79 protein-coding genes, 11 pseudogenes and 1 riboswitch are annotated in these 89,789 nt (G+C 68.1%); of the genes and pseudogenes, 35 read left to right on the top strand and 55 right to left on the bottom strand.

What is annotated here, in order from left to right; genetic code table 11:
* Together ACWIHY_RS23815 and ACWIHY_RS23810 are read left to right on the top strand one after the other, a co-directional pair.
* A pseudogene (locus tag ACWIHY_RS23815) lies at positions 1 to 78 on the top strand (transposase); the annotation flags it as partial.
* Positions 79 to 695: 617 nt separating this feature from the next.
* On the top strand, positions 696 to 899 hold the full coding sequence (locus ACWIHY_RS23810; protein WP_454377680.1) for a hypothetical protein: 204 nt from the start codon (positions 696 to 698) through the stop codon (positions 897 to 899).
* A 411-nt stretch (positions 900 to 1,310) separates the two neighbouring features.
* On the opposite strand, the gene ACWIHY_RS23805 is transcribed toward ACWIHY_RS23810, so the two are convergent.
* From ACWIHY_RS23805 to ACWIHY_RS23795, 3 genes and pseudogenes are all read right to left on the bottom strand, one after another.
* Complete coding sequence (locus ACWIHY_RS23805; protein WP_454377679.1) at positions 1,311 to 1,934, bottom strand: VOC family protein; 624 nt, start codon at positions 1,932 to 1,934, stop codon at positions 1,311 to 1,313.
* Between the two features lie 172 nt (positions 1,935 to 2,106).
* Positions 2,107 to 2,501 (bottom strand): annotated as a pseudogene (locus tag ACWIHY_RS23800) (transposase); the annotation flags it as partial.
* Positions 2,502 to 2,576: 75 nt separating this feature from the next.
* Complete coding sequence (locus ACWIHY_RS23795) at positions 2,577 to 3,584, bottom strand: protein-L-isoaspartate(D-aspartate) O-methyltransferase (protein ID WP_454377678.1); 1,008 nt, start codon at positions 3,582 to 3,584, stop codon at positions 2,577 to 2,579.
* A gap of 504 nt (positions 3,585 to 4,088) precedes the next feature.
* On the opposite strand from ACWIHY_RS23795, the gene ACWIHY_RS23790 reads away from it, so the two are divergent.
* Positions 4,089 to 4,595, top strand: a complete 507-nt coding sequence (locus ACWIHY_RS23790; RefSeq protein ID WP_454377677.1) for an SRPBCC family protein — start codon at positions 4,089 to 4,091, stop codon at positions 4,593 to 4,595.
* 611 nt (positions 4,596 to 5,206) lie between these two features.
* Here the strand turns inward: ACWIHY_RS23790 and ACWIHY_RS23785 are convergent.
* Complete coding sequence (locus tag ACWIHY_RS23785; RefSeq protein WP_454377686.1) at positions 5,207 to 5,752, bottom strand: GNAT family N-acetyltransferase; 546 nt, start codon at positions 5,750 to 5,752, stop codon at positions 5,207 to 5,209.
* 91 nt (positions 5,753 to 5,843) lie between these two features.
* On the opposite strand from ACWIHY_RS23785, the gene ACWIHY_RS23780 reads away from it, so the two are divergent.
* Positions 5,844 to 6,095: a hypothetical protein gene (locus ACWIHY_RS23780; RefSeq protein WP_454377676.1), complete on the top strand. Its 252-nt coding sequence runs from the start codon at positions 5,844 to 5,846 to the stop codon at positions 6,093 to 6,095.
* A 60-nt stretch (positions 6,096 to 6,155) separates the two neighbouring features.
* On the opposite strand, the gene ACWIHY_RS23775 is transcribed toward ACWIHY_RS23780, so the two are convergent.
* The 17 genes from ACWIHY_RS23775 to ACWIHY_RS23695 form a co-directional block, all read right to left on the bottom strand.
* Entirely contained in the window at positions 6,156 to 6,836 is a 681-nt protein-coding gene (locus tag ACWIHY_RS23775; protein ID WP_454377675.1) for a class I SAM-dependent methyltransferase, read from the bottom strand.
* A gap of 201 nt (positions 6,837 to 7,037) precedes the next feature.
* Entirely contained in the window at positions 7,038 to 8,030 is a 993-nt protein-coding gene (locus tag ACWIHY_RS23770; protein WP_454377674.1) for an NAD-dependent epimerase/dehydratase family protein, read from the bottom strand.
* A 38-nt stretch (positions 8,031 to 8,068) separates the two neighbouring features.
* A complete protein-coding gene (locus ACWIHY_RS23765) occupies positions 8,069 to 8,800 on the bottom strand; it encodes an HAD-IA family hydrolase (protein WP_454377673.1) in 732 nt (243 codons plus the stop codon).
* Between the two features lie 13 nt (positions 8,801 to 8,813).
* Positions 8,814 to 9,230 (bottom strand): hypothetical protein, encoded by a 417-nt coding sequence (locus ACWIHY_RS23760; RefSeq protein ID WP_454377672.1) that lies wholly within the window; start codon positions 9,228 to 9,230, stop codon positions 8,814 to 8,816.
* Between the two features lie 233 nt (positions 9,231 to 9,463).
* Positions 9,464 to 10,669, bottom strand: a complete 1,206-nt coding sequence (locus tag ACWIHY_RS23755; RefSeq protein WP_454377671.1) for a hypothetical protein — start codon at positions 10,667 to 10,669, stop codon at positions 9,464 to 9,466.
* Positions 10,662 to 12,056, bottom strand: a complete 1,395-nt coding sequence (locus tag ACWIHY_RS23750; RefSeq protein ID WP_454377670.1) for a condensation domain-containing protein — start codon at positions 12,054 to 12,056, stop codon at positions 10,662 to 10,664. Before ACWIHY_RS23750 ends, ACWIHY_RS23755 begins: the two co-directional genes overlap by 8 nt.
* Entirely contained in the window at positions 12,053 to 12,940 is an 888-nt protein-coding gene (locus ACWIHY_RS23745) for a glycosyltransferase family 2 protein (RefSeq protein WP_454377669.1), read from the bottom strand. Before ACWIHY_RS23745 ends, ACWIHY_RS23750 begins: the two co-directional genes overlap by 4 nt.
* Entirely contained in the window at positions 12,930 to 13,931 is a 1,002-nt protein-coding gene (locus ACWIHY_RS23740; RefSeq protein ID WP_454377668.1) for a ribonucleotide-diphosphate reductase subunit beta, read from the bottom strand. Before ACWIHY_RS23740 ends, ACWIHY_RS23745 begins: the two co-directional genes overlap by 11 nt.
* Positions 13,928 to 16,060 carry an HAD-IIIC family phosphatase gene (locus ACWIHY_RS23735; protein ID WP_454377667.1) on the bottom strand — a complete coding sequence of 711 codons (2,133 nt, stop codon included), beginning with the start codon at positions 16,058 to 16,060 and terminating at the stop codon, positions 13,928 to 13,930. The genes ACWIHY_RS23740 and ACWIHY_RS23735 overlap by 4 nt, the downstream gene beginning before the upstream one ends.
* Entirely contained in the window at positions 16,047 to 17,390 is a 1,344-nt protein-coding gene (locus ACWIHY_RS23730) for an MFS transporter (protein WP_454377666.1), read from the bottom strand. The genes ACWIHY_RS23735 and ACWIHY_RS23730 overlap by 14 nt, the downstream gene beginning before the upstream one ends.
* Positions 17,391 to 17,413: 23 nt before the next feature.
* On the bottom strand, positions 17,414 to 18,493 hold the full coding sequence (locus ACWIHY_RS23725; RefSeq protein WP_454377665.1) for a beta-ketoacyl synthase N-terminal-like domain-containing protein: 1,080 nt from the start codon (positions 18,491 to 18,493) through the stop codon (positions 17,414 to 17,416).
* Positions 18,483 to 19,859 (bottom strand): class I adenylate-forming enzyme family protein, encoded by a 1,377-nt coding sequence (locus ACWIHY_RS23720; protein WP_454377664.1) that lies wholly within the window; start codon positions 19,857 to 19,859, stop codon positions 18,483 to 18,485. The genes ACWIHY_RS23725 and ACWIHY_RS23720 overlap by 11 nt, the downstream gene beginning before the upstream one ends.
* On the bottom strand, positions 19,856 to 21,520 hold the full coding sequence (locus ACWIHY_RS23715) for a thiamine pyrophosphate-binding protein (protein WP_454377663.1): 1,665 nt from the start codon (positions 21,518 to 21,520) through the stop codon (positions 19,856 to 19,858). The genes ACWIHY_RS23720 and ACWIHY_RS23715 overlap by 4 nt, the downstream gene beginning before the upstream one ends.
* 85 nt (positions 21,521 to 21,605) lie before the next feature.
* The gene (locus ACWIHY_RS23710; RefSeq protein WP_454377662.1) at positions 21,606 to 22,118 is read right to left on the bottom strand and encodes a hypothetical protein; all 513 of its coding nucleotides are present in this window, start codon (positions 22,116 to 22,118) and stop codon (positions 21,606 to 21,608) included.
* Positions 22,115 to 23,521 carry an aldehyde dehydrogenase family protein gene (locus ACWIHY_RS23705; RefSeq protein ID WP_454377661.1) on the bottom strand — a complete coding sequence of 469 codons (1,407 nt, stop codon included), beginning with the start codon at positions 23,519 to 23,521 and terminating at the stop codon, positions 22,115 to 22,117. Before ACWIHY_RS23705 ends, ACWIHY_RS23710 begins: the two co-directional genes overlap by 4 nt.
* Before the next feature lie 899 nt (positions 23,522 to 24,420).
* Positions 24,421 to 24,717, bottom strand: a complete 297-nt coding sequence (locus ACWIHY_RS23700; RefSeq protein WP_454377660.1) for a hypothetical protein — start codon at positions 24,715 to 24,717, stop codon at positions 24,421 to 24,423.
* A 458-nt stretch (positions 24,718 to 25,175) separates the two neighbouring features.
* Positions 25,176 to 25,331, bottom strand: coding sequence for a hypothetical protein (locus ACWIHY_RS23695; RefSeq protein ID WP_454377687.1), 156 nt, complete (start codon positions 25,329 to 25,331; stop codon positions 25,176 to 25,178).
* Here ACWIHY_RS23695 and ACWIHY_RS23690 point away from each other — a divergent pair.
* Entirely contained in the window at positions 25,306 to 25,629 is a 324-nt protein-coding gene (locus ACWIHY_RS23690; protein WP_454377685.1) for a DUF6875 domain-containing protein, read from the top strand. The two genes, ACWIHY_RS23695 and ACWIHY_RS23690, sit on opposite strands and share 26 nt — an antisense overlap.
* Before the next feature lie 150 nt (positions 25,630 to 25,779).
* Here the strand turns inward: ACWIHY_RS23690 and ACWIHY_RS23685 are convergent, their stop codons facing one another.
* Positions 25,780 to 26,115, bottom strand: a complete 336-nt coding sequence (locus ACWIHY_RS23685) for an ANTAR domain-containing protein (protein WP_454377659.1) — start codon at positions 26,113 to 26,115, stop codon at positions 25,780 to 25,782.
* Between the two features lie 363 nt (positions 26,116 to 26,478).
* On the opposite strand from ACWIHY_RS23685, the gene ACWIHY_RS23680 reads away from it, so the two are divergent.
* Positions 26,479 to 27,702 (top strand): PP2C family protein-serine/threonine phosphatase, encoded by a 1,224-nt coding sequence (locus ACWIHY_RS23680; RefSeq protein ID WP_454377658.1) that lies wholly within the window; start codon positions 26,479 to 26,481, stop codon positions 27,700 to 27,702.
* Positions 27,703 to 28,411: 709 nt separating this feature from the next.
* Here ACWIHY_RS23680 and ACWIHY_RS23675 read toward each other — a convergent pair.
* The 4 genes from ACWIHY_RS23675 to ACWIHY_RS23660 form a co-directional block, all read right to left on the bottom strand.
* A complete protein-coding gene (locus ACWIHY_RS23675) occupies positions 28,412 to 29,203 on the bottom strand; it encodes an amidohydrolase family protein (RefSeq protein ID WP_454377657.1) in 792 nt (263 codons plus the stop codon).
* 403 nt (positions 29,204 to 29,606) lie between these two features.
* A complete protein-coding gene (locus ACWIHY_RS23670) occupies positions 29,607 to 29,819 on the bottom strand; it encodes a helix-turn-helix transcriptional regulator (protein ID WP_454377656.1) in 213 nt (70 codons plus the stop codon).
* Positions 29,816 to 30,235 (bottom strand): hypothetical protein, encoded by a 420-nt coding sequence (locus tag ACWIHY_RS23665; RefSeq protein ID WP_454377655.1) that lies wholly within the window; start codon positions 30,233 to 30,235, stop codon positions 29,816 to 29,818. The genes ACWIHY_RS23670 and ACWIHY_RS23665 overlap by 4 nt, the downstream gene beginning before the upstream one ends.
* A 277-nt stretch (positions 30,236 to 30,512) precedes the next feature.
* Positions 30,513 to 30,770: a hypothetical protein gene (locus ACWIHY_RS23660; protein ID WP_454377654.1), complete on the bottom strand. Its 258-nt coding sequence runs from the start codon at positions 30,768 to 30,770 to the stop codon at positions 30,513 to 30,515.
* A gap of 330 nt (positions 30,771 to 31,100) precedes the next feature.
* Between ACWIHY_RS23660 and ACWIHY_RS23655 the strand changes: the two are divergent.
* Positions 31,101 to 31,529: pseudogene (locus tag ACWIHY_RS23655) on the top strand (nucleotidyl transferase AbiEii/AbiGii toxin family protein); the annotation flags it as partial.
* An 853-nt stretch (positions 31,530 to 32,382) separates the two neighbouring features.
* Here ACWIHY_RS23655 and ACWIHY_RS23650 read toward each other — a convergent pair.
* From ACWIHY_RS23650 to ACWIHY_RS23640, 3 genes are all read right to left on the bottom strand, one after another.
* A complete protein-coding gene (locus tag ACWIHY_RS23650; RefSeq protein WP_454377653.1) occupies positions 32,383 to 32,937 on the bottom strand; it encodes a DUF3291 domain-containing protein in 555 nt (184 codons plus the stop codon).
* 32 nt (positions 32,938 to 32,969) lie between these two features.
* A complete protein-coding gene (locus tag ACWIHY_RS23645) occupies positions 32,970 to 33,668 on the bottom strand; it encodes a helix-turn-helix transcriptional regulator (protein WP_454377652.1) in 699 nt (232 codons plus the stop codon).
* A gap of 405 nt (positions 33,669 to 34,073) precedes the next feature.
* Positions 34,074 to 35,585: a cryptochrome/photolyase family protein gene (locus ACWIHY_RS23640; RefSeq protein WP_454377651.1), complete on the bottom strand. Its 1,512-nt coding sequence runs from the start codon at positions 35,583 to 35,585 to the stop codon at positions 34,074 to 34,076.
* A 124-nt stretch (positions 35,586 to 35,709) separates the two neighbouring features.
* On the opposite strand from ACWIHY_RS23640, the pseudogene ACWIHY_RS23635 reads away from it, so the two are divergent.
* A pseudogene (locus ACWIHY_RS23635) lies at positions 35,710 to 35,892 on the top strand (CBS domain-containing protein); the annotation flags it as partial.
* Between the two features lie 682 nt (positions 35,893 to 36,574).
* Here ACWIHY_RS23635 and ACWIHY_RS23630 read toward each other — a convergent pair.
* Positions 36,575 to 37,514, bottom strand: a pseudogene (locus ACWIHY_RS23630) (TerC family protein); the annotation flags it as partial.
* A gap of 191 nt (positions 37,515 to 37,705) precedes the next feature.
* On the opposite strand from ACWIHY_RS23630, the gene ACWIHY_RS23625 reads away from it, so the two are divergent.
* Positions 37,706 to 37,936 carry a hypothetical protein gene (locus ACWIHY_RS23625; protein ID WP_454377650.1) on the top strand — a complete coding sequence of 77 codons (231 nt, stop codon included), beginning with the start codon at positions 37,706 to 37,708 and terminating at the stop codon, positions 37,934 to 37,936.
* Between the two features lie 239 nt (positions 37,937 to 38,175).
* A pseudogene (locus ACWIHY_RS23620) lies at positions 38,176 to 38,298 on the top strand (spermidine/putrescine ABC transporter substrate-binding protein); the annotation flags it as partial.
* A 74-nt stretch (positions 38,299 to 38,372) separates the two neighbouring features.
* Here ACWIHY_RS23620 and ACWIHY_RS23615 read toward each other — a convergent pair.
* The 4 genes from ACWIHY_RS23615 to ACWIHY_RS23600 form a co-directional block, all read right to left on the bottom strand.
* A complete protein-coding gene (locus tag ACWIHY_RS23615; RefSeq protein ID WP_454377649.1) occupies positions 38,373 to 39,545 on the bottom strand; it encodes a serine hydrolase domain-containing protein in 1,173 nt (390 codons plus the stop codon).
* A 102-nt stretch (positions 39,546 to 39,647) separates the two neighbouring features.
* The gene (locus ACWIHY_RS23610) at positions 39,648 to 40,349 is read right to left on the bottom strand and encodes a response regulator (protein WP_454377648.1); all 702 of its coding nucleotides are present in this window, start codon (positions 40,347 to 40,349) and stop codon (positions 39,648 to 39,650) included.
* The gene (locus ACWIHY_RS23605; protein WP_454377647.1) at positions 40,346 to 41,587 is read right to left on the bottom strand and encodes a sensor histidine kinase; all 1,242 of its coding nucleotides are present in this window, start codon (positions 41,585 to 41,587) and stop codon (positions 40,346 to 40,348) included. The genes ACWIHY_RS23610 and ACWIHY_RS23605 overlap by 4 nt, the downstream gene beginning before the upstream one ends.
* A gap of 517 nt (positions 41,588 to 42,104) precedes the next feature.
* On the bottom strand, positions 42,105 to 42,653 hold the full coding sequence (locus tag ACWIHY_RS23600; protein WP_454377646.1) for a GNAT family N-acetyltransferase: 549 nt from the start codon (positions 42,651 to 42,653) through the stop codon (positions 42,105 to 42,107).
* 589 nt (positions 42,654 to 43,242) lie between these two features.
* Between ACWIHY_RS23600 and ACWIHY_RS23595 the strand changes: the two are divergent.
* Positions 43,243 to 43,786, top strand: a pseudogene (locus tag ACWIHY_RS23595) (IS5 family transposase); the annotation flags it as partial.
* A gap of 19 nt (positions 43,787 to 43,805) precedes the next feature.
* Here ACWIHY_RS23595 and ACWIHY_RS23590 read toward each other — a convergent pair.
* From ACWIHY_RS23590 to ACWIHY_RS23575, 4 genes are all read right to left on the bottom strand, one after another.
* On the bottom strand, positions 43,806 to 45,215 hold the full coding sequence (locus tag ACWIHY_RS23590; protein WP_454377645.1) for an FG-GAP and VCBS repeat-containing protein: 1,410 nt from the start codon (positions 45,213 to 45,215) through the stop codon (positions 43,806 to 43,808).
* Between the two features lie 717 nt (positions 45,216 to 45,932).
* Positions 45,933 to 46,466 (bottom strand): chloramphenicol phosphotransferase CPT, encoded by a 534-nt coding sequence (gene cpt / locus ACWIHY_RS23585; RefSeq protein WP_454377644.1) that lies wholly within the window; start codon positions 46,464 to 46,466, stop codon positions 45,933 to 45,935.
* 866 nt (positions 46,467 to 47,332) lie between these two features.
* Positions 47,333 to 47,725, bottom strand: a complete 393-nt coding sequence (locus ACWIHY_RS23580) for an STAS domain-containing protein (protein WP_454377643.1) — start codon at positions 47,723 to 47,725, stop codon at positions 47,333 to 47,335.
* 85 nt (positions 47,726 to 47,810) lie between these two features.
* On the bottom strand, positions 47,811 to 47,942 hold the full coding sequence (locus ACWIHY_RS23575) for a hypothetical protein (RefSeq protein WP_454377642.1): 132 nt from the start codon (positions 47,940 to 47,942) through the stop codon (positions 47,811 to 47,813).
* A gap of 664 nt (positions 47,943 to 48,606) precedes the next feature.
* Here ACWIHY_RS23575 and ACWIHY_RS23570 point away from each other — a divergent pair.
* Complete coding sequence (locus ACWIHY_RS23570; protein ID WP_454377641.1) at positions 48,607 to 49,050, top strand: hypothetical protein; 444 nt, start codon at positions 48,607 to 48,609, stop codon at positions 49,048 to 49,050.
* Positions 49,051 to 49,223: 173 nt separating this feature from the next.
* Here ACWIHY_RS23570 and ACWIHY_RS23565 read toward each other — a convergent pair whose 3' ends face one another.
* Positions 49,224 to 49,655: a YybH family protein gene (locus ACWIHY_RS23565; RefSeq protein ID WP_454377640.1), complete on the bottom strand. Its 432-nt coding sequence runs from the start codon at positions 49,653 to 49,655 to the stop codon at positions 49,224 to 49,226.
* A 211-nt stretch (positions 49,656 to 49,866) separates the two neighbouring features.
* Here ACWIHY_RS23565 and ACWIHY_RS23560 point away from each other — a divergent pair, with 211 nt between their 5' ends.
* The 7 genes from ACWIHY_RS23560 to ACWIHY_RS23530 all read left to right on the top strand — a co-directional run bounded on the left by ACWIHY_RS23560 (position 49,867) and on the right by ACWIHY_RS23530 (position 54,938).
* Positions 49,867 to 51,387: a SpoIIE family protein phosphatase gene (locus ACWIHY_RS23560; RefSeq protein ID WP_454377639.1), complete on the top strand. Its 1,521-nt coding sequence runs from the start codon at positions 49,867 to 49,869 to the stop codon at positions 51,385 to 51,387.
* Between the two features lie 444 nt (positions 51,388 to 51,831).
* A complete protein-coding gene (locus ACWIHY_RS23555; protein WP_454377638.1) occupies positions 51,832 to 52,422 on the top strand; it encodes an RNA polymerase sigma factor in 591 nt (196 codons plus the stop codon).
* The gene (locus ACWIHY_RS23550) at positions 52,413 to 52,970 is read left to right on the top strand and encodes a hypothetical protein (protein WP_454377637.1); all 558 of its coding nucleotides are present in this window, start codon (positions 52,413 to 52,415) and stop codon (positions 52,968 to 52,970) included. The genes ACWIHY_RS23555 and ACWIHY_RS23550 overlap by 10 nt, the downstream gene beginning before the upstream one ends.
* Positions 52,971 to 53,032: 62 nt before the next feature.
* Positions 53,033 to 53,449, top strand: a complete 417-nt coding sequence (locus ACWIHY_RS23545) for an Asp23/Gls24 family envelope stress response protein (protein ID WP_454377636.1) — start codon at positions 53,033 to 53,035, stop codon at positions 53,447 to 53,449.
* A gap of 14 nt (positions 53,450 to 53,463) precedes the next feature.
* Positions 53,464 to 53,778, top strand: coding sequence for a hypothetical protein (locus ACWIHY_RS23540; protein WP_454377635.1), 315 nt, complete (start codon positions 53,464 to 53,466; stop codon positions 53,776 to 53,778).
* A 92-nt stretch (positions 53,779 to 53,870) separates the two neighbouring features.
* Positions 53,871 to 54,365: an Asp23/Gls24 family envelope stress response protein gene (locus ACWIHY_RS23535; RefSeq protein WP_454377634.1), complete on the top strand. Its 495-nt coding sequence runs from the start codon at positions 53,871 to 53,873 to the stop codon at positions 54,363 to 54,365.
* 444 nt (positions 54,366 to 54,809) lie between these two features.
* Positions 54,810 to 54,938, top strand: a complete 129-nt coding sequence (locus ACWIHY_RS23530; RefSeq protein WP_326615786.1) for an LPFR motif small protein — start codon at positions 54,810 to 54,812, stop codon at positions 54,936 to 54,938.
* A gap of 60 nt (positions 54,939 to 54,998) precedes the next feature.
* Here the strand turns inward: ACWIHY_RS23530 and ACWIHY_RS23525 are convergent.
* From ACWIHY_RS23525 to ACWIHY_RS23505, 5 genes and pseudogenes are all read right to left on the bottom strand, one after another.
* Positions 54,999 to 55,549: pseudogene (locus ACWIHY_RS23525) on the bottom strand (DDE-type integrase/transposase/recombinase); the annotation flags it as partial.
* 79 nt (positions 55,550 to 55,628) lie between these two features.
* Positions 55,629 to 57,275: a glycosyltransferase family 2 protein gene (locus ACWIHY_RS23520; RefSeq protein WP_454377633.1), complete on the bottom strand. Its 1,647-nt coding sequence runs from the start codon at positions 57,273 to 57,275 to the stop codon at positions 55,629 to 55,631.
* Positions 57,276 to 57,368: 93 nt separating this feature from the next.
* Positions 57,369 to 58,535, bottom strand: coding sequence for a glycosyltransferase (locus tag ACWIHY_RS23515; protein WP_454377632.1), 1,167 nt, complete (start codon positions 58,533 to 58,535; stop codon positions 57,369 to 57,371).
* A complete protein-coding gene (locus ACWIHY_RS23510; RefSeq protein ID WP_454377630.1) occupies positions 58,532 to 61,321 on the bottom strand; it encodes a bifunctional glycosyltransferase/CDP-glycerol:glycerophosphate glycerophosphotransferase in 2,790 nt (929 codons plus the stop codon). Before ACWIHY_RS23510 ends, ACWIHY_RS23515 begins: the two co-directional genes overlap by 4 nt.
* Positions 61,322 to 61,337: 16 nt before the next feature.
* Positions 61,338 to 62,954 carry a DUF6056 family protein gene (locus tag ACWIHY_RS23505; protein ID WP_454377629.1) on the bottom strand — a complete coding sequence of 539 codons (1,617 nt, stop codon included), beginning with the start codon at positions 62,952 to 62,954 and terminating at the stop codon, positions 61,338 to 61,340.
* A gap of 728 nt (positions 62,955 to 63,682) precedes the next feature.
* Between ACWIHY_RS23505 and ACWIHY_RS23500 the strand changes: the two genes are divergently transcribed.
* A complete protein-coding gene (locus ACWIHY_RS23500) occupies positions 63,683 to 64,633 on the top strand; it encodes a hypothetical protein (RefSeq protein WP_454377628.1) in 951 nt (316 codons plus the stop codon).
* Positions 64,634 to 64,956: 323 nt separating this feature from the next.
* Here the strand turns inward: ACWIHY_RS23500 and ACWIHY_RS23495 are convergent, their stop codons facing one another.
* On the bottom strand, positions 64,957 to 66,024 hold the full coding sequence (locus tag ACWIHY_RS23495) for a hypothetical protein (protein WP_454377627.1): 1,068 nt from the start codon (positions 66,022 to 66,024) through the stop codon (positions 64,957 to 64,959).
* Positions 66,025 to 66,670: 646 nt separating this feature from the next.
* Positions 66,671 to 67,108 carry a GtrA family protein gene (locus ACWIHY_RS23490; protein WP_454377626.1) on the bottom strand — a complete coding sequence of 146 codons (438 nt, stop codon included), beginning with the start codon at positions 67,106 to 67,108 and terminating at the stop codon, positions 66,671 to 66,673.
* A 128-nt stretch (positions 67,109 to 67,236) separates the two neighbouring features.
* Here ACWIHY_RS23490 and ACWIHY_RS23485 point away from each other — a divergent pair, with 128 nt between their 5' ends.
* Entirely contained in the window at positions 67,237 to 68,211 is a 975-nt protein-coding gene (locus tag ACWIHY_RS23485; RefSeq protein ID WP_454377625.1) for a glycosyltransferase family 2 protein, read from the top strand.
* Positions 68,212 to 68,262: 51 nt separating this feature from the next.
* Here ACWIHY_RS23485 and ACWIHY_RS23480 read toward each other — a convergent pair whose 3' ends face one another.
* Complete coding sequence (locus ACWIHY_RS23480; protein WP_454377624.1) at positions 68,263 to 68,691, bottom strand: class I SAM-dependent methyltransferase; 429 nt, start codon at positions 68,689 to 68,691, stop codon at positions 68,263 to 68,265.
* Positions 68,692 to 68,911: 220 nt separating this feature from the next.
* Here ACWIHY_RS23480 and ACWIHY_RS23475 point away from each other — a divergent pair, with 220 nt between their 5' ends.
* The 3 genes and pseudogenes from ACWIHY_RS23475 (at position 68,912) to ACWIHY_RS23465 (ending at position 71,570) form a co-directional block, all read left to right on the top strand.
* A complete protein-coding gene (locus ACWIHY_RS23475; RefSeq protein WP_454377623.1) occupies positions 68,912 to 69,049 on the top strand; it encodes a hypothetical protein in 138 nt (45 codons plus the stop codon).
* Positions 69,050 to 69,183: 134 nt separating this feature from the next.
* A pseudogene (locus ACWIHY_RS23470) lies at positions 69,184 to 69,483 on the top strand (glycosyltransferase family 2 protein); the annotation flags it as partial.
* A gap of 848 nt (positions 69,484 to 70,331) precedes the next feature.
* The gene (locus tag ACWIHY_RS23465) at positions 70,332 to 71,570 is read left to right on the top strand and encodes an SUKH-4 family immunity protein (protein ID WP_454377622.1); all 1,239 of its coding nucleotides are present in this window, start codon (positions 70,332 to 70,334) and stop codon (positions 71,568 to 71,570) included.
* A gap of 163 nt (positions 71,571 to 71,733) precedes the next feature.
* Here ACWIHY_RS23465 and ACWIHY_RS23460 read toward each other — a convergent pair whose 3' ends face one another.
* The gene (locus tag ACWIHY_RS23460) at positions 71,734 to 72,924 is read right to left on the bottom strand and encodes a cytochrome P450 family protein (RefSeq protein ID WP_454377621.1); all 1,191 of its coding nucleotides are present in this window, start codon (positions 72,922 to 72,924) and stop codon (positions 71,734 to 71,736) included.
* 223 nt (positions 72,925 to 73,147) lie between these two features.
* A riboswitch (cobalamin riboswitch) is annotated at positions 73,148 to 73,342 on the bottom strand.
* A gap of 158 nt (positions 73,343 to 73,500) precedes the next feature.
* On the opposite strand from ACWIHY_RS23460, the gene ACWIHY_RS23455 reads away from it, so the two are divergent.
* From ACWIHY_RS23455 to ACWIHY_RS23415, 9 genes are all read left to right on the top strand, one after another.
* Complete coding sequence (locus ACWIHY_RS23455) at positions 73,501 to 75,057, top strand: ABC transporter substrate-binding protein (RefSeq protein WP_454377620.1); 1,557 nt, start codon at positions 73,501 to 73,503, stop codon at positions 75,055 to 75,057.
* Complete coding sequence (locus tag ACWIHY_RS23450) at positions 75,045 to 76,007, top strand: ABC transporter permease (RefSeq protein WP_454377619.1); 963 nt, start codon at positions 75,045 to 75,047, stop codon at positions 76,005 to 76,007. Before ACWIHY_RS23455 ends, ACWIHY_RS23450 begins: the two co-directional genes overlap by 13 nt.
* Positions 76,004 to 76,861 carry an ABC transporter permease gene (locus ACWIHY_RS23445; protein WP_454377618.1) on the top strand — a complete coding sequence of 286 codons (858 nt, stop codon included), beginning with the start codon at positions 76,004 to 76,006 and terminating at the stop codon, positions 76,859 to 76,861. Before ACWIHY_RS23450 ends, ACWIHY_RS23445 begins: the two co-directional genes overlap by 4 nt.
* Complete coding sequence (locus tag ACWIHY_RS23440; RefSeq protein WP_454377617.1) at positions 76,858 to 78,426, top strand: ABC transporter ATP-binding protein; 1,569 nt, start codon at positions 76,858 to 76,860, stop codon at positions 78,424 to 78,426. Before ACWIHY_RS23445 ends, ACWIHY_RS23440 begins: the two co-directional genes overlap by 4 nt.
* A gap of 40 nt (positions 78,427 to 78,466) precedes the next feature.
* On the top strand, positions 78,467 to 79,234 hold the full coding sequence (locus ACWIHY_RS23435; RefSeq protein ID WP_454377616.1) for a methyltransferase: 768 nt from the start codon (positions 78,467 to 78,469) through the stop codon (positions 79,232 to 79,234).
* A gap of 15 nt (positions 79,235 to 79,249) precedes the next feature.
* Positions 79,250 to 80,284 (top strand): pyridoxal-phosphate dependent enzyme, encoded by a 1,035-nt coding sequence (locus tag ACWIHY_RS23430; protein ID WP_454377615.1) that lies wholly within the window; start codon positions 79,250 to 79,252, stop codon positions 80,282 to 80,284.
* 61 nt (positions 80,285 to 80,345) lie between these two features.
* On the top strand, positions 80,346 to 81,125 hold the full coding sequence (locus ACWIHY_RS23425) for a phytanoyl-CoA dioxygenase family protein (RefSeq protein WP_454377614.1): 780 nt from the start codon (positions 80,346 to 80,348) through the stop codon (positions 81,123 to 81,125).
* A 37-nt stretch (positions 81,126 to 81,162) separates the two neighbouring features.
* Positions 81,163 to 81,984 (top strand): Rossmann-like domain-containing protein, encoded by an 822-nt coding sequence (locus ACWIHY_RS23420; RefSeq protein WP_454377613.1) that lies wholly within the window; start codon positions 81,163 to 81,165, stop codon positions 81,982 to 81,984.
* Positions 81,981 to 83,291, top strand: coding sequence for an MFS transporter (locus tag ACWIHY_RS23415; protein WP_454377612.1), 1,311 nt, complete (start codon positions 81,981 to 81,983; stop codon positions 83,289 to 83,291). The genes ACWIHY_RS23420 and ACWIHY_RS23415 overlap by 4 nt, the downstream gene beginning before the upstream one ends.
* A gap of 236 nt (positions 83,292 to 83,527) precedes the next feature.
* Here ACWIHY_RS23415 and ACWIHY_RS23410 read toward each other — a convergent pair whose 3' ends face one another.
* Positions 83,528 to 84,277 carry a MerR family transcriptional regulator gene (locus ACWIHY_RS23410; RefSeq protein ID WP_454377611.1) on the bottom strand — a complete coding sequence of 250 codons (750 nt, stop codon included), beginning with the start codon at positions 84,275 to 84,277 and terminating at the stop codon, positions 83,528 to 83,530.
* Between the two features lie 206 nt (positions 84,278 to 84,483).
* Between ACWIHY_RS23410 and ACWIHY_RS23405 the strand changes: the two genes are divergently transcribed.
* Positions 84,484 to 84,912 (top strand): ester cyclase, encoded by a 429-nt coding sequence (locus ACWIHY_RS23405; protein ID WP_454377610.1) that lies wholly within the window; start codon positions 84,484 to 84,486, stop codon positions 84,910 to 84,912.
* 159 nt (positions 84,913 to 85,071) lie between these two features.
* Here the strand turns inward: ACWIHY_RS23405 and ACWIHY_RS23400 are convergent.
* Together ACWIHY_RS23400 and ACWIHY_RS23395 are read right to left on the bottom strand one after the other, a co-directional pair.
* Positions 85,072 to 85,226 (bottom strand): annotated as a pseudogene (locus tag ACWIHY_RS23400) (site-specific integrase); the annotation flags it as partial.
* A 43-nt stretch (positions 85,227 to 85,269) separates the two neighbouring features.
* Positions 85,270 to 86,235, bottom strand: coding sequence for an alpha/beta hydrolase family protein (locus ACWIHY_RS23395; protein ID WP_454377609.1), 966 nt, complete (start codon positions 86,233 to 86,235; stop codon positions 85,270 to 85,272).
* Between the two features lie 168 nt (positions 86,236 to 86,403).
* Between ACWIHY_RS23395 and ACWIHY_RS23390 the strand changes: the two genes are divergently transcribed.
* A complete protein-coding gene (locus ACWIHY_RS23390; protein ID WP_454377608.1) occupies positions 86,404 to 87,000 on the top strand; it encodes a TetR/AcrR family transcriptional regulator in 597 nt (198 codons plus the stop codon).
* Positions 87,001 to 87,117: 117 nt separating this feature from the next.
* On the opposite strand, the pseudogene ACWIHY_RS23385 reads toward ACWIHY_RS23390, so the two are convergent.
* The 4 genes and pseudogenes from ACWIHY_RS23385 to ACWIHY_RS23370 all read right to left on the bottom strand — a co-directional run bounded on the left by ACWIHY_RS23385 (position 87,118) and on the right by ACWIHY_RS23370 (position 89,695).
* Positions 87,118 to 87,761, bottom strand: a pseudogene (locus tag ACWIHY_RS23385) (transposase family protein).
* Positions 87,762 to 88,127: 366 nt separating this feature from the next.
* Positions 88,128 to 88,700, bottom strand: coding sequence for a YceI family protein (locus tag ACWIHY_RS23380; RefSeq protein ID WP_454377607.1), 573 nt, complete (start codon positions 88,698 to 88,700; stop codon positions 88,128 to 88,130).
* 97 nt (positions 88,701 to 88,797) lie between these two features.
* Positions 88,798 to 89,232, bottom strand: a complete 435-nt coding sequence (locus ACWIHY_RS23375; protein WP_454377606.1) for a hypothetical protein — start codon at positions 89,230 to 89,232, stop codon at positions 88,798 to 88,800.
* A 103-nt stretch (positions 89,233 to 89,335) separates the two neighbouring features.
* Complete coding sequence (locus ACWIHY_RS23370) at positions 89,336 to 89,695, bottom strand: UBP-type zinc finger domain-containing protein (protein ID WP_454377605.1); 360 nt, start codon at positions 89,693 to 89,695, stop codon at positions 89,336 to 89,338.
* Positions 89,696 to 89,789 lie beyond the last annotated feature (94 nt).

The following is an 89,789-nucleotide window of genomic DNA, read 5'->3' as shown; positions in this document are numbered from 1 at the left end:
CTTCAATACCGGCCCCACACCCTCGACGGCTTCATAGCCGGCACCGGCCTGACCCTCGAGACATCAGCCTCACCCTGACAGGCCGAAGTCAGTAACCGGACCGCAGTAGGGTCATGTCAATCCCTGAAGGGCTGTACCCCTTCCCCGAATCGCGGCACGTCGGCCACGGTCACGTCCAGGCGCGGCCGGACGAAGCGCAGCGGGTGTCTCCACGCGCCTCGGTCGATCGCGGTATCCGCACTGATTTCCGCGACCAGCTCGGGGACCACGAGGACGGGGTCGAGGGGATCGCGGCTGCCCAAGCCGGCGGTGAACCGTACGCCGGTTCAGGGGTGGTCGGGGCCGGCCTCGGTGAGGAGGTCCGCGAGCCGGCGGGCGGCGTCCGGTTTCAGGGGGGGTGGTGCGGCCGACCGCGCGTGGCCGGCCATCGGCGTCGTACCGTCCCAGCACGAGCAGCTGCGGCCGCTGAAGCGTGCCGGTGACGCCGCCGATGATCGCTTCGGTGGTCTCACGCCGACGGCCCTGGAACCACCCGAGGCGTTCGGAAGGTACCTCTGGCTCAAACCCTTGATGACGAGTCCCTCCACACCAGGAACTGAAGTTCCAGGAGTTCAGCCACTCCTGGGCGACGGCCGCGTCGGCTGGCCCACCGCGCCTGGGCCAGGTGCGGTTTCACCGACGATCTCCTCCTGAAGATGGCGTCCCGTATCGAGGGGCTTTGTGAGACGGACTTCGATACTGCGGTCAGGACGATGAAGTGCCAGGCCTTCGTCGAGGCATCCGAGAAGGCCTGCCAGGGGTCCAGTGCCACAGGGACGCTTTCACTGGAGGTCAACGGCGCACTGCGCCGTGAGTTCCGGATGGGGCAACTCGCCTACTACGTTCAGGATCCATCCTGACCTGTGGGGCCGTGCCCCTTCCCGGCCGACCTGGTGGTTGGCCACCACTGGCAGGGTCCCGGTACGCATGCCTCAGGGCAACTTCTGATCAGCGAACAGACCGCTTCTGGTGTCAGCGCACTTGGCTTGACGGCTGCACTTCACGTACATGACTGCCAACCGTTGCATCGTTTACTGCTCGTAGCCCGCTCAACGCACTCCGCACCTCAGCCGCCGATGAAATCGAGGGCTACGCGGGCGGATCCGGCGATGTTGCGTGGACTGCGCCACCGCTCCAGCAAATCCCGGCAGGGCCGGATGCTCTCCTCGTTCGGGTGTTGCCACTGGTCAGCCCGCCCTGCTGGTACGGAAAGGACAAGCCCGTGCCTCGGGGTTCATTGGAGCTGTTGTGCCGGACAAGGCGCTCCTTCATCAGTCTCTGCTTGTATCGCCGGCAAAGGCGGTGCGCAGATATGCGGCTGCCTGCCCCAGGGCACGGCTACCGGCGTCGAGGGCTCCTGCCATGGCGAAGAAGCCGTGGGCCACGCCCAGGTAGCGGGTCGACTCGACCGGGACGCCGCTGTCCCGCAGGCGCTGAGCGTACTGCTCGCCCTCGCCGAGCAGCGGGTCGTACTCGGCGGTAATCACCAGTGCCTGCGGCAAGCCCGCATGACACGACGCGCGCAGTGGGGATACGAGCGGATTCTCGGGGTCGGCCATGACCACCCAGTTTCGGTCTGAGCCCTGGCCCACATCCGTCTTGGTGGCGCCGAGGCCGAGCAGTCTGGTCACCTCGTCCTCAGTGCTGCCGTCGATCGGGCTGACGTCGAGGTGAAGCCGGTTCTTCACGGTCTTGCCTTCGGGCATCTGGATGAACACCAGGGTGGATGGCATCTGGCGGGCCCGGACATCCTCGATGGTCGGCACCCACGAGCCGATCTCGACCTTGTCCTCGCTCCGGTCGATCACCTTGAAGTCCAGGACCTCGCACCAGGAGGCCGCGAGCCTCTCCGGGTGGTGGCAGTCAACGGTCAACTCCGTGAACCTACTTGTCATGACTCTCCCAGATGGTGCGGACGGGGCTCAGAGTGTGTCGGCCGTCCGACAGATACGAGACCCTGCCAGGTCTTGAGGCAGAACCGGCAGGCCGGACGCGCATCGGCGCCAGTACCGGGACCGGTTGGGCGCACTGCGGGCAGAGGAGGGTGGTGTCCGCCACCTGCGCCAGGCCGGCACGCAGGTCGTCCATGCGGGTCGGACCTGTAAGTTCGCCCCTTTTTTAGCCCTGACGTGCGCGGAGTCGAGTACCACTCGGGACAGGTCCAGCAGCTCCTCGTCGGCGAGTTGATCGAGAACGGTCTGGTGGAGACGGCCCCACACTCCTGCCCGTGACCAGATCGCGAACCGGCGGTGCACCGTCGCCGTTGACGCCCCAAAACAGGGTGGCAATGCCCGCCAGGCACACCCACTCACCAGCACGTACACGATGGCCGCGAACACCGCCTCAGGGTCGATGTTCGCAGTACCGCCGCCCTGCGGACGTATCTTGTCCGCCGGAAGCAACGGCCGCACCAACTCCCACAACCCAGCCGGAACAATCCAATCCCAACGCCCACTCCCCATGAACAGCCCAACAGCCAACTCACCACGTAAGACACGGTCCAAGCGGAGAGACGGCGGGGTCTGGCCCCTGCGCACTTACAGGGTGGCTGACCATCGGCCGCGGGAAAGGATGGTCTCACCGTCAGGGGTGATAGTGACCCTGGAGCCGTACACGGGCAGTTCGCCCGAGGCATTGAGGCGGTCGCGGATGTCTTCCAGCGTGTCCCACAGGCGGCGGGGGCCGCCTTGGTGGACCGTTGGCGACTGGCAGAGACCGTCGGCGCTGGCTCGGGCCCAGGAGCCGTCGGGGTGCGCCATCCAGATGGTGCGCCCACCGCTGTCGTGTCGCTGGCTGCGGTGCTCGATACCGGGGGCCTCCAGCTCCAGCATCGAGCGCACCGCCCATTGGTCCGGCACGTACAGCAGCGGGTACCGGCTGGTGGACACGTCCTCGCCTCCGCCGTCCGCGACCTCCCACACCTCGGCCACTGGCGCGGTGTCGTCGTAGTCGTCGCCGTGGCGGGGGCCCATGAACGAGGCCCCGTCGTAGGCGATGTAGCCGCGCGCGCCGCCGTCGGCCGTCTTGTCGACGACGAGGATCAGCCCGGTGCCGGTGATGGTGGTGACCAGCCGCCCTCCGGGGCGCAGCGCTTCCAGCCAGGAGGCGGGTACGGGCCGCACCGACACGGTGGACACGATGCGGTCGAACTGGCCGGGGAAGGTTGCCTGCGTGAGGTCGCAAATTGCGGTGTGCGGGTATAGCCCGATCGTGCTCAGCCGGTCGGCCGCCGCCTCCACCAGATAGGGGTCGATGTCCACACTCGTCACCAGCTCGGCGACGCCGAGCCGCTGGCACGCCAGTGCTGTGCCGTAGCCAGTGCCGGTCGTCACCAGCGTGCGACGGCCATCGGTGATCATCGCGTGCCGGTACATGGTCACGACCAGGGTGGGCAGGGTCGAGGACGACGTCAACCTGCCCGACTTGGCGACGTGGCCCGGGGCGGCGTAATCGGTGTGCACGGGCCCGATGCGAGTCACCAGGGTGTCGTCGACGTAGGCGCGATCGAGCCACACTTCGACGTCTGCGGCGCCATCCCGGACCACCCGCCGGCCGCTCCTGAGGCAGCAATACCCCCGGGTCCTCGGGCGAAGGTGCCCGAAGGACCCGGGCGGCGCAGCGGAAGGGACCCGAGCCGACGCGGGAGAACGGCGGGCCACCGGGCGCCGCCCGCGCCGGAGGTCGGCACCGGATCGCGGTGCATCGCACCGGGGCCCGAGGGCTCGGCTCGCTTTCGGCCAGACGTACGGCAGGGGCGTCGGCCCGCGTTCACCGGCTCGGGGCCGATAACCGGCACTTGCGCGCAGCATCGCCGACCCGTGTCCGCGGAGATCCTTCCGGCGCGGAACCGGCAGCCGCTCGCGCGGGCTTCGCACCCACCATCCGTCCATACGTCGCGCCAGGGAGCCCGGCGGCCGGATGCTGCTGCGCATCGTCGCCGAGACCGCCCGGGGCGCGCGGACGCTCGACGGATTCACCAGCAGAAACGAGGTTGGGACAGCGCTCTATGTGAGGCGAGGGTGCTAGCGTACGCCCGTTCACTCGGGAACTTGGAGCGCACCACCATGAAGTACACCGTCTCGATCGAGATCGCCCTGCCGCGGGAGAAGGTGGTCCAGCTGCTCGCCGACCCGGCACACCTGCCGAAGTGGCTGCGGGGTCTGGTGCTGCACGAGCCGCTGAGTGGGGTGCACGGGCAGGTCGGTACCAAGTCGCGGGTCGTGATCCAGATGGGGCGGCAGAAGATCGAGTGCACCGAGACCATCACGCGCCGGGAACCGGCAGACCTGCGCGAGATCCCGACAGGGAGCGTCGTTCACTTCGACCGCGAGATCGTCGGCGAGGGCATGTGGAGCGCCGTGCGCGACCGGCTGACCGAAGCCGGTCCGGAGACGACGCTCTGGGTGAGCGAGAGCGAGTACCGGTTCAGCCGCGTGCTGATGCGGCTGGTAGGGGTCCTGATGCCCGGTGCCTTCCGCAAGCAGTCGCAACAGCACATGCAGGACTTCAAGGCGTTCGCCGAGCTGGGAAAGGACGTCCGCGAAGCGAAGGACTGATCTGCTTGCGGACGGCGGTCGTCGACAGTCGAGTCCCCCGGCCGGCGCCACCCGAACCTCACCGGTCGACATCATCTCGGCCTGTTGTGCGCTGGGTGCAGAAGTCTCGCGGGGCGCGGTGAGAGCGACTGCCTGCGAGACGACAGGCCTCACCCACACGCCCGTTTCGGGAGCACTTTCGCGAATGGTTCGCGATCCTCCTTGAATGAGCTGCCGCACGGTGACGCGTTTCTTCTCACGAGCTCCGAGCTCTGAACACGGCGTGCGCCCGTGCGGTCCGGCGGTGAGCGCCAACGGTGTGCTGCTGCGTCTTCCCCAGCAGCAAGGCGGCCATGGTTCTTCATGTGGCCCGTGACCTTGAAGTCACGTGCCGTTCCGACAGCGCACTCGCACATCTGGGTGGTTGCGGCCAAGTCCGTCACCTCCGCCAGCTGTCCGCTGTCGCTCATCCAGAAGAGGCCGTCCTGCCGGAGCAGCAGAGGCGATCGGTGTTCGCTCGTCTCTGGATTCCGGCCTCTCGCGCCTACGAGCGCACGTGCTTGCCAATGCCGATTGCCGCGCCCCGGCGCAGGAAGGGATTCGGTCAGGGGGTTCGTAATCGGGTCTGAGTCTCAGGGGCGGCTCAGGCCCCACGTCTGCAAAGCATACGGCCGCCCCTTCTCCTCACCCGTGATCAGCGGCACGTCGAGCAGTCCGAAGCCCGCCTTGGTGGCCACGGCGACACTGGCGGCATTCTCGGCCTCCAGCTCCAGGATCACCTGCTCCGCGCCCAACTGCTCGAAGGCGTACGCGGCCATCACCCTCACGGCGCGAGCTGCCAGCCCCTGGCCCCGGTGCGCCGGGCCAACCGCATAGCCGAGCTCCGTGCCCTCGGGCGCGCGCCGCAGCATCACCTCGCCGAGCGGTGCACCGCCGTCGACGGTGATGGCGAGCAGGATGGTCGTGCCCTCCTCCCGCATCTGCCGGTCACGGTCCAGCCGTGCACGGGCGGCGGCTGCGTCGAAGGGTGAGACGATCGGCGTCCAGTACGCGATGTCGGGGTGGTCGAACAGCTCCGGCATCGCGGACAGGTCCACTTCCGTCCAGTCGCGAAGGACAAGCCCCTCCCCCGAAAGCTCAATCCGCTCGGGCAACGACGGCGTGGTGCTAGTCATGATGGGGGCCTCCCTGGTCTGTTCAGGACGAGGCAGGATAACCAGGACCGGCGTAGGCGTACGGGGACATGGCGGGGTTCATCAGGCCCCGACCGTGGTGGAAGGACGCCCGGGTACCCACACCCGCCTCACCACCGCCGCGGCCGACCAGCGCATCCGCCGACTCCTCGCCTACGCCCTGCAGTTCCACCCGCAGCGCCGCTACCCCCTCCGTGAGCTCGCCAGCGCCTCCGGATACACGAACTCGGGCGTACGAACCGCCTACACCGGCAAGGAGGTCCAGATGGTCCGGGGCCAGATCAACCGCGATCCGTCGCCCGTCGGTATCGCCGGGCATGCACAATAGGCCAGGCCCGGTCCTCCATCCCCTCGATTCGATCTCGCCCCCTTCTTCAAGGTTCAAGCGTCACGACGAGGCGAAGGGGTCACGCAACGTCCCTACAACCCAACAACGGGGCAGAGGGTAGCTACCCAGCCTTGGCCACATGGCCGAGAGAACGTCCCCGCTCGGCTCCGAGGAGCGCCGCGCGTGTTCCAGTACCACGCCGGCCTGCACCTTCTCCTCCCAGGCCTGACTGGGCCCTTCACCCCAAAATTCATCCGGGAGAATATCGTCAACGATGACCGTTGCCCCCGGTTTACACATCTGAGCTATGTTCTCCAAGTCCGACCTGGCCTCCTCCAGGCGGTGGCCGCCGTCGATGAACGCTAAGTCGAACATGCCCCCCGGACCACTTTTGCTGTACTCGGGCAGCGTGATCTTCGAATCGCCGATGATCAGCTCATGCCGACCGGGAAATTTTTCATCTATCAATTCCTTGGCCGGGACCACACATTCATGGAAGCCTAAGTCGAATGACGTGACCGAGGCATCCGGATTCGCCTCCAGGAAAGCATAACTCGACAGGCCGGCATGGAATCCGACTTCCACTATGCGATGAATTTCAGGCACGCTTGCGGCGCTGATGAGATCGGCGAGCTGGGCCGGCGACGACGATCCTTCACGGATGCGAACGCCTGCCGAGCTCAAACATGACTGCATCGTCTGCACGATGTCACGAACAACCGGATCCATATCGTATTCCACGTCAACCCCATTCGAGATTCACCATGACTGCGTCTTGGCAGTTCGCGATGTTAAACACAGCAGCCTAACGCGCCATTCCATGGCCACCACGGATATTCCATGCGTAAAAAATCAGCGCATTCCCTGACATCAGTGCCGCCCCGGACCCCATAGGGCTCCCTGAGCAAGAGAGCGCAAGCCCTCCGTGGACCGCCAGTTTGTTCAGAAGGAATAGACGTGATCCAGCAGGAAGTGCGGGCCGTTCCGGTCGGCGCCGAACTGCGCCTCGAAGCGTCGCCACCAGGACTCATGCTCGGTGTACCAGGAAACCGTACTGCGCAGCCCGTCGGACAACGGGATGTCTGCCCGCCACCCCAGCTGCTCTTCGAGGCGCGCCGGGGACGCGACGAGCGAGGGGCCCCGGCCGTCCTTCACCGGTGAGTTGACGCGTGCCACTGACCCCGAGCCCGTCAGATCGGCGATGGCGTCGGCCACCTCCTCCAGCCCGGTGGGAAGGCCAGCCGACAGGTTGAAAGTCTCTCCCCACAGACCACGCTCCACAAGTTCCAGAAGAGCACGGGTGGCGTCCTCGACAGCGAGGAAGTCACGAAGCCGGCCTGTCACTGCCTCGCTCTTCATGCCGGACAGTGACTGGGCGACGACCCGCGGGACGATACGGTCCGGGGCCTGCCACGGTCCGTAGAGATTGGTCAGTCGGACGGTGGTCGTCTCGGTACCGAAGCCATGCCGGAGGGAGGTCAGATACTCCTCGCAGCTGATTTTCGAAGCCGCGTACGGGGAAAGCGGGCGCAGTGGACTCTTTTCCGTGAAAAGAGCGCCGTCATTTCCTCCGTAGACCTCGATCGACGAGGCGAAGAGTACGCGCGCGTTCATTGCACGGGCGGAGTCGAGGACGGCTGCCGTCACAGCGGTGTTGTTCGTCAGGACCCGCGCCGGTTCGTACAGAGAGAAGTCCACCTGCGGCAGCGCGGCGAGATGGACAATGACATCCGCTGAAGCCTCCAGACGGGCATCGGGCTTCGAGAGATCGACGAACTGGTGCGGCGCCCGGTCGAGCAGGCCCGATGAGCGAAGGCGCCCCAGGCGGTCGGCGACGTCGACCAAGTGCACGCTATGGCCCGCCTCCAGGGCGGCGAGGGCAAGGTTCGTACCGACGAAACCGGCAGCCCCGACCATACTGATGGTGAGCGGCATGCTGTTCCTCCCCTGTCGTGAGAACTCATTCGGCGCGGTCATGACCGCTTCTTTGCGCTGGATGACGCCGTCGGGTTCCTAGGCGTGTCGGGTGGAGACGCGTGCGGCGGATACAGATCTGGGCTCCGGACCCGCAGTCGGCCCTGGTGTGCGCAATCAATGTGTACCTCGCTCAGGTCGGCCACCGGCGTGCCGTGGACGGCGTCCCGTCCGCATCCCACGGCTATCGCGGCCATGCCCGCAGACCGAGCCGCGAGGAGCCCGGCGGGAGAGTCCTCGAAGACGAGACAGTCAGGAGGCCCGATGTCCAGGGCGGCCGCCGCCCGGAGGTAGCTTTCGGGAGCGGGCTTGCCCTCCGCCACATGTTCCGAGCAGATCAGAAGAGAGGGCTGGGGCAGGGAGGCGGCCGCGAGCCGGCACAGGGCCACCTCGCGGGCCGCAGAGGTCACCACTGCCCACACTCTCGTCGGCAAGGATCTCGTCAGCGCGTCGGCGCCCGGGGACGCTGTGATCCCCGCCGTGTCCTGGCATGAAAGCTCGTGCAGCCACCTGATCTCAGCCTCAACCCGGGACCGCGGTACGAACATCGGAACGAAGTCCCGGTCCCTCAAGCCGTGCGATGTCCGCATGACCTCAGCCACGTCAAGGTCGTTGCGCTCGGCCCACATGCGCGTGTGCCTGTCGATGGTGCCGTTGGACTCCACCAGCGTGCCGTCCAGGTCGAACAGCGCCGCACGGTAGCGTGGGGCGCCCGGCTGTCCGTCGCTCATCAGCGCACTCCTCTCATAGTGCTCGGAGAACCGCGTCGCTCCGGGCGCGGAGATATACCTCGTTGAGTTCCGCCGGCACCGGACCGTCCCAGTGCGGACCGAGGAACAATGCCTCGCCCACGTCGAAGGCGGAGGACATCGAATGCGTGGCGACCGGCAGGGTCCTGGCCGGGCCGCCGGTCCACGGGGTACCGGGAGCCGCAGACCACCATGCCTCCTCGTCGTTCAATCGACGTAGCAGCGGCAGCAGGGTCTGTGCGTTCCACGGGTCTTCTGCGCGGCGGCCCGGCACCGGGCCCGCGGTCACATCCCACAGCGCCACAGCCCGCGTGCGGAGCCGGACGGGACGGTCGGAACAGCGCAGGAGTACATCCGCGACCGGCAGCAGCGAGCGGTTGTCGAGGCGCTCGCACGCGAGTTTCGTGAGCATGGGCAGATCGTGATCGCCGGCGTCCGGGCGGGTACACGTCCCGAGGTCCCGGATCCGCCCGGAACGCACTGGATCGAGCCCCTCGGCGAGGTCCTCGGTGACCGATCCACAGGGACACACCACACTGCGGACGGCCAGGTCCGGCAGCCGCTCCGCGGCACTCGTGAGAGCCGATGCCTCACGCCGTGCCATGTCACGGACCAGGTTCCGGGCAAGAACTGCGGGGCCGGAATTCACTCGGGTCGCACCCCCGTGCGCTGAGGGCCTTCGCGCCTGCCACACGCGACCGCGTCGGCACACAGCCGCACCAGTTCCTCCAGGCCACCGGTCCCGAACGCACGGGCGTCGCGTTGCGTGAGGCCGGAGGCGATCCAGGTCCGCAGGGCCTCGTCGCGCAGCGACGCGGCGAACACGGCGTGTTCTCCCTGAGGAGGAGGCCATGCGGCAGAGGAGACGTCGAGGCCGAGCAGATAGCCGGCTGCCCATACCTCCAATCGCACGCGATCGAAGGAGCGGGCCGTATCTGACCGCTCCCGGCCGGACGCCGGAGACCCGCCGTCCGTGCCGTCGCACGCTTTCATGGTTCGCTCCCGCATCGCAGCCGCAATGCGCCGCGGGTCGGCACCGATCAGTGGGGCCCAGTCCCGCCAGCCCCAGTTGAAGGGGTGTTCCACTGGTTCTCGCGACTGCTCGCGCAGGATTCGCAGCCCGCAGCGAGAGGCAACCAGCTCCACGGAGAACGGATGCGGCAGGGTGACGGACCGGTTCGGGAAGGAGCTCAGCCCCGGATGCCCGGACCAGTGCCCGCGGGGGATGCGCGCCTCCCCCGCGAACACCGTCGCCTTCCGCTGCCCGTGCGCGTCGTTGCCTGCGACGCTCGGGCCCATACCGTGCTCCAACAGATGTGGCACCACCGCAACGACGGATACTCCAGCCGCCTGGCAGTACTCGGCCACCAATTCGTCTTCGTCACGGAAGCTGTCCGGGTACTTCCGCAGGTGCTCCCCCAACCCGAGCGCAACCTCGGCCGGCAGCACCAGGCCCAGCGTCGGCACCCACTCGCGCAGAGTCAGCGGGGCCCAGGCTGAGCCGGCCACGGCTGCGCAACGCACGTGGTAGGCGTTGTGCGGGCTGTTCCAGTTCACGTAGAAGGCGATCGCATCTTTCTCTCGCAGGGCGACGAGGGCCTTGAGATGGCGTGCGAAGTCGGGCACCGGCGTGACGTCGTCCTGCAGTACCAGATGGTGTGTGGCACCCGGTGCCACGTCCGACCATGCGAGCTTCGCCGTACGCAGAGGGCTGGGCCCCGCGCGGGGGTCTGGGTCCCAGACGAGCCTGGGGCGCAATGGGTGCAGCGACGTCACCAGGTCGGCCACGCGCCGTCGGCGCGCCGGATGGCACATGACCGCCACACTGATCTCCGGCAGCGCGTCAGGCATGCGCGTCTCCTGGGGTGGCGGCAGCGTTAGCCGCGTCCATGATGAGCCGTTCAACGTCGCGCAGGACGCCCTCGATCGCGTCGGGCCCCACCACGCGCGTGTCCGCGGTGAGCGTGATCTGGAGTGTGTCAGCGTGGTCGTACACGTGGAAGGCTAGGTCCGCGTCACCCTGCTCGTGGGTGAAGTCCATCCAGGTGAACGCGCCGGTCTGCCGGTCATCGGCGGTCGGCCGTGCCTCTTGGGGCCGACGTTCAAGACGCAGGTCGTTGAACCAGCAGGTGCGGTGCATACGGGACCGGAATCCGCCGGCACGGGCGATGCCCCGTGTGAGAGCCGGCTTGTCGTACTGGGCGTACCGGTAGGCCAGGAGTGAGGCGTCCCAGGCACGCCGCACCACGGCCGGAAAGCCTGCCTCGGCGTCGGCTCCCCCAGGCTTCCCGTCGTCTCCTCCGTCAACTTCGAAGGAGAGAATTCCCTCCAGCGCAACGGGGCTGATGGTACTCCGGAACGGTTCACGGGTCCGGTTGCTGCACATCAGCATCACGCAGGGGCGGCGGGAACCGGTAAGCGTGCCCAGGGCGCTGCCGACCGCGGCGAGAAGCACACTCGTCGTGCTGACCCCACCCGTGCGAGCGAGACGACCCACGGCACCGAGCAGTGGCCGAGAGGTCAGCAGTCCCCGCCAGAAGCGGGGGCTGCGCTCGTCGGCCACGCGAGGAGACGCCTCCATGAGCGGCGCCGCACGCAGGGTATCGATCCAGTACCCGGTGGCGCGTTCACCGCGGGCCCGCCACGAGGCGGTTCTCTGCAGCGCGGCGATATCCCGCGGCTGAGCCGGCGGCGGGAGAGTCGGCTCCGACGCCTCCAGGCGGCCCAGGAGTTCATCGGCCACCCGCGCGAGTCCGTCGTTATCAGCGGCCATGTGCGAGACCACGAGGACAATGTGCGTCACCTCGTCGCCCGCATGCAACAGCCCGACGCGCAGCGGCGCTTCGTCGCCGTGGCGGAATCTTTGCGCGCACAGTTCCCCCGCCAGGTCGGCTGCGGATCGGTCTGTCTTTCCCGGTCGTGTGTCGGCGGGGCGCCAGTGCAGCGGTATACCGCAGCGCTCCAGCAGCCGTTGGGTCGCGGCACCGCCCTCGCCGTTGTAAAGGGTGCGCAAGGATTCGTGACGGTCGACGAGCCACTCCAAGGCGGCGAGAACACGAGAGGCCGGGTGCGGTGTCGGCAAGGCGAGGGTCCACCGGAGATTGAACTGGTGGTCATATGCGCCCAGGTCCCTCATGGCATCCCAGATGGCCTGCTGGCCCCAGGTGACGGGCAGCTCACCGGCGGGGACATCGCCCCAGGCCAGGTGGAGGCTCGTGGGCAGTGGCGATGCGCTCATAGCGTGTTCCTCAGCTCCTCGCCGTTGGTGGAGCAGCCGCCCATCGTGTAGTCGACTGTGGCGTGCCGGGTGCAGACCACCTCGATGCCGGCCCGGGCCAGGTCGATCGCGAAGGTGAAGTCCTCGGTCCACTGCATCTTCTGCCGGGCGCGGGAGAAGTCCTCCCGGAACGGCACCTTGTCGTGGATCTCCCTGCGTACGAGCAGCTCGTTGGTGTCCAGGCGCGCTATGAGTTCGCCGTCGACCTTGAACACGTCCCTGACCACGGGCGACCCCGGAACGAAGACACCCAGACCGACGAGTCGGTCGTAGGATTCCGAACGTGCCGCGCGGCCTTGGACGACAGGCCACCACGGATCCTCGCCGACGGGCACGAACTCCTTCCCATCGTCTGTCACCAGACGGCGCCAGCTGTGCGCCACGCCGACGTCCGGGGAACGTTCCAGAGCATCCACCAGGGTGCGCAGGTGCTGGGGGTGATAGGCGTTGTCATCGTCGAGTTGGGCGACGAACGCACCGTGGCTGAGGGAGGTCCCGATATTGCGCATCCGCCCCAGGCGGGAGGACAGGTACACGGCTTCAAAACCGGGTGTGCGCGGCTCGTTGTGGACGACAGCGTCTGCACGGATCGCCCTGAGTTCGTCCACGAAACCTTCGGTGGCGAGGACAGGGCAGTCATCACCGACAACGATGTGCTGGGTCAGCACGCCCTTCTGTGCTGCCACCGAGCGCATGCAACGCAGCAGCTCCTGTGGCCTGTTGTGAGTGAGAGTCACAACACTGACCAATGGTTGTGACGATGACCGGGAAGCTTCGGCGAGCTCCTGGGGCTGCCTGCCGGAGCGAGAGGCAGTCGTGGTCGTGGTCGTGGGTTCAGGCGACATGGTGATCGGCTCCTCCCTCTACCTCGGGCGTCTCCAGGGCAGCGAGAGTGGCTGTCATCGAGGTACGTATCCACGCGATGACTTCGGGCCGGAAGCCTACCGACCGCAACCGGAGCACGGCCTCGCTCTCCAGTTCTCTGCCGAAGGTCAGGGCTTCGCTGCGTTCCTGATCGGACGGGTTCTCGGGCAGTTCCACCGCGACGGCCAAGGCGAGCGCCTCGCGCAGCGCGTCGGCCACCGCGTCGATCCTGCTCTCAGGCACGGCTCCCGTCACCCCGCACCGGATGGCCTCCACGCCGAAGGCGACATGGCGTGACTCGTCGCGGGTCATGGCGACGAAGCCAGACCGGAGTCCCGGCAGGAAGGTGCCCGAACGCAGTGACGCGACCAGTCGGCGCTGGGCTGTCAGGGCCAGCACTCCCTCGGTGACGATGTGGAAGACCGCGACGGCGCGCAGCCAGTCGTCATGGCCGGCGTGCGGGGACGACAGTGGACGGATGAGGCGGGCCTCAAGGGCGTTCAGCCGTAACTGGGCGGGGGTCGAGTGCTGCCATGCCTCGCTCAGGGCGTCCCGTAGGTCTTCACCGCTGAGCCCGAGGACCTCGCTCGCGAGCCGGTCCATCAGCCGGGTGTGGCGCGACTCGTCTGCCGACTGGGTGCCGAGGAAGATCAAAGACGCTTCGTCGGGGGCACCGATCGCGATCGGTGCCAGCAGATCGAGTCCGGTGTACTCACCGACGAGAAAGTGGCGGACGATCCGTTCCAGTCGCCCCTTGGTCGTGTGCGGCACGCGCTGCCAGTGTTCGGCATCGCGTTCCAAATCCAGGTCCTCAGCTGACCAGTGCTGTTTGTCCCAGGAGCGGTAGAGCGTCTTGTACGTGGGACGTCGGGCGATAGTCAGCTGCGCGTGGCCGGCGATGTCATCCAGCGGCACGTGAGCCATCTCTGAAAGTTGGGCCTCGTCCATCAGCAGCGTGCTCCAGCGGGTCATGACACTCCAACTGAGTCGTGGGGCTCGGCGGTGCACTGAGGATCGATGAGGTCCGCCGGTGTGCGCAGGACATAGTGGTCGCCCAGGTCCGGACTTTCGTTCCGGTCGAGCTGGAACCCGGTGCGTTCGAAGACGTCGGAAGCAGGGGCGTTGCGCTCGCCCGGCCGGAAGATGCCGCGTACCTGTTCTCCGGCCAGGCCGAGTTCCCGAACGGTGGCGGCCAGCAGACGGGGGCCGACCCCGAGACCGATGACGCGGCAGCTCAGGACAAGGCACACCACCTGTCCGTCGACAACAGCACATCCTCCGACGAGTCCGTAGTCAGCAAAGCGGTCCGTAACATGGCACACCGTCATGCTGCCCGCGCGGACGAGCTTCTCCAGTTCGTCGCGCGCCGGCCTCCAGGGCGTGGTGCGGTACTGGGTAGTGCGGTGCAGGAGTTCTTGCAGACGTTCCACGTCGTCCGGCCGGGCTCTGCGCACCGCGATCCGTGCCTGCACCTCGTGCGCCAGGGTTCGCTCGTCCAGGCTCTCGCCGAGCTCTCGTCGTTTGAGCATCCCGCGCGTGGACTCTGTGCGTTGTGATGCCTCGACTCCGGCCGGAGGCCGATCGAGCAGCGGATCGTCGAGCAGCAACGCACGGAATGCGTGCACGGGCCCTTGTGCGATCCGGACCTGTGGGAGCGCTCGGTGCACCTCGTGCCGTTCCACGGGATTGTCGTCGAGAAAAAGAACGGCGTCGTGTGCCACACCGAGACTGTCGGCGATACGAGCCAGGTTGCGGGACTTCGCCTCCCAGTTGATGTGGTGAACCACAAAGTCGTCCGGTGTCAGGAGCAGGGGATGGCGGACCTTTCCCCACGCCCCCAAGGTCTGCGACTCGGTGCCCTTGCTCGCGGTAGCCAGAAGGAGGCCCCGGGACTTGAGCAGGTTCAGTGCCTGGTGGAGGCCGAGGTGGACCCATGTCGAGGTGTGATCACGGTCGAGCCAGGAGAATCCGTCCTCGGCCGCTATCCCCGGCCACAACGTGTTGTCGAGGTCTACGACGACGCACTTGACGCGTCCGCCTTCCGTGGCGGCGGTGTGCAGGTCGAGGTATTCGCGGGCCAGCAGGGATCCCAGCAGGGGGAGCTGATGCGGCTGTTCCCGCTCGGGGTCGGGGGCCCCGCCGTGGTGGCCGAAGGGGAAATACAGGTCGTCGAAGAGCTGTTCAGCTCCGTGCCGCGCCACCAATCGTTCCTCGTCCAGCAGCATCAGATGATCGTGCGCCCGCAGCGCCTCGTCGATCCCAGTGTTCAACTGGGACAGCATCTCCCGGCTGCCCGCCGGGGTTCTGTGCTCGAACCGCCCGTAGGGGGAATGTGCTGTCGGTCCGTAGTTGTGCACGATCCCCATGCCGTGGCCCCGGGTCGCCGCCGCCAGAGCGTCGATCCAGGAGTGGCTCACCTTCCGCATCCGTTCTGCCCGGGTTCGGCGCTCGTCCTCGGTGGCGAGGGGGCCGTGATCCCACAGCTCCGTCATATAGGGGTAGAGGGAGAGCTGGACGATGGTGATGTCCGGTCGGTGTTTGTCAACGAGCGCTGCCAGCCGTCCGCGGGAGTCCGGCCAAGCTCCGACGAGGCGTACGTCGAGCCCTCGCTCCAGCCCCTGTGCTACGAGTTCGTCCCGTGCGAACTCGGTCACGCATCCGCCGAGCGCGAGCACGGTGAGCTTCTTCAGTTGTTCCTTTCGGCCGTCGAGGAGGCGGGTTGTCAGGGCACGCGGTTGGAAGTAGTGCTGCCGGCCGAAGCCCCGCATGATCCCCGCTCTCTGGTCACGCGGGGTGGACACCGGCGCCGCGAGTGAGAAGAGTGCGTCTAGCCCGGCGCGCTCGTCGGTATCCGCCTCGACGACAAACCCTCGCCGGGTCAGGAACTCGAAAAGGCCCCCCTCGGAAAGCCCTGTCACCCCACGCATTTCTTTCTCGGTGAAACTCTTTGCGTCGGACAGACGGCGCAGAGCCCGGCCCAGCTCGGGTTCGACGGCGGAACGCTCTCCCGTGACGACATGCGTCAGCACGGTCGAGGAGGAGAGTTCGGTGAGAGCGAGGTAGGCACTGACCCGGTAGAGGGTGGTGTCAGCGCTGGGCATGGATACCTCCATCGGTCTCGGTCTGTCCCCTGCGCAAGTACCAGGGAGCGGTGAGGAGCACCGGCAGTGCGATGAGAGCGCCGACGGTGAGGGATGCCCCGACGAGAGTGGCTGCGGCGAGTGAGGCACCGGCCACTGCTCCGACAAGACTGAACGCGTCGGTCAGGGGGATGAGGGCGGCGTAGTAGTGGCCGGCGAGTTGGGCGGGCAGGCGGCGCTGAGCTTCGGCGAAGAACACGGCGGTGGCGACGGATTCGGTGATGCCCGCCAGGAACAGCAGAAGCAGTGCGGTGGTGGCCGACGGGACGTGGACGAGCGCCACCCACAGGACGGCTTCGACGGTGTTGCCGAGAATGTAGAGGAGGCCGCTGTGCAGACGTGCGAATCTGCCGACCAGGACCCCGCCGACAACGGCGCCGACGGCCATGGAGCCCAGCAGGTAGCCGTAGAAGCTGGAATGTTCGGGGAACGCGTCGGCCGCGAGGCGGAGCAGAAACATTCGTCCCACCGCCACGGCGGCGACGTAGGTGAAGCCGGTCAGAGTCAGCCCCAGCAGGAAGCGGTCGCGGGTGACAGCGGTGGTCATGCCGCGGATCCCGGCGGTGTAGGCGTGACGCAGATGCCGAGCGGCAGCGACGAGCTTGCCGCCAGTGCGTTGGGATCCTTGTCCGTCGGGCGCTGAGGAATCCTGCGGCCGCAGGATGGAACCGAGGGGAGAGGCGGGGACGAGGAGCACGAGCCCGGCGGCGGCCAGGCAGGCGACGGCTTCGGCCAGGAAGGCCACGTGGAAGCCTGCGGTGGTGACCAGGATGCCTGCCAGAGGTGGGCCCACGAAGACAGGGAGGCGTTCGACGGTGACGAGCACTCCGTTGCCGGCGAGCTCCTCGCCCTCCTTCAACACCAGTGGACGCAGCGCGAGGCGGGCGGGTCCCGCAAACATGTGACCGATGCCCACGAGCAGGCTCAGCAACTGGATCTGCCACAGCGCCGTCGTCCAGGGCATGAGGGCGATGACGAGGGCGCTGCCCAGGGCACTGACGACGGCAACGCGCCGGGGGTCGTGTCGGGCTACGGCGTCCCCGGCCACGGGGCCGAGCAGCATCCCCGGGATCAGCCGAGCCGCGAACGCAAGACCGGAGGAAGCGGTCAGGCCGTACTGGTCGATGAGGATCAGGGGCAGGGCAACCGCTGTCATCGCGGCACCCAATTCGAGGAAGAAAATGCTGAGGAACAGTGCGTTGCGAGACAGCCCGCGTGAACGGACCGGGGCCACCGGCTCCGACTTCGTCCCTTCGCTCTGCGCGCTCTGCTCACCCAAGGCGTCACCCATCTCGCGGCTCTCTTCCGTGCGCGTTACTTTTCGAGGAGAACGGAGGCGTAGTTGCCGCCGAACCCACAGGAGTTGACCAGGACGCGCCCCAAGGGGCGTGGGAAACTCTTCGTGCTGACGCGCACCCCCGTAGCCGCCGTCATCGGGGTACGGCATCCAGGGGTGCCCGGCACGACGGATCTCCGTATGGCTTCCACCGCGTGAGCGACAGCCGCTAGAGCAGAAGTGTGCAGAAGGTGCCCGAGGGCCCCCTTGTGGGAGAAGACCGGTACCTCCGTCCAGCCTCGCTCCTCTCCGAGCAAGGCCAGTTCCTTCAACTCCACCGCGTCACCGAGCGCGGTGCCTGTGGCATGGGCACAGATCGCGTCGATGTACGAGCCGTCGGGGCCGTCCGCCGGGCCCAACACCGCGCGCAGTACTGCACCCACGGCGCGTGGGTCGGATTCGGTCCGGCTCGGTTTCACCAGGCATGCGGTGGCGGCGACCCCGACGGCCCCGGTGACCTCGCGGCGCGCCGCGTCATCAGCCCGTTCGAGTACGAGGGCTAAGGCACCGCGGCCGATAGCCATGCCATCACGTTCCGTGTCGAGTGGTCGTACGGTGCTCCGGGAAAGCACACCGACAGCGTCAAGACTGATCTCCTCCATGAGGTCGGGAACCGAGGCGCCCGCCACGACGACGACGTCGCACTGACCCGTGACGAGCATCTGCACCGCCAGGCGGATGGCGAAACCGCCGGTGGCGCACGCGTGGGACACCACGGTGACCGGAGCCAGTCCTGCACGGGTGGTCAGCACCGCCGTGTCGGCGCCGTGCAGAAAGGGCGAGAGCGACGCGTTCCCGACGGCGGCCTGCGCGCACAGCAGGACGGACACACCGGCATCGGAACGGGCCTGACTGGGTGGGAACCCGGCGTCGGCGAGCGCCCCGTCGATGACGGTGGAGAGGAGAGCGGGCTTCGACCAGGGAGGCGGCGACGCCGCGTACGCGCCCTCCTTCACGGCCGCGTGCCACAGGCCGTCGGCACCTTGGTGCTCTGCGAAGCGGGCATCGATGCCGGTGATCAGCGCACGCGGCCGTCCGTGGATGTGCTCAGTCGGCATGGTGCGCTCCTTGCGCGGCCATACTCCGGCCCGCTTCGGCGTGTTCGGACAGCACGGATCGCACGGCACCACGGTCAAGCTTGCCACTGGTCAGGCGTGGGAGTTCTTCGACGGGTACGACCACGCGCGGGCGCAACGCGGGCGGCAACAGGTCCCGGACGGCCACCCGCCATGGCGCGAGGTCGGTCTCACCGGCCGACACCACCATCGCGCCCAGCCTTGTCGTGCCCCGCCGGTCGACGACGGCGTCCACCACCACTTCGCCGACCGAGCAGCGGTTACTCACGAGCGCCTCGACGTCGGCGGGGATGACCGTCTCTCCGTGAATGGTGACGCGGTGGTCGAGCCGGCCCACTATGTGGAGTGCGGGGCCCCGCCACTCGGCCTGATCACCCGTGGCCAGCCAGCCGTCGGAGCGCGGCTGCGGCCGACGACTGGCCCCGAAGTAGCCGGACATAACGCCCGGACCTCGGACCAGCAGTTCGTCGCGGCTCTGCTCGATCATCACCTCGGTGCCCGGCAGGGGCAGGCCGACTGTGCCGGGGTGGAAGTGTCCGGGTGCGTTGAGCGCCACGTTGGGTCCGGCCTCGGTAAGTCCGTACCCGTTATGCAGTGGTGCTCCCCACCGCGCGCATCCCTCCTCGATCCAGGCCGGCAGCGGTTCCCCTCCGCAACCGCGGAACCGCAGCCGGGCGAACGCCCGGCGCTTCTCGGGAAACCGCTCCAGGCGGGAGAGCAGCGCCGCGTACAGACCGGGCACTCCGTCGAGCGTCGTGATGCCGTTGGAGGTGAGCCTGTGCATGACGGTGAGGGCGTCGTTCGTCGTCTCGACCCACAGCCGAGCACCGGTCAGGCGAGCCATCCCCAGGACACTGAATCCGTACGCGTGGCTGAGCGGCAGGGGGAGGCACAATTGGTCAGTGTCATCGGTTCCCATGCGCTCGGCTGTGACCCGGTACTGGTACTCCTGGCTCTGCTCGCTGAGCAGGACCAATCGAGGATCACCGGTGCTGCCCGAAGTGAAGCAGGCGACCGCCGTGTCGGCGGGAAAGCGGTCCTGCGCGGCGACCGACCGGGGCGTCACCTGCGGGCCCGGCGGGCCCTCGCTCACCTCGCACGCGACCGGAAGCCAGGAGGTGCGCGCATACGGGGAGTGCAGAACAAGAGTGGCGCCGGTGCGCCGACATGCGTCGGCTGCGGCCAGGAAGGCGATTCCGCTGGTCGTAGGGGCGAGGACACCCAGGCCCGGCTGCGCTCCCGCCCTGGCGACCGCACGCGTCACGTCGTCGACGGCGCGCCGCAGCACCAGGGAATCGGCCGGCTCCCCGTCCACCACGAGACGGACCGCTGAGGACCGGTGACTCATGCCGTGTGCCCCAGACCCCGCTGTGCCGCCTGAGACAGATGCGAGTCATCCGCAGGGACCACGACCAAGGCCAGACGACCCGCGCGGGCATGCTCGCGGGCTCGCGCCAGGGCATGCTCCAGCTGTTCGGGCACCTCGACCCTCTGCGTATCGTCGAACATCCGCTCAAGGGCGGGCAGACTTCGCGAGCGGTCGTCGAACGACATGAGGGAAGCGGTGGCGTCCCGCTCGGCGCGCGGCCAGCCCCAACCACCGTTGTCCCACGTCACGACCGTGAGGCCGATACCGGCCTGCCTGGCCGTGGCCAGTGCGGCAAGACTCATCTCCAGAGCACCGTCGCCGCATGTCACCACCGTCTCCAGGGTGGGATCCGCGAGACGCACGCCCACCGCGGCGGGAAGCGCGAAACCCATCATGGTTTGCTCGCCCGGCGTGAGTGCCGTCCCCGCGGGACCCAGTTGCAGGCAGGCATAGTGGTAACCCCACAGGTCCTGCAGTCCGTTTTCCTGAACGACGCACCAACGGCCGTCTCCGTACTCGCGGGACAGGGCACGCAAAGTCGCGGGCACCAGCCCCGACGCGTCGCACTGCTTGAACACCTGGTCCCTGCAAGCGCGCCACTCTTCCGGCCAGGGCTCCCTCGTCGGCTTTGCCTGACGCGCCACTTCCAGGAGCAGCAACTCGGCAGTATGAGCGGCGTCGCCGTCGAGAAAGCACTCGGCCGGGGGGCCGAAGAGCTGCGCCTCGTGGTCCGTATCGACCCGCACAACGGGTGTGTCACCCAGAAGTTCGTCCCAGCCGTCCCGCGCGGTCTCCTCCATCCGTGTACCGAAGGCAAGCACGAGATCACTTCGCCGGAGCGTGTCGTCCATGGCCGATTCGCGGTAAAGACCGAGCAGACCGCAGAAGTTGTCGCCGGCTTCGTGGAACCGATTGCCGACCTCAGGCACCGTTCCTCGACCGCTGGCCGTCGCGAACACTGGCGCGTCCAGTTTTCTGGCGAGCTCCCACACGGCCGGGCCGGCACCCGCAGCATGCGCTCCGCCGCCCACCACGACGATCGGCCGCAGGGCGCGTTCCAGCAGGGCCCCGGCGTACAGGAGCGATTCCTCCGCGGGAGTGGGAGTCCGGCGGGCTGTAGATGGCCGTACGAGGACGGCGTCACCGTTGACGGCAGCGGGCAGAGGGACTTCGGCCACGTCGGCGGGGATTTCGATGACGGCAATGCCCGGCCGGGGGCCCGTGGTCTGCCACACGGCCGACTCGACCGCCCAGCGCAGTTGATCGCCGGTGGCCAGGACGTGGTACCAGACCGAGAACTGGCCCAACAGTTCGCGCTGCGACAGTTCCTGAAATGCGGCCCTGCCCCGCTGGTCCCGGGCGGTCGCCGAGGTGACGAGCACCGCGGGCAGCCGGAGTGAAGCCAGCTCCGCCAGGCCGGTTAGTGCGTTGAGGACGGAGGGGCCCGTGGATACTTCGATCACGACAGGCCGATGTTTCGTCCGCACGTACCCGGCAGCCACGCAGCCCAGCGTGCGCTGGTCCCGCGGTACGAGCACGCGGGTGTCCTTCCGCCGGCAGGCCGCATCGACGAGCGACGGAAGATCGGAGGGGAATCCCATCACCATGTCGATACCCAGGCAGCTGAACTCCGCAGCCATACGGTCCCAGAACCCCTTCGACACTGACGGTCACCCTTTCTGTCCTGCACATGTGTGCATCGAATCCGTAGCCGCGGTTCGCGAGTCACGGAGTCACGGTCATGAGCTCCGCGGTCAGCTCGAACAGGGAATCCGAGCAGCGGATCCGCAGGACGGCCGCGCTGCTCGACGAGCCGAACGCGAGAGCGGCCCACGCGGCCTGTTCGGCTGAGCCCGCGTCCTGGGGGCCGCAGTGGAAGTACGCCTCGTAGTACGCGAGTGAGCCGTCCGAGTGCGCCATCAGCAGCCGACTGGGTTCCAGCTCTGTGGACGCCGACGGGCGCAGCCGGTGCTTACGGCCCTCGACGCGCCGGGTATACAGCTCGCCGGCCACGGCGCAGTACTCGGCGACCGCGAAGTGCAACGGTGTGTGGCTGGTGAGGCTGGGAAAGCCGGCCAGAACGTCGGCGACTGCGGCCGGCGCGTCACTCCACCAGGGAGGCTCCGGGACGCGTGCCACCCGTGCGGACGACGCCCCCGGCGGCTGCGCGGGAGCTCCGTGCAGGACGCGGACGACGGGCTCATGACGGCTCACCCGTCGCTGCGCGATGCCGGTCATCGGGCAACACCTGATATAGGCGAGACGTCTTCCGACGGATGCCGTCCCGCTTCCCGAGACAGGAGAAGGGGGCGCGCCACCACCTCACCCTTTTGCCAGAGTGCGCTGGCTCGTTCGCCGTAGCCCCCGAACGGCTGGTTGCCGTCCTCGACGTCGAAGGCGGTGCGCGGGCCGCAGTTCACGGACATCCCGAGGACGGAGTCCTGCAGTGCGGGTTCGCCGTAGACACTGACGTACATACCGCGTGCGGTTTCCGTCTCGCTCTCCAGCCAGGCGCGGACTTCGGACGCGTCTGCATAAGCGGCCAGGCACAGTACCGGAGAGAAGAGTTCAGGCGGATGGGTCTCCGAAAGGTGTGGGAACTCAAGGACTGTGGGCTCCAGCCAGCTGCTCTGCACATCGATACGTCCGCCACTGAATACTTTTCCCCGATGTGATTCGATGAATTCTACTGCTGCGTCGAATGCGTCGTCGTAGAAGAGAGCAGGGGAGATCAGGCCGGACTGTTCCCGGGGGGCACGGGGAATGCGACCGAATGCCGCGGACAGCTCTTCACGTATTTCCGGGTACAACGAGGTATGGGCGATCAGAAGGTCCGGGCAGAGACAGTCCTGGCCTCCGTTGAAGAGGCGAGCCTCGACCGTTGCGCGGACCACTTCCGAGACATCCGCAAAAGGCCCGGCTACCACCGGATTGGGGCCGGATCCAAAGCCAAGAATGGGGATGTCGGCGGGAATCGCCTCTCTGATGCTGAGCAGGTTCTCGTAACGCCCTGTAAACACCACCATCCGTGCCACCCGGCACAGCTCTACGAACTTCCGCTGGGAAACATCGATTAAAGAAACCGGGTTGTGAGGCATGTCCTTCAGAAGGTCTTGGAGAGGGAGCACCACGTCTCGGGTCCGAGCCGATGGCCGTATCAGCACCTCGTCGCTCCACAGCCCGGGCATCAGACCGAACAGAACATAGGAGTAGAACACGTTGTTCGACGGCAGGAAAGCACAGACGCGCCCCCCACCGTGGCCGGAGAACTGCTCCGCCTCCCGCCGGCCTCCGCGCAGCGTGGTGATCGCGGAATCAAGCTCGGCTACAGCACTGTCCCGGGTGGCCATTGATGTGAGCAGACCTAACAGATCTTCCGACCGTTCCAGGAGCCATTCCGCCCAAGTGGTGCACAGAAATTCTATGTGGCCCAGATCGAGCCCCGCGTCGATGGTCTGACTTCCGGAAGACGCACTATGCACTGCTTCCCCTCTCGACTCGGATTGCCCATGTTTCGACGTGCAGTTGCGAAGGATCACGAACACAACCAGGCAATAAACCGAGCTGCCGAATTCTTCACGCAGGGACGACGCCCATGCCATGCGACCCACACCAGCTGCCGCCCAGAGTTCCGTGGACATGCGAGCATTGCTTTAGCAGTGCTCGCGACGGCTCGTCGGTTCAGCGACTCCGCGGCGCCTTCGCACACATCGAGATCGGATACATCTCCGCCTTTTCGACTTCAACAGCCTCTACAGGTTCCCTGCCCTTGTCAACGGCGAATCAGGAGGTCGACCACATACTGGCGTGCGCCCGCTATGCCCTGTTTGCGATAACCAATTGAGTTGACTGCGGACGAAGATCAGCAGGCCCAGGAGCACGTCCGGTAGACCAATGCACCGACTGGGGGACTATTACGCCACTGCATGCCAGAGTCGGCTGGCCGAATGAGTGACCGAAAACTATACCCCCGCCAAACCGGGGGAAATCGCAGCGTCGATCCGATCTGACACTGCTGACATCGCGCACGTCTTCGGTGGTGAGCGTCGGGATTGCGGATGCTCGTCGAACTGACCGGAAAATGCGACGACCCCCCAGGGGGAGACTCTAGCTTGGCCGGATCGATGCGTCGGAAGCACAACGGAGGAAGAGATTGCGCCATCTCGCCCCTCCAGCCCCAGAGACGATCCGACGGGGTGAACCGTGCGGTGATGCCTGATCTCGCCCCACTTCCCGCCCCGCGCGACAGCCCCGGAGTTCGGCGAAGGTGAATGAATGGGCAGCGGCGTAGCCGTGTCGGAGGCCGCGCGAGTGGCGGTGCCAGCTGTGGCACAGCCCCTCGCACGGCCTCAGGTGCTGGCACCCGCTCTTTGAGCGCAGGCGGTCAGCGCGTCGCGCAGGATGCTGTCAGCGTGCGTGCCATGCGGAGCAGTTCACCGGTCACTTCGGCCTTGTCCCAGCGGATGCCGGTCTTGACGCGCAGCTCCAGGAGGGCTTGCCCTGCGCACGACTTTTCTCGCCCCTGCCGGGTGCAGCATTGTCAGCTGCTGGGAAGTCCCGGAAGGACGGTGCCGGTGTAGGCGGCGAGCACGCTGCCCAGAGCGCCGCTGACTACCGGTGAGTTCAGGATGCCGATGACCGAGGCGCCCCATCGCTGAAGTCGGCCCGGGTCGGGAGAGCCGCCGACGCCTTCCTGCTCGATGCGGGTGGCCAGCTCGGTGAACTCGGTCGCCTCGTCCTCGGGCAGGTCCAGGATCGGGGCGGCCTGGCGCAGCGCACGGGCAAGCATGACGGCGGCTGCGGGGTCGATGCCGTCCTTCGTTGTGGCGGCGTTCATGGTGCAAGCGCGGCTGTTTGCCGCGATGTTCCCAGCGTTCTCACCGATGTGGAAGGTGACGTTGCCGCCAGGGGGGCCGGTTGATGTGGTCGCTCACGCTTGCCCCAGACAGGACGCAGTTGGTGCCCTCGGTGGTGAGGGCGATGGTTTCCGGGGCGGCATCAGAACGTTCCAGGAGCTTGTGCTGGAGGAGTTGGCCGACGGTCGAGGTCGGCCTGCTCCCGTGTGCCGGGTCAGCGATTTGGCTCTTCGTTCCCCCGGGCGGGACGGCTCCTGCTCCTGGTCTTGCTTGGGTCTCGGCGGTGGCCGCTCTCGTGCCGGGTGCAGATCGCGGTTCGTGAGGGGTGCGGCTGCCGCCAGCAGGGCGATGAGCAGTGCGGAGAACGCTGATCGATGGTCCAGAGCTGCCCCGTCCACTGATGCACGATGGGCCCAGGCTCGGCAACTGGCCCGTCGAGTCATTCGAGCGAGCTCGGTGATGAGCACCCGATGGAGCTGCCTGAAATCAATGTCATCCGGTAGCCGGCGCCCGTGGGCAAGGCGATTGGTGTCACCTCGGCCAGGCGCACCATCCACTTCAACATCACGGTGAATGCGCTCAGGGCGCGCGTCACAGCTCCACTCCGCCGACGAGCTGGTCCCGCTCACCCCGAATGCCGGTCACCCTCGGTCCACAACCCGCACTTCGCCGTCAACGTCTCCCCCGTGCCGCTCATCGTTGTGCGGCGCATCTCCCCGCACGACGTCCGGTTCACCACCGAGCAACACCACTTCGCCGCCTACCGGGAACACTTCGGCAACTGCACGAAGAAGGCCGGACCCCTGCCAAGCCCGCCAGGGCCTACCGCCACTACGCCGCAGCCGGGAAGCCACGCCAGAGCTGACAGTTCAGGGCCACTCCCGCTGGGCTGACTCGGGCGGTCACAGGGTGCCCGCGGTCGCCCAGGAACGAAACAGCGTCAGCGGGAGTTGGCACCGAGGACGGCGAAGCTGCGGTCGCGACCGCAGCGGGCAACGGCCAGTCAGATCAGACCGCGGGGAGGCCCTGAACTCCAGACTGCCCTACGTGAGCTGGTCCTTGTGGCGCGAGTGCCGCTGCACGGCCGCGTCCAGCTCCTGGCCCACCGGCTGGGGCAGTGGCTGCCCCAGCGCCCAGTCGATCACCGCTTGTGCGACCGTGTGCAGCTTGGTGTTGGTGCGCTGGGACACCTCGCGCAGCACCTCGAACCCGGGGGCCGACGGTATCCGGTGGGTGGCGATGAGGACACCGATGGCCTGGTCGACCGTCGCGTGGGAGTCGACGGCATGCTGCAGCTGGGTGTTCTCCTGCTGAAGGCGGTCCGCCGTGGCGTCACGCGTGTCGTCGGGCAGGGGCCGCTGTACGCGGGAAGTCGTCACGACCGGTCTCCATGCAGAGGCGAGGTTTCCAGTACGCCTGCCTCGGACGGGAATAGCAAGACACTTTCAGGGCGGCGAGAAGAGCACATAGATGTGAGAGGGCTCTTCGCCGACCATGGTCAGCGAGAGCCCGAGAGGCTGTTTTCCCAACCTCTCCCCTGCCGAGTCACCCACAGCGGCCTCGTTCACACCTGTATACCGTCGCGGCAGCCGGGCTCCGGTCCGTCCGGGAGAGAGCGCAGGGATGACTGGTGATCTGGATGGATGAGAGGCAAGCGTCGACGCCGGGCGAACGTAGGGCACGCCTCGTAGATTGATCAATGTGCGGGATCTGACGACAACAGCGGGGAAGCGTGTGATGCCATGACCCTCGATTACGCGGCGGTGTTCGCCGCCACGCCCAGCCCCTATCTGGTGCTCGACAGGCTCTTCGTCATCCGCGATGTCAACCACGCCTACCTTCTGGCGACACGGCGCACGCGGGAGGATCTGATCGGGCGCTACGTTTTCGACGCCTTTCCCGACAATCCCGCTGATCCCGAGGCCGACGGAGGGTCGCACCTTGAGGTCTCCCTGCAACGAGTCCTGGCCTCCGGCGAGCCGGACTCCCTTGCGCTGCTGCGATACGACATCCCGCTTCAGGGCCGGCCCGGGGCGTTCGAGAAGCGCTGGTGGTCGACGATCAATACCCCAGTTCTCACGCCGCAGGGAGCAGTGGCCTGGATCATCCACCGGGTCGAGGACGTGACCGCGTTCGTGAAGGTCCGCCATCGGCGCCAGGCGGTGAGCGAGCGCGAAGAGGGGATGGAGGCCGAACTGTACGCGCGTGCCCGCGACCTGCAGCGGCTCAACGACGAGCTACGCGAGGCACACACCCGGGAACGTCAGGTGGCAATCACCCTGCAAGAGGCCATGCTCCATGCCCCGGACCTGGTCAAGCACCAGGACATCGCGGTGCGCTACCTGCCAGCCGTCGGATCACTGAACGTGTGCGGCGACTGGTACGACATCGTGGACCTCCCAGATGGCCGCTTCGCCGTGGGGGTCGGCGATGTCGTCGGCCACGGCTTGGAAGCCGCCGCAGTCATGGGAATGCTCCGCAGCGCCCTCAGTGCCGCGGTGCGGGCCGCAGCGGGACCCGCGAACGCACTGGAAGTACTGGGCCTGTACGCGCGCTCCGTCGAAGGGGCTCTTGCCGCCACCGCAGCCCAGAGTGTGATCGACACCAGCCGCCGGCTGATCACCTACAGCAGCGCCGGGCACCCCCCGCCCGTCCTGATGCACGCCGACGGGACCTACGACCTCCTCGACCAGGCCACCGACCCACCACTGGGTGCCCGCCCGGAACACGTACCGCGCCCTCAGGCCAGCCGCTCCTACGGCCGCAACGCCACGCTCGTTCTCTACACCGATGGCCTCATCGAACGCCGAGGCGAAGACATCGATACCGGCCTCATCCGCCTCACCGACGCACTGAGCCGGTACCGCCATCTCGGAGCGGAGCGCCTCGCAGACGCTGTCCTGACACAACTCGACGTCAGCGGCGGAGCCCGCGACGACATCGCCCTCGTCATCGTCCGGCTCTGACCAACCCGCCACAGTGGGACCTAGCAAGGCAGGTGGAAGGCGGCTGGAGGGGACAGCGTGGTGCGGGAACGGAGGGTCGTTGGATGGCCCCGCACCACGCCGGCCCGCCGACGCCACCACAGGCACCTGCCCGCCAGCATGCCCCACCCCCAACAACCCTGCCCTGACCGAACAGCCGCCCACCACGCTTCACCCGACCGGCCCGTAACCCGGAGCCCACCCGCGATGTTGAGCCGGTCGAAGCGTGCCATCCGGGGACTTCGGATTGCGCGCTGTGGGGGCCCCAACGGACCGCGCCTGGCCCGGGGCCCCCACCCCAAGCCGCACCACCGCAGAGCCCAAGGGGCCACGACCTACACAGCTCTAATGCTCCGGCCGGGCGCAGTTGTGTGCCGATCTTGATGACCGCCGCCGGGCCGAGCAGGGCCTCATCCCCGCTGAAGCCCGCCCTGCGCAAGGCGGCAGCCGCCGCCTGCTTCGCCTGCTGCTCAGCGCTGTGACCGTCGTCAGCTTCCGCCTCCAGACGGATGCTGAACCTGCCGTCGTCGACGATAAGGACATCCAGATTCTCCCACCGGCCCGGCCCGGCGCTGCATGCTGCGGGCCGGCCGAGTTCAACTGCTTCATCAGTGCCATACCTTCGCTCTCGGTGATTCGAGCAGGGTGCACGCCGCTGTAGGAGCACCCTGTCTGCAGTACGCCACAGGCCCTACAGGGCGAAGACGCGGCGGGCGTTGCCGGACAGGAACAGCGCGCGGGCCTCGTCGTCCAGCTGCAGGCTGTCCAGGTGCTCCAGCGCCTGGGCAGGAGTAATCATCGGGTAGTTGGTGCCGAAGAGGACCTTGCGCCGCCCCCGGCCGCGCAGGTACTCCACCAGCTCGGCCGGGTAGCGGCGCGCGGTGTAGGCGCTGGTGTCGATGTAGACGCTGGCGTGTTTGTCTGCCACGGCGATCATTTCCGTCGTCCAGGGGTAGCCGATGTGCCCGCAGACGATGGTCAGCTCCGGGAAGTCGAGCGCGACCTGGTCGATGTAGGGGATGGGGCGGCCGGTCTCGGACGGCCGCAGCGGCCCGGTGTGCCCCACCTGCGTACAGAAGGGCACGCCCAACTCCGCGCACGCCGCGTACAGCGGGTAGTAGAGGCGGTCGGTCGGCGGCAGGCCCCAGAGCCACGGCACGATCCGCAAGCCCACGAAGTCCAGCTCCTGGACCGCCCGCCGCAACTCGCGCACCGCTTCCATCGGGCGGTGCAGGTCAGCACCCGCAACACCACGCAGCCGGCCACCGGATTGCGCCACAAAGCCAGCCACCTCGTCATTGCTGATCAACGCCCCCTGCGGCCCGTACCAGGCCGCCGACAGACCGATCTCCACGTCGGCGGCCTTCAGCGCCCCGAGGGTCACCTCCACCGGCAGCGGTTCCTCCAGCGGCTGGCGGCCGGTCCACCGGCGCAGCGACTCGAACATCTCGTGGTTGGAATGACGCAACGTCGGGTGCTGCATCCACGCGTCAATGACCAGCGGGATCTTGTATGCCCTGGTCGTCGCTGCGGCACTGCTAGGGCTGGACAAGGCGCGGGCGGGCACACTCTGTGCCGTACGCACCGCCTGGCTGGTAGTCCTTGCCCTGGGGAGAACTCGCCATCGCCACTGTCTTCCCGACTTCGATCACCAGGGAGAGCTTCGGTTCGGAATCACTAATCGGCACAGCCGCCATCGCTGTGTGCGTGTGCATCGCTCTCGCATGCGCCGCCGAGATCCGCACCTTCTTCCGCCACACGCCGACGGACCCGCATAGCTGACAGCGCTTATGAACAGGTTCGGCGTTCCTGCCGGCTCGCTGGCAGCGAGCTGCCGTCGTAAGCGCCGCCGGAGCGCCGCGCGCAGCCGCTGCCGCAACCGGCGGTCACGGTTTGCAGTCCGTGTCTTCGTCCGGGAAGAAAAGACCCTCAATCGGTTCGCCGAACACGGCGGCGACCTTGAACGCGAGCGGCAGGCTCGGGTCGTAGCGGCCCGTTTCGATGGCGTAGACCGTTTGCCGGGACACCTCGAGGCGGTCAGCGAGGTCGGCCTGACTCCAACGGCGCACCGCCCGCAGTTCCCTGAGCCGGTTCTTCACCGGGTTCGCGGGGTCTTGAACAGCAGGGCTGCGATCCAGATCAGGACGCTTCCGATGAAGCTGAGCTGGACCAGCTGGCGCAGGTCGCCCACCCCGGCCGCCTGGAGAAGTCCGACGGTGTAGATCGCCATGATCAGCACGCCGAACCCGATCGCCAGGGCCTCGAGCTGGCAACGACGCTGGTACTCGTCGGCGCGGCGCAAGCTCCTGATCACGGCCCGCACAATCCACAGCCCCGGGGCGAGGTTCAGCAGCGACCACAACAGTTTCCATGAGTCCGCCGAACCGAAGAGGCCGAATTCTGAGATCAAGCTGAGCAACCCGAGAACGATGACCGCCGGCAACCAGTCGAGGAACCACGCGCGGACGCGGGCCGTGTCGCTTCGGCTCTGGCGGTTCTCTGGTGTTTTCTCCATGTGGCAAACGTAAAGGGAACTTGTCTCAATGTAAATGGTCCTTGTCAAATGGACAAGGGTAGTTGACGGTCGTCGCCGGTCCGGCGAAGGCATCACCGGGCGCGGCGCTAACGGAGGATCCTGCACGGATCCGCCCTGGCCCCCCGAGAGCAACTACGACCCGGCCCGCGCCAGGTCGTGCAGCTTCGCCAGCGCGGCGAGGGCGCCGCGCGCGCTCGGAAGGTAGGACACGCTGACGGGCCGCCGGATCTTCCGGGCGGCCCGTCAGCGTGTGGAATCAGGCTGGGAGGGCGTCGAGGGCGGCCTGCCACGGATGCGCGTCGAGGTCGCCGTGGCGAGGCCGGTGCGGCGCGAAGCCGCCCTCTCCGAGCAGCACTGTGACGCCCGCTTCGCGCAGGACGTCGACGTGCCCGGGGATGGCCGGGTGCGCGGCCTGGGCGTCGTTGAAGAGGGGAAGCGCGACGATCGGCAGGCCCAGACCGCTGCCCTCGGTGATCAAGCCGAGCGCCAGTGTGTCGCTGAGGCGGTGGCCCACTTGGCGAGCGTGTTGGAGGTGAGCGGGGCGACCAGGAGCGCGTCCTGCGCTGGCAGGACGTCTTCCTGGGAGGGCAGCTTGTACTGGTGGCGGACGAGGTGATCCGGGATCTGTGGACAACTTCGCCGACAAAAAGTCCGTGGGCCGCGCCCGACAATGGGGCGCGGTCGGTGCAAGCGCGTTGAGCAGGCTGTCCGCGCCGTGCTCGACCTGTGACCCATGGCAGAAGCTGGAGACGGCGCAGCGACGACCGCAGGTCGGGGGGCCGCGAGCGTTGCTCCAGGCGGGCTCGGTGTGCACGTGCTTGCGCGCGGGAAGAAGATCGGAGCACTCTCCGGCCGGCTCCTGGTCACCGACCCCGGCACAGGCGAACAGTGCGAAGTCGATGTCCTGAAAGAGCTCTGGCACCCGCCGAAGTCCAGCGAGTACGGCCCGGTCCTGTCGCTGGACAACGTGATCGGAACAAAGGTGCGGGCGCTTGCCGACAGAGGCGCGGTCCGCGATCTGATCGACGTCCACGCCGCCTCTCAGCACCGCTCGAAGGCCGACCTCGAGAACCTCGGTCGTCGCCACGCGCGGTTCGCTTTCAGTCTGGACGATCTTCACGACCGCCTCGCCGGTGCGGAGTGGTGGGACGACCAGGACTACGCCGAATACGGCCTCGAGCCCGAGCAGATCGACGCCTTGCGGACGTGGGCTCTGGACTGGGCCACCGACATCGGTGCACGTCTACAGATTGACGAGGATCCCGAAGATTGACGAGGACCCCGACAACCTCTGACCGGAGCTCCGGTTCGCCCGCACTGAAGCAGACCCCGTACACCAGCGAAGCTAGGGTCAGCACGGAAGGCGGTGGAGATCGAGCAGCGGCGTGCCGAGGGGCTGCCGGTCGAGTCGTCGGCCGGGGCAATGTCGTCGGAGCGGCGCGAGTAGCTGGAGGAGATCGACCTCGGTCCCGTCGGCCCGCGGAACGTGAGGAACAGGCACTGTGCAGTCGTGTGAGGTTGCTGGATCGTGGTGGTCGAGGCCGAGCCTCTTCGCCAGCGCCTGGAGCTCGATGGGCCGAGGGCTCGCGGTGGAACAGCAGACCAATGCCGCGACGGCGACAGTAGTGGAAGCGCCGAGCACAGGTGCTGAGACACGCCGTCGCCTCAGTCAGCCTTACGGGGCTGGTCGTCCTTCCGCGCAAGAGCCTCAGACAGAGGGGTACCCCAGGCGGTCGATGAGGGATCCCCTCGGACCGGGCGAACTTGCGGGCCGCCACGGGTCAGCGACGTTCCCGGGCCGTTTTGGCCACCGTCCGTACGAGGCCGATCAGACAGGTCAGCACCGCGGCGCCTGCGGCAAGGGGTTCGGCCAACCTCGGGTAGAGGAGGCAGCCATCTACAGAGTCGGTGACCGCCCGCCGGGCGGGCGATCGTGGGTGGGCAAATTGGCCAACTGGCTTGGCCCGTCAGCAGACTGGCACCGACTACGCCGTCCGGACGGCCTACGGGGGCGCGGGCACGTGGCTTGGCCCGGACCGGCGCGTTCGGGGCCTTGGGTCGACTTGCAGGCTGGAGACGATCAGGAAGATCAGCGCCGCTGACCTTCTGGGCAGAACGTCCCTGTTCTAGACCACTGCCGAGTCCCTGGCCGGCGTTGGCCGCGCGCTTGGGGCGGCCTGTACCGGCTGCGCCGACTGCATGGCCGGAAGGTGCGAGGCGGCCTCGGCGGAGGTGTAGGAAGAGGCGAAGGTGAACGCGCGCGGCGACGGCCCGTGCGCCCGCAGGTCCGCCAGCCGCTCCAGCGCTTCACCGACCGTCGGGAGGTGACCGGTGGGGACCCACCAGAGCACGAGGTGCGCCTCCACGTGTCGTTTGAACCATTCGCGGCGTCGCCGCATCACCTCAAGGTGCCCGCTGCGGTAGGCGAAGTCCCACAGGGCCTCCTGGGTCTCCCACACCGACAGGTTGACAATGATGTCCTCGCCCGCCGGGCGCAGGCCGGTGGCATCGGCCGCTCCCTCCTCCACAAGCCGCCACACGAAGCCAGGCGCGCCGTCGGCGGCCGCGTTGACCGGATCGAGCATCTCGACGAAGGGAGCCACGCGCGGGTCGTCCAAGGGATGGCGGAGCGTGGCTACGTTGAGTTGGGCGAGTTGGGCGGCGTGCGCAGGTGTGGTCATGACCTCATCCCAGCACGGCCCGCACTTCTATGTCAATGATCATTATTTTTAGAATCCTCGACCACCACGCAGCACTCCCCCGGTCGAGCGTCCATGCGAGCGCGGACGGGGCCGTCCGCACCGAGCAGTCCCTCCAGCAACGCGAGATTCATGCCGCAGACGAGTGGCGGGAAGCGTTCGGCGACGGCGTGAAACGGGCAGTTGCGCATACGGATGACGCGCGCAGCCGCCCCGTCGGCGCCTTCGGCGTCCTGGACGCCGTCAGCGCTCTCCAGGTGCGGCTCGTAGCCGCGGGCGGCCAGCGTCTCCACGGCCTCTTCGAGGTCGCCGCACGGCGCCGCCGCGCCACGCAGGCCCTCACCCCGGCGTCGCGCGGCCGCATACAGCCCAGCGTCGAGCCCGGCCTGCTCGGCAGCCTCGGCAAGCAGCTCGGCGGCAGTGCGGTAGTCGCGCGCAGGCAGCGACACCGACAGCTCGGCCCGCACTCGTGTGTACACCTTGGCGGGACGGCCTGCCCCCGGCCCTGAACGGCCTGTCAGGCGGCGACTACCGCTCTCCAGGAGTCCGGCTTCAGTCAGCCTGTCCAGATGATGCGCAGCAAGAGTGCGCGTCACCCCGACCGCCTCGGCGGCCTCGTTGCGGCCGACCTCACGGCCCCGTGCCGCCACGTACTCATATAGGCGGCGCCGCACCGGATCCTGCAATACCGCGATCGCATCGATGTCCTTCACAGAGCCATTCTAGGAACAACACAGGTAGGTGATAGAAAAGCGGGCGGCCAGCGGCCCCGGTCGACTGGACGTGCGCCAAACTCGCGGCCGCCCCCGGCCGCGGTTGTGGAACGGCCGCCCCCGGCCGCGGTTGTGGAACCAGTCGACGCTCAGTAGAGGCCGACGACATGGCCGCACCGCCGTCCCGGAGGGGCCGCCCGCAGCGTCGGCCGATGACAGGAGCAAGGGTGGACCGCCTGACCGGCGCCCAACGCCTTACCGCCCCATCCGAGCGAGCCCCGAAGCGGCTACACCCACCTCTCCCGGTGGTGGGACAAGGCGGGGGCGTCTCTCCAGCACCAGGTTGCGAGTTCGATCTTCTTTGCAGCCATGGCGCGCCGTGAAGGCGTAGTCGCCCTGAACGTCTCAGTTCCGGCGGTAGCGCTCCTGCTCCAGTAGCTCTTCGAGGTCGGGGAGCCGGTCCAGCCCCCGTACCGCCTGCGTCATTCGCGCGTTGCGTTCGAAGCGGCCTCGGTGGCGGTGCAGAAGATTCCAGTACCCAGCGGTGTAGGGGCAGGCGTCGTCGCCGACCCGTACCGACGGCTTGTACCGGCAAGGGCCGCAGAAGTCGCTCATGCGGTCGATGTACGCGCCTCCGGACGTGTACGGCTTGGTGGTCATGCGGCCGCCGTCCGCGTACTGCGACATGCCCACCACATTCGGGACCATGACCCAGTCGTAGCCGTCGACGAAGCTGCGGTGGAACCAGTCGGTGACAGCCCGGGGCTCCCACCCTTGTTGCAGGGCAAAGCTGCCCAGGATCATCAGGCGTGGAATGTGGTGTGTCCAGCCTGTCGCTTTGACCTGCTCCAGCACGTGGTTGAGACAGTTCGCGTCGGTCGCGTCCGGGGACAGTTCCGTGAACCAGTCGGGCAGTGGTACACGGTGGCGCAGGGCGTTGCTCGCGCGGTACTGCGTGCCGAAGTACCAGTAGACATGCCAGACGTACTCGCGCCATCCGGCGATCTGTCGCACGAACCCCTCGACGCTGTTGAGCGGCACGTCGCCCGATCGCCATCGAGCCTCCGCCTGCTCGACGCACTCTGCGGGGTGCAGCAGGCCGAGGTTCAGTGACGAGGAGAGCAGGCTGTGGCTCATCGTCGCGTCCCCCGCGAGCATCGCGTCCTCGTGCGCGCCGAACGTGGCGAGCCGGTGCTCGACGAAGCGGCGAAGCGCTGCGAGTGCCTCCCGACGCGTGGCGGGAAACCTACGTGGTGCGTCCTCGCCGACGAACTCGACGTCCCCGTCACGCGCCCAACGGTCGAGGTCGGACCGCACTTCGGCGTCGATGTCGCCTTCCCGGGGACGATAGGGGGCCGGAACGCCCAGGTCGGTGGCGCCGCGTGGCGGAGGCTGCCGGTTGTCGTGGTCCAGGTTCCACCGGCCGCCGGCGGGACGGTCGCCGTCCATGAGCAGGTCGTGCGTCGTGCGGACCCATCGGTAGAAGTCCTCCTGGCGGAGGTGTTTCGTGCCGCGGTCGTCCGCCCATTTCCTGAACTCGTCGTGCGCCACGAGAAAGTTGCGCGCCGGCAGCACGCGTACGGAGGGCAGCCCTTGCACGAAGGTGTGGGCAGCATGGGACGTGGGGTGGTGCACGGTCACCGGGTCGTCGCCCACGGTCTCGCGCAGACCCTGGCGATAGGTGTCCGCCTTGACGTATCGCACACGGTCGCCGAGCTCGGCGGCTCGATGGCGCATCGCGGAAAGGATCAGGTGGGCCTTGGCACGGTGGAACCGTCGTCGTCGGAAGACGCTCCTGCACTCGATCATCACCAGCGGCGCGTCCGGATGCGGGCCGCCGAGTGCCGGATCCACGAAGTGGGGGCCAAGCTGATCGCCGAACAGCCAATGGGGCGTGCCCGACTCTTCCTCATTCATGATGAGCACTCCGTTGACGATCTCTTGCCCGGCCGACGAGCTGCGCGATGCGGCGCTGTTCAGTGATCAAAGCGCACGACGGCGCGGGCCGTACTCTGCACACGCCGAGCGACTCGCCTGTCGTGCGGCCGCCCGCGCCCGCCCCGTCCCCGAACTGGCACCGAGCCACACCGTGGCCCACGCGGTCGAGCAGCTACAGCACCGCAGGGCTTCGCTCGCCGTCGTACGCGACACGGACGGCCGGCTGACCGGCCTGATCAGCCTCGACGACCTCATCATCCGGCTGATGGGCGCGCAGATGGCGTAGTTGCGGACCCTGCGCTGCGCGCCTGACCGGGATCCCACCGGTCAGGCGCCGCTTCCGGACGCCGGTGCGCTCTCAGGCCCGGCCGTCAGTCCGCTTCGCTGTATGCGCTCGTCGAGTACCAGGGTGTGTCCTGAGCTTGTCGGCTGTACCTGGCTCGAGGCCCTCGAGCCAGGTCACTCGACCGCGGAGAGGGCCCGGTGCGTCTCCCGGCCGACTCCACCCACGTTCCCGGCAACGGTCAACGCCGCTGCGGCGGTCTCGTGCACAGCGCCAGTCCCGGCGATCACCACCAGGTGGCTCCATTCGGCGCAGGTGGCTCATGGGGCGCGCGGTCGATCTCGCTACCGGGCCGGAGGATGCGTGCGTGCGGGATCCAACCGGTAGTCGGGACAGTCACGGTTTTGACATGCGCCCGGGCCCCACACGGGAACGAAGACCCCGAGGGTCTTGTGGCGGTGGACTGCGGCCGGTACGGACTGCTGGCAGGTCGGACACACGTAGGCGTCGACCTCACGCTTCATCTTGACCATATCTTTACGATATGCCCCAATCGCCCTATCGGGAAGAGGTCGGCTTTGGAGCCGACGCGACTCAGGGTCATCCGCCACAGGTGGTGCGCTGCGCGTCTCGACCTGTTCGGTCGCCGCGGAGGCGTCACTGCGTTCGTCGGTCTGTTCCAGAACGCCTGTCGGGGCGGGCTTTCTGAGGCTGAGCACCACGGAGCCTGTCAGGACGACGACGATGACTGCGAGGCTGATCGGTGAGGGGATTTCCGGGATGCTGGGGCTGATGATCTTGTGGGATGCCTGAAGGATGAGCTTGACGCCGATGAAGGCGAGGATGATCGCCAAGCCCTTGCTCAGGTAGTGGAAGCGGTCCAGGAGCCCCGCGAGCATGAAGTACAGCGCCCGCAGGCCAAGGATGGCGAACGCGTTGCTGGTGTAGACGATGAACGCGTCGTCGCTGACCGCGAGGACAGCGGGGACGCTGTCGACGGCGAAGATCAGGTCGGCGGCCTCGATAGCCGCGACCACCGCGAGCAACGGGGTCGCTACCCGCTTGCCGGCCTCCCTGACGAAGAACTTCGCCCCGGCGTACTCGTCCCGGACCGGGATGATCTTGCGGAGCATGCGCACGGCGAAGCTCTTGCCCGGGTCGAAACTTTCCTCCTCGTCCTTGAGGAGCTTGTAGGTGCTGTAGAACAGGACCGCTGCGAAGGCGAACAGCACGGCGGTGAAGCGGCTGACCACGGCGACGCCGAGGGACAGGAAGATGCCGCGGAAGACGAGCGCGCCGATGACGCCGAAGAACAGCACCCGGTGCTGGTAGGCGCGCGGCACCTTGAAGTAGGCGAAGATCACGGCGAAGACGAAGAGATTGTCGACTGACAGGCTCTTCTCCAGCAGCCAGGCCGTCGTGTATTCGGTGCCGGCGGTGGTGCCGAGGACGAGGAAGACGACCCCTCCGAAGATCAGGGCGAGGCTCACCCACAGGCCGCTCCAGGCGGCTGCCTCCTTGAAGCGGATGACGTGCGCGGTGCGATGGGACAGCAGATCTACCGCCAGCGACACGACCACCGTCGCGGCGAACGCCCCCCACAGCCAGAGCGGAACCTCAAGCACGCCGAACACCCTCACTTTGGCCTGCGCGAAAAAGCAGGCCCTTGTACAGGAGTGTGAGGCATTGCGCCCCCGGAAGCATGCGGAGCGGGTGAGGTCGGCCGGAGGCATGATGTGGGGAGAGGCGGTAGTTCCTCAGGAGGCGAGTGATGGTGCGAAGTCAACACTTTCACCTCGATGCCAGGGGCCACTCGGTGACCGTGAACATCCACAGCGGCCATCCGGGTCTGATCGAGCTGCTTGTCGACGGCAAGGAAACCGGTCACGTTCCGCTGCGGGGCAGCCGCCCCCAGCTGGTTACCGGGGAGCTACCCACAGATCCCCCGCTGCCTGTGATCGTCCGTGTCGCTCCCGGACCCGGCACGCCCCGTTGTACGGCAGTGATCGACGGCACGGAGACGCTGATGTCCCCCCGTTCCTTCTGAAGCGGGGATGCGACACGGCGCGGCGATTTGCCCCCACGCCGGGGTAGGCGGTCCCGTGGTACTGCCTCCATCTGCGGGTGGCGTCACTGCCGAGCATGGCCACACCGGTGACGAGGCAGGCTATGCCGACTGCGAGCAGGGGATGCCGGGGCCGGGAAGAACGTAGAGGGCAGCACCAGCCATCGTGGTGAGGGCCCGGCTGATGCCAAGGCGATGCCGATGGAGCGTTCGATCACCACGCCAAGAACCCGCTGTTCTTCCCCGACGGCGCGATGCGCGAACGGCTGGCGATCGTACGGGACATCACGTCCGACGAGCGCGTGGACTTCGCCAAGAGGTGGAACTCCATCGACGGCCTGTGAGCCGGGCGCCGGGCCTGCCGTTCAGCCGGCGCCGGGCCCCTTGCCGTTCAGCCCCGGCGCCACGCCCGGGCCGGTCAGCTCGCGTCCGCCGGGCCGAAGGCCGCCTGTACCAGACCCAGCACTACCTCGTTCCTGTCCTGCCCCTTCGCGTCGGTCGAGTTGACGCTGTAGACCAGGGTGCGGGTGAGGTCGCGGGTGCCGCCGATACCCGCGTTGTAGCCCCAGCGGCCACCGGTCTTGCCCCACACCTGCCGCCCGCCGAGCTTCCACGACGTCAGCCCGACGCTGTACGCCGCCTCCCCCTCTTCCAGGCGCGGCAGGGTGAACATCTCCTCCAGCAGCGGCCCGCGCACCACCTTCCCACCGAACAGCGTGTGCGTGAAGCGTTCCAGGTCGGCGGTGGTCGAGATGATGTCCCCGGCCGCCCAGCCGTCGGTGGGGCTCCACACGCTGACATCGCGCAGCACCGTGCGGCCGTCCGCCGTCCTCATCGTCTGATAGCCGCGGTTGTGCGGGCCGTGGATGCGGGGGTCGGTGCCGGGCAGCGAGGTGCCGCGCAGCCCGAGGGGCCGGATGATCCGCCGGGTGACCTCCTCCTCGTACGAACGGCCGGTGACCTTCTCGATCAGCAGGCCGGCCACGGTGTAACCGATGTTGCTGTAGTGCTGGCGCTCCCCGGCCGGGAAGAGTGCGTCCTGTGCCACCGCCGAGGCGATCATCGCCTCGGGCGTGTGGACGCGGAAGCGGTTCGCGTACCACTCCTCCACGGTCTTCCCCTCGAAGATGGGTGACGGTAGGCCGCTGGTGTGGTTCAGCAGCTGGCGCACGGTGACGTCCCCGTACTGCGCCGGGATGTGCTCCGGCAGGTAGGTGCGGGCGGAACGGTCGAGGTCGACCTTCCGCTCCGAGGCGAGCTGGAGCACCAGGGCCGCGGTGAAGACCTTGGTCACCGACCCGGCCCGGAAGCGGGCGTGAGGGTCGGCGGGGCGCCCCGGTCCGAGGTCGTGCACGCCGGAGCTGCCGCGCCAGGAGCCGTCTGTACCGGCGACCCGAGCGAGCGCGGCCGTCGCCCCGCGCCCCCGGGGATCGCTGATCGCGGCCCGCAGCGCCCGGACGTCGGGTGCGTCGTAGGCCGTCGGCGCGGCGACGGTCACTGGTGCGCGGCCGGCAGCCAGGGCGGGGGCGGGGCCGGCCGTGACTCCGATGATCAGCGCGGTGGCGAGGACGAGGCGGGTGCGGGGGTTCATCGTGGGCCTCCGGAAGGGCGTGGAATCCGTAAGTGCTGCTGGAATCCATCCTGTTGCGGGCCCGGCTGCTGCGGATCGCCGGAGCGAGTGGTTCCCCGGGGTCTACTTTCTCGCCTGTACGGGGGAGTCGTGCGCGAGGTCTCCCTCCGGGGAGGGAGAGATCAGCCCCGTCTCGTACGCGCAGATGACCGCCTGGACCCGGTCGCGCAGGTCCAGCTTGGAAAGGACGTTGCCGACGTGCGTCTTCACGGTGTGCGCGCTGACGACGAGCGAGGCGGCGATCTCCGCGTTCGACAGGCCCCGCCCCAGGTGCAGCAGTGTCTCGCGCTCCCGCGCCGTGAGGACGTCCAGGCGGGGCGAGGGCCCGCGCGGCGGGGCGGCGGGGCGCGTCGTGTACTCGGCGATCAGGCGGCGGGCGACGGACGGGGCGAGCAACGACTCCCCGGCCGCGACCACCCGTACCCCGTGGACCAGGTCGTCGCGGCGGACGTCCTTCAGCAGGAAGCCACTCGCGCCCGCGTGCAGCGCCTCGTAGACGTGCTCGTCGGCGTCGAAGGTCGTCAGCATCACCGTCCGGCAGTCGCTCTCGACGCAGATGGCCCGGCAGGCGTCGATGCCGTCCATGACCGGCATACGGATGTCGAGCAGCGCCACGTCGGGCGCGAGCTGGCGCACCGCGTCCAGCGCCTGCGCGCCGTCGCCGGCCTCGGCGACCACCTCGATGCCGGGCTGCGCGTCCAGGATCATCGCGAAGCCGCTGCGGACCAGCTCCTGGTCGTCGGCCACCACCACACGGATCGTCAACTGCGTACCCCCTGCACGGAGGTTACTAGGGGGAGGGTGAGGCGGACCTCGAAGCCCCGGCCGCCGGGGCCCGGTCCGCTGCGGGCCGTTCCGCCGTGCGCACTCGCCCGCTCCTGCACGCCGGTCAGTCCGTGACTGGCGCCCGCCGGGGGGCCGCCCGCCGGCCCCCGGCCGTCGTCGGTGACCATGACGGTCAGCTGCTCCTCGCCGTACGCCAGCAGCACGGTCGCCGTACGGGCGTCCGCGTGTCTGACGACGTTGGTGAGGGCCTCCTGGACGACCCGGTACACGGTCGTCTCCGTGTCGAGGGGGAGCGGGCGCGGCCGGCCGCTCGTCTCGTACAACACCTTCGGGCCGCTCAGCGAGACCCGGTGCACGAGGGTGGGCAGCGCGCCGAGGTCGGGCTGCGGCTCACGCGGTGCGCCGGGTGCGCCGGGTGCGCCGGGTGCGGCGGTTGTGCCGTCCTCCGTCGTCCCCTCACCCCCGGCCCCGTCGCGCAGCAGGCCCAGCATCCGGCGCAGCTGCACCATCGCGTCCCGCCCCGTTTCGGAGATCGAGTCGAACGCGGCCTCCGCCCGCTCGGGCGCGCTGCGAACGGCGATCGGTCCTGCCTCCGCCTGAACGATCATGATGCTGACGGCGTGCGACAGGATGTCGTGCATCTCCCGTGCGATACGGGCCCGTTCGCGGGCCCCCGCCTGCTCGGCCTCGATCCGGTTGGCCCGCTCCAGCTGCCGCGCACGGTCCTCCACGGCGGCGGTGTACGCCTGCCGGGTGTGGGTCAGGCGGCCCATGGCGTACGAGGCGGCGAAGACGGTGAGCGAGAACATCAGCTCCCGCGCCTCGCCCGTGTTCAGCGCGACCGACGGGAAGATCACCGCGGTCACCAGGACGCCGGCCAGCTGCCGTCGCGGCGAAGGCGACAGGGCCGCGACGGTGTAGAGGGCGAGCAGACCGTTGTACGGCAGGGTCTGCCCGGGCCCGTCGACAGCGAGCCCGTACAGGCATTGCGCCACCAAGACGGCCAGCAGCACACCGGCCGGAGCCCGCCGGCGCCACACCAGGGGCAGCACGGTCAGCGTCATGAGCAGGTACGCCGCCGGGGACGCTGCCGGCAGGCCGGGGTCGCGCGGGAGCACCCAGGGCATGGACATGGCCCCCTGCACCAGCAGGGCGATGCCCACGTCGGCCGCCCGGGGGCCAGTGCCACGCAGCCAGGAGGCTGGGTCGGTGTTCATCGCGCCATCATGCAGGAGGAGTTGAGAGGCGCGTCGCCGAGGGGCTACCCGGCTGCCAGGGGCGAGTGCAGGCCGGTACGGTCCTCAGCGCCCGGTCAGGGGCCGAGGGCGGCCCGAGTTCCCAGCCTGGGCAGCTCAGCCACCCCGTACAGCCCAAGCCGTTCAAACCCTTCGCTCCCTGGCCGGCCCACCCGCCCCGACCACGACTACCGGCGGCCTTGAAGTCCTCCGAGACGCCGAAAACGGTGAACGGTCCCCACATCCTGCGGCTTCCGGGAACGCTGGAGGGATGATCTCCGCAGTGTTCCGAGTGCCTCCCCTTGCTTGGGAGACGGCTTCTTCGTTCCTGTGCCGGATCGCGGCCCGATATGGGCTGGTGGAGCAGGCGTTGCTGTCCTGCTGGCAGTGGCGCAGTCACCGCCCCCGGCACGAGGGGCGGGACTGCGCGGGTGGATGCGGAGGTGCTGCTGGATGCGGCGGGGCCGGGACAATCACCATCTCCGCCGAGGCCGTACATCTACTCGGCCTGAATCGCGTCTGCCGGGACCTCGAAGACGATCGCGATCCCGGCGCGTTCGTTCCCCCGCTCGCCGACGCGCGTGAACCCGAAGCCCGCGATGGTGGCCAGGGAGGCATCGTTGTCGGATCCGATAGTGGCCCGCACGGTCCTGACACCGGGTTCGGCGGCGGCCCTGGTGAGCAGCGCCGTCAGCATCGCGCGGGCATAGCCCTGACGGCGGTACTCGGGCACGACGGTGTAGCCGACCTCGACCATGCCGGCCTCGTCCGGTGGCCCGTGGAACCCTGCGTCGCCGACGACGGCCCCGTCCGGTTCGGACACTGCAGCCCGCGTGATCCAGGGCGCGGCAGACGGGTCCTCGGCGAGCTGGTCAGCGCGATGGCCGAAGATCCAGCGGGCCCGGTCGCAGACGAAGTGTTCGTCAAGGGCGACTCCGGCCTCGGCGCTGCCGCCAGCGAGGTCACCGTAGGCAAGCGCCCGCAGCGCCTTTGCGTTCAGCTCGACAAAGCGGACGCGTTTGGCGATGGGGAGAAGTTCATTGTTCATCGCGGAGATGCTCGCCCAGCATGAGAGTGCTGTCCACCGCTTTACGGCCTCCGCGGAGGTCCTGATCGGGAGTAGTCCTCGCCCCGCACCCAGCAGCCCCCCGCCTGCTCACACCCACTGCCACTCCCCCGGCTCGGGCTGCGCAGACCTACCGAGCACATCAACATCCCTGACACCGACGCGTGTGTGGAAGTCCGTGTTCGCCGGGCGGAGATCACCGCCGTGCCCAGTGGTACGGCGCGCTTCGATGAGAAGCCGCAGGAGTCTTCCGGCCAGGGCCGGTTCGAGGACTGACCGCCAAGCATCACCAGCGTCACCGGGCCCGCGCCTGGCCGAGAGCCGCGCGGGCCCCGACGTTGTCCGCCAGTTTATGGACGGGTTCCCTCATCGCGAACCCCTTCCTTGCGGCCGTCCCCGATTGACAGAACGTCATTGGGCTTGCCCAATCAGTGAACCTGGCACGGGAGTTGGCGGGTACCGTGCAGAGCACGCGCAGCCGTATGTCGGGTGTACGAGGGCAGGCCCCCATGACTGAGCACCCGGCGAACCACCAGCTCAAGCAGCTGATCGACGAGAGTGGACTGCCGTACGACGGCGTGTCCGGCGCAGACGCAAGCTCCGCCGCAAGGAAGCCCTGCTCGGCAGTTCCCGCGGCGGGCAGACCAGCAGGATTCATCTGGCCGCGGACCGGCGATGCCGCCCGCTTGCGTTCGTCCTGACCGCCGGGCAGGCCGCGGACAGTCCTCAATTCATCCCCGTACTGGGGAAGGTGCGGGTCCGTCTGCCCGTCGGCCGGCCCCGCACCCGGCCCGACGCGGTCGCCGCAGACAAGGCCCACTCGTCCTGCGGCAACCGCTCCTACCTGAGCAAACGCAAGCATCAAGGCGGTCATCCCGGAGAAGAGAGACCAGGCCGCGAACCGAAAGGGGAAAGGCGCACGAGGCGGCCGGCCCGTCAGCCACGACGCCGATCTCTACAAGGGACGGGACACCGTCGAACGCCCGATCAACAAGCTGAAGGCCTGGCGGAGAATCTCCACCCGCTACGACAAGGTGCCCGAGAGCTACCTCACCGGCCTCCACCTCCGCGCCGCAATGATCTGCATCGACGACCTCCTGCAGGTCGCCGACTGATCACGAGATCACACAGGCCCTAGTCCTGCACGTCCATCCCCACCTTCGCGGCTCTGGTGAGCTTCGGGTCCCCGGCGGGGAAGTCTGCTTCGCCTCCTGGGAAGAGCAGGAGGCCGCCCGGCGTCTCGGCCACCACGTCCGCATGCCTGTCGCCGTTGATATCCAGCGGCGGCAGGGTGGCGCTGATCGATTCCGAGCTGTACGTCGTCGCGTCGAAGGCGGTGGCCCGGGACGGGTCGGGGCCGGAGCCGTCGGTTGCGCCGGGCAGCAGCGTGAAGCGGCCCGCCTTGTCCTCGCCCGGGGTGTTGACCACCAAGTCCGGATGTCCGTCGCCGGTCACGTCGCCGGTGCCGGAGACGGCACCGAACTTGTCCTTGCCCTGCGAATCGCCGGGGATGCCCGGGGTCTCCTGGGTGTACACCGTGTTGCGGCGGCCCGTACCGGGTCCGCCCTCGGCGCCGTAGACGATGGTGAGCTGCCCCGTGTCGAGGCCGTCGGCCGGGGACGAAATGCCCCCTCCTCCGACGAGGAGGTCGGTGATGCCGTCGCCGTCCACGTCGCCGGCCCGCGGCGTCAGGACTCCGTCCTCGACGCGGTTGTCCAGGCCCTTGGACAGGGCCGCCGGGACGGGGCCGTCAGGGCTGCCGCGGAAGTAGGCGGCTGCCGGGACGGAGGTCGTCGGCCCGTCGTCCGAATACGGCGGGGTGCCGGTGAAGAGCAGGTCGTGGAAGCCGTCGCCGTCGAAGTCACCGGCGGTGGACCCGCCTCCAGCGGCCTTCCAGTCCTGCCCCGCCAGCCGGGCCGGGACGCCGTCCCGGCCGAACGGGCCGTATGCAATCCGCCCTGGTATCCGGGAGGGATCCTTCTCCTGCGCCCCCTTGCCGCGGTCGATCAGGTCGAGGGCCCCGTCGCCGTTGACATCGGCCACGGCCATCGCGAGGAACTGGCGCTGGGCGGCCACGGTCACCGGTTTGCCGAGGCCGTTCATACCGCCGAACATGACCACCGCCCGGTAGGTGGCGCCCGGCTCGGCCTTCCGGCCCGGTCGCGCGGGTTCACGGGTGGCAACCAGGTCCGTGAATCCGTCGCCGTCGAGGTCGCCGCGGAGCAGCGGGCCGCTGTAGACATCGCTGTAACGCGTGGCGCGGGCCGCGTCCAGTCCGCTCTTCGAGCCCGGGACGACGATGACGTGCCAGGCCCATGACCCGCCGGAGGCGCGGCTTGTTACGGCGGTGACGAAGTCGTCGTAACCATCCTTGTCGAAGTCGCCGATGCCGGACTCGCTGCGACCGTCGCGATCCCGCGGGGCCGGGCGGCTCTCCCCCGTATCGCCCGCTGGCCCCTCCCGGTACCCGCCCTTGCCCGCGCAACCGGTGAGCAGCAGGGCTGTGCAGCCCAGCAGGGCGAGTGCGAACCGGGGTGCAACCACGTGAGCTCCTGACGCAGGGGCGCTGTCAGGAGAGTCTGACCTGCCACCCGTCACAGCAGAGCCACGATCAAGATTGCGAAACGGTAAAGACCAGGTCAGCTGTCGTGTCTCATCGAGCCTTGTGTGTCTCACTGAACCTCGGTCGCTGACATGTCACCGTCTGCGCGAGACGTTCAGCCGAGCGCTGCCGTGTCTGAGCTTGGTGGAGGTCAGCTTTCGGAGCTGCTGTGTGTCCGTCTCGCTGACACCGAACAGGCCTCGTTCCCAGGGTACTTATCAGTTTCCGGAGGAGACTCAGTCGCAGGTCCTCGGCCGTGATCTGCAACCGCCTCGCGGCTTCGCGAGGGAGTTCTTGGTGCTCGCGCCAGGACCTCCTGGACGAGTGGCTCGTGCACTACCACCACCGCCCTCACTGAGGCCTGCGCCGCTGTCCGCCCGGTGTCCCAGGGCCCGTTACACCGTCGGCCTCGAGGCCCGCTTCCTCACCCCGCTCCACTCGATGTCACCGCTGTGGCGGCCGACCGCTTCGGGATAGCGGGCGCGCGACACCGGTCTGGGGCATCGCCACCGATCTCGTACCAGCGCTCGCCGCGCTGGAGCAGGGTCGGCGCCCCACACGCCCTGACGGTGCCCCCGCCAGGGGAGGCCGCCCAAGCGCCGCCGCAGCTTGAACGGCCCGCCACTGTCGGCCGGCAGCCGATAGGAGCGATCCGGCGATCAGCTGACGTGGGCAGCGATGGTCCGCGCGCATACCAGGGACTCGGTCTGCGTCGTGTCCACCTGCAAGTCATAGAACACCCCCTCGTGCACCACGTCAGCCTGCGACGCAGCCATCCCCTGGACGCGATCTCCTCGTGCGACTTCACGGCCTGCGGCGACCGCAGCGTCACATCTGACGCCCACCCACAACACGCCCAGTCCCCCCAGAGCCTTCTGCCACCGCTGTTGGGAGGCCGCTCCGCCGAGGAAGACGTCATCGATGATGACCCTGGCGCCTGCACGGGCCATAGCCACAACACCATCCGTCCAGGCCGCCTCCAGTGCCCTGAACTCCGCCCCGACGCTCACTTCGCCATCGGCCGCGAAGACGATTCCCTCGTCCGAGGCCTGCATCTTCGCAGGCATCGCATCGACGAACGAGTCGCACCCGAACGCCAGCCACGGATCCGGCAGTACAGCCTGCAGACACCGTACGATCCCGGACTTCCCCGAACTGGAACCACCATTGAGAATGATCATCTGAGTCGTCACTGCGCCACAGTAGGGCGCTCCCCACACGGCACGAAAACACTTTTGGCCAGGCGCAGCTCTGCAGACTTCTCCGCGTATGGGATGTCACGGCCGTCCATGAACTGATTCCCGCGATCGCCCCGGCCGCCGACCGAACCGAGTAACGGTTGGTCCGGCCGCGACCAGTTCGTGCAAGTCCGCCAGCGAGTAGCCCTCCGGCACCGAGGTGAAGTGGTGGCGGAGAAGTAGCCGATCTGCCCCTCGACTCCACCCTTCTCAAGGCCCGGCGGTCGGCGTTCGAGGCGGCTTGGCCAGCTCGGGTGCGCTGGCCCGCGAGCACGGCCTGAAGGGGACCACCATCAAGCGGAACAACGCGCCTTACGAGTACGGCATCCGCTCCCGCTCCTAGATCCAGCGGCGACAGCTACAGACTGCCGACGCGGATGGGTGCCAGTGCGGGCGCTCCATCCGGGCTCCTGGGCGCTGTTCTGGTCGGCAGGCAGTGGTACACGGGGATCGTGGGTAGCGCTGATCAGGGGTGTGCAGTCGCGGTACCAGTGGAACCGATGCTCGGAAAAGGTTGGTTGGATCGTAGTGACGCTTGACATCGACGATCGGGAGCGTCGAGATACGCCTCGTCTCCGGTGGAAAAATCCCGGCGAGTATCTACTGGGGGCTGGCCGGCGCAGGGAAGTGGCCGACCCGGTCGCCTGTCAGGCGCGGGCAGGTGCGGACGTGGCGCTGGCAGTTCGAGGGTGCACTGGTGGCCGGTCACGGATCCTTTCCCCGTACGAATATGTGACCGTCTGCGATGGTTGTCGTACCGTGTTACCCACCCTGGGCCGGGGCATGGCTGGATGCGGTAGGGGGCGGGGGTGAACCGCCTGTCAGTCGGCAAGCGGATGGTGTCGGACGGCGGCCCGAGTGAGCACACTGCGGGCCTCGTCGACGGTGAGCGCCGTTGTGAAGATCAGATCGCCGCCGACCAGGAACAGCAGATCCTGCACGCGGTCGGTTGCGCCGGCCAGGGCCAGATCCCCGCCGGCGTCCTGAACCTGCTGGCGGGCCGCCAGCAGGGCATTGAAGCCCCGGGAGTCGCAGAAGGTGAGCCTGGAGCAGTCCAGGATGACCTGGCGCGTTCCCATGCTGAGCAGGTTCTCGACCGCGTTGGTCAGCAGCGCCTCTCCGTCCATGTCCAGCTCACCGGACAACGGCAGTACTGCCCCCGCCTTCTCCACAACCGCCGGCGCGACCACCAGCCTCGCCCCGCCTGCGAACACTTTGGCGTCCCCTCACAGTTGCCACCCTGGAAACGGGCTGCTCCCGTGCGGCCCGACTCTTCATCCTGCCACCGAACCGAGCACCCTAAGCCCTCAGCGGCACCATGACATAGAGCCGGTCTCTGATGTGATCGGCGAGCACCGAGTAGCCCAAGCTCGAGTCGGCGCCCATGTGGTCCAGGGCGTCCAGGCCGAGGCCGATCGGTTCGATGACCACGGCGTCCCACGTATCACCACCGCCCAGTGGGTTGAGTCGTCACCCCTGGCCCACAGAGCCCGCGTCCGGGAATCGACCGCCTTCTTCGCGGCTCAGGTCATTCGGCCTGGCGGTGCGGCTTCCTCCGGCACGATGCACTCCCTGCGATCGCCCTTCGCTTCTCTTCTTGAGGGACGCAGTCGTGGAAGTCACCCGAACGGGCCGGGTGCAAGGGGCGGCAGACGGGCCTGCCCCAAGGACAAGCGGTCGCAGCACAACTGGTGGCGCAAGTATCACTACGGCGCTCACGGCAGCGGGACCAAGACGTGGCCCCACACTTGGTCAGTCGCGAACTACGAGAACTGGTTCTTCCTGGAGCACAGCAACGGCCGCCGACTCGGCCAGAACCAGCGCGCGGGCTAAGCTCGGCGTCATCGTCCTCTTCGACTGAGAAACGAACGAGTCTGGGGCCATGCCGCAGCGGTCACGAAGATCAAGAACGGCCGAGGCCTAGGTCTCCGCGCACGTCAAGAACAGACTCAACAAGCCAATCGGCGAGTACCTGACCGGCCGCAACCGGGGCACCGCCTACTCGGTCGTCCGAGTCAAGCCTGGGTGGTAGCAAATGGTCCTGGCACACAAGCGTTCCGCACTGATCTGCGGAGCAGTACTCGTGGTGGCCGCTGTGGCAGCCCGCACCTGGATCACCTGGTTCCCGCTGCCCTACGCTCTGGCCGACTCTCCGTCGGTCGACGTCACGGTGAAGGCCGAGAACTCCGAGTACCCAGACGTCGCGGAGACCGCAGAGGACGTCGACACGCTCATACAGGTGTACGTTCAGCGGCTCAAGGCCAAGGACGCCGAAGGACTGGCAAAACTCGCCGGCCCGGACTACGACCGGCCGGACGCAGAAGCACGCGAGTACGTCCGAGAGTACGCCCGGGGCGCGCAAGGCCACGTGGAAGCCGCGGTTGCAGGAGGCGTGGTGGACTACTTCAACCAGGTGGACCTGGTGTACGAGAAGACGGGCAAGAAGCAGGAACTCCTTCTCGTCCACGACGACGGGCACTGGTGGGTCGCCCTGGGAGACGGCGATCCGGCGGCGGGCAACGTAAACAGTATCGACTGACCCGATAGTCACAGACGACCATATGCAGTGACCTGCACACCCATTCAAAGGGTTGGGTTCAGGGCTGCGCACATTTCTGGGCCGGCGGAAGGCGAAGAGGCGTCCGATGCCACAACATCACCAGGGTGTTGGGGATGGCGTGGGTGGCGGCGAGCCCATGGGCGGAGCCGACGCTACGTGGTCGGATGCTCCTCCCCGCCAGTAGTGTCGGGGAACGAGTGGTGCTCATGGGCGACCACCCATCGCCCGCGCTCCTTGCGCAGCCCTACGGTAAGCCGTAGTCGGTTTTCCGGTTGATCCGCGAGCTCCTGCTCAGTGCCGCAGCGCAGCAAGGCGTGGGCGTAGGCGACCTCTTCACCGATGGTGACATCAAGGGACACGATCTCGAAGGATGCGCCCTTGGCCTGCCACTCGAAGAATGGCGGCCACGTCTCGCGATAGGCATCGATACCGCGGACACCCTCATACGGTGGCGGCACATCGAACATCACGATGTCGTCGGAGTGATCGGCCAGGACACCGTTCAGATCACCCCTGTGCACGGCCGCAGCCCACTGCTCGATCAAGGTCCGAACCTGCTCTACGCCATCGGGACCATCGGGCATATCGACTCACCGTCTCATTGGCACCATGCTCCGGGCTTTCGCGGAAAGAGCGGCTCCCTCTGCATCGAAACACACATCACCGCTGACAGCGCGCGGGAGGCCTTGAGGAAGGAGGACGATGGAGAGGCCAGGGATACCACGCCGGTGCACCCCGTCCTTGGCCCGGCACCAGTGCCCACAAGCCGTGGCGGCCGGAAGGAGGGCCTGGGATATGGGTGCAACCGAATCCTTCCGCAGTGATCGCGGCGCGGCGGGCTTTCCTGCCTCGGGTCCGGGCGGCCTGCTCGATGTGTTGGGGGTAGCGGCCGTTCTCCTCGATGCCGAGGGCAGGATCGACCTTTGGAGCCCGCAGGCCGAGGACCTGTTCGGCTACAGCGCCGAGGAGGCCCTCGGCCAGTTCGCCGGCCGCTTGCTGGTCCGTGAGGAGCACCGGGAGCCCGTGGTGAACATGTTCGCCGAAGTCATGGAAGGCGGCGGCAGCTGGGCCGGTGTCTTCCCCGTCCGGCACAAGGACGGCAGCACACGGCTGGTGGAGTTCCGCAACATGCGGCTGCTGGACGACCAGCGGGAGTACTGGGCCCTGGGCCTGGCCACCGACCAGGCGACGCTACGGGAGGTCGAACGGGACCTGGCACTGTCCGCCCGGCTGGTGTCCCAGTCACCGATTGGCCTGGGTGTGCTGGACACCGACCTTCGCTACGTCTCGGTCAACCCGGCGGAGGAGCGGATGAACGGCGTGCCGGCCGCCGACCATATTGGCCGCCACGTCCATGAGGTGCTGCCCTTCTTGGACGAGTCCTTCGAAGAGGCGATGCGCGAGGTGTTGGCCACCGGCATTCCGGTCTTGGACCAGTACACCGCTGGCCGCACCCCGGCTGACATGGACAATGATCACGCCTGGTCGGTCTCGTTCTACCGGCTCGAAGCCCCCAACGGGAAAGTGCTGGGAGTGGCCACCTCCAGCGTGGACGTCACCGAGCGGCACCGCGCCGTCGAAGAACAGCGACACACCGCGCTGACCCTCCAGCGCAGTCTGCTGCCCCATCCGCCACCGCGGCGCCCAGGCCTGGAAGTCGCCACCCGCTACCGCCCCGCTCAGGCCACCATGGAGATCGGAGGCGACTGGTTCGACGTCATACCCCTGAGCGACGACAAGACCGCCCTCGTCGTCGGTGACGTCATGGGCAGCGGGGTCGCAGCAGCCGCCACCATGGGCCAGCTGCGGACCGCCACCCGGACGCTGGCCGATCTCGACCTCGACCCGGCGCAGGTTCTGCACCACCTCGACCACGTCACCGACGGCCTGGGCGAAACGATCGCGACCTGCGTCTATGCCGTCTACGACCCCCGCACTGGGCAGTGCCACCTCTCCGTCGCAGGGCACCTGCCGCCCGTCCTCCTTCATCCGGACGGCGCGCGCGAGCTTCTCGACCTGCCGACCGGCGCGCCGCTGGGCGGCTGCGGCGTCACCTTCCGCACCACATGCCTCGACATCGAGCCAGGCACCCAGCTCGTCCTCTACACCGACGGCCTGGTCGAGACCCGCGACCAGCCCATCGACACACGACTTCAAGCTCTCCTCGACGCCCTCGACGACCCCCTTCGCTCGCTGGACGAGACCTGCGACCTGCTCCTGCACACCCTGCGCCACCCGGGAGACCACGACGACGTAGCCCTGCTCATCGCACGGGCCACTGCCTGCCGGGCATCCGGACAGCTCCCTCAGGCATGATCTTGCTTCCAGGGTCGTGGGCGGCCGAGCGCCAAGGCGGAAAAGGGCTGAGGGCGCGAGCAGCGCCTGGCGGTGGGCGGTCCCGCGTCAGCGGCTTGGCGGGCGTCGACGCTTGCCCACGTTCGGCGGGGCCGCCGCGGCGTCTTTGAGTAGCGTCTGGGTTGGCGCAGGTGCCGAGTCGGGTCATCCCATGCCGACGGATCCGGCCCGTGGAAAGAGAGAATGCTGATTACGTCGACTCTCTGGGGTTCTCGCGCCCGGCCTACCGGCGCGAGCACGATCTACCGAGGCACGGGACCCACCTGCGGCGGATACTTGTTGTGCCGTGACGATCGCTCCGCCGTTGTGTCTTTCTACTGGCCCGGCACCCCAGTTCGGCCGAGGTGTTCCACGAGGTCCGAGAGAAGGGCCCGAGAGCATGCCTGACTCAGGAAGCTGTTGCAGGTGACATCGCCTGTCGGCATCGGCTCACAGTTCGCCGCCCCCTCGCAGGAGGTGGTGCTGGACGACGCTACCTTGGTCGCCCGTGTCCGCGACGGAGACCTGAGAGCTTTCGAAGTGCTGGTGCGCCGTTATCAGGGGCCGCTGTACCGCTTGGCTCTGCGTATGCTCTCCAGCCCCAGCGATGCCGAGGACGTGGTGCAGGAGGTGTTCCTCACCGCATGGCGGCGGCTGGGGCAGCTCCGGGAAAACGCCGCGATCCTGGGCTGGCTTTACCGGACGACGACCAACCGGTGCCTGAACACTATCCGGGCGCGCAGACCGGTTGCGGCTGCGGACCCGGACCGTCGCGTATCAGTCGATGCGGCGGGATCGCCTGAGCGGGCGGCACAGGTCAATGAGCAGCTGATCGCGCTCGCGGCGGCTCTGCAGCGGCTGACGCCCGAGCAGCGGGCCTGCTGGCTGCTGCGGGAGGTTCACGGGCGCTCTTATGAGGAGATCGCGATGGCGATGGGCACGACCCGCACCGCGGTCCGCGGACGTATAGCGCGCGCTCGAGCGCAGTTGGCGCAGGTGATGGCTCCATGGAAATGAACGACGCTCAGGGCTACACGCTTCCTTGCGGCCGCGAGATCGAGATGGTGTGGGAGCGGCTCGATCGGGGTGACACCGGACCCGTTGATGCCCATGGCCTCGCCTGCGAGCACTGCTGTGCCGCTCGGGAGAGTCTGGCGGTGCTACGGGAGGTGACCGGGAAATTGGCCTCGGAGGATATCGGGCCTGCGCTGGGCTTGACCGGCCGGATCATGTCCGCGGTCCGGGCGGAGGTACACCGTCACAGCATGCTCGCGCTGCCCACCCCCGAGCCGGGCGGGGTGCGGATCAGCGTACAAGCGGTCACAGCGGTGCTGCGGTTCGCCGCCGACACCGTCGACGGTGTGCGCGCGCGGCATTGCAGGGTTGCCGCCACTGAGGCGGACGGTGCGGTGGAGGTGGCGATGACCCTCGCGGTCAGCTACCGCCGCTTTGCCGCCGACTCCGTCGACGAGGTGCGCAAGCGGGTCCGGGCAGCCGCCGCGGCTCGAGTCGGGATATCCCCGGTGCATGTGGACCTGACCGTGGAGGACCTCTACGACGTCTGATGCCCCTGGGATGGGGCATCAGACGGTGGAGAAAGCCGGAGCACAAGGACATGGTGCTCGCTATGAGAAGGACCGTGCCGGACAAGAAGGCCGGGGTTCCCCGCTCCCAGTGGGTCATCGCCGAGCCGGTGATCGCCGCGATCGCCGCCCGTGCCGCTGCCGGGGTCGCAGGCGTTGTGCGACTCGAACCCGGCGTGACCGGCCTCTCCTCCCAGGCGGCTCGTTCGGCACGCCAGAAGATCAACGGCCTCACACCGGCCCCGACCGAGGGCGTAAGAGTCACGGCCGACCCAGCCATGCCATCCACCCGGTGCGTGTCCGTCGGCCTGGTCACCTCCGGGCAAGACCAGGCCGCGGCCGTGGCCCAGGCCGTTCAGCGCGAGGTCACGCGAGCGGTCGCCAAGGCCACGGGCATCACCCCGCCCATCGTTGTGGTGTCGATCACGGACATCGACCTACGGGGAGCCGGAACCCGGTGACAGCGAGAGCGGAGATGACCCGCACCCTCCTGGCCGCCTTGGACACGCTTCCAGGCCTGCGTCCAGCGACCCCCTCCACCACCCGCATCGGCTCACGCGTGCCCTGGAACATCGACACCCTGGCCATAGCCCTGGACGACGAACTCATCGAAATCCACCTTGTCGCTCTCGACCTCCCCCTTCCGCCGGCTCTCCGCGACGCCGAGGCCGCCCTACGTGCGGCTCTGAGGGAGAGCCGATGGAAGGACACGCCGCTGCGCCTGGTCGTCACCGACATCGACGCCGCCGCCCTCATCCCTCGCGTTCACGAAAGTGACACCGGTGCCTGAAGAGCCGTGACGTTCTCCCCCACCGCGGGGTCCTTCTGGTGTGACGAGCGCGAAAACCGCCCCGCCCAGAACCAGGAACCGAGGAGAGCACCATGACGAACCCGGCCACCACGAAAATTGCAAAGCACTCCACGTTCGCCGCCGGTGACGCGGACGAGAGCACCGCCAGTACCCCGGCAGCTGCACCAGCCCCCGCGAAGGGCTCCACGACCATCGCCGATGTCGTCGTCCAGAAGATCGCCGGGCTCGCCGCCCGCGAGGTGCCCGGCGTATACGAGCTGGGCGGCGAAGCGAGGCGGGCATTCGGCGCGATCAAGGGGCGGATCCCCGGAGCCTCGGCGAGCGCCGGGCAAGGTGTCTCCGTCGAGGTCGGTCAGAAGCAGGCGGCCGTGGACCTCGAGATGCTGGTCGAGTACGGCGTTTCCATACCTCAGCTGTCCGCAGCCGTGCGCAACAACGTCATCGACACTGTAGAGCAGATGACCGGCCTGGAAATCGTCGAGGTCAACATCAACGTCAATGACGTACACATCCCCGGTAACGACAATGACGGCGACGACAAGAGCAGCAGCGACCGCATCCAGTAGCCCCCGCACCCGGGAGACACGACACTTCGTGCGCTGGGCTCTCACCCAGAAGATCGCCCGCGATCTCAGCTTCCCGGCCGTCAGATGGAACGGCCCCTCCCAGCCGATGGACGACGAGGCCCGCTGGTCCACAGCCCGCCGGGGCCCCTGGCCGATCGGCGACCGTGCCCTCGGCGGAGAGGAACCTTTCGGTACAGCTCGTGACTCTGCGGGGGCGTGATCGTGGGCCGCTCATGATGCCGCGCACCCTTGCCTGCGGGACTGCGGTGATCTTCGCCGCGGCGTGCTCGCTACGGTGACGACCATGACCATGGAGATGACGACGGTGCTCAGTCAGCCATGGACTCTGTTTCGTCGGCTGGCCACCGGGCACCTGCCCAGTGATCGGCCGAGCAGCGGCAGCAAGGTCCGGCGCACTGCGTCGGAGAAGGGCGGAGGTCCACCGTGTTGAGGGCAATCGCAGATGTTCTTCGGTCCATCGGCGGGGCTATCGCTACCGTCGTCACCCTGCCATTCCGGGCCGTGGCCCGGCTGTTCGGCGGTGCCTCGAGCTCCGCTCACGGACACCACTGACAGGCATCGCGCACGACGCGCCGCGCTCCTCAAACGCCCGGCTGAGCTCGTGGGTACGCCCTAGCTGTATTGACCTGATGAGTTGTTCACACGGCTGATGGGTGGCTGGCCTGCGAGTGCGGTGTGGCAGCGGTGGTGGTTGTAGGTGAGGAAGTCTGCCAGGGCTTCGGTCCGCTCGGTGTTGCTGGTGCAGGGCCGCGTTCGTTGCGGGCGGCAGGGCCGCATGCGTTTGTGCGTGATGCCGACCTTGGTGCGTGTGTCGCGCCAGCGGAAGGACTTGCAGCAGGAGCCTCGTCGGTCAGCACGCGTTCGACAGTGATGCCGTGGTGGGCGAAGAAAGCGTGGGCACGCTGCCAGAACGCGGCGGCGGTCTCCTTGCGCTCGTCGGTCAGGACCTCGCTGTAGGCCAGGCGGGAGTGGTCGTCGACGGCGGAGTGGATGTAGCTGTAGCTGTAGCTGTAGCTGTAGCTGTAGCTGTAGCCGATGATGGGCTTGCAGCCTTTGCGCTGCCCGGTGGTGGCCTGGCGGTTGTGATCGCCGACCGTCCTGCCGACTGTGCGCCAGCCGCCGCCGTCGGGGATATTGCCGAGCGCATGAAATTCGATGTCCACTCCTGCGGATCAACCGCACGTCAATGCCTAACCCCGTGCGCGTGTACTTTCTCAGCGGCCTGGCACGGCTGTGAGCCGGTCACCTCTGTGGCAAGGCCCTGATCATCAGTCGGCGTAGCCTGCGCGTGACCAGGACTGCCGCAGCCGCGGGGCCGGGTGCGACCCGCAAGGCGAGCGAGCCGCCGGCCGTTGCGTATGGCTGAATCAGCATGACACCGTGTCGCCGGTCCGGGACGACAGAACGCCGCAGTCCGGACCCGGTAGCACGGACACTGGTGTAGAGCGAAGAGCCATCGGCGCAGCGCACCCTGGCCCATACGTCCCACACGTCGAGTTTGTAGGCCTGGCGGCCCGCCAGCATGTCCAGGCCGTTCAGGAGGATTTCGGCGGTCCAGGACGAGCCTTCCGGTCCCTGTTGGGCGTTCAGCAGGGTGCTGCGGGTCAGGCCGACATGCCCGTCGCTACGGCGCCGTAGCTCGACGTCCAGGGACTTGGGGTCTGCGGCGGCCAGTCGCCCGTACAGCTCGTGCACCTTGATGCGCAGGTGCCCTGGCCGCGCCCGGATGTGCGGCTCGGCGTCGATGCTGACCGGTAGTCGGTTCAGCGGCTCGCTCTCGATCCTGTCCAGCACGATCTCGGGTAGCTCCGCCGCCCAGACCGGACGGCCGTCCACGCGCGCGTACGGCGGGAGCAACCGGGCCGGGTGGTCGCCGAGTGCGACGAGTCGCGCCAGGTCGCGCGGGCGGTCTGTGCCGGTGACGACCCGGGCGAGCCAGCGGGCTGGAGCGCCGGCGGCGCGCAGGTCCGACTCGGTGAAGGATTTCAGGTGCTCGCGGGTATGCCGCCACCACTCGGCACGGTGATCGTGGTCATGGGTGCCCAACTCCCGAACGTACATCCGTAGGTCGTGGTCCAGGAACTTCACTCGGGCGGCGTGGGCCATGTGTTTCTGGCCGGCCTGTTCGAAGACCTCGACCGCACTGCGGTGTGCCCGCAGTCTGCTGAGCCAGTTGTCGACACTGCTACGGGCCAGTGAGATGGACAGGTGTGCGGCTGCGCGGCGAACGTGCCACAGGTAGACGGTGTCGGGAATCAGTGCGACGCGTGGCGAAGCGGCGAGCAGCCGCGCGGTGAACACGAAGTCCTCGTAGTGGAAAGCGCCTTCCGGGAAGCTGACGCCGTTCTGGGACAGGAACACACGGGAGTAGAGCTTGTTGACGCACAGCGTGTCGCGCACCAGGCGTGGCAACGCAGCGGGGGACTCGATGACCGCCGCGCGGCGGTACAGCTCGTGCTGCCAGGGAGTGTCGCGCCTTTCGGGCAGCTCGCGGCGTAGGCAGGCGCCCGCGACGACGGGGGCCCGGTGACGGACTGCGGCGGTGAGCAGGGCGTCGATGGCGCCGGGCGGGAGCTCGTCGTCGCTGTCCAGGAACATCACGTAGGGGGCGGCGGCTTCCCGCAGACCGTCGTTACGGGGAGTGCCGCAGCCGCCGCTGTTGACGGCACGGCGCACGACTCGGACGCGGGGGTGGCGACGGGCGATTTCCGCAACCACTACGGCGGTGTCATCGGTGGAGGCGTCATCGATTACGAGGACCTCGGCGACGGACGGGCCCTGCCGCAGTGCGGACAGCACCGCTTGCGCGATGTGCCGCGCGTCGTTGTAGCCGATCACGATGACGCCGACTTGGCCCGTGGGCTGGCGGTGGTGGTTTCCTGCTCCCATGTGCGATGGATCCGTTTCAGTGACCGCGGTTTCAGCTCTTCCTCAGACCTGCCGGTGCCCAGTGCGGGCTTACGGCGCGGTTGCCATGTTTTGTCAGCGGTCGATCTCGTTGAACAAGTCCTCCCAGCGGTCCAGCACGGCGGGCAGCTCGAGAGGAGAGACGTGGCACCGGGCGGCAAGGCCGTAGCGTCGGCGCAGGTCCGTATCTTCAGCGAGTTGCCGCAGTGCATGGGCGAATGCCGCAGTGTCTCCGGGCCGCACCAGAGTGCCCGTGCGTCCGTCGTCGATGAGCTCTCTCACGCCTGCGGACAGATCGAAGCTCACGCACGGCACACCGCATGCGGCTGCCTCCGACAGTGCCATCGGCCGTCCCTCACGCTCGCTGGTAAGGGCGACCACGGACAGTTCCCGGTAGACGCCCTCGATGTCCGACTTGCTCCCCCGGAAGTGCACTCGGCCTCCGATCCCGAGGCGGGCCGCCTGTTCACGGAGGGCGGACTCCTGCGGCCCGTCGCCGATGAGGTGCAGTTGCCAGTCCGGCAGGTCGGCGAACGCGAGCGCGAAGGCGTCGATGAGTCGGTCCAGTCGTTTGACCGCTGTCAGTCGGCCGACCGCGCCGACGCGCCGAGTGTCCAGCGGTGCCGGTCCAAGCGGCCGGAAAGGCAGTGGGTTGGGCATGACGGTGGCGTTGGGCAGCCGGTCGCGCTGGAAGGCCGCGGCGTCGCCGTCACTGAGGAATACCGACTTCTCCAGGCGTGGGTAGTGTCGGCGGATCAGATTCAAGTGGGCTGATCCTCGGGCTTGGGCAAACGACTCGTGGTACTGCCCGATGCCCTTCAGGTGTGGCCACTTGATGGGTGAGAGCCAGTCCACCGCCCAGGGGGAGCCGATGATGACGTAACCGTCGTCCACGGCGTTGAAGCGCTGCATCAGCTTCGCCCTGGCCCGGTCTCGCTCGGCCCGGGCAGTTCGCGCTGCGCGCATTCGCGTGGGATGGAGCCGCTCGCTGAGGCGCTTGGCGTGCCAGGCAGGAGCAGGTGGACTGGAGTAGAGAGTGGTGTGCCGGTAGGCCGGCGCGCGGTGGTACTCGTGCGGCTCGGGGCTTGGTCTGATACCGATCAGGTCGACGTGGTGCCCGCGCTCCGCGAAACCTTGGGCGAGGGTGTGCAGTACACGCTGTGATCCTCCCATCGAGTCGACATCGATGCCGAGCAGGAAGAGGTTGCGCCGGTGTCTGGTGGTGTGCGTCCGGGAACTCATCTGTTGCTTCCTTCGAAGAACAGGTCGACGACGGTTTCACTGGCCCGTCCGGTCTCGTGGGAGTTGAACGTGGCCTGGAAGCGGGCGTACGGGTCGGCCCACTCCATCTGCACCCGGTCCAGGTCGCCCATCGCTTTCGCGAGGTCTCCGGTGGTGGTCAGCATCGGGCCGGGGGCGATTTCAGACAGGTTGTAGTAGGTCCCACGAGCACTCGTGCTGTACTCCTCGTAGTCGTCGGTGAAGAGCAGGATCGGGCGTCCGAGGTTCGCGTAGTCGAACATCACGGACGAGTAGTCGGTGAGCAGCGCGTCCGAGGCGAGCAGCAGGTCGTTGATGTCGGAGAACCCACGGCCGTCGCGCACCGCGTGTCCCAGTTCGCGGGGGACGGTGAAGCGTTCGTAGTAGTGCGGGCGTACCACGACGACCCACTCGTGGCTCGTCTTCTCGACCAGTTCGGCCAGGTCCACCCGGATCGAACCACCCGTGCTGTTCCCGTCCCGGAAGGTGGGCGCGTAGAGGAGCATTCTGCGTCCCTCAGGGATCTGCAGTCCGGCTCGCGCGGCCCGGGCCCGTTCGCGCTGCTCGGGCTCGTTGGAGCGGACCAGCGCGTCGTTGCGGGGGAGGCCGCATGCCAGCAGCTCACCGGCGAATTCGTTCGCCCTGACGAAGGTGCGCTCGAATTCCTCGCTGGGCGAGATGAGTGCGTCCCAGCGCGAGATCATGTCGCGGTGCTTCTGTTGCCGCTCGGGGCTGCCGAAGCGCAGCGCGGGCAGATCGAATCCCATGTGCTTGATCGCCTGCCCGTGCCAGGTCTGGAGATAGCGGGTTCCGGGCCGCTTGGGGTAGATGGAGGGGAAGCCGTGCGAGTCCACCCAGTAGCGGGCGCGCGCCAGAGTGCGGACGTACTCCCAACTGCCACGCTTGACCAGGCGCACCCCGTCGGGGAAGGCCGAGCGGTCGCCCGAGTACGACCAGACGGCGCGCAGCGGCGATCCGCGCCGGACCAGTTCCTCGTGGATGTAGCGCGGGCTGTCGGCATAGCCGCGGCCTTCAAGGGCTTCGAAGACAATCAGCTGGTTGTCCGTCGGCAGCTTGAGCAGCTCCTGGTAGATGAGGGCTTTGGCCCGTGCGCCTGCAAAACGGCGCTGCACCTGCCGGACTCTTTTGCGTACGGGCCAAAGGTGCGGTGCCATCGTCTCCGCGTGGGCGAGAGCGCGGGAGCGCATCCAGGTGAATTCCAGCCGCCCTGCCCCCCTGCCTTCGCACGTCACTCGAACATCGTGCCCGGCGAGCATGCCGTGCGACGGCAGGTGTGCGCGCAACGGGGGCAGGTCACCAGGCGCGAGCACGACGTCGTTGCGCTTCGTCCCCAGCCGTTCAAGGACCACCGTGGGATGGCGGCGCCCTTTGAATCCCTTGGCAGTCAGAGGGACACGCCGCAGGTCGAGCTCGATGAAGGCGGTGTACACATCCCGCCCCCCTCCGGCGAGTACGTACTCAAAGGGGATCTTCAGCGGTTCGTCCCCTGCGGAGAGCCAAAGCTGCGCGGTCACCTTCTCGGGGCCGCAGAGCAGTCGCGCCGGGTCGTACGTGCGCAGCGTGAGGCGCAATACGCGGCCCGCCGGCTTCAGGCTGTGCACCTCGTGCCGGACGGGTGCGGCCGTGAAGGGCTGCTCGTCCAGGTGCCACTCACCGATGTCCAACTCGTGGTCGCGGTCGTGTGTGTGGTCAGCGGGGGCCGAGCGCCCCCAGTACATCCGCCCGGCTTCTCTGGCCACCCTTCGGGGGGCGATCCTCGGGCGGCCGAGACTCCTGGAACACTCGATCGCCTCGTCGAGGCGCCCGGAGCACAGCAGATACTGGCAGATGCGTTGTTCCCGGCAGACCGCGCTGATCGCCTCGTCAGTGACCTCGTTGAGGTAGGGCGTCAACAGCTCGGCGAACTGTTCGGTCCACTCCCTCTGCCGGAAGGGAAGATCTCCTAGATAGAGGCGCAGATCGTGACGGAGAAACTTCGCATCCTTGAATGGGCGCAGATCGGCGTTGCCGCTCTCCATGAGGAAGCTGTCGATGCGCCGGGCCACGGCGATCCGGTCCGCAGCGTTTTCGAGCTTGTGCCGGCTGGAGGAGATGGACAGGCCGGCCGGATCAGCCGAGAGCCGCCAGGTGTAGACGGGCCAGGGGACGACGGCGAAGCGGCGGGCCAGGGTGAAGGCCTGGGCCGTGAACAGCTGGTCCTCATAGTGGATGCCCGCCGGAAAACGCAGATCATGGGAGGCGAGGAAGTCGGCCCGGTAGAGCTTGTTGGTGGAGAGATGGTCGTGGAAGTACTCCGGTGCCTGGCGAATGCCCTCGACAACCCTGACCTCGTCGAAGAGTTCCGGGTACCACAGCCTCTTGGTCCTGGTCTCCTCGAAGAACCTGGTGACCTCCCCGGTGACGAAGTCGACTCCGGTTCGCTCCGCGACGAGCAGCAACGACTTACAGGCATGCCGGGGCAGTTCGTCGTCGCTGTCGAGGAACATCACGTACGGTGCACGTACTGCCGCCATACCCGCATTGCGTGGCGCACTGCATCCGCCACTGTTCGTTTCCAGCCGAAGGTAGCGGACCCGCGGATCCGCTATCTGGAGCTCCCGCGCAGCGGCTGGCGTGGAGTCGGTCGAACAGTCGTCCGCAATGATCACTTCCAGATCACGGAGCGACTGGCTGAGCACCGACCGTACCGCCTTGGTCAGGCGCTCAGCGTCGTTGTAGACAATGACGACGACGGATACATCCGGCACAGGCTTCTCATTCCACTCAATTCGCCGACTGAATGCCAATTCCAGCAGGCTCCCCACGCGGCAGCCACCTGAGACGGCCCGTCGGCTCCTGCCTGGCCGCCGACAGCGCAGTGCCCCCTGCGACTGGCTGCGATGCGGGCCTTCGAATGCGTTCGACGTTGTAATAACGCGACACGCACTGCGCGACCCAGTCCCTGGCGTAGTTCGTGGTCATGTACGGCTCGGCGAGACCGCCGATGTGGAGGGGGCGGTAGGTAACGGCCTGCGAGCCGCTCGCCACCTCTTTGCGCACCAGAAGATCCTGTCGGTCCCACTCCACCGAACGAATCACCGTGTCCTTCGCCATGCTCTGCACGATGGGGACCAGACCGGCCACGGCCCACAGGCTCGCGACGGCTGCGATCGTGAATGTCGGGCGGATGAGGCGGCTGAACAACCGCCGCCTGACGATCGCCCTGCCGGCTAGTACGCCGTACGCACACAGCAGGAGCAGCATCGGGAAAAGGAAATTCGTCCAGGCGCGGCCGTAGGTCCAACCCGTCGGGCCGTAACCTGTTCGCAAACCGAATGCCACAGCGAAGGAGCAGGCCCCCAGCAGCAGGACGGGGAGCAGGGCGAGCAGCCAACGACGGCGGCGGCTACCGCCCGACCCAGCGCTCGATCCCTGCGTAGCGGGCCGGGTCGTCTTCTGTGCGGCGGGACGCCACTGATCGACCGCAGCGAGTCCGATCATCAGACCGACTGCCCATGCGGCGAGGTACGCCGACTGGGCAACGACATTCTCCCAGATGTGCAGCCAGTCGTAAGCCGTCACCTTCAACTCGGTCGATGACAACGGGGACCTTTGCTGTGGCTGCTGCGTGCGACGCCATGCCGCGCCGGGAGAGGTGTAGAGCAGCACGAAGCCACTCGTCAGGCCAGCACACCACATGAGGCACCAAGCGGGTGGAAACCAGTCTCTGACAGATCGCAACCTGAACAGCAGGATCACCGCAGCGGCGCCTACAAACAACCCGCTCACGACGGTGAAGGGCTCGCTCAGGGTGCCGATGGCGCCGCCCAGCACCATTGCGAAGACGAGCGCCAGCCGCTTTCCGACCGGGCTGTCGCGCCGGGCAGCTGAGAAGGCGACGAGCACACCCCACACCGCCAGCACACTCGGCAGAGTGTGCGAGATTGTCGCGGGCGCCCAGAGCAGAGCCTGGTAACCGCTCGGGCCGGCAAAGAAGAGCAACACCACCAAGACGGTGGCGGCCGCGACGACCACCGAAAGCGGCACGTCCCAGCTGAACAGATGAAAAACTTCGCGCGCAAGAAGAGTAAGCGCCGCGAGGAGGGCGAGTACAAGAAAAAGCGGAAGGAGCTTCGGCCCTGACAGCCCGTCTATATACACGGTTCCAGTGACAAGAGCATTGGTGATGCGCCCGTTCTGGTTTTCGTAGAACTCTTCGGTGATGCCAAGGATCCCCAGGTCCCGGGTTTTCCAAGCTGCGCACCAGTCATCCGATGTGAATCGCACGCTGAGCCCGAGAAAGCTGCCTACTGCCAGCAGGCTGCCTGTCGCCACCGCGAGTACCAGGGAAGCGAGGATCAGTGACTTCCGCTGCTTGGGCGGAATGGGAAGCGGCAACATTCCACGCTCTATCGGGGGGAGAGGGGGCGGTCGCGCCCGGACACACGTGATGGCGACGCCGTGACACGCGACGCCCCTTGCCCGCTGCGTAGAGGGGCGACAAGTGCTACGGAGCAAGGGGCCTAGAAGTTACTTATGGTGCACCTCGACCACCTCCACGGTCTCCTCTCCCAAGTGCAGAACATCTTTGTCACCCGAAAGGAGGAGCAACGAGACCTCTGGCTTGGGTTGCGGTGCCTGACAGGCGAAGCTGGGATTCCCAGCAGCCGGCGCGGAATGGGCCCGGACCACCTGCCCCAGTACGAGCCTTCTTGCGACTCCTGAGCCCTGGCAGTGTGAGGCGTGCGTGGCCAAGTGCGCGGACTACGACAGCATCGCGACCCACGCCCGGGGAGCGGGTGAGGCGTCAGCCCAGTGGTCGCAGACTCCGCGAAGATCGGCTCCAGGTCCGCCAGGGTCTGGCTCTCGACGTTTGCCTCCAGATGCTGGCGACGATTGGCTGGAGTGCCCTCAAGATCACTCTCAGGCTCGCCGAGCAGCGATCGGCAGGACTGGTCTGACGCCATCGACACGAGCACATCTCGGCAGCGCCTTCCCGGCCAGTGCGGCCACGCCTCATGGCTGGCGACAGGCGAGGCGTTTCTCGAGGACTGATGCCACCGAAAACGCACGGGCTGGGTTCTTCAATCCGGTCGCCCCTGCACCACAGCGGCGGCTACCGTCCCCGTATGGACGAATCCCTCTCGTTCGAGAGCTTCTTTCAGGGTGCGAAGAAGGCCGCTCACCGTGCTATGGCGGACCATGGACGAGGCGAGTATGACGAGTTCGCCCTGCATGCTGGTGTGGCCGTGGAGAAGCTCGCCAAGGCAGTGCTGGTGTCGAAGAATCCGATGTATATCGTCGAGATGCGGGGCAGCGCCGAGATGCTCTTCCATCTCGGCGGCCACCGGGCAGCGGGCAAGGTCCGGACGATCGGTGCCGCCGAAGCCATCGCCCGCGTGAGGATGCTCGACGTCCTCACCCCTGATCGGCAGTTGGACCTGCTCATTGATCTACGAAACGGTGTGGCTCACAGCGCGTCCGGACATCAGGCCAAGGCTCTGCTGCCGACGCTGGCGCAGGCCGCGGAAACTCTGCTGACGGACCTGGGCGGCCCGCTGAACGCTTTCTGGGAACGCTGGACCACCGCGGCCCGTCTCGCGTTGGATGACAAGCGCAGTGAAATCTATCGAGACGTGCAAGTGCGCATCCGGCAGGCCAAGCACGTCTTTGAAGACCGGTTCGCTGGACTACCAGGCCGATTAATGGAGCGGGCCCAGGGCGATGGGGCCAAGTACTTCGAGTACGCGCTCATGCGCATGGAAGGGCCCGGCCGCGTCAGAACCAACGTGTTTACGCGGGAGAGCTGCCCCGCGTGTGCCTGTACGGCCTACTTGTCGTCAGAAATCCAGCGCACGGGGGAACGCGCCCAGTTCACGGCGGTAGCTATGAACTGCTCCATGTGCCACCTTGTCTTGGAGGGGCCGGCTGAGCTTTTGGCCGGTGGCCTCAATGCTCAGGCTGTGAACGCTCGCGTATCGGCCTGGGCAGCGTCATACCTGGGTGGAAAACATGGTCGCCCTCTGCTCGACATTCCTGAAGAGGACTTGTTCAGGCGCGTCGAGGACGACAACGACTGAAGGACCATCCATGAGCAATGAAGGCCCCGGCATCTCCGCCCGGGGCCTCGTGTGTCGCGCGGACTTGTGGTTCAGATGATAGACTTGTATGGGTTCGTTTTGCGCGTGTGGCACAAGTCGTGATGTGACTATCGATGCCGTACGGAACGGCATCACGCTGTGCCGGATCTGTGATTCTTCGCCAACGCTCTGAGTTTCTGGAACTAGGAGTGAAGCGCGATGGTTCTCACTCTTGTACTGATCATCATAGTGATCGTGCTGGGAATCGTTGGCGGGGCGATAGAGGCTCTTCGCGTCGCCGATCAAGATGACCCCGATCCCGACTAGTTCATCGGTTCCCATTCGATTGGTTGGCGAGGCGTTCGGCTGCGCTGAGTCGAAGAGCAGGCTGCGCTGCAGCTTGGTGAAAACCTCCGGCCCCCTGCCGACGGGTCCAAGCGTCTCCCGACCACAGCTGTGGCCCTGCTGGAGCTGTGGTGCGAAGTCGTCGTGGAGGACGCGCAGGATGCGGGCATCGCCGGTCCCCTACCGGCTGCCGGTCCAAGCGCCTTCACTTGGGGGCGTGGAGGCTGCAGTCCCCCGGTGGCGCGTGGCGCGGGTTGCCGTGACGGGTCAGCCGAGGTTGGTACTGCGCTGGTGCCGGACCTGCCACGACTGAGCCAGCGGAGAAGGAGACCAAGGGTGCAAGCGATTGCCGACCAGTACATGTACCGGTAGTTGGTCACCGGCAGAATGGGAAGGTAACCGAGCACGTAGATTGCCGCACTGATCCCCAGGGCCCGGACCGGCATAGCGAATGTCCCGCTGCCGGGGCGGATGGCCAGGATAGTTGCGACGGTGAGCCAGAACGATCCCGCGAAGAGAACCGGCAGATCCCGGGCCGCGCCGTCGACGTAGGTCTGGAGCGCCTTCCCCAAGCCGGGGTGCGAGAGCTGGAGTCCCTGCTCGTTGGGGCTGATCCCGGGGTGGTACTGGTAGCGCGGTTCGAAGAGGAACTCTGAGAAGAGTTGCAGACGGTACTGGACATAGCCCGGAATGTGGCTGGTCATCTCGCTCAGCCACAAGGATGTGATCTCGTCCGGATGGGCGACTGCCGTGAACGGCCCGTGCTCTCCACCTCCGTAGCAGGACCAGTACGAGTCCGACAATGAATTGACGCGCCTGCACTCCTTCGCTCCGGCCACCAGACGATCCCGCAGATCCGGCGTCACGGCCGCCGACTGCAGTTCCTCGACATCCAGGACGTGCAGCAGGTCGTCGAGCATGATCTGTGAGATCTGATGCGTCTTTGCCGGCTGGGCGGCCAGCGAGATGGTGGCCGTGGTCGCGACCAGCCCGAGGAGCAGGGCCGCTGTGGTGGTGATCCAGATCCGGCGTCCAGGCCTGGCCATAGGGCGCGAACGAGCATCACAAAGACTGGGATTGCGGCGAACACTGCGTTCTTGCGGACCAGGATGGCATAGATCATGAAGAGCGCACCGAGCGCGAAGAGGGCCCACCGCAGGCGGGGACGCCCCACATGCAGGCGCAGCCCGGTGAGCGCGATCGCGGTGGTTCCAAGGAGGGCGAACGCCATGTGGACGTCCTTCCATACCACTCCGACAAAGGTGAGTACGTACGGGAGCAGTCCGAGACCCAGGATGGCCAGAGCCCCCGAACGGCTGGCCGTGGCTTCATGGACGACACAAGCGATCACCCACAGCGCCCCCCAAAGGATGACGGCCTGCAGGACAGCCATGGACGCGAGCGTGCCGGTCGCTGCGATGAGCCCACGCCATACGAGGCTCATGATGGGTGGGTGCCAGTCGCTCAGGGGTTCCGTGCCTGTTGCCTGTTCGAGCTGGAAGAGCGAGTCATAGCTCAGGTATCCGGGTGCGAATACCCACGTCGTGGCCAGGCAGCATGCCGCGGCGATGATTGCCAGACCCCAGATCCATCGCCTCCCATACAGGATCCGACCGATTTGTCCCATGAGTCGGGATGCTAACAGCGCAGACAACCGGACACGTGCTGGGCTTCGACGTAAGCGAGTCCAGCTCAAGCGGCGACGAAAACGTACCGCCGATAGGTGAAGAAGCGGACCAGCGTGGCGACTGCCCAGCCGGAGATGCGGGCGGCATTGTCGCTGAGAGCCGAGTCAAACCCAAGCAGCTCCCTGGACAGGAACACCGCCCCCGCCATGATGGCGACACCCACGAGGTTCACGAGGGTGAACAAAACGAGCTCGCCGACCACATTCTTGCGATGCCGCTCCCGATAAGTCCAGTAGCGGTTCGCGACCCAGCTGAAGAGTGTCGCGACGACCGCAGCCAGCACCGATGCCTGTACGGCCGCGCCCCGCATCGGGCCACCGCCAACCCCCGGAAGCCCGAAGACCAGCAGTGTGTAGCCACCATTGTCCAATACGAAGGCGAGAACGCCGACGGTCCCGAACTTGGCGACTTCGCGCCAGATGCCGCTGATGGCATCGCGCATGCGCAGAGTCAAAGACACAAAAAACAGCACAAGAGCGAGAATAAGGGTCAGATCGCGGCGCGCCCGTACATGTCTGAACATCTTGCTAGCGCAACATGGACAGGAGCCCATGCATCCGAGGAGAGCCCGTGCGCCCGACCATCGCCTGCGTCGTACCGTGCCACAACGAGGAAGCGGCCGTGGGCAAGGTGGTGCGTGATCTGAGGGCGGCGCTTCCTGAGGCCGACATCTACGTCTACGACAACAACTCGACCGACCGCACCGTGACAGTCGCCCGCGAGGCGGGCGCGATCATCCGGGAAGAACCGCACAAAGGCAAGGGCAACGTCGTGCGGCGAGCCTTCGCCGATCTCGACGCCGACGCCATGCTCGTCATCGACGGTGACGACACGTACGACGCCGCTCGTGCCCGTGAGATGGTCAACCTGTTGTTCAGTGGACCATACGATCAAGTCGTCGGCACCCGCCACCAGTCCGACGGTGACGCCTACCGTGCCGGACACTCCACCGGGAACAAGCTGTTCACCTGGGCCGTGCAGACGCTTTTCGGGCGCGATGTGACCGACATGCTCAGCGGTTACCGCGTTTTCTCCCGGCGCTTCGTCAAGTCCTTCCCCGCCCTCTCCCGCGAATTCGAGATCGAGACCGAGATGACGGTCCACGCGCTCAGCCTCCGGCTCCCCACGGCAGAGATCGCGGTCGACTACAAGGGCCGCCCGGCCGGAAGCGAAAGTAAGCTCCGCACATACCGCGACGGCTGGCGCATCCTGGGCCTCATCCTCAACCTCGCTCGCCGCGAACGGCCCTCGCTCTTTCACTCAACTATCGCGGGCCTGATCGCATTGGTCGCGATCATTCTCGGTGCCCCTGTCGTCATCGACTTTCTCCGCACAGGAACGGTTCCGCGGCTGCCCACTGCGGTCCTCGCGGCCACGATGATGACCCTTGCGGCCCTCGTCCAGCTCTTGGGTTACGTCCTCGCTGCCGTCATGCACATGCGGCGGGAGCAGTCCCGGCTCATACACCTCGCCTACCCCGCACCAAGGACTGTGCCGCACGATGAGGACACCGGCGTCAGCCCTGTTACGGCCCGGGAGCCGTGAGCGGCGGGGCAGACGCCCGTCCTCCTCAGCCAGCGACTGGGCACCAGGGCGTCAGAGGAGGCCCGCCACGTCAGAGGTGGCGTACGCGAGCGAGGAAGGCCGGCCTGTCGGGTACCACCGGTAGACCAGTCGGCAGGTCGCGAGCGCGCAGGCCGTATGCGGCAGCAGCGACAGATCGTCGGGCTCGAAGTCCATCTGGCGCAGGTCGAGGTGTGGGGAGCGAAGTCGGCCAGTGGCCAGAGCGGCCGGGGCGCAGTCGACTCCGGTGACTTGGAACCCGAGGCCATCAAGGTGCTGTGCGAGGTCTCCCCCGCCGCATTCGGCGTCGAGCGCCGGTGGCCCGCGGCCCGGGCCGGCCTGCTGGCACAGATGCTCGGCTTCGTTCTGGTCGAAGCGGCGGTAGCGGTGGCCGGCTCGCCTCACCGGGTCCCAATAGGACTCGGCGGTCCTGGCGCCGTCGGCACGGGGCGCGGGCCTCACGACTGCCAGCCATCCGCGTGTATGCGTTGCCTCGAGTGATGCCCTCCAGGGCTGTCCGGGGGTACTCGACCAGCTGGTCGAGGAGGGCGCTCATCGGCCACCAGTGCCACTCGGTGCAGCGGTCGGGCTCCCGCAGCTCGGGCTCGCCCGTTCAACGCGTCGCAGCAAAGAACACCTGCAAGGGCCGCTGCCTACTGCCGGCGTCGGGAAGGTGAACGATGTGCACCAGGTGCAGGTCCTCTTCATCGATCTGCAGGTCGGCTTCTTCGGCCGCTTCACGCTCGACGCAAGTCCGGACCGCTTCGAACTCGCAGCGGCTCTGGCAGCAGGTCCGGTATCAGACCCAGTCCCGACGTGATCATCGCCCCCTGGACGAAGTCGCCCAGTAGGAGGCGGGTCACGGGCGGCATCGGGTGCTCCTTCGAACGAGGCATGGACGCGTGGGGAAACGGTGGTGAACCGGTACGCTCGCGGACACCGTCGGCCACGATGATGGAAAGTGCCTGCTGTGGGGGTTTCGCGATCGTGACCACGGACCACCGGCCTGAAGAGGTCGGTGCGCTGCTGGAGTCGGTGGCCATGCGGGACGTTGCCCTGGCGCGGATTGTGATCGTCGGCAATGACGCGGTGCTGCCCGGCTGCACGGCGCTGCCGCTGCCGGGTGAGGTCTGTGTCATCGAGTTGGAGGAGAATCTCGGCTGCCCCGGCGGCCGTAACGACGCGCTGGCCAAGCTCGCCGAGTTCGGCGACGTCGACGTTGTCATCGAACTGGATGACGACGGGCTGCTGGTGGCCTGGGTCGGGGCAAGCACCGCGACCCGGGGCGCGGCAGAAGCCGTTGGCGGCCGTCGGGCGGCTGAATCGGGGGGCATGCTGGTGTGGGCAGGCAAGGCCGGGATGTTCGTCCGCCCGACGGGCGGAGTGCGCACGGCAGCGGCCCCGCCCCCGGCATGCGGGAACAGGGCACAGCGGGAAGCCGGGCGTCAGAGTGTCGATGCGTCGCTTTCCACGCAGTCGACGCACAGCTGAAACCGACGCCACCCGGCCTCGGCGACGGCCCGAGTGTCAAGGAGCTCTTCGACCCGTTGGGGCCTGGCTCGGTGGGTGGGGTGGCGGATGCTCAACGGATTCGTTGTCGCGGCGGAGTTGTCGCGCCTTCACCGCATGTGGGCGGACACCGGTTCGAATCCGGCCGGCCCCATCCCCTTCACCCCGCCCGGGGCCCCCTGCCCCGCTCGCTTGTAACTGCTCTGAGCCAGCGACGAAATTCGCTGCCCTGCGGCGCTACGGCCTTACGCGGGTGGGGACCCCGCGAACGGGCAGGGGGATTCCCTGCAGAGGTGCGCCTGGGCAGGATCGCTGCTGTGGGTGGTTTGGACCGGATCCCAGACTGGGAGTCTGCTTTCGTCACCACTCCGCTTCGCGAAAATGCAGGAGTCCATCCTCGAACCGGTCCGATCCCCGGCGGCCTGTAGGTGGCCCTGCCCGGGCCGCGCAGGGCCATAGCGTCATGCACCGCCGCGAGCCGCCGCTCCCACGTGATGAGTGTCGGCGGTGGGTGACAGGATGGCCGCATGAGTGAGCAGCTTGACGACATACTGGCTGAGCCCGCACGGCTGTTGGCCGCTGATCGCGCGGCGGTGCGCGACCACATCGCCGCTGCGAATGGCGCGGAGAGCGTGGGGCGAGAGGTCTTCTTGCAGGCCGAAGCGATCTTCGGTGACGCGGACGTGGAGCCCGCCGAGTTCGCCTCCTGGCTGCACTTCGCGGCGAAGGCGACCGGCCACGAGGGGTACGCCGAGCGGATCGCGACGGCCGAGTCGGGGATGCCGTGGCGAACAGTGTGGGCGTGGTGGCGGCCCGCCAATTGGTTCATGGCCCACCCGAGCCTGAATGGCGACTACTACCAGGTCCACCGCCGCCTGCACGAGGGGCGGAAGCTCGTCGAGGTGGTCGACCAGCGCGGCCCGCTTTGGCTCGATGCGGAGACGGGCCGGAGGGTGAAGGTCCGGGACGAAGGAACACCGGCACAAGCGCCCCGGTCCCCGGAGGTGCTTGATGCGCCCCAGTTGAACAACTGGGAACTGAGCGCACCGGAGAGCTGGGAAGGCGCCGTCGCGTTCGCCGCCGAGGGCGGCAGGACCCGCCATCTCGTCGAGAGTACGCACGGCATAGCAGTGCTCGAGACAGACGCAGAGGTGCTACGGGACTGGCCGCGCGGCGGGATCGACCCCACGTCCTCGGAACAGCCACGGCCCGGCCCCGAACCGGTGCAGCGGCGGCCGACGGGTCCGCTCAGCGCGGCCCGGGTCGATGACGCCTTTGGGGAGCGGCACGTGGTTCGCGTACCCGAGAGTGAACTGCCCGGGGGGCTCGAGCACCCGGGAAGTAGAAGGCACTTGCGGGACATCGGCTTGCCCGAGTGGTGGGTGTGCCACGGGGCCGAGTTTCAAGCCCATTCTGCCGACGCCATGCGACCGCCGGCCGACGGCGCCCTGCCCGAGGGCGGCCTGCCCAGTGGTGTGGCCGCTGCGGACCTGATCACCTTCGGCGCGTGCGACTACGGCGAGCTGTACCTGCACCGCCACGACGGGTCCGTGCACATCTGGAGCCGACTGGACGGGCCGACGGACCGGGTGCTGGTGTCGCTCGCACCGGACCTCGATGTCTTCACTCGCATTCTTGAGGCCGTCTACCGCTACAGCAACGCCTGCTGGCACCCCTATCCGGTGGAGAAGGACCAGGAGGCAGTGGCGCAAGTGTTTCTGGATGAGATGGATGAGCTGGCCCCGGGGCTGTTCGATCCGAAGACGCACAGCGGCATGGTGTGGAGCTGGCTCTACGCAGGCATTACCGAACTGGGCGTGGATGGCTTCTAGCGCCTTCCATGCGTGACCAGGAGCAGACAAGTAAGGTCAAAGTTCAGCGACGGACCGCGCCCCCGGCTCATGGGGGGCGACGTGGCGCACGCGGGCCGCATGCGATTGCATGCGGCCCGCGCCGTTCGTGGGCCGGCTCGGCGGCACGCGCGAGAGCCCAAGCTCAGGAGGAGACGCCTGCTCGCCCGTACCGCACCGGCAGCTCCGTAAGTCCCCGCGCTCTCAAGGAGGGGCGCCAGCAAGGGTTCGCGTCGGCAAGGGCGAGCGTCTCGAAGTGGTCGAGGAGTGCGGCCAGGGCGATCTCCGTTTCCGCTCGGGCCAATGGTGCGCCCAGGCAGCAGTGGATGCCATGGCCGAGGGCGACGTGGCCTGTGGTGTCGCGGTGGAGGTCGAAAAGGTCCGGGTTGGAGAAGCGGTCCGGGTCGCGGTTGGCTGAGGACAGGGACAGCAGGACCGTCTCGCCGGCGGGGATGGTGACGCCTCCAATGGTCACATCTGCGGTCGGGAAGCGTCGGATGGCGAGCAGGACAGGTCCTTCGTAGCGGACGGCTTCCTCGACGGCCATACGCAGCTGGGACGGATCCTTCCGCAGCATGTCGAGCTGATCCGCGTGGCGCAGGAGCGTGAACACCGTGTTGCCGATGAGCTGGACTGTGTTCTCGTAGCCGGCGAATAGGATGAGGAACGCGAGTGAGAGCAACTCGTCCTCGCTGAGGCGGTCGCCGTCCGCATCACGCACTGCGATCAAATCGGAGAGCAAGTCGGCACCGGGGCGCCGGCGCTTGTGCGCGACCAGCTCGAGGAAAAAGCCGAGCATGGCCGCTACGGCTTCCTTGGCAGCCTGCGGGCGGGCCGGATCCGGGACGACGAGAGCGTCAGTCCAGGCACGGAAGTCCCGACGGTGCTCCTCGGGGACGCCCAGGAGGTCGCAGATCACGATGATCGGCAGAGGTGCAGCGTAGGAAGCGATGAGGTCCGTGGTTCCGTGCGGTCCAAGGGCGTCGAGGAGTCCGTCGGCAGTCTCTCGTATCGGCAAGCGGAGCTGCTCGACGCGGCGCGCGGTGAAGGCGCGGGCTACTAGACCGCGGATGCGAGTGTGGTCGGGGGGGTCCATGTTGAGCAGGTTGGCATCGAGGGCCGGGGGCAGGGACAGCCCTCGGTAACTCCCTTCGGCCGCATGCCTCTTATCCAGGGAGAGTCGTGAATCTGCCAGGGCCGTGCGTACGTCGTCGTACCGTGTGATGAGCCAGGCGGGGTTGCCGTCTGTCCCCGTGATCCGATGCACCGGCGCCCTTTCGCGCAGGCGCTGGTAGACGTCATACGGTTGGTCGATGAGCTCGGCCTGGAGATCCATAAGTTCACCCTAGAGGTTGTCCCGTACGGGTGGTGAGTGATCCGGTGAGGGCGAGGTTGGGGAGTCGGGCGATGCCGCGCATGGCCTGGTGAACACCGCGAAGGGGACCCGGCGAAGGAGCCGCACCCGGTCAACAGGAGGGCTCCGCACGCGAGCAGGGCGAACGAAGGTGTGGGGCGCGTCGGCACGGCAATGCCCGTCGAGGGCCCATGCGCGGGGGCCGTTCGTACGGAACATGCCAGCAGGTCTTCGGACTCGGGGTCATCCGGGCGAGGCGCCTTCCCGGGCCGTCAGTCCGGCCCAGTGGCCTTGCTGCCACGCCCGTCACCCTCACCCTGCGCGTCAGTTCCGGGTTCGCCCCGGAATCCCTGACTCGCGTACACGCGTACGGAGTACGACTGGGCTTGCGCAAGCCACCACAGGCGTCGACGGATGATCACACGGTCGACGGATCATCAGACGATGTTGACAATCATTTTCAAATAGTCGATGCTGCTCACGCCCCCCACCCGTCCGCCCACCGTCCTGCGCGGCCGCGGTGCGGGGGTCCACTCCACGTGATCCTCTGGGAGCAGCATGTCGATCTTTCACAACCGCCGAGAATTCCTCGCCCTCACCGGTGCCGCCGCCGGCGCCCTGGTGCTCACCGGGTGCGGCTCCGGTAGCGGCAGCGGCGGCCCGGCGGCGGGCGACAAGGCGAAGCCGCAGCGCGGTGGCCGATTCCGGGCGCTGTTCCCCGGCGGCGGCGAGCAGGAGACCATCGATCCGCACGCGGAGGCCCTCGCTATCGACATGGCCCGCACCAAGGCCCTCTTCGACCGGCTCGTGGACCTGGACGCCACCATGGCGCCGGTGCCCCGCCTTGCCCGGAAGTGGGAGTCCAACAACGACGCGACGGTGTGGCGGTTCACCCTGCGCGACGCGCTGTTCCACGACGGGAAGCCGCTGACTCCCGAGGACGTGCTATTCACCTTCGGCCGCATCCTCGACCCGAAGGCGATAACGCACTACGGGCAGAGCCTGCTCTCCGTCATCGACCTCAAGAAGAGCCGGAGCGCCGGGAAGAACGTCGTGGAGGTCGCGCTGAAGCAGCCCAGCGCCGAGTTCCCCGCCCTGCTCGGCACGCTGGGCACAGCCGTCGTCAGCTCCCGTTACGCCGACACGGCCAAGCCCGTGGGGACCGGGGCGTTCACGCTGAAGTCCTTCCGGGCCGGGCGCGCCTTCGTCGCCGAACGGTTCGACGACCACTGGGACGGCGGCGCGTACGTCGACGAGCTGAGGATCCTGTCCGCCGACACCGACGCCCGGGGCAACGCCCTGCGGGCCGGGGAGGCGGAGTTCGGCTACGAGATGACCCCGACCTTCGCCCGGACCGTACAGGCCGACAAGTCGGTGCGGATCCTGGCGGCGAAGGGCAGCACGGCCCACGCCATCGTGATGAAGTGTGACCAGGAGCCCTTCAACAACCCCGACGTCACACGGGCGTTCAAGCTGCTCGCCGACCGCGAGAAGCTCGTGCAGGTCGTCCTGGCAGGCCAGGGCGTGGTCGGCAACGACATGTTCGGCAAGGGGTACCAGTACTACCCCGAGGACATCCCGCAGCGTACGCGGGACGTCGAGGAGGCGCGCTCGCTGCTGAAGAAGGCCGGCGTGCTGAACAAGACCCTGTCGATCTACACCTCCTCGGTGGCCACCGGCTTCGTGGAGGCGGCGACCCTCTTCGCCGAGCAGGCCGCCGACGCCGGCCTGCGGGTGAAGGTCACCACCGGTGCGTCGGAGACGTACTTCAAGGACCAGCTCGCCAAGGGCGTGATGGGCAGTCACCGCTCCGGCGCGATGACGATCCCCAACTACATCAACGACCGGCTGCTCACGAAGTCGGCGTTCAACGCCTCCGGCTGGCGCCGCAAGGACTTCGACGCCACCTTCGCCAAGGCCCAGTCCACGACCGACGCGGGTGAACGCGGCAAGCTGTACGGCCAGTTGCAGCGCACCGTCCACGACGAGGGCGGCCTTCTGATCTGGGGCCACCCGGACTGGCTGAACGGTGTCTCGTCGCGGGTCCGGGGCATGGAGGCGGCTCCGCCCAACACCCTGGGCTCGGCTCGCTTCGACAAAGTGTGGCTGGCCTGACGATGCGCCGGTACGCCTGCCAGCGCCTCGCGCTCGGTGTGGTCCAAATCGCCCTGCTCGCCGTGCTGGTCTTCCTGCTGACCTCACTGCTGCCGGGCGACGCGGCCGATGTCCGCAACAACGAGGACGCCGGCGCCGAGCAGGTGGAGGCGCTGCGCGAGCAGCTCCAACTGGACCGGCCGCCGCTGGAACGGTTCACCGACTGGGCTTCGGGGATCCTCACCGGTGATCTGGGCACGTCGCTGGTGAGCGGCGGCCCGGTGCTGGACATCCTGACCGAGACGGTCGGCACCACGCTGGTGCTCGCGGCGGTCACGCTCGCCGTGGTGGTTCCGCTCGCCGTCACCCTCGGCATCGCCTGCGGCCTGCGCGAGGGCGGCCGCCTGGACCGGGTCGTGACCTCGGCGACCCTGGCGCTCAACGCCGTACCGGACTTCGTGCTGGCCTTGCTGCTCGTGACCGGGCTGTCGCTCAAGCTCGGGTGGCTGCCCGCCACCTGGGTCGGCGTCGGTGCGGCGGACCTGCTCGTACAGCCGGCGCTGCTCGTCCTGCCGGTCACCGTGGTGGCCGCCCGCATGATCTGCCTGCTCTCCCGGCAGGTTCGGGCGGGCATGGTGATGGTGCTCCAGGCCGGTTACGTCGCCCAGGCCCGCCGCCTGGGCGTGCCGCGCCGGGCGCTGCTGCTGCGCCACGTCCTGCCGAACGCGGCGGTTCCCGGCATCCAGGAACTGGCCCGCGTCGGCGACAACCTGGTCGGCGGCGTACTGATCGTCGAGGCGGTCTTCGCCATCCCCGGCGTCGCCACCGCCCTGGTGCGGGCGGTGGAGGCGCGGGACGTACCCACCGTGCAGGGCCTGGCCCTGGTGGTCGCGGCAGCGGCCCTGCTGTTCAGCCTCGCCGCCGACCTGCTCTCCCATCGCCTCGTACCACGGACGGAGGTCCTTCGGTGAAGGTTCTGAAGCGACCTGGCTCTCGGCCGGGGTACGGCAGGATCACCCTGCCGGCGGCGCCGCTGGGTACCGTGCTCCTCGCGCTGCCCCTGGGTGTCGCCGTCCTCGGGCCGCTCTTCGCCGACGCGCCCGCCTCCGGGGTGTCCGCCCCGTACGCCACAAGCGATGCCCAACACCCCCTCGGGACCGACGGGCTGGGCCGGGACGTACTGGCTCTCCTGCTGCACGGGGGGCGCAGCGCGCTGGGCATGGCGCTCGGCGCGGTCGCGATCGCCTACCTCGTCGGGGGGATCGTGGGTCTGCTGGCGGCCTCGGCACGCCGCCGGTGGGCGGACGAGCTGCTCATCCGCCCCCTCGACGTGCTGCTGCCGCTGCCGACCCTGCTGGTGATCAGCGTGATCGCGGTCGGCTGGCGCGGCTCCCCCCTGGCCATCGCCCTCGCGGTCGCGGCCGTCAACGTCCCGCCGGTGGCGCGGCTCGTGAGGGCGGCGGCGCTGGACGCGGCGAGCAGCCCCGTCACCGAGGCCCTGCGTCTCCAGGGCGAGTCCCGGATCCGCATCCAGCTCGACCACATCGCCCGCTCCGTCATCACCCCGGTCGCCGCCGACATCGGCACCCGCATCACCCTCGCCGTCTTCCTGGTGGGTTCGGCCAACTTCCTGGGGCTCGGGCTGGACCCGACCGCGCCCGACTGGGCGGTGAGCATCTCGCGCGGCAGTGAGGGACTGCTGCTCCAGCCGTGGGCGGTGCTTGCGCCCGCCGCGATGCTCGTCATGTTCACCGTGGGGCTCAACCTGGTCGCCGACCGCCTGCTGGGCCGCTCCCGCCGACGTACGCAGGAGGCCGTCCGATGACCCCGCTCGTCACCGTCCGAGGACTGACCGCACGCGCCGGGGAGGCGGTGCTCCTCGACGCGGTCGACTTCGACCTGTACGAGGGGCGCGTGACCGCGCTCGTCGGCCCGTCCGGCAGCGGCAAGACGACCGCCGCCCTTTCCCTGCTGGGCGAGGCGGGGCCGGGAGTGCGGCTGAGCGGCCGGGTCACCGCCGACGGCGTCACGGCCGTGGACGCGGCCGGGGTGACCGCACAGGCCGCTTCGCTGCCCGGGCGTGTCATCGCCTACATGCCCCAGCACCCGGGGAGCGCGCTCAACCCGGCCCGCCGTACCGGCGCCGTCCTCGCCGAGCTGGCGCGTCTGCACCGTCCGGACTCCGCACCGGCGACGGCGGTGTCCGAGGCGCTCCGGAGCGCCCAGCTCCCCCCGGGGCGGGACGTCGAGCGGCGCTTCCCCCACCAGTTCTCGGGCGGGCAGCGCCAGCGCGTAGCGCTCGCGCAGACCCTGGTGTGCCGACCTCGCGTCCTCGTCCTGGACGAGCCGAGCACCGGCCTGGACACGGTGGCCCGGATGCAGCTGGCGGAAGAGCTGGCGGCCCTCGTGCGCGACGGGCTCGCGCTCCTGCTGCTCAGTCACGACCACGACCTGGTGCGGGCGCTCGCCGACCATGTGGTCGTCCTGCGGCGCGGGCGGGCGGTGGCCTCGGGTTCGCCCGCCGGGGCCCTGCCCGCCCGCCCCGAGGTGACCACCGTCCGCCACACGCCCCACGACTCCGGCCGGTCCCCCGTCCTGGAGGTGCGCGACCTCTCCGCGCACCTGCACAGCCGCGGCCGCGGCCCGGTGCTGCACGATGTGGGCCTGCACCTGTCCGCCGGGGGGTGCGTCGGTGTGGCCGGGCTGTCCGGCAGCGGCAAGACGACCCTGGCCCGCTGTGTAGCCGGGCTGCACGAACGCCGGCGCGGCCAAGTGCTGCTGGACGGCGTGGCGCTTCCCGTCCTGCGGCGGCGCACCATCGAGCAGAAGCGGCGCGTGCAGTACGTCTGGCAGGAGGTCCGCGCCTCCTTCGACGAGCGGCACGCGGTGGTCGAGCAGGTGGCCCGTACCGCCGTACGGCTGCGCGGCGGCGCGCCCGCCGAAGCACTGGATGAGGCGCACCGGCTGCTGGGCCGGTTGGGACTGGACGAGGCGACCGTCGGACGGCGCGCCGGTGGTCTGTCCGGCGGCGAGTTGCAGCGGGCGGCGCTGGCGCGGGCCGTCATCGCGGCTCCCGACGTCCTGGTCTGCGACGAGATCACCACGGCCCTGGACCCGGCCGCCACCGAAGCGGCCCTCGCCGAACTCGCCCGGCTCCGCGAGGAGCAGGGCACCGCGCTCCTCTGGGTGAGCCACGACTTCGAACTCCTCGCCGCCGTCGCGCACCACATCGTCGTCGTCGACGGCGGCCACATCGTCGAATCCGGCGCACCCGTGCAGGTGCTGCGGGAGCCACGGGCCACCCTCACCCGGCGTCTCGTACGCGCCATGGATCTCGGTACGGCCCTGACGGCCACGGATCTGACCGCGCCGACCGTGTCCGCTTCCTGACACCACGAGCTTCCACCAACACCCCGACCACGGAGGACACATGACCGACCGGCCCACAGCCGGCACCGCGGCGTCACGGGACGACGCCCGTGCCCTGCTGGAGTCCCTGCCCGAGACGCTGCCCAAGGAGGAGATTCTCGCGATCAACAGCGCGAAGTCCGACATCCACACCACGCGGGCGTACGACTACAACGGCTGGGCGTTCACGCTGCCGCCGGGAGTCTTCAAGCCGGGTGACACCAGCCGCATCGTCCACGACCGGTTGCTGGACGGCACGATCCCCGTCAAGGGCAGGTCGTACGCGGCCATGGGCGTCGGCCTCGGGGTCGAGGCCGTCGTCGCCGGCACGCTCGGGGCGCGGGAAATCTACGCGGCCGACGTCCACCCGGACAGCGTGGCGACGGCCGCCGACCACTACCGGCGCATCGTCGGGGACCGGCCGGACACCGTATTCCGGCCCCTGGTGTCCAACCTCTTCGAGGAGTTCCCCGGCTCCGCCCGGCTGGACGTCATCACCTTCAACCCGCCCGCCGTCAGCGCACGGACCAGTGACGACCCGACCGTGGTCCGCAACGTCTGCGTGGGCGCCGAGATCGTCACGCGCTTCTTCGACCAGATCGTCACCCGCGACCTGCTCGCACCGGAGGGCGAGATCTACCTGATCGTGTCCAACACCGCCGAACTCAAGCGGATCGTCGGCTACGGGATGGACGCCGGATTCCGGCCCGAGATCCTGCACCGCCAGACGTGGGAGGGCGACGGCTGCCAGGCGTACCTGTTCAAACTCATCCGCCGCGACGCCGCCTGAACGGGAGGAAATGACATGCACGAGCACATAGCCGAGGCCGTCAAGGAACCGGACGTCGTGGCCGTCCCGCCGGGGGCGATCTGTCTGCGCTTCGAGACGATGAAGCTGTACTCGGCACTCGGCGCCGTACGCCACCTGCTGGAGACCGGGCAGATCAAGCCGGGTGACACCCTCGTCGACAGCTCCAGCGGCATCTACGCCCACGCGCTCGCCCTGGCCTGCCACCGCTACGGACTCAACTGCCACATCGTCGGCTCGACCACCGTGGACCGTACCCTCCGCGTCCAGTTGGACATCCTTGGAGCCACCCTGGAGCAGGTCCGCCCGTCCAAGAACCTGCGCCTGGACCAGAACCTGCGCGTCGAGCGGATCGGCGCACTGCTGCGCGAGAACCCGCACTACCACTGGATGCGGCAGTACCACGACTCCATTCACTACCTCGGCTACCGCGACGTCGCGGACCTGATCCGCAAGGAGGTCCCGGAGGGCCCGCTGTCGCTCGTCGGGGGCGTCGGCACCGGGGCCTCCACCGGCGCCATCGCCACGTACCTGCGTGAGGCGGGCCGGGACGTGACGCTCGTCGGGGTGCAGCCGTTCGGCAGCGTCACCTTCGGCGCCGAGCACGTCTCCGACCCGGACATGATCATCGCGGGTATCGGCAGCTCCATCCCGTTCCAGAACGTGCGGCACGATCTGTACGACCGCATCCACTGGGTGAACTTCGACTACGCCATGTCGGGCGCCGTCGAACTCCTGCGGGCCAGCGGCATCTTCGCCGGCCTGTCGGCGGGCGCCGCGTACCTCGCCACGCTGTGGGAGCGGGAGCGCGACACCGACAGGACGTACGTCTTCCTCGCCGCCGACACCGGGCACCGGTACGTGGACAGCGCCTACGCCAACCACGCCGACGCCGTCGGTCTCGGATCGATGCGGCCCCACGAGGTCACGGCGCGGGACGAGCTGCGGCACCCGTGGTCGGCGATGGACTGGCCGCCGGCCGGCAGCGCGCTGCTGCGTGGCACTCCTGTGCTGGTACCCGAGAGGGCCTAGCGTCGCCTGCCGGGGTCGGCCGATCCCCCTTCGTACGTCTTTCACCGGAAGGTGTCCCGTCATGTCCTTCGACGAGCAGCTCTCACGCGGTTTCGTTCTCCTGCCACGCCTCCTCGACGCCTCCGAAACGGCGGCTCTGGGCGAGGCGGCGGAAGCCGTGCTCGCGCGCGTGACGAAGAAGGCACGGGAAGGGGCGGCCGACGTCACCGTGTGGCCGGACGGGCACCGGCTGGAGGCGGTGGACGGCACCACCGTCCACTGGGAGCCGGACGCCCGTCCGCCCGCGGTACGCAGCCTCGCGCCGGTGACGCACCTGCACCCGGCACTGGACAGCCTGTGGACAGAGGAACGGATCACCGCTCCCATGCGCCGGATCGTGAAGAGCAAGCGGCTCGGCCCGTTCACCTCCAAGCTCAACTTCAAGCGGGCCGACGTAGGTTCGGAGTTCCGCTGGCACCAGGACCACCCGTACTGGTACTGCTGCGCGGGACCCGACGCCCAGGACGTCGCCACCGCGATGATCTTCCTCGACGATGTCACGGCCGACAACGGAGCCCTGGAGATCGTGCCGGGCAGCCACCTGGCCGGGCCCGCGCCCCGGGACCGGTCGGAACCCACCGGCCTGCTGGCGGACTCCGCACGCACCGATGTGAGCGACGCGGTGACCGTCGAGGCACCGGCCGGCTCGGTCCTGATGTTCCCGGGGCTCATCGTGCACCGCTCCGGCCCCAACCGGACGGCACGGGACCGGCGTTCTCTGCTGCTGTGCTTCCAGCCCGCCGGGCGGCCCGGACTCGCGGGGCTCGCCTACCGGGCGGAGCGGCTCGCCGACCTTCCCTGACTCCCCTCCGTAAACAAACCCCCGAGAAAGAACTGACATGCCTCCCTCACAGCCGCACTCCGTACCCGATCTCCAGCAGGCCGTTCTCGACGGCACCTACGGGCCTCTCCCCCAGGAACTGGCAGTCACCAGCGCCTTCTGGCTCCACCACACCACCCGGCTCGCCGGCAGCCAGGTCACCTACCGCAACAGCTACCTGCTGATGAGGTCCGGCGACGCCTTCGGCGCCTGCTCCTTCGAAGCCGGCGAGGTCGACCCCGACTTCTGCGCCGACGCCTCCGGGCACACCCTCGACACCCTCATCCAGCACGAGTCGGCGCCAGTGCGCATCGCCGCGCTCGACGCATACCTGGGACGCGTACAGCCGCACCGCGGCGCGGCAGACGCCGAGACCGTCATCCTGCCCACCGGAACGCCGGAGGAGCGCGCGCAGGCCAGGGACGCGGCCGTCGCCGGGCTCCTCGACATCGCGCCCGGGGCGAAGGTCGCCCTCATCGGCGTCGTCAACCCGCTCGTCGCCGCGATACGCGAGCAGGGCGGCGTCCCGCTGCCCTGCGACCTCAACCTGCGCACCACCAACTGGGGCGACCCCGTCACGGACAACATGACGCAGGTCCTCTCCGAGGCGGACGCCGTGGTCGCCACCGGCATGACCCTCAGCAACGGCAGCTTCGACCAGATCGTCGAGCATTGCCGCAAGCACGAACTCCCGCTGGTGGTGTACGCCCAGACAGGCAGCGCCGTCGCGCGCGCCTTCCTGGGCGCCGGCGTGACCGCGCTGTCCGCGGAACCCTTCCCCTTCTCCCAGTTCAGCGCCGACGCAACCGCGCTCTACCGGTACCGGGCGGCGCAGGCATGAGCAGCGAGACGAAGCAGCCGGCGGCAGACGCCACCGCCGGTTCGGCGGAACAGCCCGCCGAAGCCGCAACGAACGCGGCGGCGAGCGCAAATGCCGTGCCGGGCGACTGGCGGATGACCCTCATCCTGTGGCCGTTCATGCTCGCCTCGGCCGTGGGCCTGGTGCCTTTCACCATCTACAGCACCTTCCTCGTCCCCATCGCAGACACGGCGGACGGCAGCGTCGCCGCCTTGGGTCAGCTGCGTGGCCTCGGCGGACTCGCCGCCCTGGCCGTGGGCACAGCGCTGGCTCCGCTGATCGACCGCGTCCGCAAGGAATGGGCGGCCGCGGGCGGACTCGCCGTGCTGGCCCTGTCAGCCGCCTTCGGCGCCACCGGCGAGTTCCTCCTGTTGACTGCCTTCTGCCTGCTGGTCGGCGCCGGTACGGCCGTGCTCAATCCGGCGCTGACGGCAGCCGCGGCCGACCGCTTCGACAACGACGCGGCCGCGGGCCGCGCGGCGACCCTCATCACCGCCACCCAGTCGCTCACGGCACTCCTGGCCGCGCCCCTGGTGGCATTGCCGGCCGTGCTGTGGGGCTGGCAGGGCGACTTGTGGGCCATCGCCGCCATAGCCGCCGTACTGGCTCTGTACTTCGTCCTACGAGGCCGCCGCTCCCAGCGCGTCGGGCACACAGCCGACCGGGACGCGGAGAAGGCGACGCGGCCGGGGTACCTCGCGTCGTTCAAGTCGCTCGGCGCCCTGCCCGGGGTGGTCCCGCTCCTCTGCGTGGCCATGCTGAGAACGGCGGCGTTCATGGGTTACCTCGCGTACCTCGCCGCCTTCTACGACGAGCGCTTCGGCCTGGACCCCGGCCCCTTCGCCATCGTCTGGACCCTGAGCGGCACCTCGTTCTTCCTGGGCAACCTCCTCGCCGGCCGACTGCTGAGCTCCGAGCGGCCGACGGTCTCCAGTGAGCGGCTGATGACGCTCGCCCTACTGGTGGCGCTGTCGGCTCTCGTAGGTGTCTTCTTCACCCACTCTCTGTTCCTGGCGCTTCCGTTGACCGCACTCATCGGCGCCGGTCACGCGACGGTGGCCGCCTGTGTCACCACGCTGCTGGTGCGCCGCTGCGGATCGCTGCGGGGCACGGCGCTGAGCCTCAACGCCGCCGGAATGAGCTTCGGCGTCTTCCTCGGCGCCGGCCTCGGTGGCGTCGGTCTCGCTGTCGGCGGGTATCCGGGCACCGCCGCGGCACTGGGCGGACTGACCCTCGCGGCGCTCGTCTTCGCCCGCGCGGTGGCGCGCTCCGTCCCTGCTGGTGAGTGAGGAAGCCGCCAGTACACCGGGGGATCGGATAGAGGAGCGCCTACGGGCCGGCGCCGCGGCCCGTAGGCGCCCCCGCATCGACGGAGCACGTCGAACGGGTATCGGCACTCCGCTGATCAGGCAGACGGCCAACACGAGCTGGGCGGGGAACGCGATGCCGCACATGCTTCCGCAGGACCGCCCCCCCCGGACGGAGGCGGCCGACTGGGGCAGGGCCGCCCGGATCCCCGGAGCCGTCATGACAGTCCTTCCTGTCGTTCCGCCACGAGCTCCATCGCACGGCGGACGGCCGCCGACCGGGCGGGGGCCAGGTCCGCGAAAATGGCGTCTGCCGGACCGCCGGCGCCCTTGTCCGGGAAATGCACCGCCAGGTGATCGGGCAGAAGGGCCGCCAACGCTGCCGCGGCACGGGCCACCCGCGGGTCGTCCGGCTCCTCGTCGGCGAGCGAGTCCAGCAGGCCGTACACCTCCCCCGCGTGCTCCCCCATCCCGTGCAGCGCCGCCATCAGCGAGCCCCGCTTCTCCTCGGGGACCACGGCGTCGAGGAAGGCCAGGTGCTCCCGGTCCTGCACAGCCATCGGGGAGTCCGGCACCTCGCCGAGACCGGCCAGCAGCCTGGTGAACTCCGGCGACACCGGCCCCTCGGCGGGGAGCCGCCCGGCCCGCGCCTCGGCCAGCAGCCCGGCGAGCCGTGCCCGCCGCTCCCGGATGACCGCCTCCTGCCGTCCGAGGTCTTGGTCCAGCTCCTTCAGCACCCCCACCAGCTCCCGCCCCTCGTCATCCGCGAGGACGTCCCGCACCTCGTCAAGCCCGAGCCCGAGCTCGGTCAGCCGCCGGATCCGGGCGAGCAGGACAGCCTCCCGGATGCCGTACTCGCGGTAGCCGTTACTGCGCCGTACGGGCTCGGGCAACAGCCCGAGATGGTGGTAGTGCCGCACGGCCCGCGGGGTGACCCCGGCGAGGGCGGCGATCTTGCCGATGCGCATGAGCCCAGTAGAAACCATGACGTCGCGGCAAGGTCAAGGGTGGCCTGAGCGGCGGGCAGCGTGCCCGGCGCGACCGTGGTGGAGGGTGCCAGGGGGAGCCCGGCGGCCTCCTTGACCTTGCCGCGACGTCAAGGTCTCTACTGAGTGGCATCCAGCCCGAAGCAATCACCGAGCTCGCGGGACGATCCACCAGAGAGGGCACCGAGATGACCACCACTGCCGAGAAGAACATGACCCTGATGCGCACCGCGTACCAGTCGGTGGAGAGCGGCGACCTCGACGCGGCCGAGCAGATGCTGACTGAGAACTTCATCGCCAACCTCCCCGGGAACCTCGACCCGCTGCACGGCCGGGAGATCTGGCGTCTGGGCACTCAGGCCATGACGGACGCCTTCCCCGACCTGAAGATCAATGTCCAGGACATGTTCAGCGCTGGAGACAAGGTGACGGTGCTGGTCCACTTCCAGGGAACGCACCAGGGCGCGTTCCAGCAGTTCGAGGCGACGGGCCGCCAGGTCAGCTACCGGAGCATCGAGGTCTACCGCTTCGAGGGTGACAAAATCGCCGAAGAGTGGGTCGCGCCGGACATGCTCAGCCTCATGCAGCAGATCTCGCCCACCCCTACCGGCCGCTGACCCCGGCCGGTCCACCCGCCGCGTGGCAGGCATCCAGATGGGCCGGCTACTTCTGTCGCTCCGGCTCTTCTGCCGCCTGACCGACCGCCGATAGAGCCGCGGACGCCCCCCTGGTACAGGTCGCAGCCCCCTGGGCCCCACACGTCCGCCCGTGCATGCTCAACGGCGACTGTCGCCCGGGGCGAGCAGGCTGGTGAGCTCAGCGATCGCCTCTGGGGACGGCTTGAAACAGCGGCGGACGTTCTCCGGCTTCCTGTGCCGGACTTCGCCATCAGCATCAGCAGTGATGCGCCCTGCTCACCGAGGTGTGTCAGACGGCGCGGGCCGTCCGATGCGGGATGTGGCCGGGAGGTGGGGTTACTTGGATTCGACTCGTCCTACCGGGTCAGCGCCGGTCGTCAGTGCCTCGCACGCGGTCTGCCACGTGGGGGCGCCGGGGTGGAGCTGGGTGTGGAGGTAGGCCGCAGCGAGCCGGGCGAGGGCGGCGACTCGCTCGGGGTTCTCGTCGGTGGTCTCGGCGGCGTCGTAGCCGGCGATCCCGCCGAGTCCGTGCTCCGCGTCGAACAGGGTGAGCAGGGTCTTGGGGCCGGGGGCGAGGGTGAAGGGGTCGGCGTGCCAGTCCGGCCCCATGTCCGTGAAGTGCCAGGAGTCGTCCTTGTCGCCGGCGACGACCAGCGCGGGTGCAGTCATGGTGGAGAAGTCGACAGCCCCGATGATCGGCCAGTGCTCGGCCATGGGCCCGTTGAGGACATCGCCGCCCCTGCCGGGCGCGGCGAGCAGTACGCCCGCCTTGATCCGGGGCTCGACGAGGTGCACCACGTTCCCGGTGTCGGGGTCGGTGAGCCCGGCACCCAGCAGGAGGGCGGCGGTGAAGCCGCCGAGCGAGTGTCCAGCGAGGGCGACCTTGGTGTGGTCGATCCGTCCGGCGAGCTGTGGCACGGCGTTCTCGATCACCTCGAACCGGTCGAGGATGTGCGTCATGTCCTCGGCTCGGGAGCGCCAGAAGTCGGGTGCGCCGGGTGCGCCGGCGACCAGGTGGGTCAGTGCCCTGGAGGTGAGGTGGGTGGGTTGGACGACGACGAATCCGTGCGCCGCCCAGAAGTCGGCGAGCGGCGCGTATCCGTTCAGCGAGGAGAGGTTGTTCGAGAGGCCATGGCCGTGGGAGAGGAGGATGACGGCAAGGCCGGTTCCTGTCGCGGGTGCGGAGACACGTACCTGAAGGTCCACAGGACGTCCGAGTACGGACAGCACCACCGAGCTGAAGGACAGGACCGGGACGGGCGCGCCCAAGGCGTCGGCGGTTTTGGCGGTGGATGTGCTCACGATGCGGGTTCCCTTTCGGTGGCGCCTGCCGTCCGCCGGTCTCGTGCGAACGGCGACGGACAAGGCTGTCAGGAGCGGCCCGTTTCGGCTAAGCTGAAGCGGAACACTGCTCCACTTAATATCCGGAGCAACGATCCGTTTTGTCAAGCGGTGTCGAAGGAGAACGTGATGCCCACCGAGAGCCCCGCCGGGGAGCAGCCAGCCCGAGGCAAGCGGGCCGACGCCCAGCGCAACCGGCAGACGGTGCTCACGGCTGCCGCCGAGGTGTTCGTCACCTCCGGCGTCGATGCGCCGATCCGGCAGATCGCGGCCCGGGCCGGCGTCGGGATGGCCACGATCTACCGCCACTTCCCGACCCGGGCGGATCTCGTCACAGCGGTCTACCGGCACCAGATCGAGGCATGCGCCGAAGCCGGCCCGAACCTGCTGGCCAGTGCCGGCTCCCCGCTCGACGCACTGCGCCAGTGGATCGACCTCTTCGTCGACTTCCTGGTCACCAAGCATGGACTCGCCGACGCCCTGCAGTCCGACAGTGACCGCTTTGCCGCGCTGCACGCCTACTTCCTCGACCGGCTGCTGCCCGTCTGCGCCCAACTGCTCGATGCCGCGGTCGACGCTGGTGCCATCAGGCCCGGCACGCAGCCCTACGAGCTGATGCGCGGCATCGGCAACCTCTGCATCGGACGGGACAACGACCCCCGCTACGACCCCCGGCGCCTGATCGCCCTCCTCCTCCAGGGACTCCAGCAACCTCACGCATCCTGATGCGGCGAGCGACTTCGCGACCTGGTCCCTCCGCTCCGCGACTTCCACGCGATCTGAACGGCTGCCTCTCAACAGTCGGAGACACCGGCAAGCAACAGAGCCCCTGAGCCGGTGCTGTCACTTCTCGTGAACATCGAACACGGCATCATCAGGACGCTGCTCAACGTCGCGAATATCCGCTGTCGTGACTCGTGAACGAAGCCACTCCCACCGCAGCTTGCGCAGGAGACGCCAGGTTTTCAGGGCGGCCACGGCCTGTTCGCCGGGCGCCCGGACCTTCGCATCGGACCGGTTGGCGGCCTGCTGTCCTGCGGACAGCTTGTCCCCACCAGGCACCAAGGGCCAGCCAGAGTACGAGTCAGGCCCCGCGCCGAGACGGCACACCTATACCCACAGCCGGAGTAGTACGGCCGGTAGGCGGCGATGCGGTCGATGGGCAGCAGCGTCCCGTCCAGGATCAGATGCGCCGTCCGTGCCGCTGCGCGGACAGCGGTGGCGAGGTCGGGTGCCAGGGCCGCCAGGATTTCGACGGCCTCGGCCACGTACCGGTAGACCGTGGTGGTTCCGATGCCGAAACCGGCCGCGAGCTGCGCGTAAGTGTGGCCGCACCGCAGGCGGGCCAGCACGAGCAGGGCCTGCCGCCGGTCGGCCGGAAGCCGACGCCAGCGTGTGCCACGCTCCAGGCGGTGGGCTCTGAGCAGGCCAGACAGGAAGCGCAGGGCCGAGCTGGACAGATCGATCCCCGATGGGTAGATGAGCACACGAAGCTCCGGGCAGACAGGGTGCTCTTGGTCGACAACCCTCTACCAGGGGCTTCACCCTTGTCCACACACGGCGCCCACACCAACGACCGGCCTGCTGAGCCAAGTTGCGACAGGCTCAGCGGCAGCGTGGCCGGTTGCCCTCGACCCGCCAGCCTTGTGCCTCGGGGTTTGCTGGGATCATGCAACGTTCATCAGCGCCTGCCCGGGCTTCGCCGGTCGGCGCGAGCGGGTCTCTGTCCTTGGCGATGCCACACTGACCGGACTGCGGCGCCTGATCCAGACGTCATTCCAACGCGAGCTGTGCACGTCACACCAGTGTCGCCGTTCGCTGCTCGGTCGGCTCGCAGCCCGAGCTGGTCGTGCTCAGTCGGCCGTTTCACCGGCCTTGAGGACGGCCTCGACGTCGACCATGACATCGACCATGGGGCTGACAACCACTCCGCCACGGTCGACCACGTCGTTCCAACTCACCCCGAAGTCATGTCGATTGATACGCGTCGTGGCAGCGAAACCGGCGCGTCGCCTGGGCCCGAGGTCCCGCCCCTCCTCCCACCAAGGGGTATCCCACTGTCCCAAGTAGGTAACGTCGAAGGTTACGGGGCGCGTCACGCCACGTACCGTGAGATCTCCGGTGACCTCGAACTCGGTTCCGCTCACCTGATGAATGCGCGACCCGACAAACGTCCACGACGGGTGGTGCTCGACGTCGAAGAAATCGGCACTGCGGAGGTGGGTGTCGCGCTGGGGCTGACCGGTGTACACCTGGGTCGCGTCGACCGTCGCCTCGACGCGGGCCTTCTCCGGCTCGTCGGGATCGACCTCCAGCAAGCCGTGCACGTTCTTGAGCTGCCCGCGCACGTACGTGACCATCATGTGCCTGGCGCGGAACTCCGCCGCGGTATGACCGGGCTCGAAGAACCATTTGGTCCTGGCCATGTGCGCCCCTGACGGAATTACCCCTTCAACCAAGGTAGGTCCGATGGCGGGTCACGGAGCGCGTACGGCGATGTGGGGCCGACGTGCTCGTGGTGCGTCATCGGTGTTCGTTCACGCCCTCGGCGATGAGGGAGGCGCCGATGCCCAGCATCCAAACGTCCTTGGCCAGCGCGATTCCCTGCTCGGTCGGGCGCAGGCTGCCTTCCCGCCGCATCCCCGGCGTCCGCAGGTAGAGCCCGAGGGTGCCAACGGAGAATGCGGTCAACGCAACCCCGGCGACAGCGGCAGGGATGACAGGCAGGAGCAATGAGGTGGCAACGGCGATCTCTCCGCCGGAGAGCAGCCGGACGAACTTCTGGGCGTCGAGCTTGGCCAGGAACGGGTAGGTGGTGGCGGCAAACTGCTGCAGCCGTTCAGCGGTGGCCTCGTCCGTTCCGCGTTTCGACAGTCCGGAGTTGAGGAAGAACGTGCCGACCGTGAGCCTGAGCGGCAGTTGCCGTGCTGCGGAACGCCATGCTGCGTCTGATGCCATACCGAGCCTCCCAACATTCACCCTCACATACCACCCTGCCATCCGCCGGAAACATGTCAAACGGGGCCCAATTACATCTATCGGTCCCGGAGCCTTGATCAGGTCAGTGCAGGCGAAGCTGCCAGTCCGCCGGGACCTTGCCACGCGGCCCCGGGGTCGGCTGCGAGGCCGGGTGTGAGGTGGGCGGTGCCAGGAGCGGACCCTCGTAGTACTGCTCGGTCTCGATGTTCCAGAACCAGGACTCGCCCGGCTCGAAGCTCGTCAGGAAGGGGTGCCCGGCCGCCCGGGCATGCTTCGTGCCATGCTGCGAGGGCGAGGAGTCACAGCATCCGATGTGCCCGCACGCCGCGCATCGCCGCAGGTGGAACCACCACTCCGGTCCATCGCCTGCCAAGCACTCTACGCACCCGTCCCCACTCGGCTGGGCAGTGGGATCAATACCGGGGATCTGCTCGTGAGCCATGCGCTGCGCCTCCCTGGCGAGGCTTCGCTCCGATGCCGTTTCGGACGGCGTTTCGGCACTCAAAGCGAAGCCGAGAGGGCCGAACGTCTTCCTC

The organism is Streptomyces sp. NPDC055287 (assembly GCF_053646035.1).
This window is presented reverse-complemented; position numbering and strand designations above follow the sequence as displayed.

Excerpts from the sequence above, each read along its gene's own strand:
- ACWIHY_RS23705 (WP_454377661.1), bottom strand. The coding sequence starts at position 23,521 with ATGTCCACGGAACTCTGGGCGGCAGCTGGTGTGGGTCGCATGGCATGG.
- ACWIHY_RS23650 (WP_454377653.1), bottom strand. The coding sequence starts at position 32,937 with ATGACCACACCTGCGCACGCCGCCCAACTCGCCCAACTCAACGTAGCC.
- ACWIHY_RS23545 (WP_454377636.1), top strand. The coding sequence starts at position 53,033 with ATGAGAAGGACCGTGCCGGACAAGAAGGCCGGGGTTCCCCGCTCCCAG.
- ACWIHY_RS23550 (WP_454377637.1), top strand. The coding sequence starts at position 52,413 with ATGGAAATGAACGACGCTCAGGGCTACACGCTTCCTTGCGGCCGCGAG.
- ACWIHY_RS23495 (WP_454377627.1), bottom strand. The coding sequence starts at position 66,024 with ATGGCCAGGCCTGGACGCCGGATCTGGATCACCACCACAGCGGCCCTG.
- ACWIHY_RS23755 (WP_454377671.1), bottom strand. The coding sequence starts at position 10,669 with ATGCCTGACGCGCTGCCGGAGATCAGTGTGGCGGTCATGTGCCATCCG.
- ACWIHY_RS23750 (WP_454377670.1), bottom strand. The coding sequence starts at position 12,056 with ATGAGCGCATCGCCACTGCCCACGAGCCTCCACCTGGCCTGGGGCGAT.
- ACWIHY_RS23765 (WP_454377673.1), bottom strand. The coding sequence starts at position 8,800 with ATGAGCGACGGACAGCCGGGCGCCCCACGCTACCGTGCGGCGCTGTTC.
- ACWIHY_RS23640 (WP_454377651.1), bottom strand. The coding sequence starts at position 35,585 with ATGAATGAGGAAGAGTCGGGCACGCCCCATTGGCTGTTCGGCGATCAG.
- ACWIHY_RS23560 (WP_454377639.1), top strand. The coding sequence starts at position 49,867 with ATGGGTGCAACCGAATCCTTCCGCAGTGATCGCGGCGCGGCGGGCTTT.
- ACWIHY_RS23440 (WP_454377617.1), top strand. The coding sequence starts at position 76,858 with ATGACCCCGCTCGTCACCGTCCGAGGACTGACCGCACGCGCCGGGGAG.
- ACWIHY_RS23745 (WP_454377669.1), bottom strand. The coding sequence starts at position 12,940 with ATGTCGCCTGAACCCACGACCACGACCACGACTGCCTCTCGCTCCGGC.
- ACWIHY_RS23425 (WP_454377614.1), top strand. The coding sequence starts at position 80,346 with ATGTCCTTCGACGAGCAGCTCTCACGCGGTTTCGTTCTCCTGCCACGC.
- ACWIHY_RS23535 (WP_454377634.1), top strand. The coding sequence starts at position 53,871 with ATGACGAACCCGGCCACCACGAAAATTGCAAAGCACTCCACGTTCGCC.
- ACWIHY_RS23605 (WP_454377647.1), bottom strand. The coding sequence starts at position 41,587 with ATGAACACCGACCCAGCCTCCTGGCTGCGTGGCACTGGCCCCCGGGCG.
- ACWIHY_RS23615 (WP_454377649.1), bottom strand. The coding sequence starts at position 39,545 with ATGAACCCCCGCACCCGCCTCGTCCTCGCCACCGCGCTGATCATCGGA.
- ACWIHY_RS23770 (WP_454377674.1), bottom strand. The coding sequence starts at position 8,030 with ATGCCGCTCACCATCAGTATGGTCGGGGCTGCCGGTTTCGTCGGTACG.
- ACWIHY_RS23735 (WP_454377667.1), bottom strand. The coding sequence starts at position 16,060 with ATGCCCAGCGCTGACACCACCCTCTACCGGGTCAGTGCCTACCTCGCT.
- ACWIHY_RS23740 (WP_454377668.1), bottom strand. The coding sequence starts at position 13,931 with ATGACCCGCTGGAGCACGCTGCTGATGGACGAGGCCCAACTTTCAGAG.
- ACWIHY_RS23455 (WP_454377620.1), top strand. The coding sequence starts at position 73,501 with ATGTCGATCTTTCACAACCGCCGAGAATTCCTCGCCCTCACCGGTGCC.
- ACWIHY_RS23600 (WP_454377646.1), bottom strand. The coding sequence starts at position 42,653 with ATGAACAATGAACTTCTCCCCATCGCCAAACGCGTCCGCTTTGTCGAG.
- ACWIHY_RS23435 (WP_454377616.1), top strand. The coding sequence starts at position 78,467 with ATGACCGACCGGCCCACAGCCGGCACCGCGGCGTCACGGGACGACGCC.
- ACWIHY_RS23810 (WP_454377680.1), top strand. The coding sequence starts at position 696 with ATGGCGTCCCGTATCGAGGGGCTTTGTGAGACGGACTTCGATACTGCG.
- ACWIHY_RS23680 (WP_454377658.1), top strand. The coding sequence starts at position 26,479 with ATGACCCTCGATTACGCGGCGGTGTTCGCCGCCACGCCCAGCCCCTAT.
- ACWIHY_RS23760 (WP_454377672.1), bottom strand. The coding sequence starts at position 9,230 with ATGCTCACGAAACTCGCGTGCGAGCGCCTCGACAACCGCTCGCTGCTG.
- ACWIHY_RS23430 (WP_454377615.1), top strand. The coding sequence starts at position 79,250 with ATGCACGAGCACATAGCCGAGGCCGTCAAGGAACCGGACGTCGTGGCC.
- ACWIHY_RS23715 (WP_454377663.1), bottom strand. The coding sequence starts at position 21,520 with ATGGCTGCGGAGTTCAGCTGCCTGGGTATCGACATGGTGATGGGATTC.
- ACWIHY_RS23805 (WP_454377679.1), bottom strand. The coding sequence starts at position 1,934 with ATGACAAGTAGGTTCACGGAGTTGACCGTTGACTGCCACCACCCGGAG.
- ACWIHY_RS23415 (WP_454377612.1), top strand. The coding sequence starts at position 81,981 with ATGAGCAGCGAGACGAAGCAGCCGGCGGCAGACGCCACCGCCGGTTCG.
- ACWIHY_RS23540 (WP_454377635.1), top strand. The coding sequence starts at position 53,464 with ATGACCCGCACCCTCCTGGCCGCCTTGGACACGCTTCCAGGCCTGCGT.
- ACWIHY_RS23390 (WP_454377608.1), top strand. The coding sequence starts at position 86,404 with ATGCCCACCGAGAGCCCCGCCGGGGAGCAGCCAGCCCGAGGCAAGCGG.
- ACWIHY_RS23515 (WP_454377632.1), bottom strand. The coding sequence starts at position 58,535 with ATGAGTTCCCGGACGCACACCACCAGACACCGGCGCAACCTCTTCCTG.
- ACWIHY_RS23375 (WP_454377606.1), bottom strand. The coding sequence starts at position 89,232 with ATGGCATCAGACGCAGCATGGCGTTCCGCAGCACGGCAACTGCCGCTC.
- ACWIHY_RS23420 (WP_454377613.1), top strand. The coding sequence starts at position 81,163 with ATGCCTCCCTCACAGCCGCACTCCGTACCCGATCTCCAGCAGGCCGTT.
- ACWIHY_RS23460 (WP_454377621.1), bottom strand. The coding sequence starts at position 72,924 with ATGGATCTCCAGGCCGAGCTCATCGACCAACCGTATGACGTCTACCAG.
- ACWIHY_RS23520 (WP_454377633.1), bottom strand. The coding sequence starts at position 57,275 with ATGGGAGCAGGAAACCACCACCGCCAGCCCACGGGCCAAGTCGGCGTC.
- ACWIHY_RS23565 (WP_454377640.1), bottom strand. The coding sequence starts at position 49,655 with ATGCCCGATGGTCCCGATGGCGTAGAGCAGGTTCGGACCTTGATCGAG.
- ACWIHY_RS23665 (WP_454377655.1), bottom strand. The coding sequence starts at position 30,235 with ATGGAGAAAACACCAGAGAACCGCCAGAGCCGAAGCGACACGGCCCGC.
- ACWIHY_RS23370 (WP_454377605.1), bottom strand. The coding sequence starts at position 89,695 with ATGGCTCACGAGCAGATCCCCGGTATTGATCCCACTGCCCAGCCGAGT.
- ACWIHY_RS23490 (WP_454377626.1), bottom strand. The coding sequence starts at position 67,108 with ATGCGCGATGCCATCAGCGGCATCTGGCGCGAAGTCGCCAAGTTCGGG.
- ACWIHY_RS23505 (WP_454377629.1), bottom strand. The coding sequence starts at position 62,954 with ATGTTGCCGCTTCCCATTCCGCCCAAGCAGCGGAAGTCACTGATCCTC.
- ACWIHY_RS23410 (WP_454377611.1), bottom strand. The coding sequence starts at position 84,277 with ATGCGCATCGGCAAGATCGCCGCCCTCGCCGGGGTCACCCCGCGGGCC.
- ACWIHY_RS23700 (WP_454377660.1), bottom strand. The coding sequence starts at position 24,717 with ATGAACGCCGCCACAACGAAGGACGGCATCGACCCCGCAGCCGCCGTC.
- ACWIHY_RS23725 (WP_454377665.1), bottom strand. The coding sequence starts at position 18,493 with ATGCCGACTGAGCACATCCACGGACGGCCGCGTGCGCTGATCACCGGC.
- ACWIHY_RS23675 (WP_454377657.1), bottom strand. The coding sequence starts at position 29,203 with ATGCAGCACCCGACGTTGCGTCATTCCAACCACGAGATGTTCGAGTCG.
- ACWIHY_RS23710 (WP_454377662.1), bottom strand. The coding sequence starts at position 22,118 with ATGACCGGCATCGCGCAGCGACGGGTGAGCCGTCATGAGCCCGTCGTC.
- ACWIHY_RS23730 (WP_454377666.1), bottom strand. The coding sequence starts at position 17,390 with ATGGGTGACGCCTTGGGTGAGCAGAGCGCGCAGAGCGAAGGGACGAAG.
- ACWIHY_RS23380 (WP_454377607.1), bottom strand. The coding sequence starts at position 88,700 with ATGGCCAGGACCAAATGGTTCTTCGAGCCCGGTCATACCGCGGCGGAG.
- ACWIHY_RS23405 (WP_454377610.1), top strand. The coding sequence starts at position 84,484 with ATGACCACCACTGCCGAGAAGAACATGACCCTGATGCGCACCGCGTAC.
- ACWIHY_RS23720 (WP_454377664.1), bottom strand. The coding sequence starts at position 19,859 with ATGAGTCACCGGTCCTCAGCGGTCCGTCTCGTGGTGGACGGGGAGCCG.
- ACWIHY_RS23500 (WP_454377628.1), top strand. The coding sequence starts at position 63,683 with ATGGACGAATCCCTCTCGTTCGAGAGCTTCTTTCAGGGTGCGAAGAAG.